This is a genomic window from Bacillus sp. NMCC4 (genome assembly GCF_002998555.1).
In the GTDB taxonomy this organism is placed as follows: domain Bacteria; phylum Bacillota; class Bacilli; order Bacillales; family Bacillaceae; genus Bacillus.
In genome coordinates, this window is record NZ_PVRA01000003.1 from 169,314 (window position 1) to 284,252 (window position 114,939).

Consider the following 114,939-nt stretch of genomic DNA (forward strand, 5'->3'; position numbering starts at 1 on the left):
GCAAAAGCTTAGCAAAATGCCGATATATCATGTCAGTAAAAAGGATCGTCACATCGCCGTTCTTGATATCATGCATGTGGTCAAAACGATCAAAAAAACATGGCCAGACATCGACATTCAAACCGTTGGAGGCGCTGAGGCCATTGTCGAAATTGATACAGGCAAACGCCAGCTTTCTCCCGTTTTATTTGTGTTTGTATGGCTCCTGTTATTTGTCGGAGCGGCGCTTGCCATTATGAATTTCCACGAGGATGTCAGTATGCGGCTCGTTCATATCCGCCTATATGAAATGATCACAGGAAAAACGGTTGAGCATCCTTATTTATTGCAAATTCCATATAGCTTCGGACTAGGCTTCGGCATGATTTTATTTTTCAATCATGTATTTAAAAAGCGTTTAAATGAAGAACCAAGTCCGCTTGAAGTGGAAATGTTTAAATATCAGCTCGATCTCGATCATTATGTCGCCCTCAAAGAAAATAAAGAGACAATGAAAGACATTCATGATCGGTAAGTGGCTTTTTGTCGTGCTTGTTGGACTTGGCGGCGGTTTAACGGTAGGAGCAGGATTTGTGGCATTTCTCACAGTGCTGGGCATCATCCCTCGTTTAATGCAATTAACCAAAACGCAGCGCTTCATACAAGGATACGAGGCGGCTGTCATCAGCGGGGCGGTCGTTGGCGGCTGGGCAACCTTAAGTCCAATACATTTGCATTTATCCAAATGGCTGGCACTTCCGATCGGTCTTTTAGCGGGCATCTTCGTCGGCATGCTTGCAGCTGCGCTGACTGAAGTATTAAATGTACTTCCTATATTAACGAAAAGAATTGGAATGGACGGGAAAATTGTTTTGCTTCTCATGGCCATTGTCTTAGGAAAGGTATTTGGTTCACTATTTCATTGGCTAATTTATATTTAAGAATTTGGAGGGAACAACACGTGTCGAGTTTAAAAGAGAACTATCCATCTAAGGTGAAAACGTATCAGCCTAAACCTCCTTATGTCCTCAACTGCATCAAGGCTTTTCTTGTTGGTGGATTGATCTGTGCCATAGGCGAGGGGCTGCAAAATTTCTATATTCACTTTTTTGATTTTAATGAAAAGACAGCAGGGAACCCAACCGTAGCGACCCTCATTTTAATTTCTTCTATATTAACTGGTATCGGTATTTACGATAGAATCGGCCAGTTTGCTGGAGCGGGATCCGCTGTCCCGGTGACAGGGTTTGCAAACAGCATGACAAGTGCTGCTCTTGAACATAGAAGTGAAGGGCTTGTGTTAGGTGTAGCCACGAACATGTTTAAGCTTGCTGGGAACGTCATTGTTTTTGGTGTCGTCTCGGCATATGTCGTAGGGATCATTCGATACATCTTGGAAAAGGCGTTTTCGTAGGAGGAATGAAACGTGAAACTAACAGGTAAACAATCTTGGGTATTTGAGCACAAGCTTTATGTCAATGCAGAAGGAACAGCTGCAGGACCGAAAGAAAAAGAAGGCCCGATCGGTCATCTAATTGATAAAACATACGACGAAATGCATTGTTATCAAAAGAACTGGGAAATGGCTGAAAGGCAGCTCATGGATGATGCGATATCAACCGCTTTATCAAAAGCAAATTTGCAAAAAAGCGATGTTGATCTTTTGCTGGCAGGAGACTTACTGAATCAAAACGTCACAGCAAACTATGTGGCAAGAGAACTTAAAATCCCGTTTCTTTGTTTATTTGGAGCATGCTCCACATCAATGGAATCGGTCGCCATTGCTTCGGCATTAGTAGATGGTGGTTTTGCAAAAAGAGCCATTGCTGCGACAAGCAGTCATAATGCGACGGCAGAACGCCAATTTCGTAATCCGACAGAATACGGCGGACAAAAACCAGATACAGCGACAAGTACAGTGACTGGGAGCGGGGCCGTTATTATCAGCCAAGAGCCCTCCCAAATTCAAATTACAAGCGCAACTGTGGGACGAGTTATGGATCTTGGGATTACAGATCCATTTGACATGGGGTCGGCAATGGCACCGGCAGCAGCAGATACCATCAAGCAGCATTTAGAAGATCTAGGGAGAACGGTTGAAGATTACGATCTTATTTTAACAGGTGATCTATCTGGCATTGGCTCACCGATCTTAAAGGATCTGCTCAAAGAAGACGGCATTCAGCTCGGCCGAAAGCACGATGATTGCGGATTAATCATCTATACACCCGATCAAAACGTGTTCGCTGGAGGCAGCGGCTGTGCGTGTTCAGCTGTTGTGACATTCAGTCACATCTTTCAAGAAATGAAGGCAGGGAATTTGCAAAGAGTACTGGTTGTCGCAACCGGGGCACTTCTCAGCCCGACGATGGTCCAGCAAAAAGAGACCATTCCAACCATTGCGCACGGTGTCGTATTTGAGCGTGCAGGAGGAGAGAGCTAATGGATTATCTTATCGCTTTTGTTGCAGGCGGACTTATTTGCGTCATTGGCCAGCTTTTACTAGACGTACTCAAACTTACGCCTGCACATGTCATGACCACCTTTGTTGTGGCGGGTACCATCTTAGACGGATTCGGTATTTATGATAAATTTATTGAATTTGCAGGTGCGGGCGCAACCGTACCAATCGTCAGCTTTGGTCATAGCTTGCTTCATGGGGCGATGCATCAGGCAGATGTACACGGGTTCATCGGAATCGGGATCGGTATTTTTGAATTAACTTCTGCTGGAATTTCAGCTGCGATTTTATTCTCATTTATTATCGCTCTTATCTTTAAACCGAAAGGATAACCTAATATGGGGCAAAGACGGAAAGTCATTTTAGTGACAGACGGAGATATATATGCTGCCAAAACCATTGAGCTTGCTGCTAAAAACGTCGGTGGACGATGTATTTCCAGCTCAAAAGGAAATCCAAGCAAACGGACAGGGCCTGAACTTGTACAGATGATTTTAAAAACGCCGTATGATCCAGTGTTTGTCATGTTTGATGACTCTGGCCTGACAGGTGAAGGAACAGGAGAGACAGCGATGAAGCATGTGGCGCGTCACCCTGAAATTGAAGTCATAGGAGCGATCGCCGTTGCATCCAAAACGCATCAAGCTGAATGGACAAAAGTTCATGTTTCCATTGACCGGGAGGGTGAACTGACAGAATACGGTGTCGACAAGCATGGTCTTCCTGAAATGGAGCCTCATAAAATGAGCGGGGATACAGTGTATTGTCTTGACTCGCTCCATCTTCCGTTTGTTGTTGGGATTGGAGATATTGGCAAAATGGGACGTAAAGATGATCTGAGCAAGGGATCTCCGATCACAATGAAAGCAGTTGAATTAATTTTAGAAAGGAGTGGTTTCCATGAAGAAAGACAAGGTAAACGTGTACCGAGACCCGAAGAAAAATGAAGATTACTTCAAGGAAAATGTCGGAATGGGTCTCAGCTTTGACCTTGGCGTGCGGAAAATTTATATACACGATCAGGAAATCCAACTTTACTATGTAAACGGACTGTGTGATACACAGTATGTCATCTACTTATTAAAAGAGCTAATTGAAATCAATGACAACGAACCTGAATCAGATGATCTGGCACGTGTGGTCGAGAACCGTCTAGTCAATCAGCAGGTCTCAAAGGTTGAAACGCTCGATGAAGCGGTAGACCAAGTGCTGTCGGGGCTTGTGGCAGTTGTAGTAGAAGGTGAAAACTACGCATTTATCATTGATGTCAGAAGCTATCCTGGCAGAATGCCAGAGGAGCCGGATACAGAAAAGGTTGTCCGGGGCGCAAGAGACGGCTTTGTTGAAAACATTATTGTCAATACAGCGCTCATACGAAGACGGGTGCGAGATGAAAAACTGAGATACAAAATGCTCAAAGTAGGCGAACGTTCGAAAGCGGATGTATGTGTTTGCTACATTGAAGATATTGCGGACCCAGATCTTGTCGATATCATAGAGAAAGAAGTATCAGGAATCAAAGTCGATGGGCTGACGATGTCTGATAAAACGATTGAAGAATTCATTATTAAACAAGGATACAATCCCTTTCCCCTTGTACGCTACACCGAGCGTCCAGATGTCGCCGCTAACCATATACTAGAAGGTCATGTCATCATCATTACGGATACATCTCCTAGTGTCATCATTACGCCAACCACCATTTTTCACCACGTTCAGCACGCAGAAGAATACCGCCAGGCACCTGCAGTTGGTACGTTCCTAAGATGGGTACGCTTTTTAGGCATTTTATGTTCAACGTTTCTTTTACCGATTTGGTTTCTGTTTATCCTCGAACCAAGTCTTCTGCCGGATCATTTAAGCTATATTGGCTTTAATAAACCTTCTCATATCCCGGTCATATTACAAGTATTCCTTGCTGATTTTGGGGTGGAATTTTTAAGGATGGCAGCGATTCATACGCCAACCGCTTTGTCGACCGCCATGGGGCTGATTGCGGCTGTTTTAATTGGACAAATCGCCATTGATGTCGGTTTATTTACGCCAGAGGTCATCTTATACGTCTCACTAGCGGCTATCGGGACATTTACAACGCCAAGCTATGAGCTGAGTGTCGCCAATAAGATTGTACGACTCATCATACTAGCACTCGTGGCGATCTTTAAGCTGAATGGACTCATCATTGGTTTTACGTTGTTAATCATATATTTAACATCCATACGTTCATTGCAGACGCCTTATATGTGGCCGTTTCTTCCTTTTAATGGGAAAGCTTTATGGCAAGTGTTAATTCGGACGTCTGTTCCTGGCTCAAAAGTAAGGCCAAGCATCGTTCACCCTCAAAACAGATCAAAAATTCCGCCAAATTCTTAACGCTCATTGAAAGTGGCTGAAGATTGTGATATTGTATTTTTAACTTTGAGAAACGGCAAAAGGCAGCTCACGCAGCTGTCTTTTTTCAGCCGAGGCGGAGAAAGAGGGAATGACATTGTATTTACACGGCACTTGCAGACAAAATGAACTCGGTCATTTAGAAATTGGTGGTGTTGATGCCGTTTCTTTAGCTGAAACGTATGGGACACCACTTTATGTATATGATGTGGCTTTAATACGGGAGCGTGCAAAAAGCTTTCAAAAAGCATTTATAGAAGAAGAGTTAACAGCGCAGGTAGCATATGCGAGTAAAGCATTTTCCTCCATCGCCATGTTTCAGCTTGCCAAGGAAGAAGGATTATCTCTTGATGTCGTATCAGGAGGGGAGCTTCACACAGCCATTTGCGCCGGGTTTCCGGTAGAAAAAATTCATTTCCATGGCAACAATAAAAGCAGGGAAGAATTGAAAATGGCGTTAGAGCACGAGATCGGCTGTATTGTCGTAGATAATTTCTACGAAATGAAGCTCATTGAAGAGCTTGGTCAAGAGCTGTCAAAACAGGTGAAAGTGCTGCTCCGTATTACACCAGGTGTCGAAGCGCATACACATGATTACATTACAACAGGCCAAGAGGATTCCAAATTTGGCTTTGACCTTCACAATGGACAAGCAGATGAAGCGGTGAAACAAGTGCTTGGATCAGAAGTGATCGAGCTTTTAGGCGTTCATTGCCATATCGGTTCACAAATTTTTGATACGGCTGGTTTTGTCCTTGCAGCAGATAAAATCTTTTTGAAGCTAGATGAATGGAGAGAATCATTTGGTTTTATTTCGACCGTGTTAAACTTAGGCGGCGGCTTTGGTATCCGTTATACAGAAGAAGATGAACCACTTCCTGCGACAGAATACGTCGAGAAAATTATCCAAGCTGTAAAAGAGAACGTAGCCCGCTATGAGTTTGATATGCCGGAAATTTGGATTGAGCCAGGCCGCTCTCTCGTTGGAGATGCAGGGACAACGCTTTATACGATCGGCTCATCAAAACATGTACCTGGCATTCGCGATTATGTTGCGGTAGATGGGGGAATGAGTGACAACATTCGTCCAGCTTTATATCAAGCGAAATATGAAGCGGCAAGTGCCAACAAAATGAGCCAAACGCATGATCAAACGGTTTCCATTGCAGGGAAATGCTGTGAAAGCGGAGATATGCTCATTTGGGATATCGATTTGCCAGAGTTATCACAAGGAGATTTATTAGCTGTCTTTTGTACCGGAGCTTACGGCTACAGTATGTCAAACAACTATAACCGCATCCCGCGCCCGGCTGTTGTATTTGTAGAAGACGGGGAAGCGCAGCTTGTCGTTGAACGCGAAACATATGCCGATATTGTCAAACTTGATTTACCGTATCAATCAAAAGTGAAATCATCTACGTAAAAAAGCTGCCTGATGTACAGGCAGCTTTTTATGATGACTTATTTTCCTCCAGTAAATACAGAGACGATTGCGTTCCAAATGGAGACAAAGAAATCCCAAATCTTTTGAAGAAGGTTTTTCCCTTCATCTGATTCTATGAATTTCGTAATCTTGTCTTTTGCTTTATCGATTTGAGATCCTACTTGGCTCCAATCGATATTGATGTTCTTCATTTTATCGAATAGTGAAACAAGCTGATCCTTTTGATCTTGCGTTAGATTTAAGTTTAAATCAGAAGCAGCCTGATCCACTTTTTCTTCTACTTCTTTTGTTGTTTTAGGGACACCATTTTTCGCAATGTCATCCTTGATTTTTGCAATAAGGGCAGAAGCATTGTCTTTCCCGATGGAGTCACCCAATTTAGAAGTTGTCACAAGCTCTTCGTTTGCTACCTGTTTCACATCTTCTGGAATGGCTTTGTCGCTTGACACTTCATAGGCTTTTAATAGACCCGTCAGTGCGGCTGTACCAGAAACTTCAAACGGCGCAGTCACGACAACCTTGGCATCCTTGACACCGGCTGTCATTAAAGCATTTAAATACATCTCATCTGTAATGGTCTTGATGTTATGTGTATCCACAGTCAGACCAATACCTGATTTTTCAATGGTGATAGATGAAGATGATAATGCTCTCGTCCCGATAGAAGAACGAGGGATATACTTTCCTAAATATTCATGCTCTTCTTTATTGGTTACTTCAATTTTTGTCGCATTTTCAGGTGGATTCAACTCGTCAAGCACCTTCTGGCGATCAGCCGGAGTTAAGTCTTGCCCAAGTGTGACGATGACATCGCCGACAGCTGCATCCGCTAAGCTGACTTTTGGCGCACCAATTAGGAAAAGGAGCGCTGCCATCATACCAAGCATTGATTTTTTAAACATGTTGACCTCCTTCAAGTCGAAAGGGTTCCTCTTTCAAGAGAAACTCATCTTTTGAGCACACGTAAAGAAATGCACTCCATCATATAGACGTAACAAATCGATTCGACGTTTCAATTTTCTTTTTAAGATGTTTTCCTTTTCCAATATAATGAAGACATGTTGCACAGTCTGTCATCAATTTAATAGGAAAAAAGGATCAAGCTCTTCTATTGTATCAATCCTAAGAAAAGAGGTAAATCACAATCAAAGAGCAGGGGATGTTTAACATCACCGAAAATGTGCTATAATGAGCGTTGTTTAACCTGAAAGGAGAATGTGAAAAATGGCGAAAAAAGGATACATACAACTAACGAATGGTAAGAAAATTGAGTTTGAACTATACCCAGAGGCTGCTCCAGGTACAGTAGCAAACTTTGAAAAATTAGCGAATGAAGGCTTCTACGATGGATTGAAATTCCACCGCGTCATCCCAGGCTTCGTAAGCCAAGGCGGCGATCCAAACGGTAATGGAACTGGTGGTCCTGGTTACACAATTAAATGTGAAACAGAAGGGAATCCACATCAACACGAAAGAGGTTCATTATCAATGGCGCATGCTGGTAAAGATACAGGCGGCAGCCAATTCTTTATCGTACATGACCCTCAGCCGCATTTAAACGGTGTTCACACTGTTTTTGGCAAAGTAACATCTGGTATCGAGGCTGTTCTAGATATGGAACAAGGCCAAGGTATGGAAAAAGTCGAAGTTGTCGATGCTTAATCCAAAACACCGCTTAATCGCGGTGTTTTTTTATGTTAAATCTGATTTTACGGTTATTTGTTCCGTAAGGCGGTAGGTGATAATCCAATACAAAAGGGCAATGGCACTGACAGAGGCACCAAATAAACATACCCCGATCCAGCCATCGTTTGCGTATATGCTGGTTGAAACAATAGAACCAGTCGCACTGCCGATGGAGTAAAAAATCATATAAGCAGCAGTAAGCCGGCTTCTCGCCTCAGGCCGAACAGTGAAAATCATACTCTGATTGGTCACGTGTACGGCCTGCACAGATAGGTCAAGAATGATAATACCAATGACTAATGCAATAAGTGAATGCTTAACCAAACCGATGAAAAACCATGAAACGAGCAATAGGACAAGGGCAATGCAGGTTGTGAACTGTCCTAAACCTCGATCAGCAAGACTCCCAGCCCGAGCAGCACCTAATGCTCCGGCTACTCCAGCAAGGCCAAATGCGCCAATAGCAGTATGTGAAAGAGAGAATGGCGTGGTACTGAGGGGCAGCACGAGCGAAGTCCATAACGTACCAAACACAATAAAAATAAGAAGAGCCAGAATTCCACGGATGCGCAGGATTCGTTCTTGTCTGAACAATGTAAACATTGAACGAAGCAGGTTTGCATAGGATAATGACTCTCTTTCGCTGTCATCACCCGGGAGAATTCGGAACAACACGCCAGTTATGATAAGCATCATAATGGCAGAAACTAGGTAGACTGACCTCCAGCCGGCGAGATCGGTTAGTACACCAGCAAACGTTCGTGCGAGAAGAATCCCGATCACGATTCCACTTTGCACCAAGCCAACAATACGACCGCGCTCTTCTGGAGCGGCCCAAGTCGCTGCGAACGCTACGAGTACTTGAGTGACCACAGCAAGCAGTCCGACCACAGCTAATCCTATAAAGAGGACGGTGACGATAGGAGCGATGCCGACTAGAATGAGAGACAACACGGATAAAAGCATCTGACCAATGATGAGCCGGCGTCTATTCAATAGATCACCAAGTGGTACTATCAGTAGCAGCCCCAGCGCATAACAAAGCTGAGTAATCGTAATGACCATGCCAATGGATGAATAGGTGATACCAAATTCGGATGCGAGGGAGTCTAATAACGGTTGTGCAAAGTATATGTTTGCAACTGCCATCCCGCAGGCTATCGCAAACAGCAGTGCCATATAGCGAGTCATCGTTGATCTCGGTTTGATTGGTAAATGAGTCGTTTCCATATCAAGATGTTCAATGGAAGTGATTTTTTCTTTCACCATGCATTTCATCGTCTCCTTTTGTACTAAAAAGTATAATATACTGTTAGGTATATTATGATTCCTGTTAAGGATAACCAACAAAACGTTTTAAAGTCAAGACTTTGATACAGTTAATTGATGCTGATCTTGAGAGGGTAAGGCAATTTGACATTAGTACGTCAATAAAATAAAATTATAATGTACCGATTGGTAACCAAATAGAGAATAATATCAAGAAATAGATGGCTGACTTTGTGAAGAAATTTTATTGTTGAAATGAGGAATTGCTGATGGTTCGACAACGGGAATTTGATAAGGAAAAAGCGTTGGATGAGGCAATGGTGCTTTTTTGGGAAAAGGGGTATAGGGCCACTACATTAAGCGATTTGACTGCAAAAATGGGAATACAGCGGCCAAGCTTATACTCAGCTTTTGGAGATAAAGAGGAATTATTTGAGGCCGCATTACGCAAATATACAAAGCAGCATGCTGGCCATATTCGAACAAAACTTCAAAGCAATCTTTCTGCAAAGGAAGCATTTCATGCATTATTTGCAGATTTAGTAGAAGAGGAATATAGAGATGGTCCGAGTAAAGGATGTTTTTGCATCAATACAATAGTGGAACTTGCGCCACACGAAGAGAAATTTGAAATTCTTACAAGAGAGCATCAGATGTATCTTTCGGTCATTTTTGAAGAAAGGATTGTTCAAGGTATTCGCTCGGGTGAGCTCGAAAGCAGTCTGAATGCTAAAGCTTTAGCACAGACACTGGTCGTTTCTTTCATTGGACTTACCGTCCTCATGAAATCTCGTCCAGAGCGTTCATTTGTAGATCATTCTGTAGCGACGATACTTTCCATATTGAAATAAACAGTCTACGTGGAAAAGAGTCAATATAGGGAAAGCGTATTTTGATCAAGCTATCAAAACACGCTTTTTCTTTTAGGACAGTTATGGACAGAACTCGATTTTGTGATATGATAAGAGAACAAATATTCGCATTTGTGGGTGTCGCCACATTCAACTGAAAAACAGAAGTCAATGCAAATTAAAAAAGCGTGTTTCATGCTGAAAGAAAGCAGGAGATAATTTGAAACCATTAACAAAAGAAGAAAAAAATCAAATGATGATTGCCATTCAGCGTTACTTTGCCGAAGAACGAGAAGAAGAGATTGGTGAATTAGCAGCCATTAATATACTAGAATTTATCACAAAAAATCTTGGAAGTTACTATTATAATCAAGGGGTTCGTGACAGCCGGAACATTGCTGTTCAGAGATCGCAATTGTTAGAGGAAGATCTATTCGCACTCGAAAAAAGATGATCATCAATGGTGTGCGCCCTACTAACGGATAAAGAGGAAAGAGACCCCCTTAATAAAGAACGCATATTCGTATCATATGTAATGATGAAAAGGTGGAACCAAAGGTCCAACTCAATCGTTATATAAGTAACCATTAATGGAAATCAGCTTTTTTGGTTTTATTTCATCAAAAGAAGGAATAAAACATACAAATAGGCGAAGTGCAGATGATGGAGGTTCTAAATATGGGGAAAATTAAATTGAAAATTGCCGTCTTATTTGTTTTACTGCTTTGTTTAGGCGCAGGTTATTTATACATGAATGGCATGAAAATTGAAGATGTGCCAACAGCCATTGGTGAAAGCTTAACAAATAATGATAAAGATTATACCATCTATGAATATACCATTACGAAAATTGATGGAGATGAATATTACGGTCAAGCAAAAAACGGCACAAAAATCATTTTTAATGGAAAGAAATTCGAAGATGATGTGGCCGACTTGAAGAAAGGCGATCGTATTAAAGCCTACTTTAGTAATGAAAAAAGAATAGATGGACTTATAAAAGTAGTAAAAGTCGTTAATTAACAAGTCTCCTTTCCTATAAGGAGACTTTTTTTGTGAGAAATCTTGATTGTTGCATTTGACAACAAGGATCGCTATAATAGCCCCTAAGGACAGCTAAATATCGATTGTATCCTTCGGGGCAGGGTGAAAATCCCGACCGACGGTAATAAAGCAAATGCTTTACAGCCCGTGACCCGTTAATTTATTAACGGTTGATTCAGTGAAAAGCTGAAGCCGACAGTGAAAGTCTGGATGGGAGAAGGATAAAGAAAGCTATGAACGAAAAATATTTGTTGATCATAGTTTTATTTCTGATGCAAAAAAGCCAAAGCCCCGGAATTTTTTCCGGGGCTTTCTGTATGTACATGTAGTTAATAGACCGGCATGCAGTGTTTATTAGGTGATCCCTCATCTACCTTGTATGGACCTTAAAAAGCGACGAAGGTGCTCAATCGATCACATGTCCCTAACATCGCTTTTTTATAAAGTGAGAAATACAAATGAAAAGAAAGGGAGGATCACATGTTTACGGGGATAATTGAAGAAGTTGGCACCGTACAGTCATTAAGTAAAAAGTCAGCAGATGCCATGGAAATTGTCATTAAGTGCAGCCGTGTGCTAGAAGATGTTCACCTTGGAGACAGTATTGCGATCAATGGTGTATGTCTTACAGTCACAAGCTTTACAAAAGCACAGTTCGCAGCAGATGTGATGCCAGAGACGGTCAAAGCGACATCACTGGATCAGCTGACATCAGGCAGTCCAGTGAATTTAGAGCGGGCCATGTCCTCGAATGGACGATTCGGCGGCCATTTTGTCTCAGGCCATGTTGACGGAACGGCAGTCATTACCCGAATAGAAAAGAAAAGTAATGCCATTTACTATGATTTGGAGATGGACAAGACCCTCACAGATATGCTCACGCAAAAGGGTTCGATCGCAATAGATGGTGTCAGCTTAACCATTTTCGATTTGCAAGATTCACACGTCACAGTCTCTATTATTCCTCATACGCTTGAAGGAACTATTTTCCCGACTAAATCTATGGGAGAGATTGTGAATATAGAGTGTGACATGATCGGCAAATACATTTATCGCTTTTTAACAAAAGAACAAGGCGAAAAGCAGCCATCCCGATTGACCCCATCATTTTTAAAAGAGCACGGATTCTAGGAGGCGATTGTATGTATCATTCAGTAGAAGAAGCAGTATATGCTCTAAAAGAAGGAGAAATCATTATTGTAGTGGATGATGAAGACAGAGAGAATGAAGGAGATTTTGTGGCACTTGCTGAGCATGCCACGCCTGAAGTTATTAACTTTATGGCTTTACATGGAAGAGGCCTCATTTGTACACCGGTCCATACGTCGATCGCCAAACACCTGAACCTGCATCCAATGGTAGAACAAAATACAGATGCACACCATACAGCGTTTACAGTGAGCATTGATCATGTGACAACGACGACTGGTATTAGTGCTTTTGAGCGCTCTGCGACCATGCTTGCCATGTTAAATAAAGACGCAACACCAGAAGAATTTGCCCGCCCAGGTCATGTGTTTCCGCTCATTGCAAAAGAGGGCGGTGTACTAGAAAGACCAGGTCATACAGAGGCGGCGGTAGATCTTGCGAAACTGGCAGGTTCAGAGCCAGCGGGTGTCATATGTGAAATTATGAATGTAGATGGCACAATGGCGCGCGTCCCCGAACTAAAAGAGATCCAAAAACAGCACGGTTTAAAGATGCTGACAATCGAAGCATTGCAGACCTATTTAAACAATAACGAAACAGCAACTATCGAAACAAAATAAAAATCACAAAAAAGGATGATCAACATATGAATACAATACAAGGGCATGTAGTAGCAGAAGGACTAAAATTTGCAATCGTCGTCGCGAGATTTAATGACTTTATTACAAGTAAACTGCTTGACGGAGCAGAAGATACATTGCTCAGACACGGAGCAAACGGTGACGATATTGATGTCGTGTGGGTACCGGGTGCTTTTGAAATTCCGTACATGGCAAAAAAACTAGCTGAAACAAAGAAATACGATGCCGTCATTACACTAGGAACCGTAATCCGGGGCGCAACAACTCACTACGATTATGTTTGTAATGAAGCCGCTAAAGGAATTGCTCAAAGTGCCATGTCAACAGGAGTACCGATTATCTTTGGTGTACTAACAACAGAATCCATTGAACAAGCCATCGAAAGAGCCGGCACAAAAGCTGGAAATAAAGGCAGCGAATCGGCTGCAGCTGCCATTGAAATGGCGAATCTCAATCGAACCTTTCGTTAATTTAGTGAAAAAGAGTTTAAAAACGGTATAAAAATGTTTATAATGTGTGATGAGCAAATGATTCGTGAGACATTTGCTGGACATTAGGATAATTTGAATATTGAGGGGTATATATGTTAATTCGTTATAAGAGGTCTTTTGAAAAAATTGCCATGGGGCTACTCTCCTTCATGCCGGGTGAGAAAGACGTCAAACAGCTTCAGCAGACGATGAAGTCATATGAAATGGATGAAAATCGGCAGCTGTTCCTTTGGAAAGATGGCGAGGATATCGTAGGTGCCATTGGTGTGTTAAAAACAGACGACCAAGTACAAATCGAGCATATTAGTGTGAATCCATCCCATCGAGATCAAGGAATCGGCAAGGAAATGGTTTTAGCCGTGGAAGAGGTATTCAAAACCAAAACACTCATTCCAAATGAATTAACGCAAGGCTTCTTTCATAAGTGTCACAGCGAAACAAATTAAATATCACACATGTAAAAGCAGAGGCTACAGTCCTCTGCTTTTTTTACGTTCGATCTGCTTTTTTCGTTCAAGCAATACATCTGTCCGGTCACGCAGTCTATGTTTTTCGATCAAAAATGTGTGGGATAAGTTGCTCTCCTGTCCAAAGGTCAGTCCTTCTTTTTGAGCCATTTCTTGGCATAAAGAAAGAAGCGCTTGATCTTTGATCGGGAGCAACACACTTTCGTAGGGCATGTCTTCATTCATTTTCTTCTTTAGCGTTCTCAGAAGTATGAGAAACGCCTCATCATCTAGACCGAGGTTCGCTAATACGGGCCGGTTTGCTTCCAGCAAGTGGAGGCTGTTTGAAATGAGCCGTTTTGCCCCTTTTCCATTTCCCCGTCTTTGATGATACAAAGCAACGGCAAGCTGAATGAAACCAACCCAATATTCTTTGCGCTGCTCAGGCGGGTCTTCCTTCCAATATTCCTCAAGAATTTCATGACACTCAAAATAATCTCTTGTCGTATGAAATTCATGTAAAAAAGCCACGTACGCTTCAGGATACACAGTGGTCATCTCCTTTTCCACTCTCAGTCTAACATATTGAAAAGAAAAGAAGAAAGAGCGCCCTTCGTGAAAGGACGCTCTGTTTCTTTAATAAACCCAAGCCGCGCCAACGATGATCAGCAAGATGAAAAGCACGACAATAAGCGCGAAACCTCCGCCAAAGTTATAGCCATCTCCCATAATGATACGGCCTCCTTTTTCATCAGTTCTGTTTTACAATGGTATTCTATGTATAAATGCCCTGAGTGGTATGGGCGAAACCACTGTTTTTCTTGTTTTGCCTAGGACATCATGGTCGAAATTATATTGGACGAGAGCTTTATCCTGTCTTATACTAAAGGTTAGCCGGTGAAACGGTACTTAGAAGACAGTAGAAATGGTGAGAAAAAAATGCTGGAATATCAGGTGAAAATAGATTCGTTTGAAGGTCCTTTGGACTTACTTTTACATTTAATCAACCGGTTGGAAATCGATATTTATGATATTCCCGTTGCTAAAATTACGGAGCAGTATTTATTATATGTCCACACAATGAGGGAGCTTGAACTTGATGTGGCAAGTGAATATTTGGTGATGGCTGCAACCCTCCTGAGTATTAAAAGCAGAATGCTCCTTCCGAAACAAGAGGAAGAGCTATTTGATGAAGACCTGCTCGAAGAGGAAGAGGACCCTCGAGAAGAGCTGATTGGCAAATTGATTGAATACCGCAAGTATAAAAATGCAGCACAAGAACTAAAGGAACGCGAGGAAGAAAGGCAAAATGCCTTTACAAAACCTCCGAGTGATTTAAGCGAATTTGCAAAAGAATCGGAAGTGAAGGACACAAACTTACATGTCACGGTGTATGATATGTTAGGTGCGTTCCAAAAGGTATTGAACCGAAAAAAAATAACGAAACCAGCACCATCTAAGATTACAAGACAAGAAATCCCGATTGAAGACAAAATGAATGAGATTATGAACCATTTAAGAAAAACGAAAAAGCGGACCAATTTCATGACTCTATTTCAACATGATCAAAAGGAGCACCTTGTCGTGACGTTTCTTGCTGTTCTCGAATTGATGAAAAGTCATCAAATCATGTTAGAGCAGGAAGGAAACTTTGAAGACATTTATATAATAGGGAGTGAAACGATTCATGACGCTTGATATCGTGAATTGGAAAGCCATCATAGAAGCGCTGCTGTATGCAGCAGGTGACGAAGGCTTAACAAAAAAACAGCTCATGTCTGTTCTTGAAGTAGAAGAGGCAGCATTACTCGACATGATGTCTGCCGTAAAGGAAGAATATCAAAAACAAGAACGAGGGATTGAGCTCATTGAATATGCAGATTCATATATGCTGCTGACGAAAAAAGAATACAGCATTTATTTGAAAAAATTAGTCGAGACCCCATCCAAAGGTTTGTCACAGGCAGCGCTTGAGGTACTCGCAATCGTTTCTTATAAACAGCCGATCACACGCAGTGAGGTAGAGGAGATCAGAGGAGTCAAATCAGAGCGGGTGCTTCATAGTTTAGTAGCCAAAGCACTGCTCTGTGAAGTAGGACGTGCCGATGGCCCGGGGCGAGCGATTCTTTATGGGACAACACCTACCTTTTTAGAGCAGTTTGGCTTAAAGGCCTTGGATGAATTACCTCCGCTGCCAGAGAATGTGGAAGCAGATGGTGTACAAGAAGAGGCTGATCTATTTTTTGAAAACTTCAATCAAACATTCGAAGAGATAAAATAGTTCAAAAGAATGAAAAATGTATGATAAAATATAAAAAAGATTTTAGGTCTAACATCTATTGATGTCAGATAAAATGGTAATAAAGCCATGAGGGGAAGGTAAACACGAAACAAATGGCACATATGAATGTAAAGGCTCAAGTTGAACAAGCAGGCGTCTTTTTATCAAAGGTTGCAACTGAAATGAATGGTTTTCTGAACGAAGCTACCTTATCAAGCATGAAACGATTAAACCCTGAAGCGGAAGCCTATTATTGTGACATATTGAGTACATTACGGAAGCTTGCAGTGTACAGCGAGGATGCAGCGGCAGTTTGCAGGAAAATCAGCCAGCAGCAGACATTCCCTCAGCAAGCCGCGCAGCAGACGCTTCACCGTATTTATCATCAATGTATTGAAGAATTTTTTACGCCGAAAAAGGATACATGGTATGAAGACAGCCGTTCCGCGTATACAGGAAAGGGCAGCATTGTTTTCCACCATGAAGTATCCGCTGATATGAAACGATTATTTTCTTCATTAGAAAACGATTTTTTAGCGATGAGAGAAGAGCTAGAATATACGACATCTCATCAGCAAATGAAAATGGTATAGCAAGAGGAAAAAGTGTCTCTACATATAGAGACGCTTTTTTTTATGGACGAGGCATCATAACTTTTTAAGGCGCGCATACACTTGTACAAAACGGACAAGGACGTGAATGAACATGCCCTATTTAAAAATTGGAACAGCAGTCCTTCTTCTATTTACACTCTTACTGCCTTTTTCCTCACATGCCAAAGCAGACATATCATTATCTGTGAGTGCAAGAAGCGCCATTTTAATAGATGGACAGTCAGGCAGAGTCCTATTTGGAAAGGACGAGCATGAAAAAAGGAGAATCGCCAGTATTACGAAAATTATGACGGCGGTATTAGCCATTGAATCAGGAAAAATGAAAGACACCGTCAAGGTATCAAAACGCGCGATTCAAGCAGAGGGCTCATCGCTCTATTTAAAAGAAGGGCAGAAGGTGAGTTTAGAAGACTTGACGTACGGGCTTATGCTGCGTTCTGGAAATGATGCAGCTGTTGCCATTGCAGAGCATGTGGGCGGCAGCTTAGAAGGATTTATTTTTATGATGAATCAAAAAGCGTCTGAACTAGGAATGGAGAATACAAATTTTCAAAATCCGCATGGACTCGATGATCATAAACATCATTATTCATCAGCCTATGACATGGCCATCTTAACAAAATACGCCATGGAGCATAAACAATATCAAAAAATTGCGGGCACGACTTTCTATAAAGCGAAAACGATGGAAGGCTATTGGAAAAATAAAAACAAGCTCCTCACTGGTTTATATCAATATTCAACTGGGGGGAAAACGGGATATACGAAGCTTGCAAAACGCACACTTGTCTCTACAGCTGCAAAAGGGGATGCGGCGCTGATCGCTGTGACCATTAATGCGCCAGATGATTGGAAGGATCATATCTCTATGTTTGAATATGCATTTGATCACTATAAAACGTACGTACTTGCTGAAAAAGGAAGACTCGCTTCGTTAAAAGGAACCTTTTACGAAAAAAAAGCATTTATCAAGCGTGATGTGGACTATTTTTTAAATGAAGATGAGAAAAAGCTAGTGGAAATTGAAACGGAAATGCTTACCCCTCAAAAGAAGTGGGAAAAAAACGCCGAAGCCATCCCGGATGTTGTAGGGAAAATGACATTTTTATTAGATGGCCAGGTGATCGAGCAAGTTCCGATTTTTTATGAAAATAAACGAAATCGAATGCCTCAAAAAAGCTTTCAAGAAATGTTTAAGTCTGTCTTTCAGACATCTATAGGCGGATCTTCATGGTCAATCTAATTTGGGTATTCCTCACTGTCATCGGTCTTGTGTATGCGATGTTCAACGGAACGATGGAGGAAGTAAACGAAGCTGTATTTAAGGGCTCAAAAGAAGCAGTTACCATTTCAATTGGTCTGATTAGTGTCCTCGTTTTTTGGCTCGGACTGATGAAGATTGCAGAAGAGGCAGGTCTGTTAAATTTCTTTAGTAAATTGTGCCGTCCCTTTATTTCAAAGCTATTTCCGGATATTCCGCCTAACCATCCCGCAATGGGGTATATTTTGTCCAACCTTATGGCGAATTTCTTTGGTCTCGGGAATGCTGCTACACCGCTTGGGATTAAGGCAATGGAGCAGATGAAAGCATTAAACGGCAGAAAAAATGAGGCAAGCCGGTCCATGATTACATTTTTAGCGGTCAACACATCCTCTATCACACTTGTGCCAACAACCGTCATTGCGATTAGAATGACCTATGGTGCAGATCAGCCAACAGACATTGTAGGCCCAACCATTTTGGCAACACTCATCTCAGGAATCGGTGCAATTCTCATTGATCGCTATTTCCACTATCGCAGAAGCAGGCGGGGGTGATCTCGTGTCATTTATTAACTGGCTGTCACTTGCTTTGATCCCACTGATCATCGCAGGAATTTTAATTGCAGGAACCATTAAAAAGGTACCGACCTATGAAACATTTGTCGAGGGCGGGAAAGAGGGGATTCAAATTGCCTTTTCAATCATTCCTTATTTAGTCGGTATGCTTGTGGCCATTACGATATTCCGTGCGTCTGGTGCGCTTGACTTTGTCATGGGACTGTTAAAACCTGTGTTTACAGCGATCGGCTTCCCGGCAGAAGTGGTGCCGCTTGCGTTTATTCGTCCGATATCTGGCACGGCCGCACTCGGGATGACATCAGACCTCATTGCGACATATGGACCAGATTCTTTTATCGGACAGCTCGCAGCTGTCATGCAAGGGTCAACAGATACCACTCTATACATTTTAACGGTCTATTTTGGAGCAGTCGGTATTAAAAAAATGGGAGATGCGCTGAAAGTAGGTCTGTTAGCGGACCTCATTGGAATCATAGCATCTGTCATCATCGTCAGTTTGTTATTTAGCGGCGCCTAATGAGGCGCTTTTTTGTATTTCGTGGATGGAAAATCGCTTTTTAGCTGAAATTAGACAGACGAATCGCTTATTTTTCCACGAATGCTTGTTTGTTTTAAGTCAAGCAAGTAAGATAGTACATGAGGTGAAAGACAAATGGAACGTTTACAGAAAGTAATTGCACATGCCGGCGTCGCTTCTAGACGAAAGGCAGAAGAATTAATTAAAGAAGGACGAGTTACCGTTAATGGTCAAACAGTGACAGAGCTCGGAGTAAAAGTGGGCTCTTCAGATAAAATTGAAGTCAACGGATTAAAGCTTGAAAGAGAAGAACCGGTTTACTTTATGCTTTATAAACCGCGCGGCGTCATTTCAGCTGCTGAGGATGATAAAGGACGTAAGGTCGTCACAGATTTCTTTGATGACGTCCCGCAGCGCCTTTATCCAATCGGCCGCTTAGATTATGATACGAGCGGTTTGATTTTAATTACAAATGACGGGGAATTTGCCCATAAGCTCATGCATCCGAAATATGAAATTGATAAAACGTATGCAGCGAAGCTAAAAGGCATCCCATCAAAGGAATTGCTTAGAAAGCTAGAAAAAGGGATCATGTTAGATCATAAAAAGACAGCACGTGCTCGTGCCAAAATGCTTTCTATCGATAAACGAAAGCAGACATCTATCGTTCAATTAACCATTCATGAAGGCAGAAACAGACAAGTGCGCCGCATGTTTGAAGCGATCGGTCATGATGTGTTAAAGCTAAAAAGAGAGCAATATGCGTTCCTTCATATTGAAGGCATGAGACCGGGAGACCGCAGAGAATTGTCTCCGCATGAAGTCAAGCGCCTGAGAGCGATTGCAGATCATGGGAAAAGCGCTTTTTAATTTTCACATAAACTTCAAAAAATGAAGAAGCATCAAAAGAAGGAGAATGCTATAATTTACCTGAATGTCTATGGGGAAGGGGTACTTCAGATGAAGAAAAGACGGTTTTTCATACGGACGGGCATTCTCCTCGTGATGCTTGCTGCACTTTGTTATACGATGTATAACTCAGTATTTGCCAAACAGGATCAAGTCAAAGAAGGATCTATTGCGCCAAACTTTGTCCTTCAATCAGTGGATGGGGAACGGATTGAATTAAAGGAATTAAAAGGCAAAGGCGTCTTCCTTAATTTTTGGGGGACCTGGTGTGGTCCGTGTAAACAAGAATTTCCTTACATGGCAAATCAATATGAAGTATTCAAGGATCGCGGTGTGGAAATTGTTGCAGTCAATGTTGGGGAATCCAATATTGCCGTGAAAAATTTTATGGAATCCTATGGCGTGAATTTTCCTGTTGCGATGGACAAAGATCGTCAAGTGACAGAGGCATATGATATTACGCCGCTGCCAACCACATTTTTAATTAATCCTGAAGGCAAGGTAATCAAAGTCATAAAGGGAACCATGACAGAACGTAATGTCTATGAATATATGAATTTGATTAAACCAAAGGGGTCATAGAATGAAAGAGGTAAAGTGCGAGTGTGGACATATTAATCCAATCGGTACTGTTTTATGTGAATCATGCGGGAATCCAATTGCAGCTATAGAGAAAAACTCTTCAAAGCTGCTTGATATGAGATATGACGGCAGTGCAAGACGCTCGCAAACATACAACAAAACGATTGTGGATAAAGTATGGAACTTTTTTTCTTCCGTTAAAGTGGGTGTGTGGCTGATTGTTATTACACTGCTTGCTTCCTCACTAGGAACCATTTTTCCGCAGGAGCGGTTTATTCCGCCAGGTGCATCTGCTTCCACCTATTATGAAGAGCAATATGGGTCGTTTGGTAAGCTGTATTACATACTTGGATTCCATGATCTTTATAATTCTTGGTGGTTTTTAGCTTTAGTCGCATCAATCGGAATCTCCCTTGTCATTTGCAGTCTCGACCGGGTCATTCCTCTTTATCGGGCACTTAAAAACCAAGGGGTTATCAAAAAAGAAGGCTTTATGAGAAGACAGCGTCTGTTCAGTGAAACAGACAAAACGTTAGATCAGCATACATATGAAGGCATCATAAGAGCAATGAAACAAAAGCGTTACCGCGTGCGAGAAGAAAACGGACATATTTTAGCTGAAAAAGGCCGCTTTTCACGCTGGGGGCCTTACGTCAATCACATTGGATTAATCATCTTTCTCATTGGATCGATGCTCCGGTTTGTCCCGGGCATGTATGTGGATGAAACGCTCTGGGTCAGAGAAGGTGAAACGGCCCCAATCCCAGGCACAGATGGTCAATACTTCTTGAAAAATAATGCGTTTTCAATTGACCGCTATGAAACTGGAAATGAAAAAGAAGTGTTTGAGAATGCGATTGAAAGAGCTGGCGACGGTCAAGTGGTGAAAAGTTATAAAACCGATGCCACTTTATACAAACGTGAAGGGGAAGTTGTGTTTGGTGAAAAGCCCAAGCTGAAGCAGGTAACAGAACACGATATCAAAGTGAACGAACCGCTCAAGTTTGATCATTTCTCATTATATCAAGTGGATTTTAAACAAAATGAACTCGATCAAATGGTCTTTCAGCTGATTCGTAAAGATACAGAAAAATCTTTCGGAACAGTGAAGATTAATCTGCTGGAGCCTAAGTCAGAATATGATCTTGGTAGCGGTTACAAAGTCAAAGTGATGAGCTATCTCCCTGATTTTTATTTTGACGATGATGGAACGCCGAGTACGAAAACAAGGAATCCGAATAATCCTGCTTTCGTGTTTGAAATGATTTCTCCTGAAAAGCCTAAAGGTGAAAAAAGCTTTGTGGCGATTCAAGAGACAGTAGAAGGCTCTGATAACAACATATATAAAATGAAGTTTGATCGAGTGGAAACGAAAAACGTCACGGGATTGACGGTTAGAAAAGATTTAACTCTCGGGGTGCTCATCGTAGGCGGGATTATCTTCATGATTGGTGTCGTGCAGGGGATGTATTGGCAGCATAGAAGAATTTGGCTGTCTGCAAAGGATGGAAAAGTATTTGTGGCAGGACACACAAACAAAAACTGGTTCGGCTTAAAGTCTGATCTCAACGTGTTACTAAGTGACAGTGGCATCAAACAGCCAGTTGATCAAAAAGAACTGCCTGATACAACAAGTATCAGCAAAAACAAGGGGGAAGGATTAGATGGCAGCAGTCAGTGAAAACCTGTTATTTGCAGCTTTTCTATTGTATTTAGCGGCAGTTCCTTTTTTTGGTGGTGCCATTAAAGGAAAAAAGAAAGTTGATGGACCGCGCAGGAATAAGGCGGCACTTATCGGCATTACGCTCACCATCATCGGTTTTTTAAGTCAATTTGGCTATTTTATTTCAAGATGGATGGCGTCTGGTCATGCACCAGTCAGTAATTTGTTTGAATTCACAACCGCTTTTGGCATGATGCTTGTGCTCGCATTCATCATTTTATATTTTGTGTATCAAGTGTCTGTACTTGGTTTATTTACACTTCCAATCGCTTTATTGATTATTGCCTATGCAAGTATGTTCCCATCTGATATATCACCGCTGATTCCTTCACTACAAAGTAATTGGCTTTATATTCACGTGACAACAGCAGCACTTGGGCAAGCCATTTTAGCGATCAGCTTTGTGGCAGGTGTCATCTTCCTATTAAAGCATGTCGACCAAACAAAGCCAGGGAAGAAGACATTTGGTTTAGAGCTCGTCATGTTTATGATTGTCGTCACACTTGCATTTATCGCTGTCACGTCCATCTTTAGAATGACAGGATACGAGGCGAAATTTAATTGGGTCGATAAAAATAAAGAGGAAAGTGTGATGGTCTATGAGCTGCCAGCTCTAGTTGGACCTCATAAAGGAGAGCTTGTGACGCAAGATCGTTTGGAACCATTTGTTGATTTGCCGCCTGTTTTTTCAGGAAGAAAGGTCAATACGGTGTTATGGTCATTCGGCACGGGGCTGATCTTGTATGGACTGATTCGGTTGATCATTCGCAAACGACTCAGCGCTCTGCTTCAACCGCTTGTGAAGCAGGTGAACCTAGATTTAGTCGATGAAATTGGATACAGGGCTGTTTCCATTGGTTTCCCTGTATTTGCGTTAGGCGGGCTGATTTTTGCAATGATCTGGGCGCAAATTGCCTGGACTCGGTTCTGGGGCTGGGACCCGAAGGAAGTATGGGCATTGATTACGTTTCTCTTTTATGCAGCCTACCTTCACCTTCGCTTATCAAGGGGCTGGCATGGCGAAAAGTCCGCTTGGCTAGCTGTCATCGGATTCGCCATCATTATGTTTAATCTCATCTTTGTCAATCTTGTGATTGCAGGGCTTCATTCTTACGCTTAATCACATGAAAAAGGCCAACTTTTTATGAATCGATTTGGCTTTTTGTTAAAATGAATGTAACAACGGAGAAAGCAGGAGGATTGTCTAATGGAACACACAACTCAAACGAAAATATTAGTCGTAGATGATGAGGCAAGAATTCGCCGCCTTTTAAAAATGTACTTAGAACGTGAAAATTATGAAATCGATGAAGCAGAAAATGGAGATGAGGCGATTCAAAAAGGACTCCAAACAGATTATGACCTCATTTTACTCGATTTAATGATGCCTGGGACAGATGGAATCGAAGTGTGTAATCAAATTCGAGACAAAAAAGCGACTCCAATCATTATGCTGACGGCAAAAGGAGAAGAAGCCAACCGCGTCCAAGGGTTTGAGGCAGGAACGGATGACTATATCGTAAAACCTTTTAGCCCGCGTGAAGTTGTTTTACGTGTGAAGGCATTGCTCAGAAGATCTTCTCAAACGTCTTATCTCAATACTGGGACAACAACAAAAGATGTACTTGTGTTTTCTCATCTTTCAATTGACCACGATGCGCATAGAGTGACGGCTGATGGCAAAGAAGTCAGTCTCACGCCGAAGGAATATGAGCTTTTATATTTCCTTGCGAAAACACCGGATAAGGTTTATGACAGAGAGAAGCTGTTAAAAGAAGTATGGCAGTATGAATTCTTTGGAGACTTGAGAACAGTCGATACCCACGTCAAACGACTTCGCGAAAAGCTGAATAAAGTGTCACCAGAAGCTGCGAAAAAAATCGTGACGGTATGGGGTGTCGGGTACAAATTTGAGGTCGGCGCTGAATGAAACTGTGGAAAAGTGTCGTTGGAAAGCTATGGTTAACCATTCTCTTCCTCGTCCTGATCGTTTTATCTATTTTAACCGTGCTTCTTTTAGAGTTCATTGAGAATTACCATGTAGAAGAAGCAAAGTCAGATTTAACTCAAATGGCAAACAAAGTAGCGGTCATTTTAGAAAGCCATGAGGATCAATCGCTCGCAAGGTCGATTACATCAGAGCTTGCTGACAAATTGACGAGTATTGCGATTATCCAAGAGGACGGGCTAGAGTGGTATTCGTCTGAAAAAGACGGGAAGCTTCCTGCGATTACAAAGAAACAAATTGAAGCGGACAGTGATTTAAATCAAGCACTAAAAGATCGTAAAAAAATCAGTAAACGTGCAGAACCAAATGCAGGCAATCAGAAAGATGAACGAATTGTCGTCGGTGTTCCATTTGAGGCAAACGGAAAAAAAGGTATGGTCTTTCTTTCTCAATCATTACTCGCTGTAGAACAAACAACGAAACATACGACGCGTTATATCTTCCTAGCAGCCGGAATTGCCATTATTCTGACCACTATCTTCGCTTTCTTCTTATCAACACGTGTCACCTATCCTCTCAGAAAGATGAGAGAGGGGGCACAGGATCTGGCGAAAGGGAAATTTGATACCAAGATTCCTATATTAACGCAAGACGAAATTGGAGAACTGGCCATCGCCTTTAATCAAATGGGCAAGCAGCTTAAATTCCATATCACAGCCTTAAATCAAGAAAAAGAACATTTGTCCAACATTTTAAGCAGTATGGCTGATGGTGTCATCACCATCAATATTGATGGAACGATTCTCATGACGAATCCTCCTGCAGAACGATTCTTGCAGGCATGGTATTACGAGCAAAATATGAAGATCAAAGATGGAGATGAACTGCCACCAGAAGCGAGAGAACTGTTTCATACAGCCGTCAGCACAGAAAAAGAGCAAATGATCGAAGTCACGCTGCAAGGACGTACCTGGGTTCTTCTCATGACCCCGCTTTATAATCAGCAGGATGTCAGGGGAGCAGTTGCGGTCCTTCGTGATATGACAGAGGAACGAAGACTTGATAAGCTGAGAAAAGACTTCATTGCCAATGTCAGTCATGAACTTCGTACACCAATTGCCATGCTGCAAGGGTATAGTGAGGCGATTGTAGATGATATTGCAGGCTCAGAAGAGGAAAAGAAAGAGATTGCGCAAATTATCTACGACGAATCACTTCGAATGGGACGTCTTGTGAATGACCTTCTAGATCTAGCGAGAATGGAAGCGGGCCATATTACACTTAATCTTGAATCGACAGATACAGAAGAGCTGACCGAGAAGATTTACCGCAAGTTTCTCGGTATTGCGAAAGAAAAACAAGTTGATCTCACATATGACATTCAAGTGGATGAACCGCACTTTGTACTCGATCCGGATAAGATTGAGCAGGTGTTTACGAATCTCATTGATAACGCCATTCGTCATACACCAGAGGGCGGAGAGGTTCACTTCTCGGTTCAATCGGTGGAAAGCGGTCTGAAAATGGATGTGAAAGATTCGGGAAGCGGAATCCCGGAAGAGGATCTGCCATTTATTTTCGAACGTTTCTATAAAGCGGATAAGGCAAGAACAAGAGGGCGTTCTGGTACTGGGCTTGGTCTTGCGATTGTGAAGAACATCGTAGAGGCGCATCAAGGCTCCATTCATGCACATAGCAAAGCGGGTACAGGTACACACTTTACCTTTTATATTCCGAGAAAAAAGCAGGAACTCGTCTAATCCTGACGAAGAATCTTGTTACATGAGAAACACTTCTTTTCGAAAAAAAGAAGTGTTTTTTTATTTTCATATTTTTAAGGAGAAGTTAAACAAAAAGCCCTTCCCAAATTGTCGAACTTGTAATATATTTGTCATAAAGTTGTAATGTAACGTTTTGTAAGAGTCAATCGACAAAAATAAGTGAACGGAGGGGTTTCCTATGCATGAAACCTTTCAAAAAATATATGATTCGTACCATCAAGATTTGTACCAGTTTTTATTTTATATGGTTAAAGATAAAAATCAGGCAGAGGATCTCGTTCAGGAGGTTTACATCCGGGTACTTCACTCATATAAAACTTTTGAAGGAAGAAGCAGCGAGAAAACTTGGCTGTTTTCAATTGCAAGGCATGTGGCGATTGATTGGTTTCGCAAACAGCAAACCATTAGACAACGGGTACTCGGCACGTTTGATTGGGATAAGCAGGATGTAAAGGACCCAGACTTGCTCCCAGACGAACTGGCTGTACAGGATGAAAATGTAAAAGAAATCTATGCCGCACTTGATCATTGCACGATTGATCAACGAGCTGTCATCATTTTAAGATTTATCCAGGGCTACTCAATCATGGAGACGGCAAAGGCGCTAAAGTTCTCGGAAAGCAAAGTCAAAACAACGCAGCACCGAGGCCTGAAAGTGCTCCGAAAACATATGGAGCTTTTGAAGGAGGAGCTAGTGAATGAAAACGAACAGGTCCGATTGGAGCGAAGAACGAATCAAGGTGTTACTAAGTCAGCTTCCAAAGGTGGAGGACAACCGTTCATCTAAGCAGATATACCAGCAGATGCTGATGGCAAGCGGGCAGAAAAAGAAAAGTGCCAAATGGATCGGTCCAGCGGTCGCAACCGTTGTGGTTTTATTTATGGCGTTTTTGATTTCTCCTCATTTATTTCAGCCGGCTGCTCAAGATCATCATAAGCAAGTGGAAACAAGTGCTGACAAAAGTCAGGTGAACGCCACATTAGAGGCGGTCAAACAGACTGATGGGCCCTCACACGTTGTTTCTCGTAAGCAGCAGCAAAAGTATATGACCATTGCATACATAGATGAATCAACCTCTCAGGTAGTTCCAATTAGCATTGAAAAAGAGGATGAGTATGATCATTTGCAGGAAATGATGAACACATATGAGCAGGTGCAGCTGCCTGAAATGACAAAACCTCTTCAATCTTATATTGATATGGTAGATCTTCGAGAAAAAGGAGATACACTCATCTTTCAGTTAAAAAATGATTTGTCCCTCGATACGTTAAAAGAAGCCAACCGGTTTAAAGATATGGTAAAAGAAACGCTAAAATGGAGTAAGTATAAGCAGGTACAGGTCAAGACATCCAAAGGTTCTCAACTTCAATTAGGAGCAAATGGCCGCATTGGAACAATGTCGATTGAGAAACAAACAAAGCACGCTTATTATATTTTAGACAACAAAAGCGGGACTTTTTTAGTGCCTTCAAAAACCCATTATTCTTCGTATGAAGATGCGGTAGAGGCCATGAAGCGGACAAGTGATGCCGGACTTGATCCATTAATTAAAGATGAATCGATTAAAGAAGTGACGACTAAAGGAAAACATGTGACTATCACATTTGGAGCATCAGCGCAATTATCGGACTCAAATGATCATATTCTACTCATTGAAGGTCTGCTGCTCTCAGCGAAAGATTTTGGTTTTACAGAGGTCACCATTCAACAGGCGGGGGCAGATCAAGTTGGTCCATATGAATTAGAAGAACCCATAGAGGTGCCGGCTCTGCCGAATCCAGTTGTTATAAGAGACCGTTAAAGGACGCAAGAAATTGCGTTCTTTTTTGATGTATAGAAAATAGCTTCCTTGCTGTATACTAAGCTGTCATAAAAAGAACCTCAAAGAAGGGGAGTCACTGATGAAAAGGTATTGCTTCATATGTGCCAGCTGTTTTTTGCTGTTGATTTTTTCGCCTTTTGCTCATGCACAGAAAACAAGCGAATGGGTGGAGCCGATAAAAGGAGAAGTCACGGATTTGTTTGGGACAAGAGGTGGCTCGCACAAGGGATTAGATATAGCTGCGCCTGAAGGAGAATCCATATTTGCTGCAAGTGAAGGTGTGGTCTCGCGTTCGTATGTATCTGCTACATATGGAGAGGTTGTGTTTATCCAGCATCCAAATGGATATGAAACCGTCTATGCTCATTTACACGAGCGTTTTGTTAAAAAGGATGACCATGTAGAAGCAGGACAGCCGATCGGCATTATCGGCAACACAGGGGCTTCTAGAGGCACTCATTTGCATTTTGAGGTGCACAAGGGTAATTGGTCAGTCAGTAAAGAAGATGCGGTAGATCCACTCACAATCATTGCGATGGATCGTTTCCAAGAGCCGGCTCTTCATGTAAACGGGCATGAAAACAATACATATCTCATTAAACAAGGAGATACCCTTTGGTCGATTGCAAAGGCGCACGAGATGACTGTGGAACAATTGAAAAAAATCAATGAGCTTACTACTCATCTCATCCGAACGGGAGACCGTTTAATGATTTCAACAAAATAAACCTCATGCAAATGCATGAGGTTTAACATTATTTTTTATAGGTCGATCAGACGGACAGAAAGTATATCTTGCACTTCGGTTAATTCTTTGACAATTTCGTCCTCAAGATGTTTGTCGAAAGAAAGCATCATGATGGCTTCGCCGCCTTTTTCTTTACGTCCTACTTGCATTGTCGCAATGTTGACATCATGGTCGCCTAATATTTGTCCAACCTTTCCAATCACACCAGGGGCATCAGTATGCTGGATGTAGACAAGGTGTCCATCTGGATAAAAATCAATATTAAATCCATTAATGGAAACAACGCGTTCTCCTAAATGCGGGATGTAGGTTGCTTTTAGAGTAAAGGTTGAAAGGTCACCTTTGACTTCAATAGAAATGCTGTTTTCGTAACCAGATTCGCTGGAAGAAATTTTTTCACTAAAGCTAATGCCGCGTTCTTTTGCCACCATCCCAGCATTTACTTCATTTACAGTCGAATCGACGCGTTCTTTTAAAAAGCCTGACAGGAGACTTTTTGTAATAAAGGAGGTTTCGAGTTTTGAAATAGAGCCTTCGTAAGAGATGCTTACTTCTTTTACAGGCTCTCTCATTGATTGAGAGACAAGACGTCCGAGCTTTCCTGCAAACTGATGATAAGGCTGAATCTTTTTGAACTCGTCTTTTGTCATCGCTGGTAGATTAATAGATGACATGACAGGAAGTCCTTTTGCAAATTGAAGTACTTCTTCAGAAACTTGCGCCGCTACATTTAATTGTGCTTCCTTTGTCGATGCGCCAAGATGCGGAGTCGCAATGACGAGCGGATGGTCTACAAGCGGATTATCAGTAGGAGGTTCTACCTCAAATACATCGAGTGCAGCTCCTGCAACATGGCCGCTTTCAAGCGCTTCAAGAAGGTCACCCTCGTCAATAATACCGCCGCGCGCACAGTTCACTAGGCGAACGCCTTTTTTCGTTTTTGCAATTGTTTCTTTATTGAGAAGCCCTCTTGTTTCTTTTGTTAATGGGGTATGTACAGTGATAATATCTGATACTTCGAGTACTTCATCAAGTGATTTGGCATTGACACCAATTTTTTCTGCACGTTCCTTTGTGAGAAATGGGTCAAATACGTTGACTGTCATGCCAAATGCTCTTGCACGCTGAGCGATTTCGCTTCCGATTCTGCCAAGTCCAACAATCCCAAGAGATTTTCCATAAAGCTCAGCACCAACATATGCGCCTCTGTTCCATTCTTTTGATTTCACAGAAATATTGGCTTGTGGAATATGACGCATTAGCGAAGAGATCATGGCAAATGTATGCTCAGCTGTGGAGATCGTATTACCGTTTGGTGCATTGATGACAATGACGCCATGCTTGGTCGCTTCATCAATATCAATATTGTCTACTCCCACACCGGCACGGCCGACAATTTTTAATGAAGACATTTTTTCATAAAGCTCTTTGGTCACTTTCGTAGCACTTCTGACAAGTAAGGCATCAAATGTGTGTAATTCATCTTCTGCTTCAGTTACATTTTTTTGGACAATTTCAACAAAATCTGATTCTAAAAGTGGTAAAAGACCATCATTGCTCATCTTATCTGAGACTAATACTCGAAACATCGTAAGATTTCCTCCTAAAATAAACGTCATAAATATCTGATAATTTACCATATTCCTTTTCACTGTGTCAATCAAATTAAAGCAGTAAAGCGAAAAAGAAAACACGAACATTTATTGGTATCTTTATAAAGAATGGACACCTTTAAACAAAAGATAACCAATTTTTGCGCATTTGTCATTATAATTTTTAAGTTTTTTACGATTTCTTAAAACTGATGAAATTGCTCAGGATTTTTATCTGTACAAATGCTCATATATCATATATAATGATGTCGAATTGAATAATGATCAATCTTCGGGGCAGGGTGCAATTCCCTACCGGCGGTGATGAGCATAGTCTCTAAGCCCGCGAGCCTTTTTTGGCAGGATTCGGTGTGATTCCGAAGCCGACAGTATAGTCTGGATGGGAGAAGATGGAGGTTCGTAAACGTTGAAAACATGGTTTTTCACACGTTTATTTGTCTAGCCAAAATTCCCCGCTCCTGTTTTCATGAGCGGTTTTTTTGCGGCTGAAATTGAACAATCCTCTTTTCGAAAGATTTGATCGAAAAGGAGAGAGAATATTGAATCAAAGTAAAGTAAAACGTTTAGTCGTCACCAGTATGCTCAGCAGTATTTCGTTCGTGTTAATTTTATTGGATTTCCCTTTCCCAGGGCTTCCAGCGTATTTGAAAATTGATTTCAGTGATATACCAGCGATTATTGCGATTTTAATTTATGGGCCGGGTGCAGGAATTGCCGTTGAGGCATTAAAAAATGTTCTGCATTATCTCATTCAAGGCAGTATGTCTGGTGTTCCAGTTGGGCAAGTCGCGAACTTCATTGCAGGCACATTATTCATCTTACCAGTCGCCTTTATGTTCAAAAGAATTAAATCAGCAAAAGGGATGGCATGGTCAATGATCATCGGTACATTACTGATGACTGTGATGATGAGCATTTTAAATTACTTCTTATTTCTGCCAGCTTACACATGGTTTTTAAACGCACCTGAACTATCTGATCATGCGCTCAAGACGACCATTACAGCAGGGATCTTACCTTTTAACTTTATTAAAGGAATGATCATTACCATCGTGTTTAGCTTCATTTTTGTGAAAATGCGTCCATGGTTTGAAAATAAACGCCGACTTCAAAATAGTTAATATAAAAAAAGCCCCTGCATAAGGGGCTTTTATACTATTCATGCTTAAGTGGGTCACCCTCGAAAGATTCGTCCGCAACTTTGATTGAGTCAGTTGGACATCCTTCAAATGCATCAAGCATATCTTCTTCAAGTACTTCTGGAACTTCTACAGTCCCTTGGTTGTCGTCAAGCGTAACAAATGCAATGCCTTCATCATCATAATCATAAATGTCTGGAGCAGCTGCACCGCATGCGCCGCAAGCAATACATGTGTCTTTGTCTACAATTGTATATTTTGCCATGTTAAAAAATACCTCCCAGATAGTTCGATGGAACACATGGTTTAACCTTTTTAGTTTCACCGATAAAAAACAATTTCCTCAAACCTTATTGTAATGATTTTAAATTCACATTTCAACTGTAAAGTGATTGAGAATGCTTATCACATAAGGGTTTGTTCATAACTTTCCCCCATAAATTGAGTTTAAACATTTCTTCTTGTATGAAATCTGTTAAAATAAAGGGAGAAAATATTCGAATTTTGTCAGGAAGACAGGTGCATTGATGAATGACTCTTCATTATTTGGATGTCATGTTAATGGACAGCGTATATAAATTGAACGGCGAACGCTCCATTAGTGCTGTCTACCATCTTTTTAAAGGAAAAAAATCATCACAAACCATACAGGATGCCAGCTTGTTTGAGCTTTCCAGGTACTTCGGCTGTTACCCGGGGTTTACGAGGGATCAGCTGAATCGTTCTGCTTTAAAGCTTGAAGAGAAGCACTACATTAGAAAAAACGATGAGACATTCAGCATCACTGAAGCAGGGCAGCGAATGCTAAACCAGCATTTTTCTGAAAAACCGATGCCCGCTTATTTTCATGGTGCCAAATATCACGATAAAGCAAAGATGCTATGGATGAGGCTCTCTTTACTTGTACAAGTGCTTTCTCACTATATGGCTGGATCGCATCAATATGTTCCAATACAAAGAGATGTCTCGGTTCAAAGCTGGACGAAATCTTTCTTGAAACAGCATCAGCAGAAAAGCAAGCTTTCAGAAGATCTGCATCATGAACTAGAAAAGCTCCTTGTTTGTTTAAGCGATCAAGAGGCACTGATTTTTGTTTACTCATTGACCTCAAATGAACGAATCGGGCGTACGTATCAGCAAATGGCGGAGTGGATGAAAGAAGATGTGTGGTATGTGTACCTGCTTTTTTGGAATGTACTCCATTATTTTATTCAATCTGCCCAAAAAGGTGAGGCACCGATTTTGCAGCAGCTCGTAGGTGACCTTGAATTCAAACGCGTGTTAACAACTTCTACCCATAAAACACTTGAGCTTGTCCAAAAAGGATTTGATATTGAACAGATTGCTCACATTCGTTCACTAAAAAAGGCAACGATCGAAGATCATATCGTGGAGCTGTCGATACATGAGCCAAGCTTTTCAATAGATCCGTATGTGAGTATAGAAGAGCAGCGGGCGATCCTTACTGTAGCCAGGGAGCTTCAAACAAATAAAATGAAGCTGATTAAAGAAAAACTCGAGCATCCATTTACTTATTTTCAAATACGATTGGCACTGACAAGGATGGTGAAAGCAAATGGATAAGCTTCATCAGACGCTCATGCGATACTTTGGCCACGACACTTTTAAAGTGGGTCAAGAGGACATAATTCAAAGTGTACTGCATCAAAAAGATACGGTTGCCATGCTGCCTACTGGCGGAGGGAAGTCACTTTGCTATCAAATTCCTGGCTATATGACAGAAGGATTAGTTCTGATTATTTCGCCTCTTTTATCGCTTATGGAGGATCAAGTCGAACGAATGAAAATGCGCGGAGAAAAACGAGTGGCGGCGCTTAACAGCACATTGTCTTTTCAGGAGAGACGACATATCATTCGGCATTTGCCATCATATAAATTTTTATTCGTCGCACCTGAGGCATTAATGTCAGAAGTGCTGCTAGAACAGCTCAAGTCGATGCATATTGGTCTGTTTGTCGTCGATGAAGCGCATTGTATATCAGAATGGGGGCATGATTTCCGTCCTGAATATTCAAAGCTGGGAGAATGGAGAGAAGCGTTAGGTCATCCTGTGGCTTTAGCTCTTACAGCAACAGCAACGAAACAAACGCTAAAAGATACAGTGCAAACGCTAAGATTACAGCATCCAGAATTTCATATTCATTCCGTCAACCGCCCGAACATTGCCTTCGTCAAAGAAGCGCACGAATCGAAAGAAGCAAAAGAGAAACGGGCCATTGAGCTTGCGGACTTCCTGCAAGGACCAGGTCTTATTTATTGCCCGACCCGGCAAATGACAGAAGAGCTTGCACTCTGGATGAAACAAAAAACCAATCAGCGTGTTGAGTTTTATCATGGCGGAATGGATGCAGGAGACCGTATGCTCATTCAGCAGCAATTTATCAGCGGTCAGCTTGATCTCATTTGCTGCACGAGTGCTTTTGGCATGGGAATTGATAAAGCGGATATCCGATTTGTCATTCATATGAGCCCGCCGCAATCGATTGAAGCATTTATGCAAGAGATTGGAAGAGCGGGAAGGGATGGGAAAAACAGTGTGAGCATTCTTTTATATACAGAAGAGGATGCAGATATTCAGCAACACTTGATCCAAGCAGAAGGCTTTGACGATCCAGAAATTGATTTCTTCTTAGCCCAGCTCACACAAATGCAGACAAATGATGAAAAAAAATTACGTGAACGATTAATGGAAACAGGGCTTCAGGAGACCCGTGCAAGAATGCTGACGCATTATTACATGATGCATGAGTCCGAACAGCGCCCGGCAATCCTCATGAATCTAAAAGAAAAATTGCAGGACAGACAAACAGAAAAGCTGAGAAAAGTGTGGCAATTTAAAGAGCGGATCATGGGTCATGACTGCTTTAGACAATCTCTGTTATCATACTTTCACGAACAGCTTAATCAAACAGAGCACGCGTCCTCTGATTATTGCTGCTCTTCTTGCGGACTTGACCTGTCTGATTATGAAAAAAAAGATCAATCATTGGAGCTGAATGAAATGAAACACTGGAAGACCGTGCTGGATCGTATGTTTCATCTGACAAAAGAGGCGCAGCATTGATTGAACAACATCGTCGAATCATTGAAAAATTAACCGATCGACAAGTCGTAGAACAGCTGTATTTCACGCAGCTCCTCATGCTTATCGTTTCTTTTTTACTAGGCATATTTATGTTCGATCAATGGACGGATTTTACAGCCCTTTGGCAGATTCATGATATACGTATTCTGACATATGGAATTGGCGGTGCGTTGCTCGTCATTATTGTAGATGCAATTGTCATGAAGGTGTTTCCCGCTCATATGTATGATGATGGCGGTTTAAATGAAAAGATGTTCAAAAACCGAAGCATCCCGCATATTGTTTGGTTAGCACTCCTCATCGCCTTTTCAGAGGAAATACTATTTCGCGGAATCGTTCAACAGCAATTTGGGCTGGAGATTGCCAGCATCGTGTTTGCGCTTCTTCACTTTCGCTATTTATCAAAAATACTCTTGTTTATCCTCGTGGTTTCCATTAGTATTTTTTTAGGACTTTTATACGAGTGGACGGGGAATTTATTTGCTCCTGTCATGACTCATTTTGTCATTGACTTAGTCTTTGCTTGTCAAATTCGTTTGAAATATAAGGGGAGGGATGAACATGGAAGAAATGTCGAGAATGCAGAGAAAGAAGGAGCAGCTGACAAACAACCATGACGACGATGTAGAGGAAATTCTTGAAGAAAAAGTACATCCTTCTGATGACTCTCACTTTCCTACACGAGAAGACTTTCATGAATATAAGAAGCAGCGCACGAAAAAAGTGCGCAATCCTTTGTTTACGACATTGGCTATTATCTTTCCTATCATCGTCATCACTGTTTTCTTTCTATTGATCTATTACACATCAAAGGAAATCAACGATAATAACAATCAAGGTGTATACATCGATAAAACCTCAAGTGCTGACACAGACCCAGTTCCGTCAGCACTTGTCGAAACAAAAAATGACGCTAGCGATGATAAAGCGGATGCGTCTGATGAAGAGAAGAAAAAGAAAGATGAAGAAAAAGAAAAGCAGCGATCAAAAGAAAAAGCAGAGCAGAAGAAAAAAGAAAAAGCCGCTAAAGAGAAAGAAGAGCGTGAAAAAGCCGCAGCTGCGAAAAAGCGTGAACAGCAGCAGCTCGCACTGCAAAAACAACAAGAAGAGAAAAAACGAAAAGAAGCCGAAGAGAAAAAGAAGCAGGAAGAAAAGCCGGTTCGTGTCGTACAGCACACTGTGGGCCCAGAGGAAAACCTGTATCGAATCTCGATGAAATATTACAAAAACCGATCGGGTGAAGAGAAAATTAAAGCCTATAATCATTTAAATGGGAACAGTGTATACAGTGGTCAAGTACTCAACATTCCATTGGAAAACTAATTACCTGACATGATCGAATGAAAAAGCACATACATATGTAGAAAAAAGGGACAGGGTGTATGTGATGACATTGCACGTAATCAGCCGCTATATGGATCAGCCGACACAGAAAATGATGGAAACGTTGATCAAAAGAAAGCACAAATATGAGGGCTTTGCTAAGCAGTGCAAAAGATGGCAATGGACAGCCCTATTGTCGCTGGCGATTCTTTTGTTTTATTTTGTAATAACGGCAAATAAGGGAGGCTCTCTTCAGCCGGAAGCGATGATTGCAACACTGCTTGGTCATGAGATCTTTCTATTTTGGATAATGGCTGAGGTGTTTGCTTTTTACGCATCTTATTACTATAAGAAAAAAGAGGAAAAGGCTGAGGATGAATATCATCGGCTTAGATGTGAGATTATACAAAAAAGCACAGACTTATGGCCGCAATCAGACCAGTGGAAAGAGCGTGAAGCGGTTTTTCACTATATGCAGAAGCAATATGACATTAATCTCTATTATGAAAGTAAATAAATGTGTAAAAAGACGTTTTAATAGTTGAAACGTCTTTTTTCATTCAAGCGTCTTATGAACGAAACAAATGCAAGGGAGCCATTTATGATGAAATATGCCATCGGATTTACTGCCGCCATTGCGGCTGTTACAACAGGTGTGTGTGTAACGGCAAAAATGGTGAAAACGGCAAAACAAAACAACATCAAAAAGCATTACTTTACAATAGAGGCACTTCAATCAGATCGACCAGCAGTGATTTTCTTTATTTCTGATACACACCGGCGTCTTATTAGTGACTCATTATTAGCAGAAGTCACACAAGAAGAACCAGATGTCATTATGGTAGGCGGGGACTTAGCAGAAAAAGGTGTACCCTACGCCAGGATTGAAGAAAATGTGAAACGTTTATCAAGAATTGCGCCCGTTTATTTTGTTTGGGGAAATAATGATCATGAGCTGCACCAGCAAAAGTTTAAAGAGATACTTCATGCATATGATGTCACGACTCTGCAAAATGAAACGGTTGTGTGGGATTTCGAAGGCCAGCCAATCAAAGTTGGAGGTATCGATGATATTCGGCTTGAAAAGGCGGATTATGAAGCGATACGACCTGAGTTTGTGAAAGATGAGGTGAATATTCTCTTATCACACAACCCAGATGTACATCATTTGATGAGTGATGAAGAGGGAATCGACCTTGTTCTGAGCGGTCATACGCATGGAGGTCAGATCCGAATCGGGAAATTTGGTCCGTATGAAAAAGGAAGAACAGGTCAGGTCAAAGGCGCGTTTTTTCTCATTAGTAATGGCTATGGAACAACAAAGATTCCAATGCGTCTCGGGGCAGAACCAGAAACCCATCTGATCTATTTAATGCCTGTAAAAACGCGATGACTGGCTGCACCCTCAATATTTTCCATAAAAGTCACCGTAAGCATAGCTTCATGCTTGTCTTCCGTCTTGACACAGTGTAAACTGAATACAAAATTAAGAACCTATGACTCATCATCTCATATACTACAGTATGATGTGTGTTTAGAAGAGGCAGGAGGGAACGTTATGCGACTGGAGCGTCTGAATTATAATAAAATCAAAATTTTTCTCACACTAGATGACCTGACAGACCGGGGTCTTACGAAAGAAGACCTTTGGAAAGATTCGTTCAAAGTCCATCAGCTGTTTAAAGACATGATGAACGAGGCGAATCAGGAGCTCGGTTTTGAAGCGAGTGGACCGATTGCTGTTGAAGTATTTTCTCTTCAGGCGCAGGGGATGGTCGTCATTGTCACAAAGAGTCAGCAGGAAGATGCTGATGATGATGAGTTTGATGAAGATTACATTGAGATGCAAGTCAAGCTCGACGAGAGTAATCATGTGCTCTATCAATTTGCCTCGTTTGAAGATGTGATTCAACTGTCCCATAGTTTAAGTCGTATTGGACTTTTAGGGGGTACAGTTTACCATTATGAAGGTCAATATTTTCTCAGCCTAGATGATTTTGAAGAACTGTCTGCTGATACAGTCATTTCCATTTTAGCGGAGTTTGGTTCTCCTACGACATTAACGATTCATCGGCTAAAAGAATATGGAAAAGTGATCATGCAAGATGATGCAGTGAAAACGATTCAAATGTATTTTTAATCACTTTTTTCTATTATATTTAATACTGTTGTGATGAAACAACAGTATTTTTTATATCCTTTTTTATATTTATAAACACTGATATTTTATTTTGATAAAAAACGTTTTTTACCTTTGCTTTACCAGTACGAAGGTGTATACTATTGCTTGAAAGGGAGCAGTAGATCATGAAAGATTTCTAGGGGGTTTATTTTAATGGCAGCCGATCAAAACGCCGCTCATAACGCAGAAGATAAGCTAGATGTTTTAAAGTCAACTCAAACCGTCATACATAAAGCGCTAGACAAATTAGGGTATCCGCAAGAAGTGTATGAATTGCTGAAGGAGCCAATTCGTCTATTAACGGTCAAAATTCCAGTACGGATGGATGATGGATCAGTGAAAATTTTCACTGGTTACCGCGCACAGCACAATGATGCTGTCGGACCGACAAAAGGCGGCATTCGTTTCCACCCAAACGTTACTGAAAAAGAAGTAAAAGCGCTTTCAATTTGGATGAGTTTAAAATGTGGTATTGTGGATCTTCCTTATGGCGGAGGAAAAGGCGGTATTATCTGTGATCCAAGAGAAATGTCATTTAGAGAGCTTGAAAAACTAAGCCGCGGCTATGTTCGCGCAATCAGTCAAATCGTTGGTCCAACAAAAGATGTACCAGCACCAGATGTGTTTACAAACTCTCAAATTATGGCATGGATGATGGACGAATATTCTAGAATTGATGAATTTAACTCGCCAGGATTTATTACAGGAAAACCAATTGTTCTTGGAGGGTCACACGGACGTGATACTGCAACAGCAAAAGGTGTGACGATCTGCATCAAAGAAGCGGCGAAGAAAAAAGGAATTGACATCAACGGGGCTCGTGTTGTCGTACAGGGATTCGGAAATGCAGGAAGCTACTTGGCTAAATTCATGTATGATGCCGGAGCAAAAATCGTAGGGATTTCAGATGCTTACGGCGGATTATACGATGAAGATGGTCTTGATATTGACTACTTGCTAGACCGGCGTGACAGCTTTGGAACCGTGACTAAATTATTTAACGATACCATTACAAACCAAGAGCTGCTTGAGCTTGATTGTGATATCTTAGTACCTGCAGCCATTGAGAACCAAATCACTGAAGATAACGCGGCAAACATTAAAGCCAAAATTGTCGTAGAAGCAGCAAATGGTCCAACGACACTTGAAGGAACAAAAATTCTTTCAGATCGTGGAGTACTGCTTGTCCCAGACGTACTTGCGAGTGCGGGTGGTGTAACGGTTTCTTACTTTGAATGGGTGCAGAATAACCAAGGGTTCTACTGGACTGAAGAGGAAGTCGAAACTCGTTTAGAAGATATGATGGTGAAATCATTTAATAATATTTATGAAATGGCGCAAAACCGCCGCATCGATATGCGTCTTGCTGCATATATGGTCGGCGTACGTAAAATGGCTGAAGCTTCTCGATTCAGAGGCTGGATTTAAGCGGCTTATTTGCATCGCGCCTTAAAATCTCCTATCCTTAAATAGGAGATTTTTTTATGGAATGGAACAAATCATCAAACAGCTAGCAGTTGTTATTGTATTGAAACGACAGGAGTGGAACAAATGAAACAAGAAAAAGCGATCATAATAGGAGGCGGCCCATGCGGGCTATCAGCTGCCATCGCGTTCAAGCAAATCGGAATTGATGCACTTGTCATTGAAAAGGGGAATGTCGTTAACAGTATTTATCATTACCCAACACATCAAACCTTTTTCAGTACAAGTGAAAAGCTTGAGATTGGTGATGTCGCTTTTATTACTGAAAATCGCAAGCCCGTTCGTATCCAGGCGCTTTCTTATTACCGAGAAGTAGTCAGACGAAAAAGCCTGCGTGTGCATGCCTTTGAAAAAGTAACCGCTGTGACGAAAAAAGATGGCTGTTTTACCGTGAGCACATCAAAAGACGACTATTCATGTGATTATGTCGTGATTGCTACTGGTTACTATGATCATCCAAACTATATGAACGTCAAAGGAGAAGACCTTCCTCATGTGTATCATTATTTTAAAGAAGGACACCCATACTTTGATAAAGATGTGACGGTGATCGGCGGGAAAAACTCAAGTGTCGATGCAGCGCTAGAACTTGTGAAATGCGGAAGCAGAGTCACTGTGCTGTATCGAGGAACTGAATATTCGTCTAGCATCAAACCTTGGATTTTACCAGAGTTTGAAGCGCTTGTGCGGAATGGAACCATCCGAATGGAGTTTGGAGCGCAGGTGAAGGAAATCACAGAAGAAGAGGTGATTTTTACAAACCAGCAAGATCAAACGGAGCGAGTGAAAAGTGATTATGTTTTTGCCATGACAGGCTATCATCCAGATCATTCTTTCTTAGAAAAAATGGGTGTGACAATTGATCAAGAATCAGGCCGTCCAGCATTTGATGAACAGACGATGGAGACAAACGTAGAAGGTATTTTCATTGCAGGAGTCATTGCAGCTGGAAATAATGCCAATGAAATTTTCATTGAAAATGGAAGGTTTCATGGGGGGCTTATTGCAGAAGAAATCAACAAAAGAATGAACGGATAAAAAAAGAACTGGATCCTTCTGAGGGATTCGGTTCTTTTTGATATAAAATGGGATTATATAGAAGAATATTTTCATAAAAATGGGCTCGAGTCATATAAAAAAAGGGTAAATCATGGTACGATAATGAAGGATAATGTAGGGAAAGAGGTCTGGTTATGATCGCAATCATCTCAGCAGGTTTAGCTCCCGGCATCGCACTTTTAAGTTATTTTTATTTGAAAGATCAGTACGACAATGAGCCGGTTCACATGGTCATCAGATCTTTTATGCTAGGCGTTATACTTGTGTTTCCAACCATGTTTATTCAATATGTCCTTCAAGAGGAGCATATTGCAACGAACCCTATCTTGATTTCATTTGTGACGTCAGGTTTTTTAGAAGAATCTTTAAAATGGTTTATTTTAATGGTCAGCGTCTATGCGCATGCCCAGTTCGACGAACACTATGATGGGATTGTGTATGGAACAAGTGTCTCACTTGGTTTTGCAACATTAGAAAATATTCTTTACTTGGTCGGGCATGGGGTTGAATATGCGTTCACCCGTGCTTTATTACCCGTCTCAAGTCACGCTTTATTCGGTGTTGTGATGGGGTTTTATATCGGGAAAGCCCGTTTCTCTGCAAAAAAAGAGCAAGTGAAATGGTTGATCCTATCTTTAACGCTCCCAGTACTTTTTCACGGCTTATATGATTTTATTCTTCTTGGCATGAGAAATTGGGGATATATTATGCTGCCATTCATGATTTTTTTATGGTGGTTTGGCCTGCGGAAAGCAAAAAAGGCCCGTTCAGTGAAAATGGTGCAAATTTAATGTGGAAAACGTCCTATCAGTTGATAGGGCGTTTTTTTTGTCTTTTCATCCAATTCACTCCTGTGATGAATGTATAAAAATAGGGATCGGAAGAAATATATATTCAAACATCAAAAGTACAGGAGGATCAAATATGGACAAAGCTCGTTTCATGAAACAAATCGTCCTTATCTTCTCAATTGTTCTACTCGCAACTTCACTGATGTCAGCTGAAAAAAGTGAAGCCTTCACCAGTCAAGTCATCCAGCGAGGTGCAACAGGAGAAGATGTAGTCGAGCTGCAAGCACGGCTCCAATATAATGGCTTTTACAATGGCAAAATTGATGGTGTATATGGCTGGGGGACGTACTGGGCCGTTCGCAACTTTCAAAGCCAATATGGTGTAAAGAAGGTCGATGGACTTGTAGGTAAACAAACAAAAAGCCTATTAGTTCAAAAGACAAAATACTATAAAGACTTTGTTCAGCAGCAGCTGCAAAAGGGGAATGAGTTTACCCATTATGGCGGGAAACCTCTTGATCAGCAAACAAAAGCTTCTGCGAAAAGAAGCTCACAAAAAAAGACAGCTCAAGGGGCAAAAGAGAATCAAAAAAGTCAAAGCGGAGGAAGCGGGACATCTGGAAAGACTGGGAATCAGTCAGGCAATCAGCAAGCAAACCAAACACCGAAACAAACGGCAGCCAACATGCCAGGTGGTTTTTCTAGTAATGATATTCAGCTCTTATCACAAGCTGTTTATAGCGAAGCAAGAGGCGAGCCGTATGAAGGTCAGGTGGCGATCGCTGCCGTTATCTTAAACCGATTGAACAACCCGACTTTTCCAAATACGATCGCAGGTGTTATTTTTGAACCGCTTGCATTTACAGCTGTGGCGGATGGTCAATTTTATATGTCGCCAAATGACACTGCTAAAAAGGCTGTGTTTGATGCCATTAACGGCTGGGACCCATCTGAGAGCGCCGTCTATTACTTTAATCCTGATACAGCAACCAGTCCATGGATTTGGGGAAGACCACAAATTAAACGAATCGGGAAACATATTTTCTGCGAATAAAAAGAGGTGTAAATAAATGATCAGAGGAATATTGATTGCCATTTTAGGAATTGCTGTCATCTCAACAGGTTATTGGGGCTATAAAGAGCATCAAGAAAAAGACGCAGTGCTGCTGCACGCAGAGAACAACTATCAAAGGGCTTTCCACGATTTAACGTACCAAGTGGATCAGCTGCACGACAAACTTGGGGCAACGCTTGCGATGAACAGCCAAACGTCGATTTCACCAGCACTTGCAGATGTATGGAGAATGTCATCAGAAGCACATAACAATGTGAGTCAGCTTCCGCTCACATTAATGCCTTTTAACAAAACAGAAGAATTTTTGGCGAATGTCGGAGACTTTAGCTACAAATCATCAGTCAAATCCTTATCAGATGAACCATTAAACAAAAATACGCACAAAACCATTACGTCTTTATATCATCAAGCGGCTGATATCCAAAACGAACTGAGACAAGTACAGCACCTTGTCCTCAATAAAAATTTAAAATGGATGGATGTTGAAATGGCGCTTGCTGATGGCGACCGAAAGAATGATAACACCATCATTGACGGGTTGAAAACAGTCGAGAGAAATGCAGATGCATTTGCGGATGTCAATCTCGGTCCGACAAATGTGTCGACAGAATCAGAAACACGTGGTTACAATCATTTAAAAGGGAAAAAGATCTCAAAGAAAGAAGCGATACGCATTGCCCAGCAATTCGCACCTGATCATAATCAACATTTTAAGGTCAGAAAAAGCGGAAGCAAAACCAATCGAGATGTGTACAGCTTATCGATGTCAGATCCTGATAGTAAAGCGAATTTCTATTTAGACTTGACTGAAAAAGGAGGGCACCCAGTCTACCTTCTTCAAAATCGAGACGTAAAAAAACAGAAAATCAGTTTAAATGATGCATCAGAAAAAGCACTCAGCTTCTTAAAGAAGCAAGGATTTGATGCAGAGTCGTTCCATTTAGATGAAAGCGCGCAATTTGATAATATCGGTGTATTTACCTATGTACCTCTTCAAAAAAATGTACTGCTTTATCCAGATAGTATACGCATGAAGGTCGCATTAGATGATGGTGAGGTGGTTGGATTTTCAGCGAAAGACTATTTAACGAATCATAAAACAAGAGACATAAAAGCACCTAAAATCTCACAAAAAGAAGCGAAGAAAACATTGAATCAGCATGTAAAAATCGAAGATTCTCATGTAGCGATTGTTCAAAATGATATGTCAGAGGAAGTTTTGTGCTATGAGTTCCTCGGAACTATTAAGAATGATACGTACCGAATGTTCATTAATGCGGATACTGGAAAAGAAGAACGAGTAGATAAACTAAAAAACGCAGAACCTATATATAAAGACCTATAGAAAAGGAAGCGAGGAAAAGGCGACTAAGCCTTTTCCTTTTGTTTTATACATGGTTTAATATAGGAGAGGATATGATTTCACAGATGAAAAGAGTGATGAGGAATGTTACAAATAGGGGATGCAATCACAATTGAATACGTCAATGAGAACAAAGAAGTGAAAACTGCAAAATCGAAAGTTTTGGAAAATAATAACGATGATATTTGCATTAATTATCCAGCTGATAAAGAAACGGGCCGCACGATCTATTTAAACCAGCAAACAGAAATCACCGTTTTCTTTTTCGATGAAAATCAAATTCCATACAAATGTACAAGCGAAGTCATCGGAAAGAGGAAAGAAGATATACCGATGATTGTCATTTCCATTCCGCCAAAAGAAGAAATGATTCGGCTTCAGCGCAGAGAATACCTGAGAGTCGATACAATGGTCAAAGCGACGATCACGCCAACGGATGAAGAAGCCTTTGACACGTTTATTGTCAATATGAGTGCTGGCGGCTTAGCTATTGCTGTTCCTGAAGGTGTCTCATTGAAAGAATACGGAGAAGTGGTCACAGAGTTTGAACTTCCGCTGAAAGAGCCTGTGAAAATTAAAGCGGTTGCAGAGATGAATCGAGTATATCAAGATGAGCAGACTGGCAAAACAAGAGCGATCATGGAGTTTTCTGAGATTACAAATGACCAACAGCAGCACATTATGAAGTACTGCTTCCAGCAGCAGCTTTTAACACGGGTAAAAAAAGCATAAGAATAAAGGATGTTAAAAGCTTCCATACTAGAGGTGAAAGAATCTAGCGTGGAGGCTTTTTGTATGAAGACAATGGAAAGATGGTTATTGAAAGCGGTGCTCATTCAGCTTGTCTTATTATTAGCCGTTCAGATCACACTTCATTTGACAAAAGGAGAACTCTTTTTGTCAAAAGTCGTGCAATACGAGGGTGTAAATAACATGAGCATTGAAGATTGGATCGAAACGTTTAAGCAGAAGGATTGATAGAAAATTCCCCCGTTTGAGCGGTGATCGTGTTACAATTCATAAGGGAGATTCAATCAAGGAGAGGTATTATGAAAAAGAAATTATCTATCGCAATTGACGGTCCTGCTGCTGCAGGAAAAAGCACTGTGGCAAAAATTGTCGCAGCAAAAAAATCATATATTTATATCGATACAGGTGCCATGTACCGCGCGATTACACTTGCGGCACTTAATCATGGTGTAGACCTTGAGGACGAAACAGCACTTGATGCATTACTAAAAAAAACTGTGATTGATCTGGTCTCAACGGACGAGGGCCAAAAAGTTCATCTAGACAATACCGATGTCACAGAGGATATTCGCACAGACCGCGTGAGCAACCAAGTATCGGTTGTCGCAAAGCACAGAGCTGTTCGGGAAGAAATGGTCCGCAGGCAGCAAGAGCTTGGTCAAAAAGGCGGTGTCGTTATGGACGGAAGAGACATAGGTACGCACGTTCTTCCAGATGCCGAAGTGAAAATTTTCTTGCTTGCATCAGTAGAAGAAAGAGCAAAACGCCGTTTTGAAGAGAATCAGAAAAAAGGCTACGATGTCAATTACGATCAGCTGATCGAAGAGATTGCAAGACGTGACAAACTTGATTCTGAGCGCGAAGTTTCGCCACTTAAGAAAGCGGATGACGCCATTGAAATTGACACAACTTCTCTTTCCATTCAAGAGGTAGCAGGTAAAATTTTAGATGCAGCAGACCGCGTGGAGAAACAGTAAGAAATTTTAGAAAACTTTAATAAGTTAGAGGTTTATCTCTTGACAAACAAGGTCTTTTATTAGAAGTTTATACTAATACTATTTTTATTGATCATTCAAGCAATTATGTTGATTTGAATGTTTCTTTAATACATATTCGGCTGGTAATCATCATGCTTAAGACACATATTCGCCCAGTCGTTTTAACTAAGCTGTGTAGGTTTGGACCAAGGAGGTTATCGAAATGACAGAGGAAATGAATCAAATCGATGTTCAGGTACCAGAGGTTGGAGATGTAGTGAAAGGGATTGTTTCTAAAGTTGAGGACAAGCATGTCAATGTAGATATCGTCAATGTGAAACAGCCTGGTATCATCCCAATCAGTGAATTATCAAGTCTTCACGTTGAAAAAGCATCAGATGTCGTGAAAGATGGCGACGAGTTAGAGCTTAAAGTAACAAAAGTCGAAGACGATGCTTTGATTTTATCGAAACGTGCTGTTGATGCAGACCGCGCTTGGGAAGACCTAGAGAAAAAGTTTGAGACAAAAGAAGTATTTGAAGCTGAAGTAAAAGACGTTGTAAAAGGTGGTCTTGTCGTAGATATTGGTGTGCGTGGATTTATTCCTGCATCTCTTGTAGAAGCGCACTATGTAGAGGACTTCTCAGACTACAAAGGTAAAACACTCTCACTTGTCGTGGTCGAACTTGACCGCGAAAAAAATCGTGTGATTCTCTCGCACCGTGCAGTAGTGGAGCAAGAGCAATTAGACAAAAAGCAAGACTTCCTGCAAAAGCTTGAAGTAGGCAGTGTGATTGATGGTAAAGTGCAGCGCCTTACTGATTTTGGTGCATTTGTAGACATTGGCGGCATTGATGGATTGGTTCACATTTCTCAACTATCCCATGCGCATGTTGAAAAGCCATCTGACGTAGTGGAAGAAGGCCAGGAAGTCCAGGTCAAAGTACTTGCTGTTGATCGTGATAACGAACGTATCTCACTATCTATTAAAGAAACATTACCAGGACCTTGGAGCCAGATTGGCGAAAAGGTAAAACAAGGTGATGTGCTTGAAGGAACTGTTCAACGTCTTGTGAGCTTTGGTGCATTTGTTGAAATTCTGCCAGGCGTCGAAGGACTTGTGCATATTTCCCAAATCTCTCATAAACATATCGGTACGCCGCATGAAGTCCTTGAAGAAGGGCAGACTGTGAAAGTGAAAGTGCTTGATGTGAATGAAGATGAAGAGCGCATTTCATTAAGCATCCGTGATTTAGAAGAAAATCCTGAAAAACAAATCGAAGAGAATTATCGTCAATATCAGGCGAAAGAAGAAAACACAAGCGGATTCCAGCTTGGTGACCTGATCGGCGATAAGCTTAATAAATTAAAATAATTTGGTGATCAAAATTGACGAGAGCAGAAAGAAAGAAGCAGCATATTGAACATGCCTTGTCCACTGGACAGCATGCAGCAACAGGTTTAAAAGATGTTTCCTTCGTTCACGTCGGTCTACCAGATCTTGCGACATCACAAATTGATACACATACGACAATTGGCGGACTGACTTTCGGTTCGCCAATTTTTATCAATGCAATGACTGGCGGGGGCGGAAAGTCGACCTATGAGATCAACCGCTCTTTATCGATCGCAGCGAAGGAAACGAATATTCCGGTGGCAGTTGGATCACAAATGGCTGCACTGAAAGATAAAGAAGAAAGACGTACGTATGAAGTTGTTCGAAAAGTCAATCCTGATGGAATTGTGTTTGCGAACTTAGGCAGTGAAGCATCGATTAAGCAAGCGGAGGAAGCAGTCGAGATGCTGGAGGCCAATTTGCTCCAGATTCATTTAAATGTGATCCAAGAGATCGTCATGCCTGAAGGAGACCGTGATTTCAGGGGGGCGCTTGAGCGCATCGCAGCCATCGCTGAATCAGTTGGTGTGCCTGTTGTCGTAAAAGAAGTCGGATTTGGCATGAGCAAGGAAACGGCAAAAAAGTTATTTCATGCTGGAGTTGCGGCCGTTGATGTAGGAGGATTTGGTGGTACGAACTTTTCAAAGATCGAAAATCTTCGCCGCCAAAAAGCGCTTCATTATTTTGACCAGTGGGGGATTCCAACAGCAGCGAGTCTTGCTGAAGTACATACAAGTTTTCCAGATCAAACGGTTTTAGCCTCCGGAGGTATACAAGACGCCCTTGATGTAACAAAATCAATTGCTCTTGGCGCATCCGCTGCTGGTCTAGCTGGCTTTTTCTTAAAATCACTGACTGGCGGAGGGGAGAGCGGCCTCATCGCTGATATCATAGATCTTCAAGAAGATGTGAAGATGATGATGACAGTGCTTGGCGTGAAGACCATTGAAGAACTGAGAAAAACCCAGGTTGTCATTTCCGGGGAAACAAGTCATTGGCTCAAAGAAAGAGGCATCGACACAACGTACTATAGTTTAAGATCAAAGAAGAAAAAGGACTAAAATCAAGTTTAGCCCCTAAACATCTAAGGCATGTGGTCATCACATGCCTTTTTTTATTGATTTCTTCTTCGTGCGCTATCTGGACCTTCTAATGCTGTTGCCCCTTTATGATGAATGGATTGATCACGGTCAGATTCCACTCTTTTTGATGCCTTTAAGCGTTTTTCCTGTCTATCTTTTCCCATCATGCATCCCTCCTCAATTATTAGGGTGTCACCTCTTGTTTATTTCATACAATGTTCAAAGTGATCCCTTACGTTTAAAAATTGGGGATTTTCCCATAATGTAATTGAGGTGATGAGACGTTGGAGGCTTTGTACTATTATTGGTCCATATGGTTCGTTTGGATTATGGTGACATTTATTATGGAAAAAAGCTCATGGCGCAGTATGCTAGGCGTTTGTGTCCTCGTCCATATTATATGTAGTCATTTCATGGTATCCATGTTTGATATGAGCCTCAATGCGGGGTACTTGATGACCTTTTTATATGCATGTGCAGGTTTCGTTATATTCCGGTCTGGCCATCAAATGATGAGAATCATGCAATTAGGCTCTATGGTGAGCGCATATGCCTTTTTTATGATTTTTGCATTATATGACCCGGTTTGGTTCACGCTAATAAAAGTGGATTGGGTCGTATTTGCCTTGCTGATCTTGATGTCTTTGACATATGGACATCATTTCACAGAACGAGTCACCCTATGGATGATGTCTGTATGTCTTGGCGAAGCCCTTTATGCGCTGACGATTCACCGCCTGACATCATCGATTGTCATAGGAGATCTCTCTTTTCTGTCCCTTGTTGTTCAAGGGTCCATCTTCCTATTAGGTGTCGATCAGCTTGAAAAGCTCTTGAACGCCCGTTCATCAAGAAAACCAGTAAAAGGGGCTGCAAAATCAACATGACGGATTATACGTTTCCTGTGATTATTGGTGTCATCTTTGGGATGGCGGCCAGACTTTATATGTTAAGAACAGATTACCGGCAATACCCCACGTATATTCATGGACAAGTGATTCATATTGCGCTTGGTTTTATCGCTTCAGGACTTGGTGCGATCATTATGCCTGCACTCATTCAGGAGGAATTTACGGCGATTACCTTTCTCACGCTGGCGGCCACACAATTCCGAGACGTCCGCAATATGGAAAGAAATACGTTAACTCAAATGGATTCATATGAGCTAGTCTCAAGAGGCAGTACATATATAGAAGGCATTGCCATTGCCTTTGAAAGCCGGAATTATATTGCGATTCTCACGGCACTGATTACGACCACAGCCTGTATTTTCTTCTCGCTCGTTATTGGGACAGTGGTCGGTATTCTTTGTTTTTTCTTGGCAAAGCTATTAATGTCTGGCAGCCAATTAAAGGATATTGTCAATATACAAAAAGGAGAGCTTCGCTTTGATGGGGCAGGGCTTTATGTGAATGATATTTACATCATGAATATCGGACTGCCCGAAAAGCAAAAGCTCATTTTAGAGCATGGGATGGGCTTTATTTTGACGCCGAAAAATTTCAACTCAGCCACAACGATTGCCAATCTTGGGCAGCGGCAAGCCATTTTATTTGATTTATCCAACGTACTTGGTGTGTATCGCGACTCTGGTGAACCATCGCTCTGTCCGCTCGCAAAACGTGATCTAAATAACGGCACACTTGGCGTGTTCATTTTACCGCAATGGTATCGTGAAGATTTGGCTGTCCGTGTATTGGAAGAAGTGCCTATTTTAGAAAATGCCATCAGAATGCCGACAGAGTTCATAAAAAAGAAAGTGAGGTAATAGAGCATGGCGAACACCATTGAACAATTTATACTCGCTGTGGCTACAACAAATAAAGAGCGGGTCATGGGCGGAACAGCCGTTTTTTTCTGTGAAAATAAAGAAGAACTCGACATGTACGCCATGAATTTAGAGGCCATTTTAGATGGAATTGCACACGGAATTGGAGAAGATCTTTACTTGATTGTCAAACATTTTTAAGTTATTCATTGTGGTCTGATTAAAAATTGATATAATATATAAGTTGAACCCTTCATGTTTGAAGGGTTTATTTCATAAAACTGAATGAAAATTTTAAATCCCGGTTGAAACATGATGATGAACATATTGAATCGCGGCTGGATTGAAAGGAAGGGTACTATGGGTAAACCTGTCGTAGCCATTGTTGGAAGGCCCAACGTTGGAAAATCTACAATTTTTAATCGAATCGCAGGCGAAAGAATATCGATTGTAGAAGACACACCTGGTGTAACAAGAGATCGAATCTATAGCTCTGCTGAATGGTTAAATTATGACTTTAACTTAATAGATACTGGTGGAATTGATATTGGAGATGAGCCATTTTTAGCGCAAATTCGCCATCAGGCAGAAATCGCAATGGATGAAGCGGATGTCATTATCTTTATGGTGAATGGCCGAGATGGTGTCACATCTGCGGACGAAGAAGTCGCAAAAATTTTATATCGCACGAAAAAGCCAGTTGTACTTGCTGTCAATAAACTGGACAACCCTGAAATGAGAAGTGACGTGTATGACTTTTATGCACTAGGGTTTGGCGAACCGTATCCGATTTCTGGAACGCACGGATTAGGTCTAGGTGATCTGCTTGATGCTGTCGCAGAACACTTCAAAAATTTACCGGATACACAGTATGCGGAAGAAGTTGTTCAGTTCTGCTTAATCGGCCGCCCGAATGTAGGGAAATCTTCTTTAGTGAATGCAATGCTTGGAGAAGACCGGGTCATTGTGAGCAACATCGCTGGTACAACAAGAGATGCTGTGGATACGATGTTTACGTACAATCAGCGTGACTTTGTCATTGTCGATACAGCAGGTATGAGGAAAAAAGGAAAAGTATATGAAACAACAGAGAAATACAGTGTGCTTCGTGCATTAAAAGCCATTGATCGTTCTGATGTTGTCGCTGTTGTTCTAGACGGTGAAGAAGGCATTATTGAGCAGGATAAACGTATTGCAGGCTATGCACACGAAGCTGGTAAAGCTGTTGTGATCGTTGTGAACAAATGGGACGCTGTTGAAAAAGATGAGCGTACAATGAAGGAATTTGAGCAAAACATTCGCGAGCATTTTCAATTCCTGGATTATGCACCTGTCTTGTTTATGTCTGCTCTCACGAAAAAGAGAATTCATACGTTAATGCCATCCATTATTACAGCTAGTGAAAATCATGCGATGCGCGTTCAAACGAATATTTTGAACGATATCATCATGGATGCAGTGGCAATGAATCCAACACCGACTCATAATGGACAGCGTCTGAAAATTTACTATGCGACACAGGTGGCTATTAAGCCTCCGTCCTTTGTGGTGTTTGTAAATGATCCAGAGCTTATGCACTTTTCTTATGAACGTTTCCTAGAAAACCGCATTCGAGATGCGTTTGGTTTTGAAGGAACACCGATTAAAATATTTGCGAGAGCGAGAAAATAAAAAGGGTGAGCAGAATGAAGAAAATTTCAGTACTTGGAGCAGGCAGCTGGGGAACAGCTCTTGCGCTTGTATTAGCTGATAATCATCATGATGTACACATGTGGGGACATAGACAAGAGCTTATTGATCAAATCAATGAGAAACATGAAAATCATGATTACTTGCCAAATGTCGCACTGCCAGCGTCTATCAAGGCGACGACAGACATGAAGCAGGCGTTAGAGGGGACAGACGCTATTATTGTCGCTGTGCCAACAAAGGCCATTCGTGAAGTATTAAAGCAGGCAAATGAGCTGATCATATCGAAAGTGCCGTTTGTTCATGTAAGTAAAGGGATTGAACCAGATACACTTCTGAGAATATCTCAAATGATTGAACAAGAAGTCCCAGATGAGAAAAGAGAAGCTGTTGTTGTCTTATCAGGGCCGAGCCATGCCGAAGAAGTAGGCTTGCGTCATCCGACAACTGTCACTGTCTCATCAGAAAATATTGAAGCGGCTCAATTTGTTCAAGATTTGTTCATGAACAACAACTTTAGAGTATACACAAACCCTGATGTGATTGGTGTAGAAATTGGCGGAGCACTGAAAAATATCATTGCTCTTGCGGCAGGGATCACAGACGGACTTGGATATGGTGACAATGCGAAAGCGGCGCTCATCACTAGAGGACTCGCTGAAATCGCACGTCTCGGTACAAAAATGGGAGGAAATCCTCTGACATTTGCCGGATTAACAGGCGTGGGAGATTTGATCGTGACATGTACAAGTGTTCATTCGCGTAACTGGCGCTGCGGAAATCTGCTTGGTAAAGGGTATAAGCTTGAAGAAGTGCTTGAAAAAATGGGGATGGTTGTTGAAGGCGTACGTACAACAAAAGGCGCTTATCAGCTCTCCAAAGAATACAAGGTCAGCATGCCGATTACAGAGGCGCTTTACCACGTCTTATTTGAAGGGAAAAAGGTCGACGATGCTGTAGAATCATTGATGGCACGTGTGAAAACACATGAAATGGAAGACCTTGTGAACATGTTTGAAAACCAAACAAAATAAATGGAAGACTGAACTTAGGCATGTAGAGGATGCAAGAAGGGGAAGACTTGCATAACATAGCAATGAAGTTTGAATAGAGCTTTGCCTCTACAGAATGAGGAAAAATAGTCGATTTAATGACTGAAGCAGAGTCCCCCTCTTTGCTTCAGTTTTTTTATGCGCTTTTTTCTGAATGATTGGAAAAATGATTGATATTTACCTTATTTTTGGTTTAGAATGAAATATAAACGCTTACAATTTGTTCGTTTTGAAGGGGGACAGGCACGATGAGTTTTGCTTTAATCAAGATGTGGTTTGCGCTTGGTTCAATGGGGCTCATGTTTTTAGCCGTAGTAACCATTTATTTCAGTCGATTTAAGCTGAAAAGCCGGTTTCTTAAAATAACAGCCTCGACCGTTGCATACAGCTTGATGCTTATATCAGGTATCATTGTGTTTTTAGTTGTATTTAGCGGGCCGGTCAATGAATAAAGAAAAAGGAAGAATGTGATGATCAAAGCAAAAGTCAGTGTCACGTTGTTAGCACTTATTTTACTAACAGGATGTCTGTATCCAGAAAATCGCAAAACTGAAAACCGTGTGCCATATGAAGAACAGCTGCAAAGCGTTCAGACAGCGATTGAGGAATTTCAAAAAGCAACAAATGGCCTTTTGCCGATTGAAACGAAAGAAGCAGACACGCCGGTTTATCAGAAGTACGTCATCGACTTTAAGCGCTTGTCACCAAGATATTTACACGATGTACCGTCTACATCTTTTGAAGGCGGGGGCGAATATATGTATGTCCTCACAGACGTCGAAAAAAAACCAACGGTGAAACTGATTGATGTCAAAATGACGCAAACCATCAGTGAATTACGGCTTAGAATCAAAATATATCAAGATGAACATACATATCCGCCATATGGCAAAGTAGTATCAAGCAATTTATATACGTTAAATGAAAAAAAGCTAGGCTTAAAATCGCCGCCTACGGTCATGAGTCCGGTGACGGGGAATTCCCTCCCGTTACTGATTTCATCAAATGGCGAAATCTATGTGGACTACCGAAGTGATTTTGCTCATATTTTGAAGAATACGAAACAAAAGCTCAAACCAGGTGAAAACATTCAAGATGTCTATTGGCAGGAAACCCCGTTTGTACCCGCGTTTTCTGTCCCATATACCATCAACAAAAAAGGTGAGCCTGACTTTTTAGAAAAAAAGACGTCATAAACAAGAATGAACCTTTTTCCTCTGCATATAAATGAGGAGAAAGGTTTTTTTATGGCTAAACATACTCTCAAAACAAAAAAGGTGTCATATTCAAATAGGACAACGTCATACACATATATTGTCCAGACACCTTTCAAGCACAGTTTGATTGAAGAATAGAGTATTTTATTTGAAAACGAGGATAGCAAGTCCGGGAGGGGATCACTTGGAAAAAGTCGATATTTTCAAGGATATCGCTGAACGAACAGGAGGCGATATATATTTAGGAGTCGTTGGCGCTGTTCGTACAGGGAAATCTACGTTTATTAAAAAGTTTATGGAGCTCGTGGTGCTCCCGAATATCAATAATGAGGCAGATCGTGCAAGAGCACAGGATGAATTGCCGCAAAGTGCAGCAGGAAAAACCATTATGACCACTGAGCCAAAATTTGTACCGAATCAAGCGGCATCGATCCATGTGAGTGACGGTCTTGATGTCAACATCAGGCTTGTTGATTGTGTCGGATACACAGTCCCTGGTGCGCGCGGGTATGAAGATGAAAATGGTCCAAGAATGATCAACACGCCGTGGTATGAAGAGCCAATCCCGTTCCATGAAGCAGCGGAAATTGGCACACGCAAGGTCATTCAAGAGCATTCAACCATCGGTGTTGTGATTACAACAGATGGTTCCATTGGAGAAATCCCAAGACATGATTATATTGAATCTGAAGAACGTGTGATTGATGAGCTCAAAGAGGTTGGAAAGCCGTTTATTATGGTGATCAACTCTGTGAGGCCATATCACCCTGAAACTGAAGCGCTGCGGCAGGAACTCAGCCAAAAATATGATATTCCAGTACTCGCCATGAGTGTAGAAAGTATGAGAGAGCAAGACGTCCTTAGTGTGCTTCGTGAAGCATTATATGAATTCCCAGTCCTAGAGGTGAATGTGAACTTGCCAAGCTGGGTCATGGTGCTGAAAGAAGATCATTGGCTGAGAGAAAGTTATCAGGATTCAGTGAAGGAAACCGTAAAGGATATTAAAAGATTAAGAGATGTTGACCGTGTCGTTGGTCAATTCAGCGAATTTGACTTTATTGAAAGAGCGGGCTTAGCAGGGATTGAAATGGGTCAGGGGATTGCGGAGATTGACCTGTACGCCCCAGATGATCTATATGATCATATTCTAAAAGAAGTGGTTGGTGTGGAAATTAGAGGGAAAGACCATCTTCTAGAGCTCATGCAAGATTTTGCGCATGCGAAGACAGAATATGATCAAGTATCAGACGCATTAAAAATGGTGAAGCAGACGGGATACGGGATTGCGGCCCCGGCCTTGTCAGATATGAGTTTAGATGAGCCAGAAATCATTAGGCAAGGCTCGAGATTCGGCGTGAGATTAAAGGCGGTTGCGCCATCTATTCATATGATTAAGGTAGATGTAGAGAGTGAATTTGCACCGATTATTGGAACAGAGAAACAAAGTGAAGAGCTCGTCCGCTACTTAATGCAAGACTTTGAAGATGATCCGCTTTCGATTTGGAATTCTGATATATTTGGGCGCTCACTCAGCTCCCTTGTCAGAGAAGGTATTCAAGCAAAGCTGTCGCTGATGCCAGAAAATGCAAGATATAAGCTGAAAGAAACGCTTGAAAGAATCATCAACGAAGGATCAGGCGGTTTGATCGCCATTATTCTATAGCATGTGAGACCTCTCATTGACAGGGGTCTTTTTTTGCGTATTGAATGAGTCATAAAAAGACAATTGTATAAAGATTAGTCAGATTCAGGCTGAAATTAGGAATATTCGTTCGTAAAAGTGCCCTTAATCCTTGACGAATAAGGATTCTTCCCTTTAAAATGCTTGATATGGTATTTCATATGTGTTAATCTACTTACAGAAAATCTTCACTTTGTTGGACAAACATTCCTTCAAAGAGTTGTTTTCTAATGAATAGCCATGTATAACGCTTTCTAGACGCTCTTTTTTTCGAAAAAAGTGTATAGAAAGAAGATGAATTGTGAAGAAATGATAACAATCTACTGAATGCATATTTTTGGGAGGAGGTGAAAGGCATGAACAAGACAGAACTTATTAACGCGGTTGCTGAAGCAAGCGAGTTATCTAAAAAAGACGCGACAAAAGCAGTTGATTCTGTTTTTGATACAATTTTAGATGCACTTAAAAATGGTGACAAAATCCAACTTATCGGTTTTGGTAACTTTGAAGTACGTGAGCGTTCAGCTCGTAAAGGACGTAACCCACAAACTGGTGCAGAGATCGAAATCCCTGCAAGCAAAGTACCTGCTTTCAAACCAGGTAAAGCACTTAAAGACGCGGTGGCAGGTAAATAATCGTTATGTGTAATGATCCTATTGCAGGAGTTATACATATACAGTTTCACACTGGTCTAGAAAAGCCCCTTTCATAAGGGGCTTTTCCTTTTGAATCAAAAGGTTCGTTTAGAACGCTCTCCTTTGCTTTTAGGATCTGAAGTGTGCTAGAATCTGATTGAAATGTAATCGCCTTTGGAGGATATAATACATGAGTGAAATAAATAAAGAACTAATCGAACACGCAGTACGCGATATATTAAAAGCCATCGGAGAAGATCCAGATCGTGAAGGACTTCTTGATACCCCAAAACGAGTAGCAAAAATGTATGAAGAAGTGTTCTCGGGATTAAATGAAGATCCAAAAGAACATTTTAAAACCATTTTTGGTGAAGACCACGAAGAACTCGTTCTTGTAAAAGATATTGCTTTCCATTCAATGTGTGAACACCACCTTGTACCTTTTTACGGAAAAGCCCATGTCGCTTATATTCCGCGCGGCGGAAAAGTAACGGGACTTAGCAAACTTGCAAGAGCTGTAGAGGCTGTTGCCAAACGCCCGCAGCTTCAGGAACGCATTACATCAACCATTGCAGATAGTATGGTGGAAACACTCAATCCGCATGGCGTGATGATTGTCGTTGAAGCAGAGCATATGTGTATGACGATGCGCGGAGTGAAAAAGCCAGGTGCTAAAACCGTGACATCAGCAGTACGCGGTACATTTGCAAATGATACGGCGGCAAGAGCAGAAGTGCTTTCCTTTATTAAAAACGACTAATTCAATAGATGGAAGGTGAACAGATTGAGTGAAAATAAAGCATCTGATTTTGTAGTGATTAAAGCCATTGATAATGGTGTAAATGTCATCGGCTTAACTAGAGGCTCTGATACAAGATTTCACCATTCCGAAAAGCTCGATAAAGGTGAAGTCATCATTGCACAATTTACTGAGCATACGTCAGCGATCAAAGTAAGAGGCGATGCTGTCATTCAAACAAGCTTCGGTGAAATTCAAAGCGAAGCAAAGAAATAAGCGCTTGAATGCACTTGATAGCATAAAAGTGAGAGCTGATATGGTATAATAAATCTCTATACAATGTGCAGGGCTACATATGAAACTGTAATTTTTGGGACAAGGGTGATATCTTTGCAAGACATCTACGGAATTTTATCTAATCTAAATATAAAATTAAATAAAAAGCTTTCTCATCCTTATTTGGCGAAGCATTTACGTGCGCCACTCATCGATGAAGATAAGCTCCTTCTTTTTCATGCAATGTTTGATGAAGCTCAAATTGATGCAGAGAAAAAAGAAAATTATATTTTAACGGCGATGCTTGTACAAATTGCCCTTGATACCCATGACGAAGTCACAACTGCTGCAGCCATCAAACAAGACGAATTCAAAAATCGTCAGCTGACCATCCTAGCAGGAGACTATTTCAGCGGTCTCTATTATTCTCTTCTCTCTGACATGAAAGACATCTACATGATTCGCACGCTCGCAACGGCGATCAAAGAGATCAATGAACATAAAATTAGACTGTATGATCGATCCATTCAAGATGCAGCGCACTTTTACAAAAGTGTAGCAACTGTTGAGTCTGCGTTATTCCAAAGGGTTTCTGAGCATTTTCAATTAACGCATTGGAATGAGATTGCAAGTCGTTTCCTTGTTTATAAGCGTTTCATGAAACAAGCAGAAGATGACAAACATTTAAAACTTTTTTTGAACGATAGCTATACGGACGCCTATACATGTTTTGACAACTTTGAGAAGGAAGGCTATGAAAAGGCCAAACGATCGATCAAGGAGCATCTTGTTTCATCTCCGGTCGTTCAAAAAGAGCTATTAAATCGCTTGGATCATATGAAAAATGAACCTGCGTACCATCAGAAAGTGGAAGAAGGGTAAGTCATGCAGCAATCAAAAGAACAGCGAGTACACGGTGTATTTGAAAAAATTTATAAAAATTATGATCAAATGAACTCTGTCATCAGCTTTAAGCAGCATAAAAAGTGGCGCGATAAAACAATGAAACTCATGAATGTTCAAAAAGGAGCCATAGCATTGGATGTATGCTGCGGAACAGCCGATTGGACCATTGCGCTTGCTGATGCTGTAGGCGAAAAAGGCGAAGTCAAAGGCCTTGATTTTAGTAAAAATATGCTGAGTGTTGGAGAAACGAAGGTGAAAACTGGGGGCTATAATCAAATTGAACTGCTTCACGGCAATGCGATGGAGCTTCCTTTTGAGGATAACACATTTGATTATGTCACGATCGGTTTTGGCCTACGAAACGTCCCTGATTACTTAACGGTGCTAAAGGAAATGACAAGAGTCGTGAAGCCTGGTGGAATGGTTGTCTGTCTTGAGACATCACAGCCTGAAATGATTGGGTTTAAACAAGGTTACTATGTCTATTTCAAATACATCATGCCGCTCTTTGGTAAACTGTTTGCCAAAAGCTATCAGGAGTATTCTTGGCTTCAAGAATCAGCCAAAGCGTTCCCTGGCATGAAAGAACTGGCGGCTCTTTTCGAAGAGGCGGGTCTGTCTGATGTCTCGTATCATCCATTTACAGGCGGTGTAGCAGCAACACATATCGGAAAGAAGCTTTGAATAAACGATATTTGGGTGAAAATAATGAAACTAAAAGCAATGATCTCTTTTTTAAATCATGATATCGATATTATTGAAAAAGAGCTTGAACAAACAGTTCGCTCTGATTATGCATTATTAAGTGAAGCAGGTCTTCATTTGCTGCAAGCGGGCGGAAAACGAATCCGCCCCGTTTTTGTTCTCCTTTCAGGCATGTTTGGCGACTATGACATTAATAAAATTAAATATGTTGCCGTTGCTCTTGAGCTGATTCATATGGCATCGCTCGTTCATGATGATGTCATTGATGATGCTGAGCTGAGAAGAGGCAAGCCAACGATTAAGGCAAAATGGGACAATCGAATTGCCATGTACACAGGAGATTATATGTTTGCAAGATCGCTTGAGTATATGACAAAGATCAATCACCCAATGGCGCATGAAATTTTGTCAAAGATGGTCGTCGAGCTCTGTCTTGGTGAAATCGAGCAAGTGAAAGACAAATACAATATGGATCAAAACCTGCGTACATACTTAAGAAGAATCAAACGAAAAACAGCCTTGCTCATTGCAGGCAGCTGCCAGTTAGGTGCGATAGCAGCAGGTACAGATGAGAAAACACATAAAGCCCTTTACTGGTTTGGCTATTATGTCGGTATGTCCTATCAGATCATTGATGATGTGCTTGATTTCACATCAACTGAAGAAGAGCTTGGTAAGCCTGTTGGGGGAGACCTTTTACAAGGAAATGTCACACTCCCGGTCTTATATGCACTGAAGAACCAGGCACTCGAAGGCCAATTAAAGCTGATTAATAGTGAAACAACGGAAATGCAGCTGAAGCCTGTGATTGAACATCTCAAACAAACAGATGCGATCGACCGCTCGATTCGAGTGAGTGAAATGTATTTGAAGAAGGCATTTGAACAGCTGGACAAACTTCCTCGAGGACGAGCAAAAACGTCACTCGCCTCCATTGCCAAATATATTGGAAAACGAAAATTCTAATCAACATGTTGTTGATTGGTTTTTTTGTGAAATTTTTTGTCAAAAATTGATTATTAGAAAAAAAAATGATACGATCACTTTGTAACAATGTAAGCCTATACATACATAACGACGGGGTGGAGAACGTATATGGACAAAACATTTCTTATGGTCAAACCTGATGGTGTGGAAAGACAATTAATCGGTGAAATTGTGTCAAGATTCGAAAAAAAGGGGCTTCAGCTTGTTGGTGCAAAACTAATGAGTATTCCAAAAGAAGTAGCAGAAACACATTACGGAGAGCATAAAGAAAAACCATTTTTCGGGGAATTGGTTGACTTTATTACGTCAGGACCAGTATTTGCAATGGTATGGCAAGGTGAACAGGTAGTAGATGTAACAAGACAGATTATCGGCAAAACAAACCCGAAGGAAGCACTTCCAGGCACAATAAGAGGAGACTATGGATTGACGGTTGGAAAAAACATTATCCATGGCTCAGACTCACCAGAAAGTGCTGAAAGAGAAATCAACTTATTCTTCAAACAAGAAGAACTCACAAGCTGGGATCAAACCATCTCAAGCTGGATTTATTAAGGTTCAAGCCAAGGTGTTCATCAAATGAGCACCTTGGCTTTTTTTATATGAATATTTCTACACGAAATTTCGCATGAGAAGATACAAATTTTCGATAAAAACAGCTATACTAGGACAAAGATAGATGAGACAGGAGAGGACTTTGATGGATCAATATCAAGTATTTGTCGGAAAATGGAAAAAACTAACCGGGGTGGATCTGAATTTATATAAAGAAGCACAAATGAAACGAAGATTAACGTCACTTTATGATAAAAAAGGATATAGAGATTTTGAAGCATTCGCGGCTGCCCTTGAAAAGGATAGAGCACTATTAGATGAGACAATGGATCGAATGACGATCAATGTGTCAGAATTTTACCGAAACTATCAGCGCTGGGAAGTGCTTGACCAAAAAATTCTTCCGCTGCTTTCGAAAAACAGCGGCACCCTAAAAATATGGAGTGCAGCATGTTCGACAGGAGAGGAGCCGTATACACTCTCAATGCTTCTATCAAGCCATCCGCTCGTGAAGGACTTCCAAATTATTGCAACTGATATTGATGATAAAGTTCTGCAATCAGCTCAAAAAGGAAGATATCATGAACGATCATTGCAAGAGGTACCAGATCAAATCAAGCAAAAATATTTCACAAAAGAAGATTCTTCATTTTACACTGTGAAGGATGATGTGCGAAAGCACATTCAATTTAAGAAGCACAACCTTTTAGCAGATCCTTATGAAAAACAGCTTGATCTTATCGTGTGCCGAAATGTCCTCATTTACTTTACAGAAGAGGCAAAAGAAGAGATTTACTTGAAAATGAGCAGCAGTTTAAAACCAAATGGCGTATTATTTGTGGGTTCTACTGAACAAATTTTTCACCCAGAAAAGTTTGGACTGACATCTGCTGATACTTTCTTTTATCAAAAGAAGGGGTTGTAGCTGACTTTTTAGTAGTAAGTGTGTTATCATAGTTTTACTTAAAAGCGTTAATGCGATGAAGGGAGATCAAGTCATGAGATACTTAACAGCAGGTGAATCACATGGTCCACAATTGACCACAATTATTGAAGGCGTTCCAGCGGGACTTTACATAGAGCAGGATGACATCAATTATGAATTGGCTAGAAGACAAAAAGGTCACGGCCGCGGGCGAAGAATGCAGATTGAAAAAGACCAAGCGAAAGTGTTAAGTGGTGTTCGCCACGGGAAAACATTAGGTTCTCCTATTGCACTTGTCGTTGAAAACAACGACTGGAAGCATTGGACAAAGGTGATGGGGGCAGAGCCGATCACAGAAGAAGAAGAGAGTGAAATGAAGCGTCAAATTTCACGCCCTAGACCAGGACATGCGGATTTAAATGGTGCGATTAAATATGGACATCGTGATATGCGAAACGTATTAGAGCGTTCATCAGCCCGCGAGACAACCGTTCGCGTAGCAGCAGGCGCAGTCGCCAAACAAATCTTGGCTCATCTAGGAATCAAGGTAGCTGGCCACGTTCTTGAAATTGGCGGAGTGAAAGCAGCTCATACGACATATAAATCGATTGAAGATTTGCAAAAGGTAACGGAAGAGTCGCCTGTTCGCTGCTACGACAGTGAAGCAGGTCAAAAAATGATGGATGCCATTGATGAAGCGAAGAAAAACGGTGATTCAATTGGCGGAATTGTTGAAGTTATCGTTGAAGGAATGCCGGTTGGAGTCGGAAGCTATGTTCACTATGACCGCAAATTAGACAGCAAGCTTGCAGGTGCTGTTCTGAGTATCAACGCTTTTAAAGGGGTTGAATTCGGTATCGGCTTCGAGGCGGCTTCTAAAAATGGCAGTGAGGTCCATGATGAAATCATCTGGGATGAAGAAAAAGGCTATACGAGAAAAACAAATCGCTTAGGCGGTCTTGAAGGCGGAATGTCAACTGGTATGCCAATTGTCGTAAGAGGGGTCATGAAACCAATCCCAACGCTTTATAAACCGCTTCAAAGCGTTGACATTGAAACAAAAGAACCTTTCTCCGCAAGTATTGAACGTTCTGACAGCTGTGCTGTTCCTGCCGCAAGTGTTGTCGCAGAAGCAGTCGTGGCTTGGGAAATTGCCAATGCTGTTGTTGAGCAGTTTGGTCTTGATCAAATCGACCGCATTAAAGAAAATGTTGAAAAAATGCGCCAGCTTCAGAGGGAATTTTAATGAAAACACTGGAAGTTAAGACGTCTTCAGCCACTTATCCTGTATACATCGGTGATGGGATTAAACGCAATATCGTCGACTTGATGACTTCCACGGGGCATTCCTATACGAAGCTCCTAATCGTTACAGATACAGCTGTTGATGCCATTTACGGTGATGAAATGGTTCGATTACTTAAGCAGAAGTGGTCTGTGCATAAAGTGGTTGTGCCAAGCGGAGAGCAGTCGAAATCTTTTGCTGAGTTTGAGCATATTCATACGAAGGCCATTCAGTTTCAGCTGGATCGCTCCTCGTGCATCATTGCGCTGGGAGGAGGCGTAATTGGGGATTTGGCTGGCTTTGTTGCTGCTAGTTATATGAGAGGCATTGATTTTATTCAAGTGCCGACGACGCTGCTGGCACATGACAGTGCAGTTGGCGGGAAAACAGGGATTAACCACCCGCTCGGTAAAAATTTAATCGGTGCATTTCATCAGCCGAAAGCTGTGATCTATGATACGAGTATGCTTGAGACACTATCTCAAATTGAAATGAGGTCAGGCTTTGCTGAGGTCATCAAACATGCCCTCATTTCAAGTGAAGACTTTTTATCAGAACTGATGTCCATTCGTTCTTTGGCGGAATGTTCAAAGAGCGAGCTGGCACATATGCTGTATCAAGGGATTCAAGTCAAAGCGTCGATTGTTCAAAAAGACGAAAGAGAACAAGGCGTGCGTGCATTTTTGAATTTAGGTCATACACTTGGGCACGCCATTGAAGCAGAGTATGGATACGGCGTTATCACGCACGGAGATGCTATTGCAATCGGCATGCAGTTTGCGCTATATGTGAGCGAAAAGAAGCTGGGACTCAGCCTCAATCGGATGGAACTAAAAAATTGGATGAAAGAACTCGGATTCCCGGTACAAGTCACTCAAAACATATCCACGAAAACATTTGTTGACCGAATGATTGGTGATAAAAAGGCAAGAGGCGGAACCGTTCAATTTGTTTTATTAAAACAGGTTGGAGACGCTGTCTTGCAGTCTTTCACAAAAGATGAGCTGCATCACTGGCTCGAAGAATGGAAACGGGAGGAGGGATGTCTATGATGTTTCGCGGGATACGTGGGGCTACAACTGTGACAGAAGATACAGAAACAGAAGTGTTAAACAAAACGAAACAGCTGCTAGAAGCGATTATTTCAAGAAATCAAGTAGATCCAGAACGTGTCGTGCAGATCTTAATTTCAGCTACACAAGATATTCACTCCGTTTTTCCGGCAAAAGCCCTTCGTCAGTTTGAAGGATGGACGTATGTGCCTGTTACTTGTATGCAGGAGCTGGACATTCAAGGCGGTCTAAAGCATTGCATTCGCGTTTTAATGACGGTCCAAACAGACACAAAGCAGGAAGATGTGCAGCATGTGTACTTGGAAGAAGCTGTGACGCTTCGCCCTGATTTACAGTTGACAAAAAACAAGGAATTATAATACGATATGAACAGCCGAAGTTTACACACAGGTGTAAACGGCATTGCAAGCTTAGAGAAGATGAGAATGAGACTAGGGTAGTTGAGATGAGTAGAGTTGAGCAGAGATACGATACGTCTATTTCATCATACTGCCTAAAAGAGCAACCCTCTTTTAGGCTTATTTCGTATACTCATACAAACCCTCTATATGTCCCCTCATTCTCCTTAATCCCATTTAAGGAGTGTGCTTATGAATTCCCAATCAAACCTGACCCAATTTTTAAGGGACAGCGAGTCCCACAAAACAATCCCGATTGTTGAAACCATTACAGTTGATACGCTCTCACCGATTCAAATTGTCGAAAAACTCAAGCAAGATATTGTGTATCTGCTAGAAAGCAGAGACGAGTCTTCTAGCTGGTCGAGATATTCCTTCATCGGATTACATCCTTTTTTAACCTTACACGATGACCAAAACCAATATATTGCACGTGACGCTGCAGGGCAGGAAGTCATGAAAAAGCAAGAACTGAAAGACTTACTAGACTGGATGAAAGAGCAATACCAAATCAAGACACCAGATGTTGACATCCCATTTACAGGCGGGGCAGTTGGGTACTTAAGTTACGATCTTATTCCAAGTATTGAACCTTCTGTCAGGCCACACCTAAGCGCATCAACGACAGACAATTGTACTCTATTTGTCTGCCAAACGATGATTGCCTTTGATCATGAAACTAATCATGTTCATTTTATCCAATACACCCAGCTGACCGGAAATGAAACAGAAGACGAAAAAATACAAGCTTATAAAGAAAATCAAAAGCGGCTTGAACAGATGATTCACAAGCTCCATACAAAGATTGATATGAAAGAACTGATTTTATCAGGGAATATGAACGAATCACCGTCCTTTGAACATGTGACGTCAACCTATGAAAAAGCGCAATTTTTAAAGGACGTAGAAAAAATCAAAGAATACATTCGAGCAGGTGATATTTTTCAAGGCGTTCTCTCACAGCGCTTTGATATCCCAGTGTCAGTGAGTTCATTTGAATTATACCGCGTGCTTCGCATTGTGAATCCATCTCCATACATGTATTTTATGAAATTAAAAGACCGCGATTTAGTCGGAAGCTCGCCAGAACGATTAATCCATGCCAAAAATGGGCACTTAGAAATTCACCCCATTGCAGGCACAAGAAAACGAGGAACAACAAAAGAAGAGGACGCTGCGCTTGCAAGAGAGCTGTTAGAGGATGAGAAAGAAAAAGCAGAACATTACATGTTAGTAGATCTAGCCAGAAATGATGTCGGCCGCGTAGCAGAATACGGCAGTGTGTCTGTACCGACCTTTACAAAAGTTGTGAACTTTTCACATGTCATGCACATCATCTCCATTGTGACAGGGAAGCTAAAGCAGGATACACACCCAGTCGATGCGCTCATGTCCGCTTTTCCTGCAGGCACATTAACAGGGGCACCGAAAATAAGAGCGATGCAATTATTAAATGAAATGGAGCCTGAGCCAAGGGAAACGTATGGCGGCTGTATTGCCTATATTGGGTTCGACGGCAATATCGACTCTTGTATTACCATTCGCACCATGAGCATCAAAGATCAGACCGCTTCCATACAAGCAGGCGCTGGCATTGTCGCAGATTCTGTTCCAGAAAATGAATGGGAAGAGACTTGTAACAAGGCAGGAGCGCTTCTGAAGGCCATTCAGCTTGCTGAACATATTTTCTCAGAAAAGGAGAGTGTGCAGGATGAATCAGCGACTTTCAGCTCTTGTTAACGGAGGCTTCCTATCAGAAAATGAAGCCCATAGGCTAATGCATGATATGATGAGCGGATCTTTAACAGATGCTGAAGTCGCTGCAAGTCTATCGATTTTAGCGCACAGAGGAGAAACCGCTGAAGAAATGACAGGCTTCGTGAGGGCCATGCGGCAAAAGGCAGCACCAGCGGAAAGATCGCTCGATGTCGTTGACACATGCGGTACAGGAGGCGATGGACTCTCTACATTTAATATATCAACTGCAGCTGCCATTGTGGCTTCCGCCGCTGGTGCTAAAATCGCAAAACACGGAAATCGTTCAGTCTCTTCTAAAAGCGGAAGTGCCGACGTGCTAGAGTGTCTTGGCATTCACATTCAATCCACTCCAGAAGAAACGAGAAGACAAATACAAGACAAAAACATGGGCTTTTTATTTGCACCACTGTACCATTCATCTATGAAACAAGTAGCAGCAGTCCGCAAGCAGCTTGGCTTCCGGACGGTATTTAATCTATTAGGACCGCTTTGCCACCCGATGCAAGCCAAAAAGCAAATCATCGGTGTGTATGCAAAGGAAAAGGCGAAATTAATGGCGGAAGCCCTTGCCCCATTAGAGCCAGAGCATGTCTTGTTTGTATGCGGGGAAGACGGGCTGGATGAATTAACGATTACAGCAAATTCATATGTGATTGAACTCAAAAAAGGTGCCATGACAGAATATACGCTAAACCCAGAAGACTTTGGACTGGAAAAAGGATACTTATCAGATATTCAGGTCCAATCACCGGAAGAGAGCGCAAAATTGATTCAGAATATATTGAATCATCAAACAGAAGGGGCGCCGCTTCATATTACAGCTCTGAATGCCGGAGCGGCTTTATATATCGCAGGCAAGTCTGAAAGCCTCATGGCAGGAACATTAAAAGCATTAGAAACGATAAAAAACGGAGCAGCCAAAGAACAATTGGCTCGTTTAAGACAAAAAACGAAAGAGGAAGAGATCTATGCTTAATCAAATCATTGCACGCAAAAAAGAACATATCCAAACGTTGGAGTTACCTGATGATGGACACTATGAAAGACGATCATTTAAAGAAGCACTGATGAATCCTCACCGTTCGATTGGGCTCATTGCTGAGGTGAAAAAGGCATCTCCTTCCAAAGGAATCATTCAGCCGAATTTTGATCCTCTGCAAACAGCAAAAGCATACGAAAAATCGAATGCTGATTGCTTATCAGTCTTAACAGATGAACCATTTTTTCAAGGGAAGAACGAGTATCTTTCCTTAATTAAAGAACACGTCGGACGTCCAATTTTAAGAAAAGACTTTATCATCGATTCCATACAGGTAGAAGAGTCAAGACGTATCGGTGCAGATGCCATTTTATTAATTGGAGAAGTGCTTGAACCGAAACAGCTGCATGAACTCTATGTTGAAGCGAAGGAAAAAGGACTAGATATTCTTGTCGAAGTTCATGCAGCAGATACACTGGAACAAATCTTAAACCTATTCACCCCTGAAATCATTGGCGTGAATAACCGAAATTTAAAAACATTTAAAACAACAGTTGAGCAAACAAAAGAGATTGCACCACTTGTTCCAAAGGATGTCTTACTAGTAAGTGAAAGCGGTATTCAGACATTTGATGATCTGACCTTTGTTAAAAAACATGGAGCGAGTGCTGTCCTTGTAGGTGAATCATTAATGAGAGAACCCTCACAAGAAAAAGCCGTCCAGACGTTGTTTGGTGAATGATCACGATGAAGCCTTTTTTAAAATATTGCGGAGCGGTCTCACTAGAAGATGTAGAATGCATTGCGCAATCTCAAGCAGATGCGATCGGGTTTATTTTTGCTCCAAGTAAAAGACAAGTCGATCCAGAACAAGTGAAACAATGGCTCACCGAGTCGCAGTGCGAGAAAGAGATTACTGGTGTATTTGTAAATGAAAAAATCCAAAAAGTGTGTGACATCACAAAGCATATTCCTTTAGATATCGTGCAGCTGCATGGAGATGAAACACGAGAGGATGCAAAAGAAATAAAACAACAAACAGGAGCGATTGTGTGGAAAGTCTTTCACCACGAGCCCGATGTAAAAGAAACACTCGATAAAATGACGGCATTTGCGCCGTTTGTCGATGGTTTCCTCATTGATGCGAAAGTAAAAGGAATGAGAGGTGGTTCTGGCACAGCTTTTACATGGGAAGCGGTACCTGTATACATTCAGCAGGCAAAACGACTGGAGAAAACATGCATCATTGCAGGCGGAATAACACCAGAAACGCTGCCAGAGCTGCTTGCCTATGGCCCAAAAGCGATCGATCTTTCAAGCGGCATAGAAGAAAACGGGAAGAAAAGCAGTGCTAAGATCAAAGCGCTCGAAGAAAGGATGTTAAACGATGTACGCATATCCAAATGAGATTGGCAGATATGGAGAATTCGGAGGGAAATTTGTTCCTGAGACGCTCATGCAGCCACTCAAAGAAATCGAACAAGCATTTAAAGAATTAAAAGAAGACCCTGCTTTTGAGCAAGAATATCTTTCCCTTTTGCAAAACTATTCAGGCAGACCGACTGCGCTGACATATGCTGATCAATTATCAGCATACCTCGGCGGCGCAAAAATCTATTTAAAAAGAGAAGATTTAAACCATACAGGCGCTCATAAAATTAACAATGCACTTGGGCAGGCTCTGCTTGCGAAAAAAATGGGGAAATCAAACATCATCGCGGAAACAGGCGCAGGACAGCACGGAGTAGCAGCCGCAACGGTGGCCGCAAAGTTTGGATTATCCTGCACGGTATTTATGGGGAAAGAGGATGTGGAAAGACAATCACTCAATGTATTCCGAATGAAGCTCCTTGGCGCTGAGGTCATACCTGTCACAAGCGGGAACGGCACATTAAAAGATGCAACCAACGAAGCGATTCGTTACTGGGTCCAGCACTGCAGTGATCATTTCTATATGATCGGCTCAGTTGTAGGACCTCACCCGTATCCCCAAATCGTCAGTGAGTTCCAGCGGATGATTGGTGATGAAGCAAAAGAGCAGATAATTAAAAAAGAAGGCAGGCTCCCACATAAAGTCATTGCTTGTGTCGGCGGCGGAAGTAATGCCATTGGAATGTACCGAGCGTTTTTAGATGAAGAGATTGATATTATTGGTGTAGAAGCCGCTGGAAAAGGAATCGATACGCCGCTTCATGCAGCAACCATTACGAAGGGGACAAAAGGGGTCATTCATGGATCTTTGACATATTTAATCCAAGACGAATTTGGCCAGATTATTGAGCCCTATTCCATTTCAGCTGGTTTAGATTATCCTGGGATCGGGCCAGAGCACGCATATTTACATGCGAGCGGCAGGGTTCAATATGTGAGTGCTACAGATCAAGAAGCACTGGATGCGTTAAAGCTGCTGACAGAAAAGGAAGGAATCCTGCCAGCGATTGAATCAGCACACGCTTTAGCCAAGGCGTTTGAGATGAGCAGGACGATGAATGAAGATGAAATCGTCCTTGTCTGCCTGTCAGGAAGAGGAGATAAGGATGTGCATACATTAATGAATGTGTTTGAAAGTGAGGGCAAAACCAAATGATCACATTTCAATTAGAGAAAGGCGAGAAATTATTCATCCCATTTATCACGGCAGGAGATCCGTCAGAAGAAGTCACGATTGATTTAGCTGTGTCCCTTCAAGCAGCCGGTGCACATGCGATTGAACTAGGTGTCCCTTATTCCGACCCGCTAGCGGACGGTCCTGTCATTCAAAGAGCCTCCAAAAGAGCTCTAAATCATGGCATGAATATCGTAAAAGCGATAGAATTAGCAGGGAAGATGAAAAAAAATGGTGTAAAAATTCCTGTAATTCTATTCACGTATTATAATCCTGTGTTACAATTAGACACAGAATACTTTTTCGCTTTACTGCGCAAAAATCATATTTCGGGACTCTTAACACCCGACTTGCCGTTTGAAGAGAGCAGTGAGCTGCAAAAGAACTGTCAAACATATGACATTTCATATATTTCGCTCGTTGCACCAACCAGCAAGGAACGATTAGTAAACATTGTAGAGCAGGCAGAAGGTTTTGTGTATTGTGTTTCATCTCTTGGTGTAACAGGTGTCAGACAAACCTTTGACGAATCGATTACTGATTTTATTCAACAAGTGAAACAGCTGAGTCACATACCGGTTGCGGTCGGTTTTGGCATCTCAACAAGAGAGCAGGTAGACTCAATGAATAAACTGAGTGACGGTGTCGTTGTAGGCAGTGCACTTGTGAAAAAAATTGAAGAACTTCAAGATCAATTGTTAGCAAGTGATACACGTCAAGAAGCTTTAAGAGAATTTGAAACCTATGCAAAAACATTTAGTCCCCTCTATTCATTCAAATGAGGTGAAACTTTTGCAAATCAAAGATCAATTAAAACAACTAAAACCGTATCAACCTGGGAAACCAATTGAAGAGGTCAAAAAAGAATATCAATTAGACAAGATTGTGAAATTGGCTTCAAATGAAAACCCTTTTGGATGTTCCTTACATGCAAGAGAGGCGATACAAGCTGAGCTCGAACATTTAGCGATCTATCCAGATGGATACAGCGCAAGTTTAAGAACGGAGCTTGCTGAGTTTCTTCAAGTAAATGAAAAACAATTAATATTCGGGAATGGCTCAGATGAACTTGTGCAAATTATTGCTAGGGCATTCCTTGACCAACATACAAATACCGTCATCCCAGCTCCATCTTTTCCGCAATACCGTCACAATGCCGTCATTGAGCAGGCAGAGATTCGAGAGGTGCCGCTTTTAGACGGAGGAGCTCACGATCTGAAGGGCATGCTGGATGCGATTGATGAGAACACGAAGGTCGTCTGGGTATGCAACCCGAATAACCCGACGGGAAATCATTTGTCAGAATCTGAGCTTGTGGCGTTTTTAGACCAAGTACCAGCTCATGTGCTTGTTGTACTAGATGAAGCATATGTCGAATACGTTCGTGCGGAAGACTTTCCGAACAGCTTATCTTTATTACACTCCTATCAAAATGTCATCGTACTCCGAACGTTTTCAAAAGCGTATGGACTGGCTGCACTTCGAGTAGGCTATGGCATTGCGTCGGAAGAGTTGATTACTGCGATTGAACCAGCGAGAGAGCCGTTTAATACGAGTCGTATCGCTCAGGCAGCTGCACGTGCAGCGATAAAAGATCAGGATTTCATTCAATCTTGCAGACAGAAAAATGAAGCAGGTCTCAAGCAATATCAAGAATTTGCTGACCGTTTTGGACTTTTTATTTATCCGTCTCAAACAAACTTCGTGCTGATTGATTTTAAGAGAGATGCAGATGAATTATTCAATGCATTATTGAAAAAAGGCTACATTGTTCGTTCTGGTAAAGCACTTGGTTTTCCGACTTCTTTACGTATTACGGTCGGAACAATGGAGCAAAATGCAGAAATTCTAAGTACACTTGCCGATTTAATGCAAGGCATTCGTGCGTAGCATAACCATAAAGTCATATCCTAAGGCAGGATATGGCTTTCATTGTACCAACCTCATATACATATAAGCTGTTGAAATGGCTTTTTTAATTTTCGTGAAAAAACAGGTGATGAACATGAATGATGCAAACGAAACAATATTAATCGCTGGACTTGGCTTAATTGGAGGTTCCATCGCACTGTCGATTAAAAAAGAGTATCCCCATAAAAAAATTGTAGGATACGATGTGTCCAAAGAACAAATGGTTGCGGCAACAAAGTTGGGTATCATTGATTTAGCAGCTGATTCATTTGCGGCAGGTTTGGATGAATCTGCGACTATTATATTGGCAACACCAGTTCAGCAAACAGTCAAGATGCTTCGTGAGATTGCAAACTCTGGAATTGAGAGAGAGCTCACAATTACCGATGTTGGCAGCACAAAGCAAAAGGTCGTCCATTTTGCTGAAAAAACGCTTCCTAAGCACTACCAATTTATTGGTGGACATCCGATGGCAGGCTCTCATAAGTCAGGAGTCATTGCAGCGAAAGACTTTTTATTTGAAAATGCATTCTACATTTTAACGCCGGCAAAGGAAACAAATCGCCAGGCTGTTGATCGTTTGAAGGACTTGTTAAAGGGGACAAATGCTCATTTCATTGAGATGACTCCAGAAGAACATGATGGTGTAACAAGTGTGATTAGTCATTTCCCTCATATTGTTGCAGCCAGCCTTGTGCATCAAGCACATCATTTTGAAGAACAATTCCCACTTGTCAAACGGTTTGCTGCTGGAGGCTTTCGTGACATTACACGTATTGCTTCAAGCAATCCTGCAATGTGGCGAGATATCCTTCTGCACAACAAAAACAAGATTTTAGACCGGTTCCATGAATGGAAAAAAGAGATCGACCGCATTGAGACCTTTGTACAGCAAGAAGACGCTGAAGGCTTGTTCTCTTATTTTCAAGAGGCAAAGGAATATCGCGATGGACTTCCTCTAAGGAAAAAAGGTGCCATTCCTGCTTTTTATGACCTTTATGTGGATGTTCCAGATCACCCTGGGGTCATTTCGGAGATTACAGGGCATTTAGCAAATGAAAACATCAGTATTACGAATATCCGTATTATTGAAACGCGAGAAGACATTAATGGGATTTTGCGCATTAGTTTTCAAACAGATGACGACCGTAAGCGTGCAGAGATCTGTATAAAAAATAGAGCGAATTACGATACATTTTATGCTGACTGAGGTGACAAACATGAAAATTCATAAAAATGCTCCTATGAATGGAGTCATTCATATTCCAGGTGATAAATCCATTTCTCATAGATCAGTGATGTTTGGTGCAATTGCTGATGGGACTACAGTGGTGAAAAACTTTCTTCCTGGAGCCGATTGTTTAAGTACGATTGATTGCTTTAGAAAGATGGGCGTTGAAATTGAACAAAAAGGGACAGATGTTGTGATCCACGGTAAGGGACTGAAAGAGCTCAAGGAGCCGTCTGACGTCCTCGATGTTGGGAATTCTGGTACAACCATTCGATTAATGATGGGAATATTAGCTGGTTGTGAGTTTCACAGTACACTGATCGGTGATGAGAGTATTGCTAAAAGACCAATGCAACGAGTAACAGGTCCACTTAAACAACTGGGAGCGAAAATAGATGGCAGAGCAAACGGCGAGTATACGCCACTGTCTATTCGTGGCGGTCATTTAAAAGGTATCTCATATGAGTCTCCGGTGGCAAGTGCCCAAATTAAGTCCGCTGTCCTTTTAGCGGGGCTTCAAGCAGAGGGAACAACAACATTAACTGAACCGCATAAATCAAGAGATCATACAGAAAGAATGCTCTCTATGTTTGGTGTAAAACTAGACGAAGATGAACAAAGTGTTTCCATTGAAGGCGGTCAAACATTAAAAGCAACAGATATATTTGTTCCTGGAGACATCTCTTCAGCTGCATTTTTCCTTGTTGCTGGATCTATTGTTCCTAACAGCCGGATTGTGTTAAAAAATGTCGGGCTAAACAAAACAAGAACGGGTATTATCGATGTACTGAAACAAATGGGTGCGAATCTTGAGATCAAAGAAGTAGATGCAAAAGACGGAGAACCGTATGGTGATTTAACGATTTCAACCTCTTCATTAAAAGGAATTGAAATTTCTGGTGACATGATTTCAAGACTCATCGACGAAATCCCGATTATAGCGCTTCTAGCGACACAAGCAGAAGGAACAACGATTATTAAAGATGCTGCTGAGTTAAAAGTAAAAGAGACCAATCGAATTGATACCGTCGTGTCAGAACTTAAAAAACTCGGTGCTGAAATTGAAGCAACTGATGATGGTATGAAGATTCATGGTAAAACCACACTTAAAGGCGGCGCTATCGTGTCAAGCTACGGAGATCACCGAATCGGTATGATGCTGGGGGTTGCTGCTTGCATCACAAAGCAAGCTGTTGAGATTGAAGATACAGATGCTGTTCGTGTATCATACCCGAATTTCTTTGAACACATTGAATACTTAACCAAAACAGTCTGAGGATGTCCTCAGGCTTTTTCTTTCCTTATGCATATTTGTAAGAAATATAGCATAGCTTGTCTCAAGATGAAACCTGGAAAAAAATCATTTTATCCGATAAAAAAATGAATTTCAGGTGCTTGCAGTTTACAAAACTTCCGTTTCGTAAAGGATGAAATGAAAAACAGTCTTTAAAACAAAAAAATGGGTTCATTTTAAAAGAGCAACATATTTGCTGGATGAGTACCTGTCGATTATGATATGAAGTAACAATAGTTTAGGTTTTTGGAAACAGAAAGGAACGGTTTGATTTGAATAGTTCATTACAAGAAGCCATAAAATTAGTTGAGGCGGGTGAGACTGAAAAAGGACTCCAAACACTTGCTCAGGCAGAAAAGCATTTGCATGATGAAGAAAAGGCGCAGGCAGCTCAGTTATATTATGATTGGGGAGATATCGATAAAGCGCGGAATCTCATCAGTGATTTACATGATTTATATCCAGAGGAAACAGGGTTAACATGTTTTTATGCAGAGCTACTGATTGACTCTGATGAAGAAGAAAAGGCGATTTCGGTATTAGAGACGATTCCTGAAGATGATGATGCGTATCCAGAGAGTTTATTGTTAATGGCAGATTTGTATCAAATGCAAGGACTATTTGAAGTCAGTGAACAAAAGCTCTTAAAAGCGAAAGAACTGCTTCCAAATGAAGCCATCATTGATTTTGCGTTAGGTGAATTGTATTTTTCACAAGGTCTTTCAAAGAAAGCCGCCGACTATTTCTACAAAGTCGCAGATCAACAACATGAGGTTGGCGGCGTCAATGTTTACCAGAGACTCGCTGAATCACTCAGCACCGCTGGAGAATTTGAAGATGCGCTTGAATGGTACGAAAAGGCAGTAAAAGATCAAACAGACCCGAATACACTTTTTGGCTACGGATTTACAGCGATGAGGGCCGGCAGAACGAAAACAGCCATTCAGCAGCTTTCAGAACTAAAAGATATTGATCCGTCTTATTCGTCTCTTTATATGCCTTTAGCGAAAAGTTATGAGGAAGAAGGACTATATCAGGAGGCTTTAGAGGTAGTAAAAGAGGGTATTAAAATTGATGAGTATAACAAAGAATTATATTTATATGGTGCAAAGATTGACTTGAAAAATGGGGATTCAGAAGATGCGAAAAAGCTGCTTCAAGAAGCACTTGCTCTTGATCCGGGATATATTGAAGCGGTTCAAACATTGCTCGCGATCTATTTAAATGAAGAGCTTTTTGATGAAATCCTGGATGTCATTAAAGAGGTTAAAAGCTTTGGGGAAGATGATCCAAAATGGAATTGGTATGCTGCATCTGCTTCTGTTGGACGAGAGGAATACAAAGAAGCAGCCGATTACTTCAAGCTGGCTCTGCCTGATTTTGATGAGGAGCGTGACTTTTTATATGAATACGCTTCGTTCCTTTTAGAAGAAGGCAGACAAAAAGAAGCATTGCCGCTATTACGCAAAGTTCTTCAGAAAGATGGCACGAATGAAGAAATCGAAGAAACGATTTTAAGAATTGAAGACGAAATTTCCTTATAGTTTGCAGGAATGAAGAACTGGTTTGTTGAATAATTCATGTATAGCAATTTAATTTACGATAGAGGAGGGAATAACATGCAGACCCCTGTTTCTGTCAATGAAAAGAAGGAATTCATCCGGTGGTTTTTAAACCATTATCAGCTAAAACGAAGAGAGTGTGTTTGGATATTAAATTATTTAATGAGTCACGACTCTTTGATGGAAAAGGTTCATTTTGTAGAGCAAGCAGAATTTTGCCCAAGGGGAATCATTATGTCAACACACTGTGTGGATGAAGTTCCCTTTAGATTTTATAAAGAAAACATCATGACGACAGATGCTGAAAAGTCATTTCATGATATTCGTTTGAATAAACAGCAAGATTTGTTTATTCAATTGAATTTCCGTTCTGCTTATCGTTCGCCGGAATATGCAGCTGTGCTTGAAACAAATCCTCATATTCCAAAGGATCTTTATGAGAACGAAAAAGATAAGGATCTTGCGGAGAAAGTGCTTGAACACTCGATCGCAACGTTCCAAAAAGAACGGCTTATGAAAGAGATAGATGAGGCACTTGACCGTCATGATCAAGAAACATTTAATAAGTTAGCAAAAGAATTAAGCCTATTGTCATAAACTGAACGAATAAGCCTTGCCCTATACAGGCAGGGCTTATGTCATGAAAGAGGGGAAATTGATGAAGTTTCAAGCGGAGGATGCGGATCGCTTTTTGCAATCTAAAGATTACATTGATACCGCTATCATTCCAATAGTTGGAATAGATGCGAATCAAATCAAACAAACTGTATCTTTAGGTGAGTTTACCATTCTTGTAGCAGAGGAACTTGAAAGGCAGCTGAAAGGGCGGGTCTTTCTTTTTCCACCACATACATATGTAGAGATCAATGATCGAAAACTAGAAGACATCTTTACGATGAAGCAGTCGCTAGAAGATCATTTTCAGCATGTCGTGTTGATCTCATCTGATCATCAATGGAAAGAGCATGCGGCGGTTAGTGAAGCGCTATTTTTGTTAAAGCCGGTTCCGCTCGAGCATTTAAAGGTAGAATTAAAGCAAAAAATCGTTCAAGACAGTGTAGAACAAATTTTGAACTTTTTGTTACAAAAGTGGAACCCTTCATAAAAACCCTTACATTTGCATTGTACATAGCTTTTTAGGCTGTTGACCTTGTGAATAGATTGATATATTATGAGGGTGTCCTAGTTTTATGAAATTTTTTCTAATTCAGTTATAAAGTAGCTGACGACCTGAGGGGGGGAGAAAAAAATGAGCGAGAAGAGACATGGAGTGTCCAGGCGTCAATTTTTGAATTACACGTTGACCGGCGTGGGGGGATTTATGGCCGCTGGAATGCTCATGCCTATGGTTCGCTTTGCGCTTGACCCTGTGCTAAAAGGAACAGAGGATCAGGATATGGTTCAAGTTGTCAGTGTAGATGAACTGACGAAGGAACCGAAGCGCTTTGACTTTAAAATTGATCAAGTAGATGCATGGTATGAGTCAAAGGAATCTAGGTCAGCATGGGTGTACAAAGAAGGGGATGAAATTGTCGCTTTATCGCCAATCTGTAAACATTTAGGATGTACAGTGAACTGGAACAGTGATCCGAAAAATCCAAACAAATTTTTCTGCCCATGCCACTATGGGCTGTACGACAAGGATGGTACAAACGTACCCGGAACTCCACCGCTTGCACCGCTTGACCATTATAAGCAGCAAGTGAAGGACGGATACCTCTATCTTGGAAAAGCTGTGCCGAAAGGGGAAGGGTAACGATGCTTAACAAGATTTATGATTGGGTAGATGAGCGGCTAGACATTACACCAATATGGAGAGATATTGCGGATCATGAGGTGCCAGAGCATGTCAATCCAGCACATCATTTCTCCGCTTTTGTGTACTGTTTTGGCGGTTTAACGTTTTTTGTGACAGTCATTCAAGTCCTTTCGGGCATGTTTTTAACGATGTATTATGTGCCGGATATTAAAAATGCCTGGGAATCTGTCTATTATTTGCAAAATGAAGTGGCATTTGGTCAGATTGTCAGAGGGATGCACCACTGGGGTGCGAGTCTAGTCATTGTCATGATGTTTTTACATACGCTAAGGGTCTTTTTCCAAGGGGCGTATAAAAAGCCTAGAGAGCTGAACTGGATTGTTGGTGTGCTCATTTTCTTTGTGATGCTTGGACTTGGTTTTACAGGATATCTCTTGCCATGGGATATGAAGGCGCTATTTGCGACGAAGGTTGGTCTTCAAATTGCAGAAGCCACACCATTCATTGGAAAAGAGATCAAAACGCTGCTTGCAGGTCATCCTGACATTGTAGGGGCACAAACGCTGACGAGATTTTTCGCTATCCATGTCTTTTTCTTGCCAGCGGCATTATTTGGGCTGATGGCTGCCCACTTTATTATGATTCGTAAGCAAGGAATTTCTGGACCGCTATAAAAAAAGTTGCGTTTGATGAATGTTCAATGAGGAGGGGATGACTTTGCATAGGGGAAAAGGGATGAAGTTTGTCGGAGACTCCAGAATTCCGGCAGAAAGAAAACCTAACATACCTAAAGACTATTCCGAATATCCGGGAAAAACAGAAGCCTTTTGGCCGAACTTTCTTTTAAAGGAATGGCTTGTAGGTGCCGTTTTTTTAATTGGATTTCTTGTCCTAACTGTTGTTCATGCACCTCCGCTTGAGCGGATGGCTGATCCAACAGATACCGGCTATATTCCGCTGCCAGACTGGTATTTCCTATTCTTGTACCAGTTATTAAAATATGAATTTGCTGCAGGAGGCTATACAGTAGTTGGCGCGATGATTATGCCTGGAATTGCGTTTGGTGCACTTTTGCTCGCACCATTTCTTGATTCTGGTCCTGAACGCAGACCGTATAGAAGACCGGTTGCAGTGGGGATGATGATCCTTGCAGTCGGCGCAGCAACATATTTAACGTGGGAGTCTGTTGCTACTCATGATTGGGAAGCAGCGGCGAAGCAAGGTGAAATTAAGAAAGAAGCAGAGATTGATACCTCAGCGGAAGAGTATAAAATTTATCAGGAGCAGACATGTATCTCCTGTCACGGGGATAACATGCAGGGCGGAGCAGCCGGACCGTCACTTGTTGACAACGGTCTTGCACCTGAGGAGATAGCTAAAATCGCTGTTGAAGGAAAAGGCAACATGCCTAAGGGTATCTTTAAAGGTAGCGATGAAGAACTTGAAAAGCTTTCTAAATATTTATCTGAAGTCAAATCTAAATAATTCAGTTGTTTAAATGCAAGTACAAGGATATACTCAAAAGAGAAAAAGCTGGCGCTGTCAGCTTTTTTCTGATTTTAACAGATCGTGAGTGAAGAGACGTATGAGATGGATTCAATATCTGCTAGCCACGCGCTACATGCTTGTGCTAGTCCTGATGATCAATTTCCTTGGCACTGTGTACGGCTACTATTGGTATATTCCTCAGCTTGTAGAGACGCCGGCTATCTTTTTAGCTTTTGTTCCAGACAGCCCAACGGCAAGCTTTTTCTTTTTATTTGTACTACTTGCGTTTTTGATGAAACGAAACGCTCCTTATTTTGAAGCACTTGCCCTTGTGACCTTGATTAAGTACGGGTTATGGGCTGTAGGAATGAATATCTTTGTGCTTTTATCTGTTGATGACTTTCCGTGGGAAGGATACATGCTGATTGGGTCTCACTTTGCGATGGCGGTTCAAGCTGTATTGTTTGCACCGTATTATCGTTTTAAAATGCGTCATTTGGTGATAGCCGGCATATGGATTTTACATAACGATGTGATTGATTATGTATTTGGTATGATGCCGCGTTATTCTATGCTGTCTGCCTATTCAAACGAGATCGGCTATGTCACGTTTTGGTTAAGTATTGCCGTTCTTCTTGTTTCGTATTATCTCGTCCTATCGAAAAAATCGGTCAAGCTTGAACTCCCTTAACAATATTGGTCTAACCTTGTCCTTTTCTTCATACGCTGTATGGAGAAGGGCTAGGAGGGACTTGCATGAAACGAAAGCCAATCGCGATGATTCTATTATTTTTTCTCGTATTACAGCCATCTGTTGCCAAAGGCGAGGAAACAGCCGCTAACGTGCTGCAAGAATTAACGGAACTATCAGATTCAATCTTTCAATTAACGAGACAAGCTAAATATGATGAGGCGTTACAGGTCGCATTGTATGTTGAAAAGACATTTAAAGCTGAGAATTGGCGTGGTACTCTGACAAATACGCAGATTCGGCAAATTACACTTGGCTATCAAGATATTATAAAAGGGCTGCCGCAGGAAGAATTGAATGAGCGCGAAAAGCTTCGTTATGCCTCTCAGTTTAGAATGCTGCTTGATGCGATCCAGTCAGACTCTGAGCCTCTTTGGGGTTCGCTGGAGAAGCCCATTATGGGGTCTTTTCCTACTTTGAAAAAAGAAGTGAAGGATCCGGAGTCGACGACGTTTTATGAAACTTGGAATGAGCTGGTTTCTTTATACGATATGATATACCCTAGTTTAACCATTGATATTTCGCCTGAAAAGCTGCAAACGATTAAGCAGCATATGGAAGTGATTGAGCAAGGTGAATTTTTAAAAGCATCAAGTGGAACAAAGCTTGAGCGTCTCACGAAGCTCGAAGAGGATTTATCGAGTGTGTTTGCTCACGTCGATCAAGATGAAGCTGATCCATCGCTTTTATGGGTCATTTTAACAACAGGGAGTATCATTTTATTAACGTTAACGTATGTTGGGTTTCGGAAATACCGTGCTGAAAAAGAGAAGAAGCAAAAGCGTCAGGCTGATTATCCGAAATCATAAAAAAAAGAAGCACCATTTTTGGGCTTCTTTTTTTAATGCGGATTAAGCGGCTTTTTGTGTTCATCTAATGTGAAGCCTTCACCAAGCACATCATGCACGTCACTGACAGATACAAATGCATGAGGATCGACTGAGGTCACGACGCTTTTGAGATGGACAAGCTCGTTTTTCGGGACGACGCAATAAAGGACGTTGCGCTCCTGTTTTGTATAGGAACCAACCCCTTTTAAAATGGTCACACCGCGCTCCATTTCCTCTGTGATTTTCTTTTGAATGATGTCATCTTTTTCAGAGATAATCATGGCGCCTTTGGCTGCGTAAGCGCCTTCTTGCATGAAGTCAATGACCTTTGCGGCAACAAACACTGCGACGAGTGTATACATGGCTTCTTTGTAATTTAAATAAGTAAGAGAAATCGTAATGACACATGCGTCGAAGATGAACATTGTTCGTCCCATGGCCACCTGATAATGCTTGTTGATGAGTCTTGCGATGATGTCCACGCCGCCGGTTGTACCGCCGAACTTAAAGATGATCCCGAGGCCTGTTCCGATAAACACACCAGCAAAGAGCGCGGCTAGCGCCAAATCGTGCTGGAGAGGCATATGTATTTGAAAGCGCTGGAAGATGGCAAGAAAGACAGAAAGACTGACGGTTCCTACAATTGTATAAGTAAACATGGTTTTGCCGAGCATTTTCCAGCCGATAAAAAAGATCGGAATGTTTAAGACAAGGTTTGAAATGGATGGATCAATGTGGAATAGAAAATATAAAAGCAGTGTAATACCTGTAAATCCGCCTTCCGCCAAATTGTTCTGCATATTAAAATGAACAAGACCGAAAGAAAAAATCGCAGATCCTATTAAAATAAATACGATATTTTTAAGACGAATTTCTTTTAGCAAGAGACCACTCCTTTTTTTGCTTAGACAGCGATAATATTATATGGTATGGGAGAGAAACAAGCAAACTGAGTCTTAAACATTTGTCAAATATTTATGATTTCGCTAACATGTAAGAGATGGATAGGAGGATGAGCTTCATGACGAATGAAAAAACGCTGCGTCACGTGCAGCAAGAAGTAGATGATTACATAGGACAATTTAAAGAAGGCTATTTCAGCCCGCTTGCCATGATGGCCCGTCTGACAGAAGAATTAGGCGAGCTAGCAAGAGAGGTTAACCATTACTATGGAGAAAAGCCGAAAAAAACAACGGAAACAGAAAAAAGCATGGAAGAAGAAATTGGCGATGTTTTGTTTGTGTTAACATGCCTCGCTAATTCACTAGATATATCACTAGAGGAAGCACACGATCGTGTGATGCATAAATTCAATACAAGAGACAAAGACCGCTGGACAAAAAAAGAAGGGAAGTAGAGACGATGACGAACCAAACCATCAAAGTAGTAATCGCTGGAGCAAGAGGAAGAATGGGGATAGAGGCTGTGAAGCTGGCAGAAGAAACGAGCCATTTTGAGCTTGTGGCAGCCCTTGATCACGCGCACGAAGGAAAAAAATTATCTGATGTGATTCATACGACATCTGAGGCGCCAATTTATACAGATATTGATGTGTGTCTTTCAGAGACAGCACCTGATGTATTAATTGATTTGACGACACCAGAAATCGGGAAAGTACATACAAAAAAGGCACTTGAACATGGCGTCCGTCCAGTCGTAGGAACCACTGGATTTTCTGAAGCTGACCTGAAAGAGCTACAGCAATTAACAGAAGAAAAGAGCATAGGCTGTATTATTGCGCCAAACTTTGCTGTCGGTGCGGTCTTAATGATGAAGTTTGCCAAAATGGCAGCGAATTACTTTCCTGACGTTGAAATCATTGAGCTTCACCATGATAAAAAACTAGATGCTCCGAGCGGTACTGGGCTTAAAACAGCTGAAATGATTGCAGAAGTCAGAGAAAGCAAAAAGCAGGGACATCCAGAAGAGAAAGAATTAATCGAAGGTGCACGAGGCGCAGATTATGACGGTATCCGTCTGCACAGCGTAAGACTTCCGGGTATGATTGCACATCAAGAAGTACTGTTTGGAATGGACGGACAGACGCTCACCATTCGCCATGATTCTTATAACCGTGCATCATTTATGTCAGGTGTGAAGCTTTCAGTTGAACAGGTCATGCACATTGATCAGCTTGTCTATGGTTTAGAAAATATCATCGACTAATAAGGAGTGGATTCCTGATGAACATTGCTTTAATCGCTCATGATAAGAAAAAAAGTGACATGATCCAATTTGCCATTGCGTACCGTGATATATTGGCAGATCATACACTTTACGCAACAGGGACAACAGGTTTGAGAGTGAAAGAAGCGACGGGGCTTCCCATTCATCGTTTCCAGTCAGGACCACTTGGAGGAGATCAGCAGATTGGTGCTTTAATTGCTGATAATGCAATGGATCTTGTGCTCTTTTTTAGAGACCCGCTTACCGCGCAGCCGCATGAACCGGATGTATCTGCACTCATTCGGCTTTGTGATGTGTATACCATTCCACTAGCCACCAATATGGGGACCGCTGAAATTTTAGTCAGGAATTTAAATAAAGGCACGTTTGATTTTCGAGATGTAGTAAAAAACGGAGGAACAAATGAAACGACTTGATATCCTTGCATTCGGTGCCCACAGCGATGATGTTGAGATCGGTATGGGCGGAACGATTGCAAAATACGTAAAAAAAGGGGCGCGTGTCGGGATTTGCGACTTGACCCAGGCCGAATTATCTTCGAATGGAACGGTAGAGAGCCGTAAAGAGGAAGCAAAAGCTGCTGCCGCCATTTTAGGTGTGTCAACGCGAATCCAGCTCACACTGCCAGACAGAGGACTTTATCTAAATGACGAAGCGATGAAGGACATTGCAGGCGTGATTCGAACATACAAGCCAAAACTGATTTTTGCTCCGCATCACCAAGATCGGCATCCAGATCATGGTCATGCGGGCTCACTTGTAGAAGAGGCTGCTTTTTCGGCAGGTATACATAAATTTGAAGATTCATACAAGCAGCCAGCGCATAAAATAAGTCAGATGTATTATTACATGATTAACGGTCATCATCGCCCAGATTTTGTGATTGATATTTCTGAGGAAATGCACCAAAAGATTGATAGCTTGCATGCGTATAAAAGCCAATTTGTTAAATCGGCGAATTCAGTTGAGACACCTCTTGTGAACGGTTATATTGATTTTGTCAAAATGAGAGAGTCTATGTATGGAAGGGAAGTCAATAAAGCTTATGCAGAAGGGTTTATCACAAAGAAACCACTTTTGATAGATGACGACTTACTTGGGGGGTAATTATGAAAAAACTGAAGGTCGGAATCACTTGTTATCCAAGTGTCGGCGGCTCGGGCATTATTGCTACGGAACTTGGAAAACGTTTAGCTGAAAAAGGGCACGATGTTCATTTCATTACCTCAAGTATTCCGTTTAGGCTCAATAAAGTGTATCCGAATATTTATTTTCATGAGGTGGATGTCAATCAATATGCTGTTTTTCAATATCCGCCTTATGACCTTGCATTAGCAAGTAAATTGGCAGAAGTTGCAAAACGAGAGAAGCTTGATATTATTCACGCGCATTATGCGGTTCCGCACGCCGTCTGTGCGTTCTTAGCGAAGCAGATGACGGGACATTCTGTGAAAGTCGTCACGACGCTTCACGGGACGGATATTACGGTATTAGGCTATGATCCATCACTAAAGGAAGTCATTCGATTTGCGATCGAATCATCAGACCGGGTAACGGCGGTGTCGCATTCATTAGCTGCGCAGACGTATGACCTTATCAAACCAAATAAAAAGATCGAGACGATCCATAATTTTGTCGATGAACGGGTGTATTTGCGCGAAGATCACGAAGTGCTAAAGACACATTATGGTCTTTTACCGGACGATAAGGTCGTCATCCATGTATCAAATTTTCGAAAGGTCAAACGGGTGCATGATGTCGTTCATGTGTTTAAAAAGATCTCAGAACAGGTGCAGGCAAAGCTGCTGCTCATCGGTGATGGTCCTGAAAAATCGGTCGTATGCGAACTCGTGAAAAAACTGGGGCTGACAGACCGCGTGTTATTTTTAGGGAAGCAAGAGAAAGTAGAAGAGCTGTATTCCATCAGTGATTTGAAGCTGCTTCTTTCTGAGAAAGAGAGCTTCGGACTTGTGCTTCTTGAGGCGATGGCATGCGGTGTCCCATGTGTTGGGACTGATGTTGGCGGGATTCCAGAGGTCATTACACATGGAGAAACAGGTTTCCTTGTCCCGCTCGGCGATATAGACGCGGCAGCTAAACACGCAGTCTCTATACTCAAAGACAAAGCGCTTCATGAACAAGTGTCTGCGGCGGCCCAGTCTAGTGTTCAGGCCCATTTCTCTTCTGAAAAAATTGTGAGTGAATATGAAGAGCTTTACCTAGAATTGATCGAAGGTGATGATGAACATGAATGAACCATTCACACATGCGATCCCTATTTTACATACACTGCACGAACATGGGCATCAGGCTTACTTTGTCGGCGGAGCAGTGAGAGATGTCCTTTTAGGCAGGGAAATCGGCGATATCGATATAGCAACAGATGCAACGCCTGATACGGTCGAATCCTTATTTGAAAAAACAGTTGATGTTGGCAAAGAGCATGGCACTGTCATCGTGTTACATGATGGGGTCAGCTATGAGGTGACGACGTTTCGAACTGAATCAGAATATGAAGATTTTCGCAGACCGAAAGAAGTGGCGTTTATCACATCATTGAAGGAAGATCTTTTAAGAAGAGATTTAACGATCAATGCGATGGCCATGGATATAAATGGGGAGATCATTGACCATGTAGGGGGCAAACAGGATATTGAGCGGAAACGAATTCAAACCGTAGGAGATCCTGCGTGCCGCTTTCAGGAAGACGCGCTTCGTATGATGAGAGCGGTCCGTTTTTTAAGCCAGCTTGGCTTTGAGCTCGCTGCAGAAACGGCTGAAGCGATGAAAAAAGATAAGCACCTGCTTGCCAACATATCAGTTGAACGCAAAAAGATTGAAATGGAGAAGCTTTTAAAAGGCCGTTATTGTGAGCGGGCGATTAAGGTGCTCATTTCTACCAAATTGTATGAAGAATTGCCGGGTCTCAAAAAGGATGGTCTGCAAGAATCCTTTCAATCATTTCCGTATTATTTACTGGATGGACTAGAAGAAGTATGGGGGGCTGTTATCCATTTGCTTGGCTTAGATGAAGCGGAGGCTGTGCTCTTCTTAAAAGAATGGAAGCTGTCAACAAAGCTTTTGAAAGACGCGGTGGCTATTAGCCAATACGTCGATTGTGACTGGGATGCGGAGAAGATGTTTGAGGCTGGTGAACACGTGCTCTTATCTAGTTTGAAGATCTCACAGCTAAAACACGAGCGCCGCATTTTCTTTGACGAGCTTGAGGCAGCGAAGCGTTCTTATGATGCCCTTCCGATTAAAACGCTTCAAGACCTCGCTGTTTCAGGAAAAGATTTAATGGCCTTTCGGCAAAAGACATCAGGAAAATGGATCGCAGAAGAGCTCGATTTGGTGAAAAAAGCCGTTCTGCAAAATCATTTGGAAAACCGAAAAAAAGCCATAGAGGAGTGGCTTACAGCATGCGATCAGCAATTAGAAAACGATTAATCGAACTATTTACAGCATCAAGTGAGGACTTTGTCTCAAGTCAGCAAATATGTGATGAGCTTGGCTGTTCTCGAACGGCTGTCTGGAAGCATATAGAGGGCCTCAGAAAAGAGGGCTATGAGGTAGAAGCCGTCAGAAGAAAGGGATATCGCCTGCTTCGTAAACCGGACAAAATTAGTGAGGATGAAATTCTGTTTGGTCTAGAGACAGAGAGCTTTGGAAGGCACATTTATTTTCAGAAAGAAGTCGCCTCCACACAGCTGATTGCCCATGATCTTGTAAATGAAGGTGCGCCCCACGGTACGCTCGTTGTCAGTGATCATCAGACAAATGGGAAAGGCCGCCTTCAAAGAACGTGGCATTCACCAAATGGGACAGGCATCTGGATGAGTCTCGTTCTACGGCCTGAAATTCCGCTGCACAAAGCGCCGCAGATGACGCTTTTAGCATCTGTAGCCATCGCAGAAGCCATTGCAGAGCAAACAGGACTCAGTCCATCCATTAAATGGCCAAACGATATTTTGTTAAACGGGAAAAAGGTCGTTGGCATTCTAACCGAATTAAAAGCAGAGGCGGACCAGGTTCATGCGGTGATAATTGGTCCAGGCATTAATGTGAACCAAACGGCTGATGACTTTCCGGATGAACTAAAGGATGTCGCCACAAGCCTGCGAATGGAACTGAATGAAAAAGTGGACCGTGCTGCGCTCATACAACAGATCATGTCCACCTTTGAAAAAAGGTATGACGATTATATGAAGCATGGATTTACACCGATTAAACAATTATGGGAATCGTATGCGATGACGATCGGTCAGCATATTGTTGCCCGCACCGTCAATGGGCAATACACTGGAAAAGCGCTCGGAATCAATGAAGAAGGTGTTTTATTGCTTGAAACGGAGGAAGGTATTCAAAAAATCTACTCCGCAGACATCGAGATAAAGTCAACTTAAGTGGAACACCCGGCACATTTTTGATATACTTCGTGTGGGCAGTATCTGAAAAAGAGCTGTACCTGTAGAAACAAAAATTTGATAAATTTCTGCCTTGATCCTAAGGGACTTGGACAGAGGGATGATTCGCCGCGCATGAGAAATCAAAACATGTGATGTGAGGCAAGCCATCTCCTCTCCAGAATGAGGAGGAACAAATGAAGACAAAGCTAGATTTTTTCAAAATGAAAGAACAAAACGAACCGATTGTGATGCTGACAGCATACGACTATCCATCTGCAAAGCAAGCAGAAAAAGCGGAAGTCGACATGATCTTAGTTGGTGATTCACTTGGGATGGTTGTACTTGGACTCGATTCGACAGTCCAAGTCACGATGGATGATATGATTCATCACACAAAAGCAGTGAAAAGAGGCGCAAAAGACACATTTATTGTGACGGATATGCCATTTATGTCTTACCATTATTCATTAGCAGAAACATTGAAAAACGCAGCACGCATCATGCAAGAAAGCGGTGCGGATGCCTTAAAGCTAGAAGGCGGAGATGGCGTATTTGAATCCATTCAAGCTCTCACAAGAGGCGGGATTCCTGTCGTCAGTCATTTAGGCCTCACCCCTCAGTCAGTTGGAGTACTTGGCGGATATAAAGTGCAAGGAAAAGACCACGAAAGTGCGCAGAAATTGATTGAAGACAGCTTAAAATGTGAGGAAGCTGGTGCGATTGCACTTGTGCTTGAATGCGTACCTGGTGAACTGACAAAACGAATTACCGACATGCTGAAAATTCCTGTCATCGGGATTGGTGCAGGAGCTGAGGCAGACGGACAAGTTCTCGTTTACCATGATGTGGTAGGATACGGGGTGTCTAGAACACCTAAGTTTGTGAAACAATACGCGCAAATTGATACTGTACTAGAAGAAGCGCTTATTCAATATACGAAAGAAGTAAAAGCACACACATTTCCAGAAGACAAGCATACATTTCATATCAAAGAAGAAGTCCTTGATGGTTTATATGGGGGTATGAAAAAATGAACGTTGTCACCCATATTCACGAGCTGAAGGAATTGATCAAGCAGCATCGAGAAAAACAGCATTCCATTGGCTTTGTCCCAACGATGGGCTTTCTTCATGAAGGACATCTGACGCTCGCGAAAGAAGCAAGGGATCAAAATGACATTGTGGTAATGAGTATTTTTGTCAATCCTTTGCAATTTGGACCGAACGAAGACTTTGAATCCTATCCAAGGGATATGGAAAGAGATCAGCGCCTTGCAGAAGAAGCAGGTGTGGATATTTTATTTACACCTGATGTGAAAGAAATGTATCCAAATGAGCCATCTATCACGATGACGGTTCAAAAGCGGACTGATGTCTTATGCGGGAAAAAACGTCCAGGACATTTCGACGGCGTTGTTACTGTGCTTACAAAGCTATTTCATCTTGTAGCACCAACAAATGTATACTTTGGTCTAAAGGATGCACAGCAAGTCGCTGTGATCGATGCGATGATCAAGGATTTCTTCTTTGATCTTCACCTTGTATCTGTGCCGACAGTTAGAGAAGAAAACGGTTTAGCGAAAAGTTCAAGAAATGTGTACTTATCTGAAAAAGAAAGACAAGAAGCACCTGCTTTGTACCGCGCATTGAAAAAAGGACAGTCAGCGGTTGAAAAAGGTGAACGTGACGTCAGTCGTATTTATCAGTTGGTAGAAGAGGAAATTCTTCAAACGAGCGGGGAAATCGATTATATTGAGATCTACTCCTATCCAGAGCTTGAGCCGCTTCAGCAGTTGGCAGGTCAGGTCATCATTGCGATTGCGGTGAAATTCTCACGGGCAAGACTGATTGATAATGTGATATTCCATGTTCCTGAAAGCGGTGAAAAACATGTATAGAACCTTTATGACCTCTAAACTTCATAAAGCGACGGTAACAGAAGCAAACTTACATTATGTAGGAAGTATCACCATTGACGAAGATTTACTTGATGCGGCAGGCATGATGGCAAATGAGAAAGTACAGATTGTCAATAATCACAATGGCGCGAGACTTGAAACATATATTATTCCTGGTGAAAGAAAGAGCGGTGTCATTTGTTTAAATGGCGCGGCAGCAAGATTGGTTCAGCCGGGGGATGAAGTGATTATTATCGCTTATGGAATGCTCTCAGAAGAAGAAGCAAAGACACATACACCAAAAGTGGTCGTATTAAATAAACAAAATCAAATTGAACAAATGATTGGGCAAGAGCCTGCGAGAACGATTTTATAACGCATGCTGCAAGGAAACAGAACAGTTTTAAGAAAAGAAGCTGTTCTGTTTCAGCTATTTTGCCCAGAGCGTGTTTCACTTCGAGTGAAACGAGGAATTGAGGTGTCCATTTTATGGCCGATCAAAGGTTTGTTGTCGTTGATATTGAAACCACCGGAAATTCACCCAAAAAGGGTGATAAAATCATTCAAATTGCTGCGGTGGTCATTGAAAATGGACAAATTGTCGAACGGTATTCAAAATATGTGAACCCGGGAAAAGCGATCCCTGGATTTATTGAACAGCTGACAGGTATTCAGCAGCACATGGTTAACGATGCAGTGTTTTTTGAGGACATTGCCCAAGAGGTGTATGATCTTATTCAAGGCGCTTATTTTGTTGCGCACAATGTTCATTTTGACTTGAATTTTTTAAATGATGAACTAAAAGCATGCGGGAAAAATGAGCTGGATGTGCTAGCGATTGATACAGTTGAGATTTCTAGAATTCTTTATCCAGAGCTTGAAGGTTATAAGCTCACTGAATTAAGTGAAGAGCTCATGCTTCCACATGACCACCCGCACCGGGCGGATAGTGATGCGGAAGTTACTGCCATGTTATTTTTAACCTTATTACATCAATTAACACATACACCGCCAAATGTGCTAAAGCAGCTGCGCAGATTATCCTCTTATCTCTTAAGCGATATAGGACTTTTAATACAGCAGCTTGAAACGAGTCGTGCTAGCCGTGAAGATTCTTTGGTAGAAGTGGGCTCTTTTGCTGTAAAAGATGTCACCAATCCTGAAACGGATACGACAGATTCAGTAGGGGAAGACGATGAACAGCTGTTTGAGGAGATCAAAAAGAAGCTTCCCCAAACAGTGGAAGGCTATGAAGTAAGAGAAGGCCAGCTCACGATGATGAATAAAGTGAGAGATGTGTTTCATGAAAGGGCCTATGCTTTAATTGAAGCGGCACCAGGTATTGGAAAAACGCTGGCATACCTCATACCAGCTGCACTAGAGGCAAAGAAATCAGGAAAACCTGTCATTATTAGTACATATTCCATTCTTTTGCAGCAGCAAATGCTTCAGCGCGATGTGCCGATTTTAAATCAATTGCTTCCGTTTGAGCCAGCTGCCTGTGTATTCAAAGGACGGGCGCATTATATTTGCTTAGATAAGTTTGAGCATGTGCTGCATGAGGAAGATGATAACTATGATGTGGTCTTAACGAAGGCACAAATATTAATGTGGCTTCTTGTCACAGAAACGGGTGATTTATCTGAACTGAATTTACCTTCAGGAGCTGCCAATATAAAAGACCGTATTTCGTGTGTGCACATGCCGTTTACATCGAAAAAGCGCCGCTTTAAAGAATACTGCTTTTATGAACGCGCCAAAAAAAGAGCCAAAACAGCCAATTTAATTTTAACAAATCATCGCCTGCTCTTATCACAAACGGAAGCATCGTCTATCTTTCAGCATGCAGACGTATATGTGATTGACGAGGCTCATCAATTTGAGAAAACAGCCAATGAAACACTAGGAGATAGTGCGTCGTATATCCAGCTTCATGCGAAATTAACGCAGCTTGGCTCCTTACAGGGCGGTCTTTTAAACAAGCTGAAAAAGAGATTTCACGGTGCAGGTTTACAGACGGACACCTTTATCGAAATGGATGAGTATCTTCATCAGCTTCAAATGGAAAGTGACGCCTTCTTTAGTACCGTTCATTCTTTTGTCAAAAGGACAAAACCAAAAGCAGACATCAATCGTCTCATTCATAGAGTACGTCATCATTCGAAGCATGCGCAGTGGAAACGGATTAAAGAGACGGCAAGTAAGCTTTGTTCCTTGTTAATTGCTTGTGAAAAGTTGTATGAGCAGCAAAAAAGCGAGCTTCTTCAAAAAAGTGATCAGCTGACAGAACACTTTGCCTTTGAAGCAGAGGAATACGATCAAGTGATGTCGTTTATGCATACATTTTGCAGTACGCTGTACCGGTTTATTTTTGAACCGAAAAATGATGAAACGGTTTGGATTGAGATTGATGCAAAGGGTGCCAAAAATGCTGTCTTTATGCATGCACAGCCGCTAGATACTGGAGAGCTTTTAGCGGACCGATTTTTTATGAACAAAAAAAGTGTTGTTCTCACATCAGGAACACTCACAATCAATGGGCGCTTTGATTATTGCTTAGAACGATTTGGTCTGCAGGATTTTTATCCGCATCTTGTACAGATTGAGTCACCGTTTGAACTTGAAAAACAGCTCAAGGTGATTGTACCAGCTGATATGCCGCCGATTACGAACCGTGATGAGCGCGACTATGTAGAGCAAGCAGCACGGTACATTAAGGTGATGGAAAAGCAGCATCAAGCGAAGATATTGGTGTTGTTTAATTCACATGAGATGTTAAAAGCAGTGTATGAAGAGCTGAAAACAGAAGGGATGCAAGCCGCCCTTTTTGCTCAAGGTCTGACGGGCGGGAGCCCTGTTAAATTAACGAAAATGTTCAAATTAGCAAAACATGCGATTTTACTTGGTACGGGTAGTTTTTGGGAAGGTGTCGATTTTCCTGGATCAGAGCTGACAACAGTCATTATGGCACGTCTCCCGTTCAGGCCGCCTGATTCACCGCTCATTGAAGCAAAATGTGAGGCCGCTAAAAAACAGGGGAAGAACCCGTTTAAAGCCGTTGCTCTCCCAGAAGCTGTGCTAACCTTTAAACAAGGTGCAGGACGCTTGCTGCGCTCTGAAAAAGACATAGGTACATTGCTGATTCTAGACCGCCGAGTGAAAACCGCTTCATATGGAAAGCTATTTTTAGAATCACTCCCTCATGCGCCAGTCCACGAGATGTCAAAAGAATCACTTGAGGCGTATATAGAGAAGCTCAACAACGAAAAGCCGCTGTCATAAGCGGCCTTTAGCTGGTGTGGGTTTGGAGTTAATTTATCGTAACGGCTTTTTGTGTTCCGTTGTAAAAATAGTATCGGTTCCCGCGCCGAAAAGTATGACTAACAATATTTACGTACCGAGGAGGAATTAGAAGTGGAAAGTAAAATAGAGGTACTTTCAACTGTTCAAATTAAGCATTCAGAGGACCTGTATAAAATTGTTGACTTATTGAACAGAACGCTTAAAAGAGAAGATCTCATGTTTGGATTAGCATTAGATCAAGAAGATCAAAATCAAGCGATATTTACGATATATCGCACATAGGGGAAGCTTGACATGAAAAAAATAGTCTGGATCATTTCATCCGTTGTGGCTCTCGTTTTGCTCATTGGCATCATCAGTTTTACGTGGATTTATCAGATTGCCATGGGACAAAAAGAACAAGGTCATGAGGCGGCGATTGAACGAGCAAAAAAACAAGCAAACATCGTACAAGTGGAGCAAGTGGAAACCTTTGTCGGGAAAGAAAAACAATTTATTGTTGAAGGAAAAAACAAACAAAATGAAACAACCTATGTTTGGGTACCTGCCAGCAATAAAGAAAAAGTGATCGCAAAAAAAGCAAAAGAAGGCATTACCTCAAATCAAGCAGTACAAGCCGTTCAAAAGGAGAACACTGTATCTAAGCTAAAGGACGTTCAATTAGCAAGAGAAGGTGACGTACTCCTTTGGGAAGTGACGTACTTAAATGAGAACAATCAATACAGCTTCAGCTATGTCGACTTCTCGACAGGACATGTGGAAAAAAATGTAACGCCGTAGTTTCTCCTGTCTTGCGTTGACCATGCTGATTTAGAACGGTTATAATAAAATGTATGAAAAAAGATTCACACCTGTCGAAAAGGTGAGCTTCTTTCTGGCTTTGGAGGGAATTATGTTGAAAACAACGATTAATCAAGTGTTCAAACATGTCGATGAAGATGTAACCATCGGCGCATGGATTGCCAATAAACGTTCAAGCGGTAAAATTGCATTCTTGCAGCTGCGTGACGGGACAGGCTTTATTCAAGGAGTCGTAGTAAAAGCAGAAGTGGAAGAGGAAGTCTTTAAGCTTGCGAAATCAGTCACTCAAGAAACATCTGTCTATGTGACAGGACAAGTGACAAAAGACGAGCGTTCACCTCTTGGTTTTGAATTGCAAGTGAAATCCATTGAAGTGATTCACGAAGCAACTGACTATCCAATTACACCAAAAGAGCATGGAACAGAATTCTTAATGGATCACCGTCATTTATGGCTTCGTTCTAAAAAGCAGCATGCCATTATGAAAATTCGTAACGAAATTATTCGTGCTACATATGAATTCTTCCATCAAGAAGGTTTCGTGAAAGTAGATCCGCCAATTTTAACTGGAAGTGCACCTGAGGGCACAACGGAGCTGTTTGCGACGAAATATTTTGATGAAGATGCGTACCTTTCTCAAAGTGGACAGCTTTACATGGAAGCTGCGGCAATGGCACTCGGAAAAGTATTCTCATTTGGCCCAACATTTAGAGCTGAAAAATCTAAAACAAAACGTCATTTAATTGAGTTTTGGATGATCGAGCCTGAGATGGCTTTTGTCGAATTTAATGAAAACCTTGAGTATCAAGAACATTATGTGACTCATGTTGTTCAAAGTGTACTTGAAAACTGTAAAGTTGAACTGCATACACTTAGCCGTGATACAGCAAAATTAGAAAACATCAAAGCACCATTCCCGCGCATCACTTACGATGAAGCGATTAAATTCTTGCAGGAAAAAGGCTTTGACGATATTGAATGGGGAGATGACTTCGGTGCGCCTCACGAAACAGCGATCGCTGAAAGCTACGATAAACCAGTGTTTATCACTCATTACCCAACATCATTAAAACCATTTTACATGCAGCCTGCACCGGATCGTGATGATGTCGTCCTTTGTGCAGACTTGATTGCACCAGAAGGCTACGGAGAGATCATTGGCGGTTCTGAGCGTGTGCATGATCTAGAGCTGCTTGAAGCAAGATTGAAAGAACATGGGCTAGATCAAGAAACTTACAAATGGTACACAGAATTAAGACAATATGGTTCTGTACCGCATTCAGGTTTTGGTCTTGGACTTGAACGTACAGTTGCTTGGATTAGTGGAGCGCCGCATGTGCGTGAAACCATTCCTTTCCCAAGATTATTAAACCGTTTATATCCTTAAGACGTGAAAGCCTCCAACATATGGAGGCTTTTTCAAACGTTTTTTGAAGGGGCACGTGAAATAAAACGTGATATACTTAAACTGAAGAGGTGTATCCGATGAATAGGCAGCAATTTATTAATATGCAGCAAATGGGTTCGACCAGTTTGCCTAATTTGCTGATTGCTCATTATGAGCAGTTAGGACTGAATGAATCACAAATGATGGTGATGCTCAAGATTAAAATGAATGAAGAACAAGGTGTTTTCTTTCAAACATTTGAAGAGCTGTCCCATGGCATGACCATTTCAGCTGAAGAGTGTGCGTATATGGTTCAGCATTTAATTCAAAAGGGATTTATTTCGATTCAGCCGTTTGAGGACGGGTCTGGTATTCAGCATGACCGCTACTCAGTTGAGCCTTTATGGGGCGTACTGTATGACTTTTTAGAAGCAAAACAAGCAAAGGAAGGTCAAAAACTTCATGTGCAGGCTGAAAAGTCTTTATATGCTCTATTTGAAGATGAATTTGGCAGACCGCTGTCTCCTCTTGAAGGAGAAACACTCTCGATCTGGATGGATCAAGACCATCATGATGCTGAAATGATTCGCCTAGCGTTAAGAGAAGCGGTTTTATCAGGAAAATTAAATTTCCGTTATATCGACCGAATTCTGTTTGAGTGGAAAAAGAAAGGGCTGAAAACAGCGGAAGAAGCAAAAGAGCATAGCCAGCATTTCCGTTCTCAGCAAAAAGCGCCACCTTCAAAAGAAGAGACGTCAACATATAAACGACAAGTTCCTTTTTATAATTGGCTGGAACAATAACCAATAAAGGAGAAGTCATGTTATCAAAAAAACAAATCAATGAATGTTTAGATATTATAGGAGATATGTTTCCAGAGGCTGAGTGTGAGCTTGTTCATTCCAATCCATTTGAACTTGTGATCGCTGTGGCACTCTCTGCGCAGTGTACAGACGTGCTTGTCAACAAAGTCACCAAAACGTTATTTCAAAAATATCAAACACCAGAAGACTATTTAAGTGTACCGCTTGAAGAATTGCAGCAAGATATTCGTTCGATTGGCCTTTATCGCAATAAAGCTAAAAACATTCAAAAGTTGAGCAAAATGCTGATTGAAGAATATGGCGGTGAAGTGCCAAAGGATCGGGACGAGCTTGTGAAACTTCCTGGGGTGGGCCGGAAAACAGCAAATGTCGTCGTATCTGTCGCTTTTGGAGTGCCGGCCATTGCTGTCGATACACACGTAGAACGAGTCAGCAAGCGTCTTGGGATTTGCCGGTGGAAGGATTCTGTTCTTGAAGTAGAGCAAACCTTAATGAAAAAGGTGCCAGAAGAAGATTGGTCTGTGACGCATCACCGCCTCATCTTTTTTGGCAGATATCACTGCAAGGCGCAGCGGCCGCAGTGCGAGTCTTGTCCGCTTCTTGATATGTGTAGAGAAGGGCAGAAGAGGCTGAAAAAAGGATTGGTGAAGCTGGCATGAGCGGGGCAGCTGTTTTTACCTCATATGTCGAAAAGCTAAAAGGGAAAAAGGTAGAGATGAAAGGCGATCGAGTAGACATACTTAGAGATCATCCACTCGCATATGATCTATCATCAGATCTTTTAACAGATGAGCTTCCATGGCAGAAAACAGAAGAGTTTGTTCCTGTGATGTTCGAACTGTGGAATGAATTAAAAGAAAAAATGCTTCCTCGTTTTCAAACAAGAAAGTCCCGGTGTGAAGAAGACGATATGCTGCAAGGTATTGTCAGTATGATTGCGATGTTTTACTGGATCAAAGGGGAGAGACTTCAAACGCTTGAATGGGAACATATCAAGCAAGAGACATTTCCTGTAGCTCCAATTAATTGGACAGAACGTTTAGAGTTCATTTTGCTAAAACCAACTCAATATCATTGCTTTATTCAACTGGACGAGCTATACACGGAACTAAAAAAGCAGTATGGAAAACATGAAGCACTTAAAAAGATCAGACAAAACCGTTAAAAAAAGCACTTGCCATATGGGCAAGTGCTTTTTCATTATTCATTTTCTTTTCGACTAGGAGAATTTGATTGCGAATTTGAGCTTTGAGAGTTCGTTTTCGCATCATCTTTCTTTTTATCTTTATTGTCAGTTTGTGAGTTCCCATTTGTACTGTCTGAGCTATCATCGGAAGAACCATTATGTCCGTTTTCCGTATTTCCGCCTTGATCCTGATCTTTATCTTTGTCTTGATCTTTTTTATCATCTGGCTTTTGCTCGTCAGTGCCTGGGGGTTGATTTTTGTTATCGTCAGTCTGGTCTGTCTGCTCGTCGTCAGGCTGCTGCGGTTCTTCTTCTTCTTTGTTCTCATCATCTGCTTTTTCTTCCTCTTCTTCATCATCCTTGATGGTGAGGAAGGTAGAAGCTGCACTACTTGTGACATCCTCTACAGTGGCTGTCACTTGGAATTTATAAGTAGATCCAGGCTTCACATCAGAGATGACCGCTTCTTTAGCAGAACTGTTTTGAATCTCTTTATAGCCGCCATTATCAACCGCTTGCTTCACATTAAATGTTGCATCTGCGTCGTCATCATAGCCCCAAGTCAGTGTGATGGATTTTTTCTCTTCATCATACACCGCTTTTAAGTCAGAAGGCTTATCGGCTTCTTTTTTCTCATATGTGTCAGACACTTTTGTCGGAACCGTTCCTTTTACAAAGTATTCTGTTGTCTTCTTATCGCTCGGTGTATTTGGTCCGGCTAATTTCGCTGGATCCGATCCTTTTTCAACCGTAGCTTCAACGACACTGTCTGGTTTTTCAAATGAGCCGCTTCCATCATCAATTTGAGAAATTAATCGCTGGAAGACGATTTTGGCAACACGCTGTTCATAATTTGTGAGCCATATTTTGCCGTCCGCATCTTTTGAGTTACCAATTCCAGTCCAAACGGCTGCTGTATATTGCGGCGTATAACCAACAAACCACGAATCTTTCGCACCGCCAGAAGGAATATTGTGTTTATTAATATCATCTTGTTCAAAGTTCGTTGTACCTGTTTTACCAGCTACTTGAACGTTTGGTACTTGTGCAAGTGTCCCAGTTCCAGATTGGACAGCAGTTTTTAGCATATCTGTGATCATAAATGCTGTGTAGTCACTCATAGCTGCTTTGGAATCTGGCGTAAGGTCAAGCTTTGTACCGTCATTAAATTCAACAGACGTGACAGCATGTGGTTCGTTATAGTATCCGTTATTACCGAATGCACTAAATGCTCCAGCCATCTTCAGGGAGGAGACACCATCGTCAAATCCACCGATTGAGTAAGACTCTTGAATGTCAGACGGTAAGTCCATACCTAAGTTATTAGCGAATTGAACAGCATTGTCTGTGCCAGCTTCTTGGAAAGCTTTTAGGGCAGGGATGTTTCGTGATTGTGCCAAAGCACTTCTCATCGACATTTTCCCTAAATGTCTTCTGTCAAAGTTATTAATTGGTGTACCGTTTGAGTACGTATACGGCGCATCATCAATTTGCTGATACGTAGACCATTTTTTGTTTTCAATGACAGGACCGTAATCTAAAATTGGTTTGATTGTTGAACCTGGCTGACGTTTTGCATCTGTCGCATAGTTAAAGCCGCCGGCTGGTACATCACGTCCACCGCCAATAGCTCGGATTTCGCCATTTTTCGTATCAAGCAGGGTGACACCCGCCTGCATACCTTTCGTAAAACCAACTGAATCCCCATTGATAATATCATCTAGGTGATCCTGTGCTTTTCGATCGAGTGAAGTATAGATTTTTAATCCATCTGTTGATACATCCACTTTGGCTTTTTTCTGTACTTCTTCCATGACTTCTTCAATATAAGCAGAGTACTTACTTGAGTTCTGGCTCTTATATTTATCAGCTGAGACGACCGTCTTGCTGACAGGGGTAGCTTTTGCATCCTCATAGTCTTTCTCTGAAATGTAGCCTTGTTTTTTCATGAGGCCTAAAACGATATTACGGCGTTTTTCCGCTGCCTCGGGATTTTTCACTGGGTTATAGGCAGAAGGACTTTGCGGCATACCTGCAAGTGTAGCAGCCTGTGCAACAGTTAGTTTATTTAAATCTGTCACGCCGAAAAATTGTTCTGCCGCTTTCCCAACACCATAAGCATAAGGCGAGAAGAAAATACGGTTTAAATACATTTCTAAAATTTCATCTTTAGAGTATTTTTGCTCAAGCTGAATCGAGAGCCATACTTCCTGTACTTTACGTTTTAACGTTTTTTGATTGTTAAGTAGAGAGTTTTTCACAACTTGCTGTGTAATCGTACTTCCACCTTCAGCTCCAAAGCCGTCCTCGACGTTTGCGACAAGGGCACCGCCGATACGGATTGGATCAATCCCGTGGTGTTTATAAAAACGTGCATCTTCAGTTGCAATAAATGCTTCTTTTACCACATCGGGTATATCTTTAATCGAGACATACGTTCTTTTTTCCGCACCTACTTCTGCAAACACTTTCTTGTCTTTGTCATAAAGCTTTGAAGAATACGGTGTTTTGAGCTTACTATCATCAATAGAAGGAGCGCTTGATGCAAAAACGGCAAAAGTTGTGATTCCGGCAACTACACAAAGAAGACCGATCACGAGTAAAGATAAAAATATTTTTTTAAATAGACCTGCTTTCTTTTTGCCTTTTTTGTTCTTTTGCTTCTTATTGTTTTCTTGACTTGCTTTACGTCGCTGTTCACGACTTGTAAATTGATCAGACATCACATCTCAACCTTTCGTGTTAAACCTTTTTCGAACGTCATTGCTACTCACTTTCATCCGAAAAATGAAGTGTCTCCACTACTTTAATATAATCAATTCTTGGCGAATATCCAAGTGTCATTAAGTGGCCAGCTTCCATTAATTCGTCTTTGCTAATGGATTTCCGGCCGTTTTGCTGCTGCCGCTCCCAGAAGAAAAAGAGATCTGAAGCGGACAAATAATAAACGGAGCCAAATGCGGATATAATAACGAAACAAATACCGCCTTGCTTTTCTACCTGTTTCATATGCTCAATTTGATGATCGTGAAAATTTTTGAGTGGAAACGAGGTGGTGCTTTTGGTTTCCTTTGCTTCAAAATCGATATAGCGCCCTTTGTACACTCCATTATAGTCTGTTGTGGATGATTGTTTAAAATAGGCTTCTTTGATAACAGCAGCGCTTCTTTTTGGATAATCCACATTCACAATTTGAACGGGGGTAGGCTTTTTATGAATGACTGCGATCCCGTTGACCAAATAGTACTGGTTGGTTTCATTTAAGTCAGCCTCAAGCGTCATCCCGCGGTTACTATAAGAGGATTCGCCGCTGAATCTTTTTTTTGTCCCAATTTGTTGAATGGGCTGATACGATTTTCCGTTTGGATACCGAATCATCAAGTTTCAGCCTCCTTTTAATGCATTTTGTATTGGAGAGATTACTATGTTGTCACAAGAAGAGCACATCATCACTCAGTATATATTGCGTGAAACGAAAGCGAAAAATAAAGACAACCTGACGAGGACAAATGCTTACAAACGCTTTTATGACCGCCATCCAGAGATGAAATGGTCGCTGCTTGCTTCCTTTGTCTCGAGAAATGCTGGATGGTCTATGACGGATCTAAAGGGCGAGCTCTTTCATCCAGGTTTAACAGATCAGCAGGGGCACCTTTTTTTCACAGCGTATGAAAGAGCGAATTGGCTGATCTTTTCGGATGCTTACCCTCAGCTTCTTTTGTATGAATGGTCTAAGCGGTGCAGCAAACCCTTGTTCCATCTGCTTCCATATTTTTCTGTTTCTCGTTTTATGAGCACTGAGTGGGAACGTTTTTGGCTAAAGCGTGACACAGAGCGCCTGCTTTATGCACTCATCATAAATGAACAATATACTATACAATCTCCTATTATACAAAATCCTCTTCTGAAAAAGAATGTTTTTCAATCGATTCAATATCTGTTCAGCGAGTGGGGACATTTCCAAACCGTTGTTTTTCCAACGGTGGACGGGCATTTGTACGGGTTAACCATACGGAAGTTTTCCCGCGTAAAGGAGCGTATTACATTAGGAAAAAAACTAGCGAAACTATTATTTCGAGCCGATTTATTTTCGGATTTTTATCATTTTTTGCATACTGTTCCGCATACCGGATCACGGTTTGATTTTGAGCCGTTTTTAGGGATCGCTAGGAGGTCAACACCTTTTCTTCGAACAGTTTATCCGGTGATGGCACATTCATTAGACGATCAAAGGGACGATTGGTTTCAAAAGAAATTGAGCCCATCCTTATTTGATGCAGAGACGTTACCAAAACAAATTGAGCTGACCGACTGGTATTTTCATAAAAAAAGACAGCTTCGTTTTCTTTTCTCATTAGAGCACTATTTTTTGCATAAATAAAAAGCAGGGGGTACCTGCTTTTTTTACGTGGATGGTCGATTAGGACCGCCAAGCTTTTTATCAAGCTGATCTGTACTGTTTTCTTTCCCTTTTGGCTTTTGCTCTTTTGGTGCTGGCTGCTTTTTCATGAAATCTACCTCCTTTGTCCTTAGAATTTACACAATCGGACGCAATCATACAAAGAAGGACAAGCATATGTCGAAAAGGAAGAAATAGCGCTCATCTACACTTAGATTGGCGATTTGCTTCTAGTTTTGTCATGTGTGAAGGAGGGTGTGAAAGAAAAGAGAATGTAACGAGAGACGATAAAGGAGGAATCTGATGATGAGCGAATTTGTATCAAAAGAATCCATTATGCAGTTATTAGAGGAAATCGAGCGGAAAATTGATGCGGTGGAAGAAGAACTGTCTCTTGCTGTGAACCAAACAAAACGTGCAGCCATAGAGGAGCAAGAACAAATGATAGACCGGCTTGAATCAGAAGTAAAGGACTGTGAAGTGAAGATTCACGCGGCTGAGTATAAACTGGCGGCAAGACCGGCATATCACGCCGGATAGCTTTTCTATTTGAGCAATAAGTAAACGTTTGATAGGATGGTTCATAGAGGTGAACATTTTGGATAATCAAACATTACTTGAACATACACAAGATCTGAGAATATGGATCGAAGAGGCGTATGAGCAGTACCAAAAGGGAAAGGCTGAAGAGGAATACCCCGTATATGATTTTCACACGGACATTCAGCCGGCCGTTGAGACATTTGATCAGAAAATGGAAGAGTGGCTCACTGCTGCGATCTCGTTTATTCATCTGGTCAAACCTAGATATTTACACCAAGAACAGCTTGAAGCCGTCAAAGAAAATGGAAAAGAGGTTGTCCTGCAATCTTATTTTGGCAAACAGCATGCACCCCGTGTGAAAAATTTAGTTGAGTCAGTGATTTACACACTGAACCTTTTAATAGAAGAAATCAACAAGCGCAGCTGAAGACATATGCTGCGTTTTTCTTATGGCTGCTTTAGGCACATCTTCTGTTCTTGATCATAATATATGAGTGACATCACTATGTGTTGAGAGCGAGAGGAGCGAGATATATGATCCCTTATTCAAACCAGCAGCCTTATGAATTCAATCCATTCAATCGAGGGCCTTTTCCGTATCCAGATATGCAGCAGCAGCCTCCGCAGCCTCCAGAATATTTCATGCCGCCACATCAAGGTGGAATGAGCCAGGCACCATCTGCTGTCTATCAGCCGCCTTATGGATACCAAGAAAATGTGCCGCCTTTTCATCCGCCTGAAGCGATCAATCAACCCCAGATGCCGCCACCAGGCATGATGCCCATGCAGCAGCCTATGAACCCTTATCCTTTGCCAAGACCGCAAAAACAGCAATCATCTCAATTTAAAAGTGTGCTGTCACAATTCAAAAAAACGAATGGACAATACGACTTTAACAAAATGTTTGATACAGCTGGGCAAATGATGAGTACGATGAATCAAGTAGGTTCATTAGCGAAAGGATTTACAAGCATTTTTAAAGCATAGTTAAAACCCAATAGATGGACCTATTGGGTAGTTTGCTTTGGTGCCGTCACACGAAGCGTTTGATCTTTCCACACGCTCTTCATGTTCGTTTCATCTATTTTTGCCGGCATTAAAATGGTTTTGGTAAAGCTCGAATACGAGGAAGTTGTATCCGTTTTGATTGTTTCCTGCACGGATAAGTGTAAATATTGGGCTTTTACTTCTAGCGCGATATCCCCTTCGACAAAATGGTCGGGAAATTGGATCTCGATATACACAAACTGCTCATCCTCTGTCACATCGGTCGTAATCGATGCAAGTGAATGTGATGTGGTCATGAGCGCCTCCGCACTATTTATTATCTCGTGAAACGGGGAGGATGCGAAAAATTGTTCAATCGCTTCATTGAGAATATCTTCATTTGCCAGCAATTCATGTTTCTTTTCGCCTTCATGTTTCATTTGAATCACCTCTCATCTACAGCCTATGCAGAAAGGGCTCAGGCGGTTATCAATTGATGAGAGGAAAAAATTATGATTAAATAGTGTTGAATGAAGCAAGGTGTATGAGCGCAGCGTTTCATACGCGGAATAGAACTAGAAGCAAAGCTTGAAGGGAGCAATTGACATTGCTGAAAAAATTATTCGGTTTCGGAAAAAACCAAGATGATGTAAAGGAAGAAATCATTTATTCTCCAGCTGATGGAGAGTTAATGGATATGACGGATGTACCAGACCCTGTTTTTTCTCAAAAGATGATGGGAGACGGCGTAGCAGTAAAACCAAAAAGTGGCACGATTGTGTCACCAGTAGAGGGTGAAATCATCCAGCTCTTCCATACAAAACATGCAATTGGCATTCGAACACTCTCAGGGCTTGAGCTTCTGATTCATATCGGGCTTGAAACAGTGGGATTAAATGGTGAAGGATTTGAAGCGCACATAAAAGAAGGGGATAAAGTGAAGATCGGTGACCCTCTCATTACGTGTGATTTAGAACTGATTGAAGAGAAAGCGGCAAGTACAGTGACTCCGATTGTCATTATGAATGGTGACTTGATCGAGCATCTTGATAAAGAACCAAAGGGACCTGTGGAAAAACAGACTTCTAAGCTTTTTACCGTTAAACTAAAATAATCAGGACACAAAAAAAACTACCCAATCGTATGAGGGTAGTTTTTTTGATGACATTAATCTTCCATCGGAACCCAGCCTTGACTCGCTTCCATGACAGACCACAATCCTTCTGGAATCAAATACTTATCTTTTTGGCTGCGTTTAATGACAGTTTCAATCTCGCTTTCTCTGCCTTCTTTAATCTTCTTTGCCCAATCTGGGTCGACGATCAGCTCTCGTGCGACAGCGATAAGCGGAATTCCTTGATTATAAGCACTTAGTGCATCTTCGGCTGTAATGACGCTGCCCACACCGATGAGTGGAAGGGTATCGCCGCAGCGTTCTTTTAGCAGCTCCATACGTGTTTTATGAGTATCTGCACCACGTCTTGCTTTAGAGTCAATCTCCATTAAAGAGATATGCAAATAATCGAGGTTTTTTGTTTTGAGAACATCCACTAAGGTAAACGTCTCTGTCATTGTTAAACCAGGTGTTTCTGGTTCTTCTGGGGATAATCGATATCCAAAGATAAACGGTTTTGTTGCATGCTTTTCGATTGCCTCTTTGACTGCATCCACAATAGCGATAGGGAAGGCTAGACGCTTTTCTTCATTTCCTCCCCACTGATCTGTCCGCTGATTGCTATGCGGAGAGTAAAATTGCTGTAATAGATAACCATTTGCACCGTGGATTTCCACGCCGTCAAACCCTGCTTGAACCGCTCGTCTTGCCGCTTCTTTAAAAGAGTCAATGATATGGACAATTTCCTCTTCTTTTAAAGCGCGTGCAATCTGCTTTCCATCTTTAAACACATCACTTGGCGCAACCACATCACCGTTTGGAACTAAGTGAGGGAGAGCCTGAGAACCGCCGTGATGAATTTGAATGATGGCTTTTGTTCCCTTTGCCTGAATCGCAGAAGCAAGTTTTTTCAGGCCAGGTATATCTTCATCTCTTGCAATAGAAGGCTGTCCTTCAAATGCCTTACCATCTGGAGTCACGTTTGCACATGCTGTGATCACCATGCCCATATCACTTGATCTAGCTGTAATGAAATCAATTTCCTCTTTAGAAATGGTGCCATCCTCGTGAGAACCGAAGTGTGTCATTGGCGCAACGACTAACCGGCCATCAATAGACGCACCTCCTGGAAACGTAAATGGTTCAAATAAAGGCTTAAATTCGTTTTTCACTCTCATCATCTTCTTCCTTGATAAAATCATTTCACTATAGAAGTGTAATAGATACTGTTACAACACTTCAAAGTATTTGCTCATAGGCTGCGCATCAAAAAATTGCCGCCTAGTCATGCAAACAAATATTCGGTACACTATGTAAGAGAGGTGATGCGATATGAAAAAGAAAACAATGAACGAACTCATAGAAGAATTAAAGAAAGACGAACAGGTAGAACATTGGCATGAAATTGATGCGAAGCCTGCACAGACCTCTCCGGTTCCTGAAAGAGTGAACGACAGGCTGAAAAAGGCGCTTGAGAAACGAGGCGTGAGCGAACTCTACATTCATCAAAAGGAAGCCTTTGAACGTGTGATGGATGGAGATCATGTGGTAACCGTCACACCAACAGCTTCAGGTAAAACGCTTTGCTACAATCTGCCTGTCCTTCAGTCGATCGCAGAAGATCAGACAAGCCGCTCCCTTTATTTATTCCCAACAAAAGCGCTCGCACAAGATCAAAAAAGTGAACTTAACGAGATCATCCACGAGATGGATGTTCCGATTCATAGTGAAACATATGACGGAGACACCTCTCCGGCCATTCGGCAGCGAGTCAGACAAGCAGGACATATTGTCATCACAAACCCGGATATGCTGCATTCAGCCATTTTGCCTCATCATACGAAATGGGTCAGCTTGTTTGAGAATTTGAAGTATATTGTCATTGATGAGCTTCATACATATCGAGGTGTATTTGGCAGTCATGTGGCCAATGTGATTCGCAGGTTAAAACGAATTTGTGCATTTTATGGAAGTGAACCGGTTTTTATTTGTACTTCCGCAACGATTGCGAATCCAAAAGAGCTAGCGCAGCAGCTAACGGGGAGCAAGGTGCATCTGATTGAACGAAACGGGGCACCTAGCGGTAAAAAGAATTTTGTGTTTTACAACCCGCCAGTTGTGAATAAACCATTAAATATTAGACAAAGTGCCGCCACTGTTGTCAATCAATTGGCAAAAACTTTTTTGAAAGAAAAAATCCAAACGATTGTTTTTGCTAGAAGCAGAGTAAGAGTTGAAGTGATTTTAAGCCATATTCAAGAGCTAGTGAAAAAAGAGATCGGTCCAAAATCGATTCGTGGATATCGCGGAGGCTATTTACCAAAAGAGCGGCGAGTGATTGAAAAAGGATTGAGAGAAGGAGACATTCTAGGTGTCGTCAGCACAAACGCACTAGAATTAGGAGTGGATATAGGTCAGCTAAAGGTCTGTATCATGACAGGGTATCCTGGCAGTGTAGCGAGTACATGGCAGCAGGCAGGACGAGCTGGAAGGCGTCATGAGGAAGCACTCATAATTATGGTGGCAAGCTCCTCACCTCTTGATCAATATATTGTCAGACACCCTGAATATTTCTTTAACAGGCCGCCTGAAGCTGCCAGAATCAACCCTGAAAACCTCATTATCTTAGTGGATCATCTAAAATGTGCATCCTACGAGCTTCCGTTTCGGGAGGATGAACAGTTTGGCGGCATGGAGGTAGAAGAGATTTTGCAATACTTACATGAGGAAGGTGTTCTTCATTTTAGCGGGAACCGGTATTATTGGTCAGATCAATCGTTCCCAGCGCATGGCATCAGCCTCCGGTCTGCAAGCCAGGAAAATGTGGTGATTGTGGATCAATCAGATGTGGCGAATGTTCGGATTATTGGAGAGATGGATCGATTCAGTGCGATGACGCTGCTTCATGATGAAGCCATTTATTTACACGAAGGGGTTCAGTATCAAGTGGAAAAGCTAGATTACGAGCATCTGAAGGCTTATGTGAAACAAGTAGATGTAGAATATTATACGGATGCGAATTTAGCTGTTCAACTTAAGGTGCTTGAAATCGATCAGACGACAGAGAAGGAAGCCGTATCTGTTCACTACGGTGATGTGACTGTCAACGCAATGCCGACGATTTTTAAAAAAATCCGGCTAAGTACCGGTGAAAATATCGGCTCTGGACCGATTCACTTGCCGGAAGAAGAAATTCATACGAGTGCTGCTTGGTTTGAATTACATGAAGCAGAGCGGAGATTTGAAGAGAAAACACTTGAACAGCTGCTGCTTGGCATCGCAAATGTTCTTCAGCACATTGTACCTGCTTTTGTGATGTGTGACCGTTCTGATATTCATGTTGTTTCACAAATTAAAGCGGCACATACCGGAAAACCGACGGTCTTTTTATATGACCACTACCCTGGCGGAATCGGCTTAAGCAAGGAAGTACAAGCTCGTTTCGATGAAATAGCAGGCGCAGCCATTCAGCTGATTGAGCGGTGCCGCTGTGAAAATGGCTGTCCATCCTGCATTGGCATGGAAATGAAAGAGGTGAGCGGAAAAAGCAGCATCGTTGAATTGATGTCCGTATTTTAAGGGAAAGGAGGGGGACACCTGCTCATGTCTTTAAAAGGGAAATTAAACAGAATGAAGAAGCACCTATCGCACAATCAGACACATGAAAACCGGCAGAAAACTTTAGAAGGACAACCACAGCCTGTGACTTCAGAAAATATCCCATTTTTAAAAGAATGGGAAACATTAGGTGTATCTCCTTATCACTTTGAGGGTTCCTTTTGTCTGATTCGGGAAGTCATCTATTCATTAGAAGATCAGCATGGGCGCTATTCGTTTGCGGAACTGCCGAAGATCATCGAGGCATGGAACGAAAGCGGCATCCAGCATTCGCTATCGGCTAAAGGGTACGAGCCGCACGAGCTGTTTTTCTTTGATACAGAAACAACAGGATTATCTGGCGGTACGGGAAATATGATTTTCTTGCTTGGACATGCACGTGTCTTTTCCGACAAAGTGGTGGTGAAACAGCACCTGCTCACCAATCCAGGAAATGAAGCGGCTCTGTACAAAAGCTTTCTCGATGAAGTAAACGTAGAATCATTGGTTACATATAATGGTAAATCGTTCGACTGGCCGCAAGTGAAAACGAGACATACGCTCTTACGAGATCAAATCCCTGCACTTCCTGAATTCGGACATTTTGATCTTCTGCACGGATCTAGACGATTGTGGAAGCATAAATATGAACGAATGGCGCTATCCGTTGTGGAAAAAGAAGAGCTGCACGTGCATCGTGAAAACGACACGCCGGGGTTTTTGGCACCGATGATTTATTTTCATTTTTTAAAGGAACAAAATCCGAAGCTGATTGAAGGGATCTTGACTCATAATGAACTAGACGTCTTATCGTTAATCAGCCTCTACATTCATCTATCCAAAAAAATACTATCTGAGGATGCGGTAAAGGAACACAATGAGAAGTATGCGCTCGCCAGGTGGCATCTTGCTCATCGTGATGTACAGGAAGCAACGAAGCATTTGCAAAAATTAACGGATGCTGATTTTGAGCATGCGAATCAGGCGTCTTATGATCTTTCCTTACAATATAAACGACAAAACGAGTGGGATGAAGCGGTTCAAATATGGGAAAAATTATTTAAATCAAGCGATGTCCATTTAGCATTAAAAGCGGGTATAGAGCTTGCGAAGTGTAAAGAGCATCGTCAAAAAAATGCAAGGTCAGCTCTATCCATCACTGAATCGTTATTATCTTTCTCATCGTTAAGTCAGCGAGACACGGAAGAACTTGAGAAGCGAAAAAAACGTCTCTTGAGAAAAGCTGGGCAATGAACATTATTGCCCGGGAAAGCGCAAAACATGACAACGTTCGGCTCTCGGCCGAAAATAAAAATTGTTTAGCACTTTTATTGTAGAAAAGTCACGAATCCTGTAAAATAACGTTAGATATTGAATGAGGAGCGTAGAGCATGTATAAGGGTCTTTTCTACTTGTTTTTTCTTGTTGTCATTTTGGTCGCTTTTGTGTTTTCAAACTATAAGGATGTTTTTCTTGCAAACTTTTAAAATAGGTTAATGCATTAGTACATGTACACCTCTTAATTCATACATTGTTAATGTAAGAAAATTAAGGAGAGGGGAATGCTACATGTACCATCATCATCATCATTGCCAGCCGAATGTTACACAGCCAATTGTTCATCCGACGAATCATTGCTGTACACACAGCGATTCAACAACAATTGTGCCGCATATCCATCCGCAGCATGTGACAAATGTTCACCATCAAAATTTCAAACATGTTCACTACTTCCCGCATACGTTTTCTCAGGTGGACCCGGCAACACATCAACACTTTAACTGCGGTGGACCTTGCTGTAACAGATAAAGTGAAATGGGACTTTTAGAAGTCCCTTTTTTTAAAAGCAGGTGAAAAAATGAAAATTATTGCTGTCACAGGGTACAAGCCATTTGAGCTTGGGATATTCAAACAAGACGAGCCTGCACTTCAATACATAAAAGCGGAGCTTCAAAAAAGGCTGACAGCCCTGATTGAAGAAGGCCTGGAATGGGTTCTCATATCAGGCCAGCTTGGGGCAGAAATCTGGACTGCCGAAGTGGTATTTGAGCTTCAAGAGGAGTATCCAGCGTTAAAACTGGCCGTCATTACACCATTTTATGAACAGGAAGAGCGCTGGAATGAACAAAACAAAGAGTTGTATGAAGGGATTCTTGCACAGGCCGATTTTGTAGAAAGTGTCACGCATAGACCGTATGAAAGTCCGGCACAATTTAAACAAAAGAACCGTTTTTTTATTGAAAAAACAGATGGCCTTCTCGTCCTTTATGATCCTGAGCATGATGGCTCGCCAAAGTACATGATCAAAGAAGCGGAAACCTATACCGATTACCCCATTATGTACATCACAATGGATGATTTGAGAGCGCAAGTTGAGGCAGAAGATCCGTTTTTTGACTAAAAGCAAGAGAAAATTTGACAACGTCACGTATTTCTGAAAAAATATACTATGAATTCACGATATGAGGTGAAAAAGATGCTTGCTGATAAAGTAAAGCTTTCTGCGAAAGAAATTTTAGAAAAAGAATTTAAAACAGGTGTCAGAGGATACAAACAAGAAGAAGTCGATAAATTTTTAGATATGGTCATTAAAGACTATGAGACATTCAACCAAGAAATCGAAAAGCTTCAACAAGAAAACCTCCATTTGTCTAAACAGCTTGAAGAAGCCGTTGAGCAAGGAAAAAGACAGCCTGCACAGTCTAATACAACAAACTTTGATATTTTAAAAAGACTATCTAACCTTGAGAAACACGTTTTCGGCAGCAAACTTTATGATTGAGCCTTGCTGAAAAAAGCTTGTGCCTGATGTCATTGTCGTTTATAATAACGATTATTGATTAACGTTCGGGTAATCGCTGCAATGCTTTTAGACATTGCAGAGGAAAGTCCATGCTCGCACGGTGCTGAGATGCCCGTAGTGTTCGTGCCTGGCGAAAAAATAAGCCAGGGCAGCCTGGGAAAGGCTGACGGCAGGAAAAATGCCTACGTCCTTTTAGGATATGGCAAAGTATCCTTGAAAGTGCCACAGTGACGAAGTCTCACTAGAAATGGTGAGAGTGGAACGCGGTAAACCCCTCGAGCGAGAAACCCAAACTTGGTAGGGGAACTTTCTCAAAGGAACCAAACGGAGAGAAGGACAGAGTATTCTGTAGATAGATGATTACCACCTGAGTACGAGGCATTTGCCGTTTGCAGTACGATGGAACAAAACATGGCTTACAGAACGTTATATCCGTTATTATAAACATGATGAAAACAAAGCTCTCCTATTTCAACATATGGAGAGCTTTTATCTTGAATACATAAAAGGACGAGAAAACAGGTGATAAAACAATGAAAACCTATACACTCATCGCAACAGCTCCAATGGGAATTGAAGCGATTGTTGCAAAAGAAGTAAGAGACCTTGGCTATGACTGCACAGTAGACAATGGAAAAGTGATTTTCGAGGGGGATGCTCTTGCGATTTGCCGTGCGAACCTTTGGCTGCGTACAGCAGACCGGATTAAGGTACAAGTAGCTGAATTTTCGGCAAAAACATTCGATGAGCTGTTTGAACGGACGAAGGCGATTGACTGGTCCGCTTTTTTACCGAAAAACAGCACGTTCCCTGTCATCGGTAAATCTGTGAAATCACAGCTTGCCAGTGTGCCGGATTGTCAGCGTATCGTCAAAAAGGCGATCGCGCAAAAGCTCATTTCCTCTTACAACATACAGTCTGAATGGCTTGAAGAAACAGGACCTGAGTATAAAATTGAGGTTGCCCTTTTAAAAGATAAAGCTGTGCTCACGCTTGATACATCTGGTGTGGGTCTTCATAAACGAGGGTACCGCATGGATCAAGGCGGAGCACCTATTAAAGAAACCCTTGCGGCTGCACTCGTGCTATTAACAAACTGGACACCTGACCGTCCGTTTGTTGACCCTTTCTGCGGGTCAGGAACAATCGCTATTGAAGCGGCCATGATAGGACAAAACATTGCCCCAGGATTTAACCGGGAATTTGCGTCCGAGTCATGGGAATGGATTGGTGAAGACGTTTGGAACAAAGCGCGTCACGAAGTGGAAGAAAAAGCAAACTATGATCAGCCGCTCCACATTATTGCAAGTGATATCGACCATCGGATGGTAGACATTGCACAAATGAATGCTGAAGAAGCTGGTCTAAGTGAATTGATTCAATTTAAACAAATGCAAGTGAAAGACTTTCAAACGAAAGAAGAGTATGGTGTGATTGTCGGAAATCCGCCTTACGGAGAACGACTCAGTGATAAACCAGCTGTTGAAAAAATGTATCAAGGAATGGGCGAAGCATTTAAGAGCCTAGATACTTGGTCCATTTACATCTTAACGTCACACGAAAAGTTCGAAGAGTGCTTCGGCAGAAAAGCAACGAAAAAGAGAAAACTGTTTAATGGTTTTATTAAAACAGACTATTACCAATATTGGGGAAAACGCCCGCCTAGAAAACAGACAACTGAATCATAAAAAAATGGTCACACCTACAGAAGGTGTGGCTTTTTTTATCGCAGAAAGGTATAAACCTTCACGGGACGGAATAAACTGAACTTGATTTTAAAAAAAGAGGTGTCTCCATGATACAATATGATCAATTTCAGTTAATCCAAAAAGCACTTGCTTCGACTGCTCAAAAAATTGAAGGGCAAGAAGGTGGACAATCTGCTCAGTTGACAGCAGCCATCGAAGATTTAGCGCTTGCTCAGGCTTACATAGAGCGTTCAGAGCATGCATTTTTAATGAAAGAAACCTATCAACATCGTTTGCGGTCGTAAAAAAGATTGTCATTCCCCAGCATAAATGTTACTATTGAATGTCTGAATGATTCAAAAGTTGGGGGTTGAAGCAGGTGACAGCATCTCGTTTGCCTTTTTCATTATCAAAAGAACATAATTTTTACGAAGAACTGGGCAACTGGATTGGTGATGTGTTCTATGACATTTTGCCAGAAAAGGGCTTTGATCTTCGAGATGAACAAATATTTATGGCTTTTCAACTAGAAAGAGCCTTTAAAGAAAAAAGTGTGATGTTTGCCGAAGCTGGGGTAGGCACAGGCAAAACCATCGTCTATCTATTATTTGCGGTCACATATGCAAGGTATACAGGGAAACCTGCGATTATTGCATGTGCAGACGAAACGTTAATTGAACAGCTGGTGAAACAAGAGGGTGATATCTATAAAATTGCCAATCACCTTGATATTCAAATAGATGCGAGATTAAGTAAATCGCATGACCAATATTTATGCTTAAAGAAACTAGAGAAAACCATGCAGCGTGAAGATGATGAGAAGTGGCTCGATATTTATGAATCGCTTCCTTCATTTGTTCATGAATCACATGGCATGCAAAACTTTTATCCGTATGGTGATCGAAAAGAGTATCCAGAACTATCAAATGATGAATGGTCACGCATTGGCTATGACTCGTTTCAAGACTGCTTGACGTGCGATATGCGTCATCGCTGCGGTCTGAATTTATCAAGAGATCATTACCGGAAAGCAACCGATCTCATCATCTGTTCTCATGATTTTTACATGGAGCATGTGTGGACGAAGGAATCCCGCAAACGCGAGGGCCAGCTTCCGCTGCTTCCAGAACATAGCTCCGTCGTATTTGATGAAGGGCACCTTCTTGAATTTGCCGCACAAAAAGCACTGACGTACCGAGTGAAGCAATCAATGCTCGAAACATTTTTAGAGCGCCTGTTGCAAAACGATATACGTGAAGAGTTTGCCGAGCTCGTTGAAGATGCACTTGCCACAAACGATGAGTTCTTCTATCTCTTAAAAACACATGCCAAAGAAATCAAGGGCTCGCATCGACTTGAAATTGGACGTGTGGATGAAGTGAAGCGGTCTGCAAGTGAATTGTGTGATTTGCTTGAAAAAATCGGAGAAGCACTCGTGTTTGAATCAGAGATGTATACAATCGATCAATACGAATTGTCTGTTGTGGAAGAGTACATTGAACAAATGGCGTATTCTCTGTCGCTATATCAAAAAAATGCGATTAGCTGGCTTGAAAAGCAGGAGTTAGATACGACATTTGTTGTGATGCCAAAGACAGTCGCAGAGGTGCTTGGTGAAAAAGTATTCTCGCAAAAAAGACCATACATTTTCTCTTCTGCTACATTGTCTGAAAATCAATCCTTTGATTATTTAGCTGAAAGTCTTGGGATCAAAGATTATTTATCAATGAGTGTCGCTTCTCCGTATGATTACGATGAGCAAATGAAGATTTATTTCCACGGGATTCAGCAGCTTCAAGAGCAAGAGGCAAAAGGACAGCAAGTGATCACTCAGCTGAAAGAAAACGGAGGACGATCTCTGATTTTGTTCCCTTCATTTGATGAACTTCATTTCTTTAGAAAGCAGCTTGAGGCATCGGATGAATCACTGCCTTTCCACGTGTATTTTGAGGGAGACGAGGAAATCAGCACGATTGTTCAAAAGTTCCAAGCAGATGAGACATCCGTGTTATGCTCTGTTCACCTTTGGGAAGGGCTGGATATTCCAGGACAATCACTAACAAATGTGATCATCTGGGGACTTCCTTACCCGCCTCATGATCCGGTATTTGAGGCAAAACGGAATGAAGCAAAGGATGCTCGTGCTGAAGTTGACCTTCCGTATATGCTGCTGCGCTTGCGACAAGGTATTGGAAGGCTGATTCGGACAAGCCAAGATGCAGGAACCATTCATATTTATTTTGACCGTAAGGAAGATACAGAGCTTCAAAGTAAAATTGAATCCGTTCTGCCAGTCAAGCCAATCATCTAAATAACGCCCGAACGAGGAAAAGAGGAGGATACCATCTGAGTATCCTCCTTTTTCATTGACAAAAGAACATTCCTTGAAGTAGCCTTGAAACGTACATACATATTTTATTGATTGGGGGAACAAACGTATGAGTCTTGAAGCAAAAGAGAAAGCGTTTTATCAATTACTAGGAAAAATCGCCCATTATACGGAGGCGCTCCATTTACTTTATTGGGACTCTAGAACACAGGCGCCTAAAAAAAGCGCCGATTTCAGAGCTGAAACCATCGGTCAATTATCAAGTGATATTTTTAATATGAAGACTTCTGATGAAATGAGAGATCTTCTTCACGCATTAAACAAACATCGAGATGAGCTGTCAAAAGATACACAAAAGGCGCTCGAATTATCACAAAAAGAGTATGATGAAAACAGCAAAATTCCGAAAGAAGAATTTAAAGAATACTCGATTTTGCAATCAAAAGCAGAGCATGTCTGGGTAGAAGCAAGGGAGAAATCAGACTTTTCACTCTTTGCACCATACTTAAAACAGCTCATTGATTTTAACAAGCGCTTTATTCAATATTGGGGCGTGAAACAAACGCCATACGATGTGCTGCTCAATAACTATGAGCCAGATATGACAGTTGAACAGCTCGATCAAAAGTTTGGTGCACTTCGTGATGCCATTGTTCCTCTCGTGAAAAAAATCGAAGCCTCTCCTCATAAGCCGGATACTTCATTTTTATCGAAAAGTTTTCCGATCGACAAACAAAAGGAACTGAGTCTCTTCTTCTTAAAAGAATTGGGGTATGACTTTGACGCAGGACGTCTGGATACAACGGTTCATCCGTTTGCTGTGACATTGAGCAGAGGGGACGTTCGTGTGACGACCCGTTATGATGAGCATGATTTTCGGATGGCGATCTTTGGCACGATTCATGAGTGTGGTCATGCCATCTACGAGCAAAACATTGATGAGGCACTGAGCGGAACGCTATTATGTGATGGCACATCAATGGGGATCCATGAATCACAGTCTCTTTTCTTTGAGAATTTTATCGGCAGACATGAAGATTTCTGGAAAACGTATTATCATAAGCTGCAAGAAGCGTCTCCTGAGCAATTTAAAGATGTCTCTTTAGAAGACTTTGTGCATGCAGTGAATGAATCGAAGCCGACTTACATTCGAATTGAGGCAGATGAACTGACGTATCCGCTTCACATTATCATCCGCTATGAAATTGAAAAAGCGATTTTTAATGAAGAAGTAGCAGTTGAAGACCTGCCTGCACTGTGGAATGAAAAATATAAAGCGTATCTTGGCATTACGCCTCCTAATGATGCACTCGGTATTTTGCAGGATGTTCACTGGTCTGATGGAAGCTTTGGATATTTCCCTTCATATGCGCTTGGTTATATGTATGCGGCGCAACTAAAGCACCAAATGATCAAAGATTTACCGAATTTTGATGAGCTGATTCAAAACGGGTCTTTTGCACCG

General features: G+C 41.6%; 128 protein-coding genes, 1 other RNA gene, 1 pseudogene and 2 riboswitches (2 of these 132 running past the window's edge). Of the genes and pseudogenes, 117 read left to right on the forward strand and 13 right to left on the reverse strand.

The features are described 5' to 3' along the window. The 8 genes from C6Y02_RS08190 to lysA form a co-directional block, all read left to right on the forward strand. Positions 1-514 carry the 3' portion of a stage V sporulation protein AA gene (locus tag C6Y02_RS08190; protein ID WP_060596767.1) on the forward strand. It extends 107 nt beyond the left edge of the window, so only the last 514 of its 621 coding nucleotides appear in the window; its start codon lies beyond the left edge, outside the window; the stop codon is at positions 512-514. Then, positions 504-920, forward strand: coding sequence for a stage V sporulation protein AB (locus tag C6Y02_RS08195; protein WP_034661142.1), 417 nt, complete (start codon positions 504-506; stop codon positions 918-920). Before C6Y02_RS08190 ends, C6Y02_RS08195 begins: the two co-directional genes overlap by 11 nt. Before the next feature lie 20 nt (positions 921-940). Beyond that, complete coding sequence (spoVAC, locus tag C6Y02_RS08200) at positions 941-1,393, forward strand: stage V sporulation protein AC (RefSeq protein ID WP_034661140.1); 453 nt, start codon at positions 941-943, stop codon at positions 1,391-1,393. 12 nt (positions 1,394-1,405) lie between these two features. Next, positions 1,406-2,422, forward strand: a complete 1,017-nt coding sequence (gene spoVAD, locus C6Y02_RS08205; RefSeq protein WP_106031042.1) for a stage V sporulation protein AD — start codon at positions 1,406-1,408, stop codon at positions 2,420-2,422. Then, positions 2,422-2,772, forward strand: a complete 351-nt coding sequence (gene spoVAE / locus C6Y02_RS08210) for a stage V sporulation protein AE (protein WP_007501045.1) — start codon at positions 2,422-2,424, stop codon at positions 2,770-2,772. Before spoVAD ends, spoVAE begins: the two co-directional genes overlap by 1 nt. A 6-nt stretch (positions 2,773-2,778) precedes the next feature. Next, positions 2,779-3,387, forward strand: coding sequence for a stage V sporulation protein SpoVABEA (gene spoVAEA / locus C6Y02_RS08215; protein WP_106031043.1), 609 nt, complete (start codon positions 2,779-2,781; stop codon positions 3,385-3,387). Beyond that, on the forward strand, positions 3,341-4,813 hold the full coding sequence (locus tag C6Y02_RS08220; protein ID WP_034661136.1) for a spore germination protein: 1,473 nt from the start codon (positions 3,341-3,343) through the stop codon (positions 4,811-4,813). Before spoVAEA ends, C6Y02_RS08220 begins: the two co-directional genes overlap by 47 nt. A 115-nt stretch (positions 4,814-4,928) precedes the next feature. Beyond that, positions 4,929-6,254, forward strand: coding sequence for a diaminopimelate decarboxylase (gene lysA, locus C6Y02_RS08225; RefSeq protein ID WP_060596764.1), 1,326 nt, complete (start codon positions 4,929-4,931; stop codon positions 6,252-6,254). 38 nt (positions 6,255-6,292) lie between these two features. On the opposite strand, the gene C6Y02_RS08230 is transcribed toward lysA, so the two are convergent. After that, entirely contained in the window at positions 6,293-7,177 is an 885-nt protein-coding gene (locus C6Y02_RS08230) for a DUF1002 domain-containing protein (protein WP_106031044.1), read from the reverse strand. A gap of 322 nt (positions 7,178-7,499) precedes the next feature. Between C6Y02_RS08230 and C6Y02_RS08235 the strand changes: the two genes are divergently transcribed. Next, positions 7,500-7,937 (forward strand): peptidylprolyl isomerase, encoded by a 438-nt coding sequence (locus C6Y02_RS08235; RefSeq protein WP_008359679.1) that lies wholly within the window; start codon positions 7,500-7,502, stop codon positions 7,935-7,937. Between the two features lie 30 nt (positions 7,938-7,967). Here the strand turns inward: C6Y02_RS08235 and C6Y02_RS08240 are convergent, their stop codons facing one another. Then, the gene (locus C6Y02_RS08240) at positions 7,968-9,230 is read right to left on the reverse strand and encodes an MFS transporter (protein ID WP_060596763.1); all 1,263 of its coding nucleotides are present in this window, start codon (positions 9,228-9,230) and stop codon (positions 7,968-7,970) included. Positions 9,231-9,499: 269 nt separating this feature from the next. Here C6Y02_RS08240 and C6Y02_RS08245 point away from each other — a divergent pair, with 269 nt between their 5' ends. From C6Y02_RS08245 to C6Y02_RS08280, 7 genes and pseudogenes are all read left to right on the forward strand, one after another. After that, positions 9,500-10,081, forward strand: coding sequence for a TetR/AcrR family transcriptional regulator (locus C6Y02_RS08245; RefSeq protein WP_034661130.1), 582 nt, complete (start codon positions 9,500-9,502; stop codon positions 10,079-10,081). A 220-nt stretch (positions 10,082-10,301) separates the two neighbouring features. Further along, positions 10,302-10,535 carry a DUF2164 domain-containing protein gene (locus tag C6Y02_RS08255; RefSeq protein WP_003215556.1) on the forward strand — a complete coding sequence of 78 codons (234 nt, stop codon included), beginning with the start codon at positions 10,302-10,304 and terminating at the stop codon, positions 10,533-10,535. A gap of 224 nt (positions 10,536-10,759) precedes the next feature. After that, a complete protein-coding gene (locus C6Y02_RS08260) occupies positions 10,760-11,104 on the forward strand; it encodes a hypothetical protein (protein ID WP_034318777.1) in 345 nt (114 codons plus the stop codon). Positions 11,105-11,209: 105 nt separating this feature from the next. Further along, a riboswitch (FMN riboswitch) is annotated at positions 11,210-11,351 on the forward strand. A 254-nt stretch (positions 11,352-11,605) separates the two neighbouring features. After that, on the forward strand, positions 11,606-12,256 hold the full coding sequence (gene ribE, locus C6Y02_RS08265) for a riboflavin synthase (protein WP_060596762.1): 651 nt from the start codon (positions 11,606-11,608) through the stop codon (positions 12,254-12,256). Between the two features lie 11 nt (positions 12,257-12,267). Further along, positions 12,268-12,873: pseudogene (ribB, locus tag C6Y02_RS08270) on the forward strand (3,4-dihydroxy-2-butanone-4-phosphate synthase); the annotation flags it as partial. 47 nt (positions 12,874-12,920) lie between these two features. After that, positions 12,921-13,385 (forward strand): 6,7-dimethyl-8-ribityllumazine synthase, encoded by a 465-nt coding sequence (ribH, locus tag C6Y02_RS08275; protein WP_060596841.1) that lies wholly within the window; start codon positions 12,921-12,923, stop codon positions 13,383-13,385. 113 nt (positions 13,386-13,498) lie between these two features. Next, positions 13,499-13,852 carry a GNAT family N-acetyltransferase gene (locus tag C6Y02_RS08280; protein WP_003215830.1) on the forward strand — a complete coding sequence of 118 codons (354 nt, stop codon included), beginning with the start codon at positions 13,499-13,501 and terminating at the stop codon, positions 13,850-13,852. A 24-nt stretch (positions 13,853-13,876) separates the two neighbouring features. Here the strand turns inward: C6Y02_RS08280 and C6Y02_RS08285 are convergent, their stop codons facing one another. Both C6Y02_RS08285 and C6Y02_RS08290 read right to left on the reverse strand, forming a co-directional pair. Further along, positions 13,877-14,401, reverse strand: coding sequence for a DUF309 domain-containing protein (locus tag C6Y02_RS08285; RefSeq protein ID WP_034661127.1), 525 nt, complete (start codon positions 14,399-14,401; stop codon positions 13,877-13,879). Between the two features lie 87 nt (positions 14,402-14,488). Beyond that, positions 14,489-14,581, reverse strand: coding sequence for a YjcZ family sporulation protein (locus C6Y02_RS08290; RefSeq protein WP_012010430.1), 93 nt, complete (start codon positions 14,579-14,581; stop codon positions 14,489-14,491). A gap of 210 nt (positions 14,582-14,791) precedes the next feature. Here C6Y02_RS08290 and C6Y02_RS08295 point away from each other — a divergent pair, with 210 nt between their 5' ends. From C6Y02_RS08295 to C6Y02_RS08365, 15 genes are all read left to right on the forward strand, one after another. Then, entirely contained in the window at positions 14,792-15,550 is a 759-nt protein-coding gene (locus C6Y02_RS08295; RefSeq protein WP_034661986.1) for a segregation/condensation protein A, read from the forward strand. Next, positions 15,540-16,133, forward strand: coding sequence for an SMC-Scp complex subunit ScpB (gene scpB, locus C6Y02_RS08300; RefSeq protein ID WP_034661126.1), 594 nt, complete (start codon positions 15,540-15,542; stop codon positions 16,131-16,133). The genes C6Y02_RS08295 and scpB overlap by 11 nt, the downstream gene beginning before the upstream one ends. Before the next feature lie 113 nt (positions 16,134-16,246). Next, positions 16,247-16,726, forward strand: a complete 480-nt coding sequence (locus C6Y02_RS08305; RefSeq protein ID WP_060596761.1) for a YpuI family protein — start codon at positions 16,247-16,249, stop codon at positions 16,724-16,726. Positions 16,727-16,838: 112 nt separating this feature from the next. Beyond that, positions 16,839-17,990 carry a D-alanyl-D-alanine carboxypeptidase family protein gene (locus C6Y02_RS08310; RefSeq protein ID WP_060596760.1) on the forward strand — a complete coding sequence of 384 codons (1,152 nt, stop codon included), beginning with the start codon at positions 16,839-16,841 and terminating at the stop codon, positions 17,988-17,990. Then, complete coding sequence (locus C6Y02_RS08315) at positions 17,978-18,565, forward strand: nucleoside recognition domain-containing protein (RefSeq protein ID WP_106031046.1); 588 nt, start codon at positions 17,978-17,980, stop codon at positions 18,563-18,565. Before C6Y02_RS08310 ends, C6Y02_RS08315 begins: the two co-directional genes overlap by 13 nt. Positions 18,566-18,569: 4 nt before the next feature. Next, positions 18,570-19,106, forward strand: a complete 537-nt coding sequence (locus C6Y02_RS08320) for a spore maturation protein (RefSeq protein ID WP_003216139.1) — start codon at positions 18,570-18,572, stop codon at positions 19,104-19,106. Positions 19,107-19,241: 135 nt separating this feature from the next. Then, a complete protein-coding gene (gene rluB, locus C6Y02_RS08325) occupies positions 19,242-19,976 on the forward strand; it encodes a 23S rRNA pseudouridine(2605) synthase RluB (protein WP_034661122.1) in 735 nt (244 codons plus the stop codon). Positions 19,977-20,066: 90 nt separating this feature from the next. Beyond that, the gene (gene resA, locus C6Y02_RS08330) at positions 20,067-20,597 is read left to right on the forward strand and encodes a thiol-disulfide oxidoreductase ResA (RefSeq protein ID WP_034661121.1); all 531 of its coding nucleotides are present in this window, start codon (positions 20,067-20,069) and stop codon (positions 20,595-20,597) included. 1 nt (position 20,598) lies between these two features. Further along, on the forward strand, positions 20,599-22,278 hold the full coding sequence (resB, locus tag C6Y02_RS08335; protein WP_106031047.1) for a cytochrome c biogenesis protein ResB: 1,680 nt from the start codon (positions 20,599-20,601) through the stop codon (positions 22,276-22,278). Continuing rightward, positions 22,262-23,440 carry a c-type cytochrome biogenesis protein CcsB gene (ccsB, locus tag C6Y02_RS08340; protein ID WP_050943828.1) on the forward strand — a complete coding sequence of 393 codons (1,179 nt, stop codon included), beginning with the start codon at positions 22,262-22,264 and terminating at the stop codon, positions 23,438-23,440. Before resB ends, ccsB begins: the two co-directional genes overlap by 17 nt. A gap of 87 nt (positions 23,441-23,527) precedes the next feature. Next, a complete protein-coding gene (locus C6Y02_RS08345; RefSeq protein ID WP_003215596.1) occupies positions 23,528-24,250 on the forward strand; it encodes a response regulator transcription factor in 723 nt (240 codons plus the stop codon). Further along, complete coding sequence (locus C6Y02_RS08350) at positions 24,247-26,028, forward strand: ATP-binding protein (RefSeq protein WP_034661118.1); 1,782 nt, start codon at positions 24,247-24,249, stop codon at positions 26,026-26,028. Before C6Y02_RS08345 ends, C6Y02_RS08350 begins: the two co-directional genes overlap by 4 nt. A gap of 199 nt (positions 26,029-26,227) precedes the next feature. Beyond that, positions 26,228-26,836 (forward strand): RNA polymerase sigma factor SigX, encoded by a 609-nt coding sequence (sigX, locus tag C6Y02_RS08355; RefSeq protein WP_034318821.1) that lies wholly within the window; start codon positions 26,228-26,230, stop codon positions 26,834-26,836. Further along, positions 26,748-27,851 carry a sigma X negative regulator gene (locus C6Y02_RS08360; protein WP_106031048.1) on the forward strand — a complete coding sequence of 368 codons (1,104 nt, stop codon included), beginning with the start codon at positions 26,748-26,750 and terminating at the stop codon, positions 27,849-27,851. Before sigX ends, C6Y02_RS08360 begins: the two co-directional genes overlap by 89 nt. Positions 27,852-27,951: 100 nt before the next feature. Beyond that, positions 27,952-28,599 carry a M23 family metallopeptidase gene (locus tag C6Y02_RS08365; protein ID WP_106031049.1) on the forward strand — a complete coding sequence of 216 codons (648 nt, stop codon included), beginning with the start codon at positions 27,952-27,954 and terminating at the stop codon, positions 28,597-28,599. 35 nt (positions 28,600-28,634) lie between these two features. Here the strand turns inward: C6Y02_RS08365 and serA are convergent, their stop codons facing one another. Next, positions 28,635-30,209, reverse strand: coding sequence for a phosphoglycerate dehydrogenase (gene serA / locus C6Y02_RS08370; RefSeq protein WP_095285345.1), 1,575 nt, complete (start codon positions 30,207-30,209; stop codon positions 28,635-28,637). Between the two features lie 287 nt (positions 30,210-30,496). Beyond that, a riboswitch (FMN riboswitch) is annotated at positions 30,497-30,628 on the forward strand. A gap of 144 nt (positions 30,629-30,772) precedes the next feature. Here serA and fmnP point away from each other — a divergent pair. Next, positions 30,773-31,354 carry a riboflavin transporter FmnP gene (gene fmnP, locus C6Y02_RS08375; RefSeq protein WP_106031050.1) on the forward strand — a complete coding sequence of 194 codons (582 nt, stop codon included), beginning with the start codon at positions 30,773-30,775 and terminating at the stop codon, positions 31,352-31,354. A 34-nt stretch (positions 31,355-31,388) separates the two neighbouring features. Here the strand turns inward: fmnP and C6Y02_RS08380 are convergent, their stop codons facing one another. After that, on the reverse strand, positions 31,389-31,637 hold the full coding sequence (locus C6Y02_RS08380) for a ferredoxin (RefSeq protein ID WP_003215700.1): 249 nt from the start codon (positions 31,635-31,637) through the stop codon (positions 31,389-31,391). 266 nt (positions 31,638-31,903) lie between these two features. On the opposite strand from C6Y02_RS08380, the gene C6Y02_RS08385 reads away from it, so the two are divergent. The 17 genes from C6Y02_RS08385 (at position 31,904) to fni (ending at position 47,940) form a co-directional block, all read left to right on the forward strand. Next, positions 31,904-32,956: a YpbB family protein gene (locus C6Y02_RS08385; protein ID WP_060596756.1), complete on the forward strand. Its 1,053-nt coding sequence runs from the start codon at positions 31,904-31,906 to the stop codon at positions 32,954-32,956. Continuing rightward, positions 32,949-34,457, forward strand: a complete 1,509-nt coding sequence (locus C6Y02_RS08390; protein WP_106031051.1) for a RecQ family ATP-dependent DNA helicase — start codon at positions 32,949-32,951, stop codon at positions 34,455-34,457. The genes C6Y02_RS08385 and C6Y02_RS08390 overlap by 8 nt, the downstream gene beginning before the upstream one ends. Continuing rightward, the gene (locus C6Y02_RS08395; RefSeq protein WP_106031052.1) at positions 34,454-35,095 is read left to right on the forward strand and encodes a CPBP family intramembrane glutamic endopeptidase; all 642 of its coding nucleotides are present in this window, start codon (positions 34,454-34,456) and stop codon (positions 35,093-35,095) included. Before C6Y02_RS08390 ends, C6Y02_RS08395 begins: the two co-directional genes overlap by 4 nt. Beyond that, a complete protein-coding gene (locus C6Y02_RS08400) occupies positions 35,040-35,801 on the forward strand; it encodes a LysM peptidoglycan-binding domain-containing protein (RefSeq protein WP_034661106.1) in 762 nt (253 codons plus the stop codon). Before C6Y02_RS08395 ends, C6Y02_RS08400 begins: the two co-directional genes overlap by 56 nt. 64 nt (positions 35,802-35,865) lie before the next feature. Beyond that, positions 35,866-36,318, forward strand: a complete 453-nt coding sequence (locus C6Y02_RS08405) for a DUF2663 family protein (RefSeq protein ID WP_060596753.1) — start codon at positions 35,866-35,868, stop codon at positions 36,316-36,318. Between the two features lie 87 nt (positions 36,319-36,405). After that, positions 36,406-37,194, forward strand: coding sequence for a metallophosphoesterase (locus C6Y02_RS08410; protein ID WP_106031144.1), 789 nt, complete (start codon positions 36,406-36,408; stop codon positions 37,192-37,194). Positions 37,195-37,359: 165 nt separating this feature from the next. Continuing rightward, complete coding sequence (locus tag C6Y02_RS08415) at positions 37,360-37,941, forward strand: genetic competence negative regulator (protein WP_034661102.1); 582 nt, start codon at positions 37,360-37,362, stop codon at positions 37,939-37,941. A gap of 195 nt (positions 37,942-38,136) precedes the next feature. Next, positions 38,137-39,411 carry a Glu/Leu/Phe/Val family dehydrogenase gene (locus C6Y02_RS08420; RefSeq protein WP_007500982.1) on the forward strand — a complete coding sequence of 425 codons (1,275 nt, stop codon included), beginning with the start codon at positions 38,137-38,139 and terminating at the stop codon, positions 39,409-39,411. A gap of 123 nt (positions 39,412-39,534) precedes the next feature. Continuing rightward, entirely contained in the window at positions 39,535-40,506 is a 972-nt protein-coding gene (locus C6Y02_RS08425) for a YpdA family putative bacillithiol disulfide reductase (RefSeq protein ID WP_034661101.1), read from the forward strand. A 155-nt stretch (positions 40,507-40,661) separates the two neighbouring features. After that, positions 40,662-41,318 carry a glutamic-type intramembrane protease PrsW gene (gene prsW / locus C6Y02_RS08430; protein ID WP_060596752.1) on the forward strand — a complete coding sequence of 219 codons (657 nt, stop codon included), beginning with the start codon at positions 40,662-40,664 and terminating at the stop codon, positions 41,316-41,318. Positions 41,319-41,451: 133 nt separating this feature from the next. Beyond that, entirely contained in the window at positions 41,452-42,372 is a 921-nt protein-coding gene (sleB, locus tag C6Y02_RS08435) for a spore cortex-lytic enzyme (RefSeq protein ID WP_034661097.1), read from the forward strand. A 16-nt stretch (positions 42,373-42,388) separates the two neighbouring features. Next, positions 42,389-43,738 carry a germination protein YpeB gene (gene ypeB, locus C6Y02_RS08440; RefSeq protein WP_034661094.1) on the forward strand — a complete coding sequence of 450 codons (1,350 nt, stop codon included), beginning with the start codon at positions 42,389-42,391 and terminating at the stop codon, positions 43,736-43,738. Between the two features lie 102 nt (positions 43,739-43,840). After that, on the forward strand, positions 43,841-44,488 hold the full coding sequence (locus tag C6Y02_RS08445) for a flagellar brake protein (protein WP_106031053.1): 648 nt from the start codon (positions 43,841-43,843) through the stop codon (positions 44,486-44,488). A gap of 63 nt (positions 44,489-44,551) precedes the next feature. Beyond that, positions 44,552-44,734 (forward strand): YpfB family protein, encoded by a 183-nt coding sequence (locus tag C6Y02_RS08450; RefSeq protein WP_034661090.1) that lies wholly within the window; start codon positions 44,552-44,554, stop codon positions 44,732-44,734. Between the two features lie 71 nt (positions 44,735-44,805). After that, positions 44,806-45,483 carry a (d)CMP kinase gene (gene cmk / locus C6Y02_RS08455; RefSeq protein ID WP_034661088.1) on the forward strand — a complete coding sequence of 226 codons (678 nt, stop codon included), beginning with the start codon at positions 44,806-44,808 and terminating at the stop codon, positions 45,481-45,483. Positions 45,484-45,706: 223 nt separating this feature from the next. Beyond that, positions 45,707-46,858: a 30S ribosomal protein S1 gene (gene rpsA, locus C6Y02_RS08460; RefSeq protein ID WP_003215529.1), complete on the forward strand. Its 1,152-nt coding sequence runs from the start codon at positions 45,707-45,709 to the stop codon at positions 46,856-46,858. A gap of 14 nt (positions 46,859-46,872) precedes the next feature. Next, a complete protein-coding gene (fni, locus tag C6Y02_RS08465) occupies positions 46,873-47,940 on the forward strand; it encodes a type 2 isopentenyl-diphosphate Delta-isomerase (protein ID WP_060596749.1) in 1,068 nt (355 codons plus the stop codon). Positions 47,941-47,993: 53 nt separating this feature from the next. Here fni and C6Y02_RS08470 read toward each other — a convergent pair whose 3' ends face one another. Further along, positions 47,994-48,125, reverse strand: coding sequence for a YpzI family protein (locus C6Y02_RS08470; protein WP_066030721.1), 132 nt, complete (start codon positions 48,123-48,125; stop codon positions 47,994-47,996). 120 nt (positions 48,126-48,245) lie between these two features. Here C6Y02_RS08470 and C6Y02_RS08475 point away from each other — a divergent pair, with 120 nt between their 5' ends. The 36 genes from C6Y02_RS08475 (at position 48,246) to ypjB (ending at position 79,999) form a co-directional block, all read left to right on the forward strand. Then, entirely contained in the window at positions 48,246-48,848 is a 603-nt protein-coding gene (locus tag C6Y02_RS08475; RefSeq protein ID WP_223249886.1) for a YphA family membrane protein, read from the forward strand. After that, positions 48,845-49,729 carry a YIEGIA family protein gene (locus tag C6Y02_RS08480; RefSeq protein ID WP_034661083.1) on the forward strand — a complete coding sequence of 295 codons (885 nt, stop codon included), beginning with the start codon at positions 48,845-48,847 and terminating at the stop codon, positions 49,727-49,729. Before C6Y02_RS08475 ends, C6Y02_RS08480 begins: the two co-directional genes overlap by 4 nt. A 6-nt stretch (positions 49,730-49,735) precedes the next feature. Further along, entirely contained in the window at positions 49,736-49,930 is a 195-nt protein-coding gene (locus C6Y02_RS08485) for a capping complex subunit for YIEGIA (RefSeq protein ID WP_003215794.1), read from the forward strand. Between the two features lie 159 nt (positions 49,931-50,089). Next, the gene (gene der, locus C6Y02_RS08490; RefSeq protein WP_034661082.1) at positions 50,090-51,400 is read left to right on the forward strand and encodes a ribosome biogenesis GTPase Der; all 1,311 of its coding nucleotides are present in this window, start codon (positions 50,090-50,092) and stop codon (positions 51,398-51,400) included. A 14-nt stretch (positions 51,401-51,414) separates the two neighbouring features. Further along, the gene (locus tag C6Y02_RS08495; protein WP_106031054.1) at positions 51,415-52,452 is read left to right on the forward strand and encodes an NAD(P)H-dependent glycerol-3-phosphate dehydrogenase; all 1,038 of its coding nucleotides are present in this window, start codon (positions 51,415-51,417) and stop codon (positions 52,450-52,452) included. A gap of 266 nt (positions 52,453-52,718) precedes the next feature. Further along, on the forward strand, positions 52,719-52,922 hold the full coding sequence (locus C6Y02_RS08500; RefSeq protein ID WP_034318888.1) for a DUF2768 domain-containing protein: 204 nt from the start codon (positions 52,719-52,721) through the stop codon (positions 52,920-52,922). An 18-nt stretch (positions 52,923-52,940) separates the two neighbouring features. Continuing rightward, positions 52,941-53,666: a hypothetical protein gene (locus tag C6Y02_RS08505; protein WP_106031055.1), complete on the forward strand. Its 726-nt coding sequence runs from the start codon at positions 52,941-52,943 to the stop codon at positions 53,664-53,666. A 205-nt stretch (positions 53,667-53,871) separates the two neighbouring features. Beyond that, the gene (gene spoIVA / locus C6Y02_RS08510; protein ID WP_008344534.1) at positions 53,872-55,350 is read left to right on the forward strand and encodes a stage IV sporulation protein A; all 1,479 of its coding nucleotides are present in this window, start codon (positions 53,872-53,874) and stop codon (positions 55,348-55,350) included. A gap of 374 nt (positions 55,351-55,724) precedes the next feature. Further along, complete coding sequence (gene hbs, locus C6Y02_RS08520) at positions 55,725-56,003, forward strand: non-specific DNA-binding protein Hbs (RefSeq protein ID WP_003215863.1); 279 nt, start codon at positions 55,725-55,727, stop codon at positions 56,001-56,003. Positions 56,004-56,193: 190 nt separating this feature from the next. Continuing rightward, positions 56,194-56,763, forward strand: coding sequence for a GTP cyclohydrolase I FolE (gene folE, locus C6Y02_RS08525; RefSeq protein WP_034661079.1), 570 nt, complete (start codon positions 56,194-56,196; stop codon positions 56,761-56,763). A 24-nt stretch (positions 56,764-56,787) separates the two neighbouring features. Further along, on the forward strand, positions 56,788-57,018 hold the full coding sequence (mtrB, locus tag C6Y02_RS08530) for a trp RNA-binding attenuation protein MtrB (protein WP_008344541.1): 231 nt from the start codon (positions 56,788-56,790) through the stop codon (positions 57,016-57,018). 114 nt (positions 57,019-57,132) lie between these two features. Then, entirely contained in the window at positions 57,133-57,900 is a 768-nt protein-coding gene (locus tag C6Y02_RS08535; RefSeq protein WP_060596747.1) for a heptaprenyl diphosphate synthase component 1, read from the forward strand. A 3-nt stretch (positions 57,901-57,903) separates the two neighbouring features. Beyond that, entirely contained in the window at positions 57,904-58,608 is a 705-nt protein-coding gene (locus C6Y02_RS08540) for a demethylmenaquinone methyltransferase (protein WP_066030724.1), read from the forward strand. 24 nt (positions 58,609-58,632) lie between these two features. Then, positions 58,633-59,595, forward strand: coding sequence for a heptaprenyl diphosphate synthase component II (hepT, locus tag C6Y02_RS08545; RefSeq protein ID WP_034661075.1), 963 nt, complete (start codon positions 58,633-58,635; stop codon positions 59,593-59,595). 129 nt (positions 59,596-59,724) lie between these two features. Next, the gene (gene ndk, locus C6Y02_RS08550; RefSeq protein WP_034661072.1) at positions 59,725-60,171 is read left to right on the forward strand and encodes a nucleoside-diphosphate kinase; all 447 of its coding nucleotides are present in this window, start codon (positions 59,725-59,727) and stop codon (positions 60,169-60,171) included. A gap of 145 nt (positions 60,172-60,316) precedes the next feature. Next, positions 60,317-61,096: a CheR family methyltransferase gene (locus tag C6Y02_RS08555; protein ID WP_066030725.1), complete on the forward strand. Its 780-nt coding sequence runs from the start codon at positions 60,317-60,319 to the stop codon at positions 61,094-61,096. A 73-nt stretch (positions 61,097-61,169) separates the two neighbouring features. Continuing rightward, complete coding sequence (aroC, locus tag C6Y02_RS08560) at positions 61,170-62,342, forward strand: chorismate synthase (RefSeq protein ID WP_060596745.1); 1,173 nt, start codon at positions 61,170-61,172, stop codon at positions 62,340-62,342. Continuing rightward, complete coding sequence (gene aroB / locus C6Y02_RS08565; RefSeq protein ID WP_060596744.1) at positions 62,342-63,433, forward strand: 3-dehydroquinate synthase; 1,092 nt, start codon at positions 62,342-62,344, stop codon at positions 63,431-63,433. Before aroC ends, aroB begins: the two co-directional genes overlap by 1 nt. Then, positions 63,430-63,813 (forward strand): chorismate mutase, encoded by a 384-nt coding sequence (aroH, locus tag C6Y02_RS08570; protein WP_034661065.1) that lies wholly within the window; start codon positions 63,430-63,432, stop codon positions 63,811-63,813. Before aroB ends, aroH begins: the two co-directional genes overlap by 4 nt. Positions 63,814-64,044: 231 nt before the next feature. Beyond that, positions 64,045-65,592 carry an anthranilate synthase component I gene (gene trpE / locus C6Y02_RS08575; protein WP_106031056.1) on the forward strand — a complete coding sequence of 516 codons (1,548 nt, stop codon included), beginning with the start codon at positions 64,045-64,047 and terminating at the stop codon, positions 65,590-65,592. Continuing rightward, a complete protein-coding gene (gene trpD, locus C6Y02_RS08580) occupies positions 65,564-66,586 on the forward strand; it encodes an anthranilate phosphoribosyltransferase (protein ID WP_060596742.1) in 1,023 nt (340 codons plus the stop codon). The genes trpE and trpD overlap by 29 nt, the downstream gene beginning before the upstream one ends. Continuing rightward, positions 66,579-67,331: an indole-3-glycerol phosphate synthase TrpC gene (gene trpC, locus C6Y02_RS08585; protein ID WP_106031057.1), complete on the forward strand. Its 753-nt coding sequence runs from the start codon at positions 66,579-66,581 to the stop codon at positions 67,329-67,331. Before trpD ends, trpC begins: the two co-directional genes overlap by 8 nt. Positions 67,332-67,336: 5 nt before the next feature. After that, positions 67,337-67,996, forward strand: a complete 660-nt coding sequence (locus C6Y02_RS08590) for a phosphoribosylanthranilate isomerase (protein ID WP_081311402.1) — start codon at positions 67,337-67,339, stop codon at positions 67,994-67,996. Beyond that, entirely contained in the window at positions 67,977-69,176 is a 1,200-nt protein-coding gene (gene trpB / locus C6Y02_RS08595; protein ID WP_066030729.1) for a tryptophan synthase subunit beta, read from the forward strand. Before C6Y02_RS08590 ends, trpB begins: the two co-directional genes overlap by 20 nt. Next, a complete protein-coding gene (trpA, locus tag C6Y02_RS08600; protein WP_060596738.1) occupies positions 69,173-69,976 on the forward strand; it encodes a tryptophan synthase subunit alpha in 804 nt (267 codons plus the stop codon). Before trpB ends, trpA begins: the two co-directional genes overlap by 4 nt. A gap of 10 nt (positions 69,977-69,986) precedes the next feature. After that, positions 69,987-71,084: a histidinol-phosphate transaminase gene (gene hisC, locus C6Y02_RS08605; RefSeq protein WP_034661979.1), complete on the forward strand. Its 1,098-nt coding sequence runs from the start codon at positions 69,987-69,989 to the stop codon at positions 71,082-71,084. 115 nt (positions 71,085-71,199) lie between these two features. Then, complete coding sequence (locus C6Y02_RS08610) at positions 71,200-72,315, forward strand: prephenate dehydrogenase (protein ID WP_060596839.1); 1,116 nt, start codon at positions 71,200-71,202, stop codon at positions 72,313-72,315. A 10-nt stretch (positions 72,316-72,325) separates the two neighbouring features. Then, on the forward strand, positions 72,326-73,612 hold the full coding sequence (gene aroA / locus C6Y02_RS08615) for a 3-phosphoshikimate 1-carboxyvinyltransferase (protein WP_060596737.1): 1,287 nt from the start codon (positions 72,326-72,328) through the stop codon (positions 73,610-73,612). A 290-nt stretch (positions 73,613-73,902) separates the two neighbouring features. Further along, complete coding sequence (locus tag C6Y02_RS08620) at positions 73,903-75,174, forward strand: tetratricopeptide repeat protein (protein ID WP_106031058.1); 1,272 nt, start codon at positions 73,903-73,905, stop codon at positions 75,172-75,174. Between the two features lie 75 nt (positions 75,175-75,249). Continuing rightward, positions 75,250-75,789: a ReoY family proteolytic degradation factor gene (locus C6Y02_RS08625; RefSeq protein ID WP_008344562.1), complete on the forward strand. Its 540-nt coding sequence runs from the start codon at positions 75,250-75,252 to the stop codon at positions 75,787-75,789. 61 nt (positions 75,790-75,850) lie between these two features. Further along, complete coding sequence (locus C6Y02_RS08630) at positions 75,851-76,297, forward strand: YpiF family protein (protein ID WP_034661055.1); 447 nt, start codon at positions 75,851-75,853, stop codon at positions 76,295-76,297. A 144-nt stretch (positions 76,298-76,441) separates the two neighbouring features. Further along, positions 76,442-76,948 (forward strand): ubiquinol-cytochrome c reductase iron-sulfur subunit, encoded by a 507-nt coding sequence (locus C6Y02_RS08635; RefSeq protein ID WP_007500911.1) that lies wholly within the window; start codon positions 76,442-76,444, stop codon positions 76,946-76,948. A gap of 2 nt (positions 76,949-76,950) precedes the next feature. Continuing rightward, complete coding sequence (gene qcrB / locus C6Y02_RS08640) at positions 76,951-77,625, forward strand: menaquinol-cytochrome c reductase cytochrome b subunit (protein ID WP_003215804.1); 675 nt, start codon at positions 76,951-76,953, stop codon at positions 77,623-77,625. Between the two features lie 43 nt (positions 77,626-77,668). Continuing rightward, positions 77,669-78,436 (forward strand): menaquinol-cytochrome c reductase cytochrome b/c subunit, encoded by a 768-nt coding sequence (locus C6Y02_RS08645; protein ID WP_003215888.1) that lies wholly within the window; start codon positions 77,669-77,671, stop codon positions 78,434-78,436. A gap of 100 nt (positions 78,437-78,536) precedes the next feature. Continuing rightward, positions 78,537-79,130: a lipoprotein heptaprenylglyceryl N-acetyltransferase LhaT gene (gene lhaT, locus C6Y02_RS08650; protein WP_106031059.1), complete on the forward strand. Its 594-nt coding sequence runs from the start codon at positions 78,537-78,539 to the stop codon at positions 79,128-79,130. A 65-nt stretch (positions 79,131-79,195) separates the two neighbouring features. After that, on the forward strand, positions 79,196-79,999 hold the full coding sequence (ypjB, locus tag C6Y02_RS08655; RefSeq protein ID WP_066030732.1) for a sporulation protein YpjB: 804 nt from the start codon (positions 79,196-79,198) through the stop codon (positions 79,997-79,999). 32 nt (positions 80,000-80,031) lie between these two features. Here the strand turns inward: ypjB and C6Y02_RS08660 are convergent, their stop codons facing one another. Beyond that, positions 80,032-80,904 (reverse strand): YitT family protein, encoded by an 873-nt coding sequence (locus C6Y02_RS08660; protein ID WP_106031060.1) that lies wholly within the window; start codon positions 80,902-80,904, stop codon positions 80,032-80,034. Positions 80,905-81,041: 137 nt separating this feature from the next. Between C6Y02_RS08660 and C6Y02_RS08665 the strand changes: the two genes are divergently transcribed. From C6Y02_RS08665 to C6Y02_RS08745, 17 genes are all read left to right on the forward strand, one after another. Further along, on the forward strand, positions 81,042-81,377 hold the full coding sequence (locus C6Y02_RS08665) for a nucleotide pyrophosphohydrolase (protein WP_003215805.1): 336 nt from the start codon (positions 81,042-81,044) through the stop codon (positions 81,375-81,377). 5 nt (positions 81,378-81,382) lie between these two features. Then, positions 81,383-82,186 (forward strand): 4-hydroxy-tetrahydrodipicolinate reductase, encoded by an 804-nt coding sequence (gene dapB, locus C6Y02_RS08670; RefSeq protein WP_060596733.1) that lies wholly within the window; start codon positions 81,383-81,385, stop codon positions 82,184-82,186. A 17-nt stretch (positions 82,187-82,203) separates the two neighbouring features. After that, on the forward strand, positions 82,204-82,623 hold the full coding sequence (gene mgsA, locus C6Y02_RS08675) for a methylglyoxal synthase (RefSeq protein ID WP_060596732.1): 420 nt from the start codon (positions 82,204-82,206) through the stop codon (positions 82,621-82,623). Next, positions 82,610-83,314 carry a bacillithiol biosynthesis deacetylase BshB1 gene (bshB1, locus tag C6Y02_RS08680; protein ID WP_034661049.1) on the forward strand — a complete coding sequence of 235 codons (705 nt, stop codon included), beginning with the start codon at positions 82,610-82,612 and terminating at the stop codon, positions 83,312-83,314. Before mgsA ends, bshB1 begins: the two co-directional genes overlap by 14 nt. A 2-nt stretch (positions 83,315-83,316) precedes the next feature. Beyond that, on the forward strand, positions 83,317-84,462 hold the full coding sequence (bshA, locus tag C6Y02_RS08685) for an N-acetyl-alpha-D-glucosaminyl L-malate synthase BshA (RefSeq protein ID WP_060596731.1): 1,146 nt from the start codon (positions 83,317-83,319) through the stop codon (positions 84,460-84,462). Further along, the gene (locus C6Y02_RS08690) at positions 84,455-85,657 is read left to right on the forward strand and encodes a CCA tRNA nucleotidyltransferase (RefSeq protein WP_060596730.1); all 1,203 of its coding nucleotides are present in this window, start codon (positions 84,455-84,457) and stop codon (positions 85,655-85,657) included. The genes bshA and C6Y02_RS08690 overlap by 8 nt, the downstream gene beginning before the upstream one ends. Then, complete coding sequence (locus tag C6Y02_RS08695) at positions 85,630-86,613, forward strand: biotin--[acetyl-CoA-carboxylase] ligase (protein ID WP_060596729.1); 984 nt, start codon at positions 85,630-85,632, stop codon at positions 86,611-86,613. Before C6Y02_RS08690 ends, C6Y02_RS08695 begins: the two co-directional genes overlap by 28 nt. Before the next feature lie 197 nt (positions 86,614-86,810). Continuing rightward, complete coding sequence (panB, locus tag C6Y02_RS08700; RefSeq protein WP_060596728.1) at positions 86,811-87,650, forward strand: 3-methyl-2-oxobutanoate hydroxymethyltransferase; 840 nt, start codon at positions 86,811-86,813, stop codon at positions 87,648-87,650. Further along, complete coding sequence (gene panC / locus C6Y02_RS08705) at positions 87,647-88,513, forward strand: pantoate--beta-alanine ligase (RefSeq protein WP_060596727.1); 867 nt, start codon at positions 87,647-87,649, stop codon at positions 88,511-88,513. The genes panB and panC overlap by 4 nt, the downstream gene beginning before the upstream one ends. Further along, on the forward strand, positions 88,506-88,889 hold the full coding sequence (gene panD, locus C6Y02_RS08710) for an aspartate 1-decarboxylase (RefSeq protein ID WP_024422780.1): 384 nt from the start codon (positions 88,506-88,508) through the stop codon (positions 88,887-88,889). The genes panC and panD overlap by 8 nt, the downstream gene beginning before the upstream one ends. Positions 88,890-89,002: 113 nt before the next feature. Then, a complete protein-coding gene (gene dinG, locus C6Y02_RS08715) occupies positions 89,003-91,795 on the forward strand; it encodes an ATP-dependent DNA helicase DinG (protein WP_106031061.1) in 2,793 nt (930 codons plus the stop codon). Positions 91,796-91,927: 132 nt separating this feature from the next. Then, on the forward strand, positions 91,928-92,098 hold the full coding sequence (locus C6Y02_RS08720) for a YpmA family protein (RefSeq protein WP_008344594.1): 171 nt from the start codon (positions 91,928-91,930) through the stop codon (positions 92,096-92,098). A gap of 12 nt (positions 92,099-92,110) precedes the next feature. After that, on the forward strand, positions 92,111-92,596 hold the full coding sequence (tseB, locus tag C6Y02_RS08725) for a cell wall elongation/penicillin-binding protein regulator TseB (protein WP_060596725.1): 486 nt from the start codon (positions 92,111-92,113) through the stop codon (positions 92,594-92,596). Positions 92,597-92,711: 115 nt separating this feature from the next. Further along, positions 92,712-94,004, forward strand: coding sequence for an asparagine--tRNA ligase (gene asnS, locus C6Y02_RS08730; protein WP_106031145.1), 1,293 nt, complete (start codon positions 92,712-92,714; stop codon positions 94,002-94,004). 98 nt (positions 94,005-94,102) lie between these two features. Continuing rightward, positions 94,103-94,807 (forward strand): DnaD domain-containing protein, encoded by a 705-nt coding sequence (locus C6Y02_RS08735; RefSeq protein ID WP_034661036.1) that lies wholly within the window; start codon positions 94,103-94,105, stop codon positions 94,805-94,807. A 17-nt stretch (positions 94,808-94,824) separates the two neighbouring features. Further along, the gene (gene nth, locus C6Y02_RS08740) at positions 94,825-95,487 is read left to right on the forward strand and encodes an endonuclease III (protein ID WP_034661035.1); all 663 of its coding nucleotides are present in this window, start codon (positions 94,825-94,827) and stop codon (positions 95,485-95,487) included. After that, positions 95,484-95,993: a YpoC family protein gene (locus C6Y02_RS08745; RefSeq protein ID WP_106031062.1), complete on the forward strand. Its 510-nt coding sequence runs from the start codon at positions 95,484-95,486 to the stop codon at positions 95,991-95,993. The genes nth and C6Y02_RS08745 overlap by 4 nt, the downstream gene beginning before the upstream one ends. A 35-nt stretch (positions 95,994-96,028) precedes the next feature. Here the strand turns inward: C6Y02_RS08745 and C6Y02_RS08750 are convergent, their stop codons facing one another. Both C6Y02_RS08750 and recU read right to left on the reverse strand, forming a co-directional pair. Continuing rightward, positions 96,029-98,737, reverse strand: coding sequence for a PBP1A family penicillin-binding protein (locus C6Y02_RS08750; protein ID WP_106031063.1), 2,709 nt, complete (start codon positions 98,735-98,737; stop codon positions 96,029-96,031). A gap of 43 nt (positions 98,738-98,780) precedes the next feature. After that, positions 98,781-99,392 carry a Holliday junction resolvase RecU gene (gene recU, locus C6Y02_RS08755; RefSeq protein WP_034661029.1) on the reverse strand — a complete coding sequence of 204 codons (612 nt, stop codon included), beginning with the start codon at positions 99,390-99,392 and terminating at the stop codon, positions 98,781-98,783. Positions 99,393-99,438: 46 nt separating this feature from the next. On the opposite strand from recU, the gene C6Y02_RS08760 reads away from it, so the two are divergent. Beyond that, positions 99,439-100,395, forward strand: coding sequence for a DUF2515 domain-containing protein (locus tag C6Y02_RS08760; protein WP_106031064.1), 957 nt, complete (start codon positions 99,439-99,441; stop codon positions 100,393-100,395). Positions 100,396-100,418: 23 nt separating this feature from the next. Here the strand turns inward: C6Y02_RS08760 and sspM are convergent, their stop codons facing one another. Then, positions 100,419-100,523, reverse strand: coding sequence for an acid-soluble spore protein SspM (gene sspM, locus C6Y02_RS08765; RefSeq protein WP_012010346.1), 105 nt, complete (start codon positions 100,521-100,523; stop codon positions 100,419-100,421). A 196-nt stretch (positions 100,524-100,719) separates the two neighbouring features. Between sspM and C6Y02_RS08770 the strand changes: the two genes are divergently transcribed. The 3 genes from C6Y02_RS08770 (at position 100,720) to C6Y02_RS08780 (ending at position 101,943) form a co-directional block, all read left to right on the forward strand. After that, positions 100,720-100,953, forward strand: a complete 234-nt coding sequence (locus tag C6Y02_RS08770; protein WP_223250487.1) for a DUF5446 family protein — start codon at positions 100,720-100,722, stop codon at positions 100,951-100,953. Between the two features lie 58 nt (positions 100,954-101,011). Beyond that, positions 101,012-101,383: a YppE family protein gene (locus C6Y02_RS08775; RefSeq protein WP_034661025.1), complete on the forward strand. Its 372-nt coding sequence runs from the start codon at positions 101,012-101,014 to the stop codon at positions 101,381-101,383. Positions 101,384-101,490: 107 nt separating this feature from the next. Continuing rightward, the gene (locus C6Y02_RS08780; RefSeq protein WP_060596720.1) at positions 101,491-101,943 is read left to right on the forward strand and encodes a YppG family protein; all 453 of its coding nucleotides are present in this window, start codon (positions 101,491-101,493) and stop codon (positions 101,941-101,943) included. A 20-nt stretch (positions 101,944-101,963) separates the two neighbouring features. Here C6Y02_RS08780 and C6Y02_RS08785 read toward each other — a convergent pair whose 3' ends face one another. After that, positions 101,964-102,383, reverse strand: coding sequence for an Hsp20/alpha crystallin family protein (locus C6Y02_RS08785; protein WP_060596719.1), 420 nt, complete (start codon positions 102,381-102,383; stop codon positions 101,964-101,966). Positions 102,384-102,550: 167 nt separating this feature from the next. On the opposite strand from C6Y02_RS08785, the gene C6Y02_RS08790 reads away from it, so the two are divergent. Beyond that, positions 102,551-103,057, forward strand: coding sequence for a PTS sugar transporter subunit IIA (locus C6Y02_RS08790; RefSeq protein ID WP_060596718.1), 507 nt, complete (start codon positions 102,551-102,553; stop codon positions 103,055-103,057). A 53-nt stretch (positions 103,058-103,110) separates the two neighbouring features. On the opposite strand, the gene C6Y02_RS08795 is transcribed toward C6Y02_RS08790, so the two are convergent. Further along, positions 103,111-104,229: an NADH-dependent flavin oxidoreductase gene (locus tag C6Y02_RS08795; protein WP_223250492.1), complete on the reverse strand. Its 1,119-nt coding sequence runs from the start codon at positions 104,227-104,229 to the stop codon at positions 103,111-103,113. Between the two features lie 160 nt (positions 104,230-104,389). Here C6Y02_RS08795 and C6Y02_RS08800 point away from each other — a divergent pair, with 160 nt between their 5' ends. From C6Y02_RS08800 to C6Y02_RS08845, 10 genes are all read left to right on the forward strand, one after another. After that, positions 104,390-106,636, forward strand: coding sequence for a DEAD/DEAH box helicase (locus C6Y02_RS08800; RefSeq protein ID WP_095285318.1), 2,247 nt, complete (start codon positions 104,390-104,392; stop codon positions 106,634-106,636). A 24-nt stretch (positions 106,637-106,660) separates the two neighbouring features. Further along, complete coding sequence (locus C6Y02_RS08805) at positions 106,661-107,908, forward strand: ribonuclease H-like domain-containing protein (RefSeq protein ID WP_106031065.1); 1,248 nt, start codon at positions 106,661-106,663, stop codon at positions 107,906-107,908. A gap of 315 nt (positions 107,909-108,223) precedes the next feature. Then, positions 108,224-108,463: a spore coat protein CotD gene (gene cotD / locus C6Y02_RS08810; protein WP_034661015.1), complete on the forward strand. Its 240-nt coding sequence runs from the start codon at positions 108,224-108,226 to the stop codon at positions 108,461-108,463. Between the two features lie 49 nt (positions 108,464-108,512). Next, positions 108,513-109,055: an SLOG family protein gene (locus tag C6Y02_RS08815; RefSeq protein WP_170938393.1), complete on the forward strand. Its 543-nt coding sequence runs from the start codon at positions 108,513-108,515 to the stop codon at positions 109,053-109,055. A gap of 75 nt (positions 109,056-109,130) precedes the next feature. Beyond that, the gene (gpsB, locus tag C6Y02_RS08820; RefSeq protein WP_012010336.1) at positions 109,131-109,436 is read left to right on the forward strand and encodes a cell division regulator GpsB; all 306 of its coding nucleotides are present in this window, start codon (positions 109,131-109,133) and stop codon (positions 109,434-109,436) included. Between the two features lie 61 nt (positions 109,437-109,497). Continuing rightward, positions 109,498-109,881: RNase P RNA component class B (rnpB, locus tag C6Y02_RS08825), an RNA gene on the forward strand. Between the two features lie 109 nt (positions 109,882-109,990). Beyond that, complete coding sequence (locus tag C6Y02_RS08830) at positions 109,991-111,145, forward strand: THUMP domain-containing class I SAM-dependent RNA methyltransferase (protein WP_060596713.1); 1,155 nt, start codon at positions 109,991-109,993, stop codon at positions 111,143-111,145. Positions 111,146-111,252: 107 nt separating this feature from the next. After that, a complete protein-coding gene (locus C6Y02_RS08835; protein ID WP_034661010.1) occupies positions 111,253-111,450 on the forward strand; it encodes a hypothetical protein in 198 nt (65 codons plus the stop codon). 74 nt (positions 111,451-111,524) lie between these two features. Further along, positions 111,525-113,456 carry an ATP-dependent DNA helicase gene (locus tag C6Y02_RS08840; RefSeq protein ID WP_034661009.1) on the forward strand — a complete coding sequence of 644 codons (1,932 nt, stop codon included), beginning with the start codon at positions 111,525-111,527 and terminating at the stop codon, positions 113,454-113,456. 127 nt (positions 113,457-113,583) lie between these two features. Beyond that, positions 113,584-114,939: the 5' portion of a carboxypeptidase M32 gene (locus tag C6Y02_RS08845; RefSeq protein WP_106031066.1), read on the forward strand. 150 nt of this gene lie beyond the right edge of the window; 1,356 of the gene's 1,506 nt are visible here — the first part of the coding sequence; its start codon is at positions 113,584-113,586; its stop codon lies beyond the right edge, outside the window.

Excerpts from the sequence above, each read along its gene's own strand:
- C6Y02_RS08610 (WP_060596839.1), top strand. The coding sequence starts at position 71,200 with ATGAATGATGCAAACGAAACAATATTAATCGCTGGACTTGGCTTAATT.
- resA (WP_034661121.1), top strand. The coding sequence starts at position 20,067 with ATGAAGAAAAGACGGTTTTTCATACGGACGGGCATTCTCCTCGTGATG.
- C6Y02_RS08690 (WP_060596730.1), top strand. The coding sequence starts at position 84,455 with ATGAATGAACCATTCACACATGCGATCCCTATTTTACATACACTGCAC.
- serA (WP_095285345.1), bottom strand. The coding sequence starts at position 30,209 with ATGTTTCGAGTATTAGTCTCAGATAAGATGAGCAATGATGGTCTTTTA.
- C6Y02_RS08420 (WP_007500982.1), top strand. The coding sequence starts at position 38,137 with ATGGCAGCCGATCAAAACGCCGCTCATAACGCAGAAGATAAGCTAGAT.
- der (WP_034661082.1), top strand. The coding sequence starts at position 50,090 with ATGGGTAAACCTGTCGTAGCCATTGTTGGAAGGCCCAACGTTGGAAAA.
- C6Y02_RS08445 (WP_106031053.1), top strand. The coding sequence starts at position 43,841 with ATGTTACAAATAGGGGATGCAATCACAATTGAATACGTCAATGAGAAC.
- panD (WP_024422780.1), top strand. The coding sequence starts at position 88,506 with ATGTATAGAACCTTTATGACCTCTAAACTTCATAAAGCGACGGTAACA.
- hbs (WP_003215863.1), top strand. The coding sequence starts at position 55,725 with ATGAACAAGACAGAACTTATTAACGCGGTTGCTGAAGCAAGCGAGTTA.
- resB (WP_106031047.1), top strand. The coding sequence starts at position 20,599 with ATGAAAGAGGTAAAGTGCGAGTGTGGACATATTAATCCAATCGGTACT.
- C6Y02_RS08495 (WP_106031054.1), top strand. The coding sequence starts at position 51,415 with ATGAAGAAAATTTCAGTACTTGGAGCAGGCAGCTGGGGAACAGCTCTT.
- C6Y02_RS08805 (WP_106031065.1), top strand. The coding sequence starts at position 106,661 with ATGTCTTTAAAAGGGAAATTAAACAGAATGAAGAAGCACCTATCGCAC.
- trpB (WP_066030729.1), top strand. The coding sequence starts at position 67,977 with ATGTACGCATATCCAAATGAGATTGGCAGATATGGAGAATTCGGAGGG.
- folE (WP_034661079.1), top strand. The coding sequence starts at position 56,194 with ATGAGTGAAATAAATAAAGAACTAATCGAACACGCAGTACGCGATATA.
- mgsA (WP_060596732.1), top strand. The coding sequence starts at position 82,204 with ATGAACATTGCTTTAATCGCTCATGATAAGAAAAAAAGTGACATGATC.
- C6Y02_RS08760 (WP_106031064.1), top strand. The coding sequence starts at position 99,439 with ATGTTGTCACAAGAAGAGCACATCATCACTCAGTATATATTGCGTGAA.
- rpsA (WP_003215529.1), top strand. The coding sequence starts at position 45,707 with ATGACAGAGGAAATGAATCAAATCGATGTTCAGGTACCAGAGGTTGGA.
- C6Y02_RS08630 (WP_034661055.1), top strand. The coding sequence starts at position 75,851 with ATGAAGTTTCAAGCGGAGGATGCGGATCGCTTTTTGCAATCTAAAGAT.
- C6Y02_RS08450 (WP_034661090.1), top strand. The coding sequence starts at position 44,552 with ATGAAGACAATGGAAAGATGGTTATTGAAAGCGGTGCTCATTCAGCTT.
- aroB (WP_060596744.1), top strand. The coding sequence starts at position 62,342 with ATGAAAACACTGGAAGTTAAGACGTCTTCAGCCACTTATCCTGTATAC.
- C6Y02_RS08665 (WP_003215805.1), top strand. The coding sequence starts at position 81,042 with ATGACGAATGAAAAAACGCTGCGTCACGTGCAGCAAGAAGTAGATGAT.
- lhaT (WP_106031059.1), top strand. The coding sequence starts at position 78,537 with ATGAGATGGATTCAATATCTGCTAGCCACGCGCTACATGCTTGTGCTA.
- C6Y02_RS08695 (WP_060596729.1), top strand. The coding sequence starts at position 85,630 with ATGCGATCAGCAATTAGAAAACGATTAATCGAACTATTTACAGCATCA.
- C6Y02_RS08385 (WP_060596756.1), top strand. The coding sequence starts at position 31,904 with ATGACTCTTCATTATTTGGATGTCATGTTAATGGACAGCGTATATAAA.
- C6Y02_RS08745 (WP_106031062.1), top strand. The coding sequence starts at position 95,484 with ATGAGCGGGGCAGCTGTTTTTACCTCATATGTCGAAAAGCTAAAAGGG.
- C6Y02_RS08260 (WP_034318777.1), top strand. The coding sequence starts at position 10,760 with ATGGGGAAAATTAAATTGAAAATTGCCGTCTTATTTGTTTTACTGCTT.
- bshB1 (WP_034661049.1), top strand. The coding sequence starts at position 82,610 with ATGAAACGACTTGATATCCTTGCATTCGGTGCCCACAGCGATGATGTT.
- qcrB (WP_003215804.1), top strand. The coding sequence starts at position 76,951 with ATGCTTAACAAGATTTATGATTGGGTAGATGAGCGGCTAGACATTACA.
- C6Y02_RS08380 (WP_003215700.1), bottom strand. The coding sequence starts at position 31,637 with ATGGCAAAATATACAATTGTAGACAAAGACACATGTATTGCTTGCGGC.
- ypeB (WP_034661094.1), top strand. The coding sequence starts at position 42,389 with ATGATCAGAGGAATATTGATTGCCATTTTAGGAATTGCTGTCATCTCA.
- sspM (WP_012010346.1), bottom strand. The coding sequence starts at position 100,523 with ATGAAAAAGCAGCCAGCACCAAAAGAGCAAAAGCCAAAAGGGAAAGAA.
- C6Y02_RS08785 (WP_060596719.1), bottom strand. The coding sequence starts at position 102,383 with ATGAAACATGAAGGCGAAAAGAAACATGAATTGCTGGCAAATGAAGAT.
- bshA (WP_060596731.1), top strand. The coding sequence starts at position 83,317 with ATGAAAAAACTGAAGGTCGGAATCACTTGTTATCCAAGTGTCGGCGGC.
- spoVAE (WP_007501045.1), top strand. The coding sequence starts at position 2,422 with ATGGATTATCTTATCGCTTTTGTTGCAGGCGGACTTATTTGCGTCATT.
- C6Y02_RS08470 (WP_066030721.1), bottom strand. The coding sequence starts at position 48,125 with ATGGGAAAAGATAGACAGGAAAAACGCTTAAAGGCATCAAAAAGAGTG.
- panC (WP_060596727.1), top strand. The coding sequence starts at position 87,647 with ATGAACGTTGTCACCCATATTCACGAGCTGAAGGAATTGATCAAGCAG.
- C6Y02_RS08235 (WP_008359679.1), top strand. The coding sequence starts at position 7,500 with ATGGCGAAAAAAGGATACATACAACTAACGAATGGTAAGAAAATTGAG.
- dapB (WP_060596733.1), top strand. The coding sequence starts at position 81,383 with ATGACGAACCAAACCATCAAAGTAGTAATCGCTGGAGCAAGAGGAAGA.
- spoVAEA (WP_106031043.1), top strand. The coding sequence starts at position 2,779 with ATGGGGCAAAGACGGAAAGTCATTTTAGTGACAGACGGAGATATATAT.
- C6Y02_RS08230 (WP_106031044.1), bottom strand. The coding sequence starts at position 7,177 with ATGTTTAAAAAATCAATGCTTGGTATGATGGCAGCGCTCCTTTTCCTA.
- C6Y02_RS08750 (WP_106031063.1), bottom strand. The coding sequence starts at position 98,737 with ATGTCTGATCAATTTACAAGTCGTGAACAGCGACGTAAAGCAAGTCAA.
- sleB (WP_034661097.1), top strand. The coding sequence starts at position 41,452 with ATGGACAAAGCTCGTTTCATGAAACAAATCGTCCTTATCTTCTCAATT.
- C6Y02_RS08295 (WP_034661986.1), top strand. The coding sequence starts at position 14,792 with ATGCTGGAATATCAGGTGAAAATAGATTCGTTTGAAGGTCCTTTGGAC.
- trpA (WP_060596738.1), top strand. The coding sequence starts at position 69,173 with ATGATCACATTTCAATTAGAGAAAGGCGAGAAATTATTCATCCCATTT.
- C6Y02_RS08345 (WP_003215596.1), top strand. The coding sequence starts at position 23,528 with ATGGAACACACAACTCAAACGAAAATATTAGTCGTAGATGATGAGGCA.
- C6Y02_RS08540 (WP_066030724.1), top strand. The coding sequence starts at position 57,904 with ATGCAGCAATCAAAAGAACAGCGAGTACACGGTGTATTTGAAAAAATT.
- C6Y02_RS08635 (WP_007500911.1), top strand. The coding sequence starts at position 76,442 with ATGAGCGAGAAGAGACATGGAGTGTCCAGGCGTCAATTTTTGAATTAC.
- C6Y02_RS08780 (WP_060596720.1), top strand. The coding sequence starts at position 101,491 with ATGATCCCTTATTCAAACCAGCAGCCTTATGAATTCAATCCATTCAAT.
- prsW (WP_060596752.1), top strand. The coding sequence starts at position 40,662 with ATGATCGCAATCATCTCAGCAGGTTTAGCTCCCGGCATCGCACTTTTA.
- ypjB (WP_066030732.1), top strand. The coding sequence starts at position 79,196 with ATGAAACGAAAGCCAATCGCGATGATTCTATTATTTTTTCTCGTATTA.
- C6Y02_RS08830 (WP_060596713.1), top strand. The coding sequence starts at position 109,991 with ATGAAAACCTATACACTCATCGCAACAGCTCCAATGGGAATTGAAGCG.
- scpB (WP_034661126.1), top strand. The coding sequence starts at position 15,540 with ATGACGCTTGATATCGTGAATTGGAAAGCCATCATAGAAGCGCTGCTG.
- panB (WP_060596728.1), top strand. The coding sequence starts at position 86,811 with ATGAAGACAAAGCTAGATTTTTTCAAAATGAAAGAACAAAACGAACCG.
- C6Y02_RS08310 (WP_060596760.1), top strand. The coding sequence starts at position 16,839 with ATGCCCTATTTAAAAATTGGAACAGCAGTCCTTCTTCTATTTACACTC.
- ndk (WP_034661072.1), top strand. The coding sequence starts at position 59,725 with ATGGACAAAACATTTCTTATGGTCAAACCTGATGGTGTGGAAAGACAA.
- C6Y02_RS08305 (WP_060596761.1), top strand. The coding sequence starts at position 16,247 with ATGGCACATATGAATGTAAAGGCTCAAGTTGAACAAGCAGGCGTCTTT.
- ribE (WP_060596762.1), top strand. The coding sequence starts at position 11,606 with ATGTTTACGGGGATAATTGAAGAAGTTGGCACCGTACAGTCATTAAGT.
- C6Y02_RS08835 (WP_034661010.1), top strand. The coding sequence starts at position 111,253 with ATGATACAATATGATCAATTTCAGTTAATCCAAAAAGCACTTGCTTCG.
- C6Y02_RS08195 (WP_034661142.1), top strand. The coding sequence starts at position 504 with ATGATCGGTAAGTGGCTTTTTGTCGTGCTTGTTGGACTTGGCGGCGGT.
- C6Y02_RS08500 (WP_034318888.1), top strand. The coding sequence starts at position 52,719 with ATGAGTTTTGCTTTAATCAAGATGTGGTTTGCGCTTGGTTCAATGGGG.
- aroA (WP_060596737.1), top strand. The coding sequence starts at position 72,326 with ATGAAAATTCATAAAAATGCTCCTATGAATGGAGTCATTCATATTCCA.
- C6Y02_RS08735 (WP_034661036.1), top strand. The coding sequence starts at position 94,103 with ATGAATAGGCAGCAATTTATTAATATGCAGCAAATGGGTTCGACCAGT.
- trpD (WP_060596742.1), top strand. The coding sequence starts at position 65,564 with ATGAATCAGCGACTTTCAGCTCTTGTTAACGGAGGCTTCCTATCAGAA.
- sigX (WP_034318821.1), top strand. The coding sequence starts at position 26,228 with ATGCATGAAACCTTTCAAAAAATATATGATTCGTACCATCAAGATTTG.
- C6Y02_RS08405 (WP_060596753.1), top strand. The coding sequence starts at position 35,866 with ATGACATTGCACGTAATCAGCCGCTATATGGATCAGCCGACACAGAAA.
- C6Y02_RS08770 (WP_223250487.1), top strand. The coding sequence starts at position 100,720 with ATGAGCGAATTTGTATCAAAAGAATCCATTATGCAGTTATTAGAGGAA.
- C6Y02_RS08280 (WP_003215830.1), top strand. The coding sequence starts at position 13,499 with ATGTTAATTCGTTATAAGAGGTCTTTTGAAAAAATTGCCATGGGGCTA.
- C6Y02_RS08815 (WP_170938393.1), top strand. The coding sequence starts at position 108,513 with ATGAAAATTATTGCTGTCACAGGGTACAAGCCATTTGAGCTTGGGATA.
- C6Y02_RS08505 (WP_106031055.1), top strand. The coding sequence starts at position 52,941 with ATGATCAAAGCAAAAGTCAGTGTCACGTTGTTAGCACTTATTTTACTA.
- C6Y02_RS08800 (WP_095285318.1), top strand. The coding sequence starts at position 104,390 with ATGAAAAAGAAAACAATGAACGAACTCATAGAAGAATTAAAGAAAGAC.
- gpsB (WP_012010336.1), top strand. The coding sequence starts at position 109,131 with ATGCTTGCTGATAAAGTAAAGCTTTCTGCGAAAGAAATTTTAGAAAAA.
- cotD (WP_034661015.1), top strand. The coding sequence starts at position 108,224 with ATGTACCATCATCATCATCATTGCCAGCCGAATGTTACACAGCCAATT.
- nth (WP_034661035.1), top strand. The coding sequence starts at position 94,825 with ATGTTATCAAAAAAACAAATCAATGAATGTTTAGATATTATAGGAGAT.
- C6Y02_RS08400 (WP_034661106.1), top strand. The coding sequence starts at position 35,040 with ATGGAAGAAATGTCGAGAATGCAGAGAAAGAAGGAGCAGCTGACAAAC.
- ccsB (WP_050943828.1), top strand. The coding sequence starts at position 22,262 with ATGGCAGCAGTCAGTGAAAACCTGTTATTTGCAGCTTTTCTATTGTAT.
- hepT (WP_034661075.1), top strand. The coding sequence starts at position 58,633 with ATGAAACTAAAAGCAATGATCTCTTTTTTAAATCATGATATCGATATT.
- cmk (WP_034661088.1), top strand. The coding sequence starts at position 44,806 with ATGAAAAAGAAATTATCTATCGCAATTGACGGTCCTGCTGCTGCAGGA.
- C6Y02_RS08390 (WP_106031051.1), top strand. The coding sequence starts at position 32,949 with ATGGATAAGCTTCATCAGACGCTCATGCGATACTTTGGCCACGACACT.
- C6Y02_RS08410 (WP_106031144.1), top strand. The coding sequence starts at position 36,406 with ATGAAATATGCCATCGGATTTACTGCCGCCATTGCGGCTGTTACAACA.
- trpC (WP_106031057.1), top strand. The coding sequence starts at position 66,579 with ATGCTTAATCAAATCATTGCACGCAAAAAAGAACATATCCAAACGTTG.
- aroC (WP_060596745.1), top strand. The coding sequence starts at position 61,170 with ATGAGATACTTAACAGCAGGTGAATCACATGGTCCACAATTGACCACA.
- C6Y02_RS08360 (WP_106031048.1), top strand. The coding sequence starts at position 26,748 with ATGAAAACGAACAGGTCCGATTGGAGCGAAGAACGAATCAAGGTGTTA.
- rluB (WP_034661122.1), top strand. The coding sequence starts at position 19,242 with ATGGAACGTTTACAGAAAGTAATTGCACATGCCGGCGTCGCTTCTAGA.
- C6Y02_RS08315 (WP_106031046.1), top strand. The coding sequence starts at position 17,978 with ATGGTCAATCTAATTTGGGTATTCCTCACTGTCATCGGTCTTGTGTAT.
- C6Y02_RS08245 (WP_034661130.1), top strand. The coding sequence starts at position 9,500 with ATGGTTCGACAACGGGAATTTGATAAGGAAAAAGCGTTGGATGAGGCA.
- dinG (WP_106031061.1), top strand. The coding sequence starts at position 89,003 with ATGGCCGATCAAAGGTTTGTTGTCGTTGATATTGAAACCACCGGAAAT.
- C6Y02_RS08480 (WP_034661083.1), top strand. The coding sequence starts at position 48,845 with ATGACGGATTATACGTTTCCTGTGATTATTGGTGTCATCTTTGGGATG.
- tseB (WP_060596725.1), top strand. The coding sequence starts at position 92,111 with ATGAAAAAAATAGTCTGGATCATTTCATCCGTTGTGGCTCTCGTTTTG.
- C6Y02_RS08625 (WP_008344562.1), top strand. The coding sequence starts at position 75,250 with ATGCAGACCCCTGTTTCTGTCAATGAAAAGAAGGAATTCATCCGGTGG.
- C6Y02_RS08555 (WP_066030725.1), top strand. The coding sequence starts at position 60,317 with ATGGATCAATATCAAGTATTTGTCGGAAAATGGAAAAAACTAACCGGG.
- C6Y02_RS08590 (WP_081311402.1), top strand. The coding sequence starts at position 67,337 with ATGAAGCCTTTTTTAAAATATTGCGGAGCGGTCTCACTAGAAGATGTA.
- C6Y02_RS08350 (WP_034661118.1), top strand. The coding sequence starts at position 24,247 with ATGAAACTGTGGAAAAGTGTCGTTGGAAAGCTATGGTTAACCATTCTC.
- ribH (WP_060596841.1), top strand. The coding sequence starts at position 12,921 with ATGAATACAATACAAGGGCATGTAGTAGCAGAAGGACTAAAATTTGCA.
- C6Y02_RS08485 (WP_003215794.1), top strand. The coding sequence starts at position 49,736 with ATGGCGAACACCATTGAACAATTTATACTCGCTGTGGCTACAACAAAT.
- aroH (WP_034661065.1), top strand. The coding sequence starts at position 63,430 with ATGATGTTTCGCGGGATACGTGGGGCTACAACTGTGACAGAAGATACA.
- trpE (WP_106031056.1), top strand. The coding sequence starts at position 64,045 with ATGAATTCCCAATCAAACCTGACCCAATTTTTAAGGGACAGCGAGTCC.
- C6Y02_RS08290 (WP_012010430.1), bottom strand. The coding sequence starts at position 14,581 with ATGGGAGATGGCTATAACTTTGGCGGAGGTTTCGCGCTTATTGTCGTG.
- recU (WP_034661029.1), bottom strand. The coding sequence starts at position 99,392 with ATGATTCGGTATCCAAACGGAAAATCGTATCAGCCCATTCAACAAATT.
- C6Y02_RS08365 (WP_106031049.1), top strand. The coding sequence starts at position 27,952 with ATGAAAAGGTATTGCTTCATATGTGCCAGCTGTTTTTTGCTGTTGATT.
- C6Y02_RS08425 (WP_034661101.1), top strand. The coding sequence starts at position 39,535 with ATGAAACAAGAAAAAGCGATCATAATAGGAGGCGGCCCATGCGGGCTA.
- C6Y02_RS08220 (WP_034661136.1), top strand. The coding sequence starts at position 3,341 with ATGAAGAAAGACAAGGTAAACGTGTACCGAGACCCGAAGAAAAATGAA.
- C6Y02_RS08415 (WP_034661102.1), top strand. The coding sequence starts at position 37,360 with ATGCGACTGGAGCGTCTGAATTATAATAAAATCAAAATTTTTCTCACA.
- C6Y02_RS08240 (WP_060596763.1), bottom strand. The coding sequence starts at position 9,230 with ATGGTGAAAGAAAAAATCACTTCCATTGAACATCTTGATATGGAAACG.